We start from the raw sequence: 92259 nt of genomic DNA, 5'->3' as shown, positions 1-92259 counted from the left end.
GCAGACCGCTACCTGAAACTTGCCACCGAGGACGTTTCGGACTTCCGGCTCGCCGTGCTCCTGCGCGAACTCATCAACCGCGGAGCCGTCGCAGACGTCGCCCGCGACGAGAGCACTTCCTACCAGCGCCGCCTGATCTAGGACAGCCGAGGCCGGGACGGATCACCTTCGAGGTATCCGTCCCGGCCTTCCCGTGGCGGGGCGGCCTCCCCCGCTGGCGCTCCTCCGGCCGCCGAGTCACGCTGACGCGGGCGCAGCCACACACCCAGTCAGCATGCAGGATCCCGGGCTACAGTAGGCAAAGACGCCACAAACGGGAGGGACGCTGTGGGAACCGAATACATCATGACCGACGACGACAGGCCGGCCGCTGACGCGAGCCTGGCCGAGGACATCATCGAGCTGCAGCTGCTCACGGCCGGCGAAAAGACCGGCCCAGTGGACACGGCGCACGCCCAGGAACACCACAATTTTTAAACCCCGACGCAGCCAAACTGCTGCGACTCCAGATTCCCTTGCAGAGGAAGAGAAGAAGACCGGCACCTAGTGTCGGTCTTCTTTTTCTGCGCACGAAAAGTCCAAACACGCTGCTGGACGAAGGGCAGGATCGCAGGGCTCGCCCTGGTTTCCGCTGCGCTCCAACCAGTTGACGGGCGTCCGCTGGCGCGGCCGGCTGTTGGGTCCAGGGGGCGCCGTCGCAGAGCTCCGGACCCCCTGGCCCTGTCTTGTCTACGACGTTTTTTGGCTGCTGTCCTTCGGATTGTACGTGCCCGTTCCGGCCCCTCTAGCCCCTGTCGTTCCTCCCGGGGCCTGCGCCCCGGAAAAGTCTTCTCCGGCGCTCCTGCGTCGCTTATTTCCTCCGAAGATTTTCCGGGTCTTGCCCTCACGGGTAGACGGGACTCCACGGGCACAGCTCCGCAAGCTTCGCCAGCAGCCAAAAAACAACGGGGGGAAAGGGAAGCTGGCCGGTCACCTGAGCCGCCCACACCCCCCACGTCTCTGCAAGGACAAAACCATGACCGCAACACCCACGCTCGAAATGCTCGACCCAGCAACCCTGACCGTCGATATCAACGTCCGCAAGGACGCGGCCCTGACCGCCGATTTCATCGCCAGCATCAAGGAACACGGCGTGATGGAACCCGTGATCGCCCACCGCAAGGACGACGGAACCGTACACGTCCTGATGGGCCAACGCCGCACCCGCGCCGCCGTCGAAGCCGGACGGGACAGCATCCCGGTAATGATCATCGGCTCACCCGAGGAAGCCGAACGCATCGTCACACAGGTCGTGGAGAACATCCAGCGCGCCGAACTGACCGAAGCCGACGAGGCCGACGCCTACCACCAACTGTCCCTGATCGGCGTCTCGGCGGCCGCAATCGCCAAGAAGACCGGACGCACCAAGACCACCGTCGAGTCCGCCCTCAAAGCCAAGTCCACCGAGACCGGAGCCGCCGCCCTGGGCAAGGGCTACACCATCGAAGAGGCTTTGGTACTCGCGGAATTTGAGTCAGACGAGGAAGCCACCGCCGAACTCGAGTCCGTCATCATGGACGAACCCGACATGCTCCTGCACGTCACCCAGCAACTGCGCGACAAGCGCGACCGCGCCGCCGCGCTGGCCGCACTCAGCGCCGAACTGGAAGCGGCCGGAACGACTGTTGTTCCCGAATGCGGGTACGGGGAGGACAGCGAAACCCTCCGGGTCACGTCCCTGAAAAGGGCAGACGGCGAACCGGCCACCGACGAGGACGCAAACGCCGTCTACATCGAGACGGACTATCGTGGCGAGCACTCCGCCGTCGCCGTCGTCACCGGATGGAAAGACTTGGGCTTCACCCTCCGCTACTACAGCGGCTACGGCACGTCATCGGCTCCGAAAGGCCCGATGACCGAGGAACAAAAGGCCGAACGGAAAACCCTGATCGAAAACAACAAACTCATGCAGTCCGCAACTGTTGTCAGGCGTGAATGGGTCAAAAACCTGCTGGCCAAGAAGCAGGCCCCCAAAGGCTGGCAGTACTTCACCGTCCACGCGATCACCCACCACTCCGAAACCGCCAGCGGCTACGAGGGAAAGGTAGCCGCCGAAATGGCCGGGACGAAGTTCGAAGAATCCAACCAGTGGGCATGGAACCCGCTCAGGGACCACGTCGCCAAGACCACCACCCGGCCCGAGTTCTCCCTGATCGCGCTGATCTGCGCAGGGTACGAAAAGACCATCCAAAAAGACTCGTGGCGCTCACCCAGCCAAACCCACCGGGACTACCTGAACCAGCTGGTCCTCTGGGGCTACACGGCAAGCGAGGTCGAACAGATCATCATCGACAGCGGACAAAAGACCGAGACAGCCGAATAGACCACGGCTCCTGTGCCGGGCGGCGGATCCCGAACCCCGCCCGGCACAGGCCCAATCACCGCAGGAAGGCCCGGAACCTTCCAGAAGTCGGGCGGTCCGCCGCCCAGGGCGAACCACCGCAACCACTCACCAGCGGCGGACCGCCGTCCTGCGCCAGGAACCAGGAACACATCGAAAGAGCCGCGCCCCAGCAACGAGGCTGGAAAAGAACGCGGCCATCACGTCAGCTAGACTGACCCATAGATTTCTTGCAGAGAAACCCGAAAGGAGCCGGCGCATGCCGGCTCCTTTCCGGGTTAACGGGGGGATCCGGAGCCCCGTGTCGATTCAGCCCGCTACGTTCCGGGGATCGTTGCCGTAGCTGTTCTTCGAGCCGATTTGGCCGTCCTGGTTCTTGATGACGTGCTCGACCTTGTCCGCTTTTGCAGTATCCCGGCCGACAGCCGCCGCTTCATCCTTCGTGCCGTAGCCGGCGCCGAACGCGCGATCAGCGCCCTCGCGCTTGTTCTTCCACGAACCATCTTCGTAGTACGTCTCGATATCGCCCTGAGCCATTGCGCGCTCCCTCTGCCGATCCGGATAATTGACACTCTTGCCGCCCGTAGGCGGGTAGCGAAAAGCCCCGCAGCACGAGTTGAACTGCTCCCCGGAAGTTGGACTGAAAATTCAGTTCGACTTCCGGGGAGCAGTTTTGCGTTCAAGTAGTTCTTTGTCGGCCGATCAGCGCGCAACGGCTGTAGCGTGGTTTGAGAAAGGCCTCGCTTACACGGCGACAGCCACCATGCTGGGTGTGTCTCGTGAGTCTAGTGGGCCTGTTAAGAGGCTGTATCGGCGGTGGAGGATCCATGGTCAAGGTGCGCTGGTGACGAAGCCTGCTCAGTCGTACACGTTCGAATTCAAGCTCGCCCTGGTGAAACGGTTCCTTGCTGGCGAGACTGCACCGGCCTTGGCGGAAGAGGCCGGCTTATCTTCGGCCGTGCTTCTCAAGTCGTGGGTGCGTACCTACCGTCGTGAAGGCGTGGACGCCTTACGCCCCAAGCCCAAGGGCAGACCCCGGAAGCCCGACTCCCCACCGCCTGCAGAAGTATCCGAGCTAGAACGGCTACGGCGGGAGAACGAACGCCTGCGGGCCGAAGTCGCATATCTGGGAAAATTGCGAGCCTTGAGGGGTCAAAAACAAAGGTGAAGGTCCAGGCCCTCATCGCCCTCAAGGCTGACTTCCCGCTTCCGCTTCTTCTTCAGGTCTCAGGCCTTGCACGATCCACGTTTTTCTATCACCAGGCGCGCCTCCAAGCCCCTGACCCGCAAGAGGAGCTCAAGGCCTCGATCAGGGACATCTTCAAGAAGAACCATGGCCGATACGGGCACCGGCGTGTGCACAGTGAACTGCTCAATCTCGGCTGGGCAGTTGCAAAGAAGACCGTGCTGAAGTTGATGCGAACACTCGGCCTGTTCTGCAGAGTCCGACGCAGGAAGCGCTACAACTCCTACCAAGGCGAGGCGGGCATCATTGCTCCCAACCTCCTGAACAGGAAGTTTGACGCCGCTGCCCCAAACCAGAAGTGGGTAACTGACGTGACAGAGTTCAGTGTCGGAGACCGCAAGCTCTACCTCTCGCCGGTAATGGACCTATTCGACCGGCAGATTATTGCCCACAGCATCAGCACATCCCCGAACCTGGATCTGACTAACAGTTCACTGCGTGCAGCCCTGACATGCTTGGATCCTGGGCAGCAACCCCTCGTGCATTCGGATCAGGGGTTCCAGTACCAGCACATCTCGTGGCGGGGCCTCTTGGCGAACGCCGGCGCAGTCCAATCAATGTCCCGCAAAGCCAACTGCTATGACAACGCCGTGATGGAAAACTTCTTCGGACACCTCAAGGAAGAACTCTTCCACCGTGTCCGATTCCTCAACACCGAAGCCCTAACAGCAGCACTGCACGAATACATCCGCTGGTATAACGAAGAGAGAATTTCAACCAAGCTGAAGGGCAGGAGCCCAGTACAGTATCGTGCTCAGATGCTTGCGGCATAGGTCCTTTTCAGCACACTTGAACGGGATGCTTCGCATAGGGACCCTCACTGCGTATAAAGCTTCGCGATAACTCTTTCAAACACAGAACGGACTTGGGATGGATGACCGCCAGCATCTTCCGCAGCCAGAGCGGCGTTGAGGAGAACGCTTAGTTCGTCTAAAGACGCGATTCCATTGGGCAACCGCAAGTACCAGTCATAGCCCCTCGGCCGAGGCTCAAACCCCGCTGCCACAAGGTACTCATCGAGAAAATCGTCAATAATCTCTTGGTCCTGATCCGTGAAAGGGACGCTCCTGGTCGTCGTCGTGGAGCCTGCGGTTGTCACAACAACTGGAAGCACCTTTTGAACACTGCGTCTGGGACTGCGGACACCACAGCCAGGGCCAGCGACGGCGAGTACCAGCGCTTCCCACCCGTTCTCAGGAAGTAAGACGAATCCGGCTGGTGATGGCACTGTCAAAAAGTCGTTCCACACGCGCAAACACCCTTTAGGTCAAATGAAGACTAAGAGACAGACTCAAAGTACATCGAAGTTGGCCAGGCCGACACCGAGCAACGAAGAAGTGGCCGTCCCAAGGGGGACGGGCACTTCTGTAAAGAGCCGATCGCGGCGTAAGTCCCGGTCAGTCAGCACAGCTGGACTAGGACCTTCTCTCACAAAAAGATGGAACCATTCCGATGATCCGGACACTATGAAGTATGAGTGGGGGATCAGATGACACGGATGAGGCCTTGTGGCTGCTCGCGGTAAACGGTGATGGTGATGCATTCGGGGCCCTTTTCGATCGTCATCGGGACAGGGTGCTCACGCATGCAATGCGGGTCGTTGGATCGGCCCATACTGCGGAGGACATCACGGCCATCGTCTTCTATGAAGCCTGGCGCCGGCGGGAGTACGTGCGCATCGTCAACGGCAGCATCGTTGCCTGGCTACTGGTCACGGCAAATAACACGATCCGGAATCACAATCGGCAGCGAAGACGTTACAGGTCCTTCTTGGAACAGCTTCCGCCACCGGCCCTGACGGCGGATATCGCCGATGAAGTTGTTGATGCTGCCGAGCGCGAGTCGGAGGCCAGGACTTTGCGGGATGCTTTCTCGCGCCTCAAGCTTCAGGATCGCGACGTCATCACTTTGTGTGTGATTGAGGGGTTAAGCCTGCGGCAAGCCGCCGTGGCCCTCGGTGTTGCAGAGGGAACCGTGAAATCCCGCCTGCACCGCGCGAAGACCAGGCTCGGTGCCTTGTACGGGCAACTGGATTCACCTGAGCCACGTCATGATCACTCACTTCACGAGGGGAGAACATGGTGAGATCACAACAGTTCCAGACTGACCGCAGTGATGCGCTCCGACAGCAGCTAATAGAAATGCCGAAGGCAGTAAAGAACCGCGAGCGTGCTCAGGGTCAGCGGTCCCACTTTCAACACCTGCGGCCGCAAGATTCATCGGCAAGTACTCGGAAACGACTGGGTCTGCGGGTAGGCGCCGGCGCTCTCGCGGGTGGGTTAGTTCTTGGTGCGTTGGCACTGGCTCTAACACCCGAGGACCGATCGGAAGACGCTTCGAGAATCATCGAATCACTGACCAAGGCTCAGCAGGAAGTGGATAAGCTGCCTGCCGGAGCCCTGCCGGTTCTAGCCAATACAGGTATTGACCCGTCCCAGACCAGGCTCCTGGGACACAGCGCAACGATCAGGTACTACGGTGCCCCCGCCCCGGAACAGATCACAAATGGCGCCACCGCCGGCAAGACGATCTGCATGATTCCCGTCGATGCCCGAGGGGAAAGCAAATCGCTGGGATGCACACTATTGAAGAGCTTCGAGTCCTACGGCCTCAAAATCGAGACCCCGGATAGAACTGAGGCAGGTTGGTTAGTAGTTCCTGCGGCTGCAGAGAGCAGCTTGGAATCAGTGAAGAACGAGGCCGGCTGGAGCCGACAGGCGCCGAACTTTCTCGTCCGCAACAACAATTGATACAGCCAAGGCTTGCCACGAGAGGCAGCTAGCCTGCCACGTTCATCGGCGCCCTAAAGGACCTCTAAACGGGGAAGAGTATAAGGAAGAAGTCCCCGTCCGACTCGGACGGGGACTTCCTCGAACAGCCGACGCCAGCCGTTAAAGTGGAACTCGCACATTTACGAGTCCAACTTCCGGGGACCAGTTCAAGTCGTAAAGCGGGGCCTCCCTGGCAACCACTCCGCCTGATGGGGGCCAGGCGGAGAAGCTGACACCAAACCTAATAGCAAGCATGCTTACTTTTCAAGTTGGGGCAGCAATCGGCGGTTCCGTTTCCCCTGGTCCAAGACTCGCGTCGCCGGCCCGCGGTCCGCTGCAGTTGGCTTTCCTCCAGCAGGGACGACACTCATTCCCGCAGCCAGATCAGGTGGGGCCTAGCGTCACCGAGAATGGGCAGGGACTTCTCAGGCGCAAGGGGGCTGTCGCTTTGGCGAACCCTCGGGGATGACCACAGTAACCGGCGGCGGAAATCACCGTCCGTGTCCGTAAAAAAAATTGTTCAAAAACCCCTAGAATCAGCGGTGGAATCCCTATTCATTCACGTGAATGACTGCTAAAATTGAGGTAGCAAGTCAGCCAGACGAACGAAACTCATTTGATACGAAACCAAGGTGCTGAAAATGACTGCTTCATCCACCGATTACACGGTTTACACCAAGCCCGACTGCCGCAACTGCGACAAGACGAAGGACTACTTCGACTCCAGGGGCATCACTTACACGGCCGTTGACATCACTGAAGTTCCCACGGCGCTGGAGTACATCACGGAGGAACTGGGCTTTTTCCAGGCGCCGGTCGTCGTGAACAACTCTGATGAGCAGGACCGCTGGTGCGGTCTGCGCCGGGACAAGCTCGTCACCGCCTCCACCAACCACCATGCCCGGAAAGGGGCCACCGCATGAGTATCCAGGACACCACCATTACCGCGATCCTCGACCGGCATCACGCCCCCGACGAGTTCCGGCACGATGCCGAGCTGCGCGCCGCCGCCTACGCCCTGGCCTTCTTGGACGAACCCGCCGGGGGAGCGGAGGAACGCTTCTACAACTCCGACACCACCTTGCCCGGAGACACCTCGGACGCGCCGCCGTATCAGGCCGGCAACCGGGCACTGCTCACCGAGATCTACCGCTCACGGATCTCCCTCCGGCTGGAGGAACTGTACGACACAGATCTCGAAACCTGGGCAGCGACAGCAACGTAACCACCCAGCACCACACACCGCCATACGAAACCAAAGAGAACGGAACGAAACCATGTCAGGCGAAACCACCATCACCGTGATCGGCAACCTCACCAATGACCCCGAACTGCGCTTCACTCCCTCGGGATCCGCGGTCGCGAACTTCACGATTGCCTCGACGCCGCGCGTCTTCGATCAGGCCTCTGGTGAGTGGAAGGACGGCGAAACTCTTTTCCTCCGGTCTACGGTCTGGCGGGAAGCGGCGGAGTACGTTGCAGCTTCGTTGACTAAGGGCAGCCGCGTGGTGGCCAGCGGCCGGCTGAAGCCGCGCACGTACGAGACGAAGGCGGGGGAGAAGCGCACCGTAATCGAGTTCGAGGTCGACGAGATCGGGCTGTCTCTTCGGTATGGCGCGGCTCAGGCCGCTGGGCCACCAGCCAAGCGCCCGGTCCAGGATCAACCCCAGGTACAGGACACGGCGCCGGCACGGGAAGCAGCACCGGGCGGTGAGGCACCTCGTATTGGTTGGCGGGACCGGGTCAAGGCGTTGAGCCAAGCCGGCGACGACGGGTACGCAGACGATGACCCCTGGTTCGGCAAGAACGCCGCGGGGGCGGGGGACAGCCCGACGGCCCGGTCCGCCGAACCGTCGTTCTAAAGCGCTACACCTGTCGAGGTCAGTAGATACGCTGACCCCGACAGGCTTCACTCTTACCCTTCAATGACTGGATCCGGAATGGCCGAGAACTTGCCCACCTTGAAGAAATGCGCGCCCGCGCTTTCGCGCTCCTGGGGGACGCAGAAGACGAGCTCCGCTCCGACTGGCACCCGGGACCGGGCCCACCGCGGAACAAGGCCGCGCTGCCAGTGAAGCCAAGCAAGCCATCGCCCACGCCAAAGCCGCCCTCGACCGCGCCGGCCGCTGACAGACTTTCGAGCAAAGGACACAACAAATGACGCATGCAGATGACCTTCGCGCCTGGGCCAGGGGCTCCTACACGATCGAGGCGGCCACCGAGCTGCTGCTTCGCGCTTTCGGTGGTCGTTATGCCGCCCCCGGCAACCCATGGGTGCACACCAGTGAGGACGCGCAGGGACCTCACCAGGTGCGGGCGTGGATTGATTTTGAGTCGATTCCGGAAGAGGTTGGGGTGCTCTCCGGTGGTGAGCGCCGGTTCCTGCTGATCGCAGCGTCTATCGCGGAGAATGTTCCGGTGGTTTTGGGCGAGGTTGTGCCGGGGCTGGACAGGGAGAACCTGGACCTGGTGCTGGCTGCGATCGCTCATGCCGGCGGCAGCCACCAGCACTCGGATATCCGCGGGAATGCGGACGGTTCGATGTCGCTGCGCCCGGGTTACTTGGACAGTCTGCATCCCTGGCCCAAGGCCTTGCGTGCGGTGAAGTAAGAGAGGTCGGCAGAGATGGCAGAGAAGCCGCGGAAGGTCGGCCCATTCACGCCCTACTACACGGAGGAGCAGGCGGGGCAGGTCCGTGCAGCGTTTGTCGCGGCCGGGAAGGCGGAGGGGGATGCGAGCGTGTCAGACTTCATCATCCGGGCCACGATGCGTGAGGTGAAGCGGCTGCAGCGCAAGTACAACGGCGGGAAGCCGTGGCCTGCGGTGAAGGCCGGCGAACTGCGCCGCGGACAGAGAACAATGGATGAGATGCAGCACCGAAACGAGGAAGCATAAACCGTGGCGAAACGGACTGAAGAAGTGACCAGAGCGGCCGTGCCCGGCACAGCGCCTTTCCCAAAGATGCTCACCCTGGACGAAGTCCAGGAGATCCTGAACCTGGGTAAACCACTGGTTTATGCGTTGGTGAAAAGCGGGGAATTGCGGGCAGCCCAATTCGGCGGCCGCGGGATCTGGCGAGTACGCCAAGACGACCTGGCAGCGTACATTGACGCCGCCTATGAGAAGACCGCAGAGCGCATCGCATCAGGACAAATTCCCGAAAGCGACGCCCCAGTCGACGATTAGAAGATCCAGACGCAAAGCGGCACGAAGGCCGGCACCCACGTGCCGGCCTTCGTCGTCTCCACACCTAATGTTTCCACCTCCGCGATTGCCGAAGGACAAAAAGGACCGGAATGTTCCGGTCCTTTTTTGTGTGCAGCGGCTGTCAGTGCTGTCGCTTGGGTTTCACCACTTTGTGGGGTTTAGGGTCACTGTTCGCTGAAGGATGTGCCGGATTCCTGGGCGGCATCCTGTTCGGATCCGGTGGAGCGCTTTGTCGTCCGCCGGCGCTTTACCGCGGAGGGTTCGAGGCCAAGCTTCTTCAGTTCCTCCGCGCTCCACCCGTCCCGGGTGGCCTGCACGTAGGCGCGCTTGTCATCGCGTTCGGCCGCAACAAGCTGGTCCCGCAACTCGGTGATCCGCTGGCGGCTCTTTACCAGGGCAGTGACGGATTCAATGCGGGAGTCCAGCAGCGCGCGGGCTTGGTTTCGTGTCTGTTCAATGTCGAGGGTAGCCATGGATCCAGCCTAACGATCATCCCGACGCCGGCTCCGACGGACGCGCCCATCCTGGCATGACATGTCCGAGGTTTGCGCCAGGAGATGGGCGTTCCGGGGATCGTTGAACCAGTCCCGCAGATAGTCGTCAGAGTAGCTGACGGTTCGCGCTGTGAACTGGAAGTATTCGGGGCCGATGCCGCGCCGCCGCCACTGCCGCAGCTGCATCGGGGAAACCCCGTATTGCCTGGCCACTTTCGTAGGTGAGATGAGAGCCAAAACTGTACCTTTCGCTTGCCCTATGCCGCGTTCCTTTCGGCACGCTTGCCGAAACTTGGCCGGTGAAGGAATTGGCCAGTTGGAGCGGCCGGACCGTGGAATACCGGAGCGAAGCGAGGATATGCCGCGAAAGCCGGCTGCGGAGACTTGCCAAGGAAGGACCGGGCAGTAGCCTCACCCAGCCGAAACGGAACGACGCAGTCGTTTTGAACAAGTCAGACGCGCAGCGTCCTGCAGGGCAGTGCCCGGGAACCACCCAAGCGCCAAATGCGTGCGCAGGTGATTTTCCGGAGCAAGCTATGCGGTTATGTGCCATAACCCGCGTGTTGATCCACGGCGTGCGGCCTTGGATGGGGCACACTCGTCAGTGTGGCCCGGAGATTCCGGGGCGCTGCGCTGGGCGTTGGGGGAGGGGGCCGGGATGAGCGAAGAGCGGAAGTCTCCGCGCCGGATCTCCCGTCGCCGCCGCGCGAACATTGACGGCGACACCCAGTACGTGCGGGTGTCGATGTCCGAATTTGAGCGCGCGCAGTTGAAGGTGCTGGAGGAACGGACCGGGCGCAGCCCGTCGGAGATTCTGGTCAGTGCTGCCCTGTACGCGGAGAACTCTGAGTCGCTGGCTGAGCGGCGGGCGTTGGCCGTGGAATTCATCGCGGCCCGCCGCTACCTTGCTGCCCTGTCGAACAACGTCAACCAGCTCGCCCGGCACGCGAACGCCACGGACGAATTCCCGGAAGCGGCCCGCACGGTGTTGACTCGGGTGCGGGCGGTCGCTGACCGGATCAATACGATGCTGGATTCGATGGTTCGCTGATGATTCCCAACATCACCAAGGGCACCCGCATGCACGGGCTCATCGCGTACCTTGCCGGCCCAGGCCGGGCGAACGAACACACCGACCCGCACCTGGTCGCGGGCTCACCGTCGATCATGGCCTGGCACAACGACGATGAACTGAACGCCGATGCCGCGCAGGCCATTGCCAAGGAATTGGACCGGGCCAGAAGCGTCCTGGGTGTGGAGATTGCCGGTGGGCATGTCTGGCACTGCTCCCTGTCGCTGCGCGCGGAGGAAGGCGACCTGACCGACGCGCAGTGGGCTGAGATTGCGCAGGACTTTATGGACGAGATGGGGTTCACCGAAGCCAGCGGACGGGCGCCGGCGCAGTGGGTGGCGATCCGTCACGGCCACAGCAAAGCCGGGAACGACCACATCCACATCGCTGCGTCCATGGTCCGCGAGGACGGCACGAAGTGGAGCAGCTGGCGCGACTTCCCCCGGGCACAGCAGGCCGCCCGGGAGCTTGAGAAGAAGTACGGCCTGGAAGAACTTTCACCCACGCATTCCACCCGTGGCCTCCGGCCGGGAGAACGTGAAGCCTCCGAGCGGCGGGGAGCGCCGGAACCGGAACGCCGGTCCCTGGAACGCAAGGTCCGTGCCTGTGCGACTTCGGCCCAGGATGAGGCCGAATTCATTCGACGCCTCCGCCGTGCCGGTGCCCTGGTCAGGCCGCGGTACGCGTCCGGACGTGACGATGTCGTGGTTGGCTACAGCGTGGCAGAACGTCCAGCGAGCGGTGGCCGGCCTGTCTGGTTCGGCGGCGGTCACCTCGCCAAGGACCTTGCCTTGCCCAAGCTCCGTGCAGAGTGGCCTGACAGCCCGCAAGGTGCCGCCGAGGCGGTCGCAGAATGGCAGGCAGCTGCACGTGGACGCCGTCCGGTCACGATCGGCCGCGAAGCCCACGAACCGGACCCGCAAATGTGGGAGCAGTACAGCGATGAAGTTGCCCGGCTCCGCGAAACGCTGCGCTCCGTCCCGCTGGATGATCACGCGACCTGGGCGCACGTGGCACGCGAGACATCCGGTGCCTTCGCAGCCTGGTCCACGGCGACCGAGGCAACGCCCGGACCACTCGCAGCAGCAGCCGACGAGCTGTCCAAGACAGCACAACTGCGGCGCTACCCAGTCCGCCCCGTCCGCAGCGTTGGACCATCTGCCCGCGGAGCCTCACTCATGCTCATGGCAGCCTCGATGAGCGGCACCGGAACCGCCGCGCAGGCAATCATGCTGCGCCAGCTGCTCAACGTCGCTAAGGCCGTCCACGACATGCACAAGGCATCCAATGATCTGCGCCGAGCACGCCAGATCAGCCACATGGTAAAGCACCACCTGAGCCAGGTCGCGGCCGCACTACCCAGCGCCCCAGCGGCCACGCCCACAGCGGATAGCGAAGCTGCCGCCGCGGTACGCGCGAGTGCAGCCGGCCAGGTTGCCGGTCGGTCCGCGGGCTCCGTGCTGCCGCCGAAATACGTGCAGGGACGCACCCACGCGGGCACGCGAAGCGGGAGTACCCGCCCGGACATTGAGAGATAACACCAAGGAGGGGAAGCATGAGCGAATCTGACGGCATTGATGAGGCTCTTGAGGGAATGTCGCGCGTTGCGCTGACCGTCGCCGGCCGGCTCGGTGAGCAACTGGCCAGGGCACGCGAGCAAGAGCTGCGCCGCGCCCAAGCGGCCGAGGAACAACAGGCCCGCGAACTGCAAGCCCGGTTCGATGCGGAGCGGGCAGCGGCGCGTGCACAGCTTGCCCCCGTCATGGACAACCGGTGGTGGGACACAGCCAACGGCCGCGACATCGAAAGGGCACATGAGGCGGCCACCGCGTGGAAAGACCACGACCCGGCAGCGCGCGAAGCGGCCGAGGTGATCCGTGACCAGGTGCAGCGCCGCTACGGGCTGGACGTGGACAACCTCGGTGCCAATGAAGCGATGGTGGCGGAGGCCCTCGCTAAAGCCGAGCGGGACCGCGAACAGGCGGAACAGGAACGCCGTGCCGGCCGTGATGAAAACGCCCAGGCTACGCAACTGATGGCCGAGGCCGACCGGAAAGACAGGAAACGCGCGGAGGCCGTTGATCGGCCCTCAAAGGAAGAGTTGGACGAAGCGCTGGCGTGGCTCCAGGAGACCAAACCCATCGAGGCACACAACTGGGAACAGCGGCATAATTTTGCGGACAGTGTGGCCGAGGAGAAGGACATGGAGAGGCGGCTGATCACAGACTGGACAGCCGCCGGTGCCAATCACCGCCCCGAGCAGTTGCGCGACGAAGCAGGAGTCACATACGACTCAGCCGAGCGCCGACAGGAACTGGCGGCCAGCCTCGAAGGGGTTGCTGACCGCGAGGCTGTACAAGCACGGCTCAGTTCCGATCAAGACCAGGCCACACCGCCCAGCGCAGCCGTAGGCAAGGGATCAAGGCCTGCAAAGGCCCGCAAGACGCGCGGAGCCAACGGCCAGACGAAGCTCTTGCAGAAGGGGATGAGCCGGTAGGTGGAGCATGAAGTCTCGCCGGTAATGTTGGGCAGGGTCGGCTCTGTGCTGCCAACGCTTCCGATAAGTTGTCCAGCCGGTCACCGCCTGAAGCGTCAGATTGTAGAAATTGGAGTGCTTGTGTCGCCATCACGAGACGACCGGTCCGCGGACGTGCTCAGGTCAGCCGCCCTTTTCGACCTCGCTGCGGTAGGGTCCGTTGCTCATAGTGGACGGTGTGGGCGGCACTAGTGACGGTGACAGAGACGATTGTCGAGGAGCAGGTCGTGAAATCGCGCCATCGTGTAAAGAGCTATGGCGAGGTCTTCACTCCGCGTCACATGGTCAACCTAATGCTCGACTTGGTTCCGGAGGAGTTGGAGACCGGTCGCGATTTCGTCGACAAGACCTTCCTTGAGCCTGCAGCAGGCGATGGGAACTTTTTGGTCGCGATTCTGCGCCGCAAACTCCGCGCGATCGAGAAGCAGTATCCGGCCCACGAGTGGCCGGAGGAGTCGTTGTTCGCTCTGGCTTCGATCTACGGCATCGAGCTGCTGGAAGACAACCATCAGGACGCAAAGGCAATCATGCTCGCCGAGTTCCTGGGCTTTCACCAAACCCACGGCACTTCTTGCGGTCCGAACACTGACCTGCGCCGGGCGGCCGTGTTTCTCATCGAGAACAACATCATCCGCGGCAACACCCTGACTGGCCAGAACGCCAAGGGGCAGCCCATCCAGTTCTCGTGGTGGCACCGGATTGAGGGAGCCTCCCGACTGGTGCAGCGTGAGCCGTTTACACTCGCCTCATTGCGAGGTGACGGCAGCTTCGACTTCACCGTCTACGACAGCTATGAGGTGTGCAGGATCGACAAGGTCCACAAAAAAGGGGGAGCTCATGCCTAGTCCGAAGATAAGCACTTTCCGCGAAATCATCCCGCTGATCTACTCATGGATGACGCCGGACATCCCAAAGTACGACGGCTGGGAGAAGATCGGGTATACGGAGCAGGAGACCGCTGATGCCCGTATTGCACAGCAGGCATCCCAGTTGTCCGTCGAGAAGAAGAAGCTGTGGTCGCGCCGAGCTTTGTTCCAGTCTGAAGCCGGGGGGCGCTTTACGGACAAGGACTTTCACGCATACCTCCACCAGCAAGGCGTCGAGCGAGAGACCCAGCCCAAGCGCACGGAATGGCATCACTTTGCAGTCGCGCCGAAGGGATCACTAGAGTACTTCAACGACTTCGCCGGCCAGGACTTCCCCTGTGTATCTACGACCGACGTGGAGGACGACTACGTCCTGCGTCCCGAGCAGCAGGCGGCTGTTGACCAAGCAGTGGCTGCTTTCCAGTCGGGGCGGGGCGAGGTGCTCTGGAACGCTAAGCCACGGTTTGGCAAAACGCTGGCGACATACGACCTGATGCGGACTCTGGACGTCCGGAGGGTCCTAATTGTCACCAACCGTCCCACGATCGCCAACTCCTGGTTCGACGACTTTACCCGCTTCATCCGTCACCAGACGACGTTCAACTTCGTTTCGGAGTCGCCGTCCCTGTCCAGCCGCGTGCCCATGACTCGCGAACAGTGGCGGGTCTTTTCGCTCAACCATCAGGATGATGACGCGCGCATCGTGGAGTTCCTGTCGCTGCAGGACCTCAAGGGGTCACAGTACTTTGGCGGCTCATATGACAAGCTCAAGCACGTTACAAGGTGCGATTGGGATCTGCTGGTGATTGACGAGGCCCACGAGGGCATCGAAACCACCAAGACAGATATCGCCTTTGAGCAAATCAAACGCAAGTCGACACTGCATCTTTCGGGCACGCCGTTCAAAGCATTAGCTGGCGGCAAATTCGACCAGGACCAAATCTTCAACTGGACCTATGAGGACGAGCAGGCCGCCCGCCAGGAATGGGAGGACAACGGGCAGGAGAACCCCTACGCGGCGCTGCCAACGCTCAACTTGCTGACGTACCAGATCTCTCGGATGATCACGGACCGTCTGGCCGAAGGTGTTGCCATCGACGAGGACGCAGAGAATATCGACTACACCTTCGACCTTAACGAGTTCTTCGCGACAAAAGAGAACGGATTCTTTCAACACGAGCATGAGGTCGTGAAGTTCATCGACTGCCTCGCGGCCAACGAGAAGTACCCGTTCTCCACGCCTGAGCTGCGCGATGAGATCCGCCACTCCTTCTGGCTGCTCAACCGCGTTGCTTCGGCCAAGGCCCTGGAGAAGCTTCTCAAGAAGCACCCTGTTTTCAAGGACTACACCATCATCCTGGCAGCAGGCGACGGACGCTCGGACGAATCCGACCCGGTCGCAGCGGGCAGGTCACTCCAAAAAGTGCGGGCGGCTATCGCTGAGACGGAGAAATCGGGCGGAAAGACCATCACTCTTTCTGTCGGACAGCTAACCACAGGTGTCACAGTGCCGGAGTGGAGCGCAGTGATTATGTTGTCGAACTTGTCCTCGCCGGCCCAGTACATGCAGGCGGCGTTCAGGGCACAGAACCCCTGTACGTTCGAGCGCGGCGGGAAAGTCTTCCAGAAGCAGAATGCATACATTTTCGACTTCGCACCAGAGCGTACGCTAACGATCTTCGACGCTTTCGCCAACAACCTGCACCCGTCCCCCCCGGGAGACCAGCGGGTGCGACAGGAGAACATCCGCCGGCTGCTGAACTTCTTCCCGGTCCTAGGTGAAGATGCTGAGGGTCGGATGATCGAGCTCGATGCCGCTCAGGTCCTGACATTTCCGCAGGTATTCAAGGCTCGTGAGGTCGTGCGCCGCGGCTTCCTGTCGAATCTGCTGTTCGCGAACGTCGCCGGCATCTTCAGGTACTCTGAGCATTTTAAAGAGATCCTCGACAAGCTGCCCACCGCAAGGCAGGGGAGAGTCACTAACGGGCAGCCGATTGATATCCCGGAACCGCCGCTCACCACGGACCACGACGGTAACGTCCAGGTCGACGTGGAGACCGTCATCAACCCGAAGGTCGCCGAACTCGGCAAACCCATCTACAGCCTGGAAGACATTCCTACTCCCAAGCCCGACGCGCCGGCGTCTAAGGCGGCTACAGAGATCGCCAAGGCGGTGACCCACCAAACCCGTTCCAAGCGCGAAGAGCTAGCCACGGCTTATGGGCTCACCTACACGCAGGTCCAGCGTGACGTCATGCGCACCGAGCAGGCCGTGAAGGACCAGATCGAGCGCGCGTACACAGAGCACAACATCGCAACCAAGCATCTCGAGGACGAGCTGAAGAGCGCAGCGACGGAGGCCGAGGCGCAGGCCGTCCAGGTCAAGAGGGCCCAGCAGGATGAGACCTTGAGGGCAAACATCCTGAACATCGTCGACAAAACCATGGACGAGATCGTACCCGAGGTCGTCACCCGCGAAGAGACAAAAACGGAGCAGAAGCGCGCAGACCAGACAATGGACGATGCGCGTTCCCACCTGCGCGGGTTCGCCCGCACAATACCTATGTTCCTCATGGCATATGGGAACCGCGGCATCCAGCTGTCGAACTTCGACGATTACACGCCCGAGGAGGTGTTCGAGGAGATTACGGGAATCAGCGAAGCCGAGTTCCGTCTACTACGTGACGGCCAGGAGGTCGTAGAGGAGAACGGTGCCGTCACAAAGATCCCGGGCCTTTTCGACGAGACGGTCTTCGATCAGGCCATCCAGGAGTTCCTGGATAAAAAAGAGTTGCTAGCGGATTACTTTGACGATTCACAAACTGAGAACATTTTCGCTTACATCCCGCAGCAGAACACGTCCTTGGTGTTCACTCCCCAACCTGTCGTGAAGACGATGGTTGACACCCTTGAGGCTGAGAACCCGGGGATCTTCACAGATCCGGACGTGACTTTCGTCGATCCGTTCTCAACCGCCGGTTTGTTCCTGATGGAGCTCGTTCGCCGCCTTAACATCGGCCTTAGTCCGGTGATTCCCGACCAGAACGACAGGCTCAAGCACGTTCTGACTACACAGGTCTTCGAGATGAGTCACAATGAAATCCTTCACCGCATCACGGTCGAGGCTGTCTCAGGTGGTGTGCCCGAGCGCAAGGAGTGGATTGAAGGCTCCGGCCACTTCCGGATTGGAAATCTTGCCCGAATGAACGCGGTGGAACGGCAGAAAATGGTCGACGAGATGCTGACGGAAGGCAACTGACATGAGCAAGAAGTTCGATGTCGTCATCGGTAACCCGCCCTACCAGGAAGAGGCTCAGGGAGCCGGTACCCGTGACACCCCTGTCTACCACTTGTTCATGGACGCAGCTTACGCCGTTGGGAAGAAGGCAGTGCTTATCACCCCGGCGAGGTTCCTTTTCAACGCAGGATTCACGCCCAAGGCATGGAACGAGAAGATGCTCGCGGACCCGCATCTGACCGTCCCGCACTACGTTCCAAATAGCGACGAGCTCTTTCCCGGCACTGACATCAAGGGCGGGATTGCGGTTACATACTGGGACGAGGATCACGACGGCGAGCCGATAGTCACCTTCACCAGCTATCCTGAGCTGAACACCATTCTGCACAAGGTTCTGGCTAAGCACGGTCCCTCGATTGAGAAGATTGTGTCGAGTGGCCGTGCTTATGCCTATACCCAGGCTATGCACGATGAGAACTCTGAGGCTTCCGGGAAGATGTCGAGCGACGCGCAGTTTCGGGTCAGCACCAACGCCTTTGACCAGCTGCCGTTCCTTTACCACTCCGAATCCCCTCACGGAAGCCAGGAGTATGTCCGCGTGTACGGCCTCGCTGGGCGTGCTCGTGCATATCGCTGGATCCGCAGCGAGTATCTCACCGGGCCGAAGAGCTTCGGAGCGTACAAAGTCGTACTCCCAGCCGCGAACGGCTCTGGAACCTTGGGTGAGGTGCTGTCGACCCCGGTTGTCATCGGACCGCAAGTGGCCGTGACTCAAACCTTCATCACGATCGGATGCTTTGACGACGAAGCAACCGCTGACGCTTGCCTCAAATACGTCAGGTCCAAGTTCGCCCGAGCACTTCTCGGCATCCTTAAGATCACCCAGCACAACCCGGCAAAGGTCTGGAAGTACGTCCCGCTGCAGGACTTCACGCCGGGATCAGACATCGACTGGAGCAAATCAATCCCTGAGATTGATCAGCAGTTGTACGTTAAGTACGGTCTGGACGCCGATGAGATCGCCTTTATCGAGACCCAAGTGAAGCCGATGGAATGACCCGCCGAGCTAAAACGGCGGAGCCGGTGACGGTAAGCCGGTTATGATCCAGGCGGCGGTCGGCCTCTGCGCGGACTGCCCTCGCGCCACCCCGGCAGGACTTTATCGAGCCGCGACTTCTTCTCCGGTGTCAGCTTGCCCTTGTTGTAGTTGATGCGCTGGCTGTGCAGCCAAACCCCCGAGAGTGCCTTCGAGCGGATCGTCAGTCTTCTGGTGCCGCGGCAATCACCATTCGACTTACGAAATGCTCCTCCATTCGCGCTAGCTAGCCTACGGACACGTCGCCTGGCATGGGCCGGCAGGTAAACGCGAGGTGAGAGACCTAATCGTGGGGACCCGCCGGTAGGGGCGTGGTTCGTGGACGGGAAGGTGGCGCGGCTTGCGCTTAGCTGCCCTCGGGGCGGACGGCCGCAGCGGTGGACAAGGTTTCCCAGCGCTTCTGAGCCCCTTGCCGGGTGATCCCGAATGCTCGTCCGATCTTGTCCCATGAAACGCCCGCCGCCCTGGCGGACGCAACGGCGTCGTCGAGCTGGGCTTCAAGATCCTTCAGGCTCCGGCTTAGGGTGCTGATGGTGTGCAGCGACAGGTCCGGGGCGACATGCCGGTGCCAGACGTCCAGGAACAGCGGCTCCAGGTCCTCTCGGTCGCCTATGTCAGCAGCGTCGGCGCTGGCCGGCGGTCCGGCGTAGATGTGCCCCGCGGCGACGTCCTCGTCGGAAGGGTCCCAAACCCGCGTCCACAATGGATCCAGGATGACGTGTTCCCGGAACGGAACGCAGCTGCAGGCGACCCGCCAGCCGACCACCTGCGACGGCGGCCGCCATGCGTCACTGTCCGGCTCATTCTCACGTGCGGCCGGCCGGCCGTCGGGCGTCATCAGGTTTATCTCCATATACCTGCCACCGGACCCGTACATGCCGTCGGCGAAGACGCAGACCACGTAGCCCTCGTGCTCGCTGCCCTCGGTGAACCAGCCCATCGTGCTTCCCTTCATCGGCCGCCAGTTGCTAAAGTGACAGTATGAGGGCTAGCAACTCCTGTTGACAAGCCGCGGAGCTATAGCAACCTTAGTTGACATAATATCCGTTATCGGCGTTCGAAGCGCGGGGAGTAGAAGTAGCTGGAAGGACTCCCGTCCTGCCGCGAATCGTACGTTCCGCAGGCCCTAAATCCGGGCAGTTGGGGCCGTCCACGGCCTGCCGCAACTCGCCGAACCTCAGTGGACCCCCGCTGAGGGCGATGACGATCATGGCGGTCCACTTGTTTGCGATTCTCGCCAAGGACGTCCGCGAGGGGCAGGTCGCCACCATGACGTTCCAGGCCGGCACATCCATGAATGCAACTCCTTGGTTCCGTTGAGGTAACAGGTTACCAACTGTAACCATGGGCTGGTAAGCAACCGAAGGAGAACCAGATGACTGACCAGACACCAGCGGCCGTGACCGCTTCGTACTTTGATGCACTTGACCGGGGTGACGTGCCCGCGGCAATGGCACTGCTAAGCCCTGACGTCGTTTGGCATCAGCCAGGTTCCAATCGTTTTTCAGGTGATCATTCCGGAATCGATGGCGTGGGTTCATTGCTCGGCGGCATGATGGAGACCAGTCAGGGCACATTCCAGCTCACCGTTACCGGACCGGCGATGGTCAATGGCGAGTTCGTTGCCGTTCCAGTCCACTTCTCCGGCAAACGAACGGACGTGTCGATGGACATGTCCGGCATAGATCTCCTCACGATCCGCGATGGAAAAATCGTCGAAGTGCGATTGTTCTCCGCCGACGGCGCAGCAGAGGACGCATTCTGGGGACCCGTGTAGGTCAACTCACGGAGAGCGGGCAAGTGACGCAGCAGGCATCGCATCACGTTACGTGCTGTCGTGCCGGCGGGGTATGCGAGGAAATTGAGGTCCGTTGTGCGCACGGCCGTTGGGGACCCCGGTCCTGGCCTTCCGGCGTCAAAGGTTGTGGCGGGCCCGGGTCGCTGCACGACCGGCGAGCGGCTGTGGCGTGGGGCAGTCTCGGCGGTCCAGGACGACGAGGAAAGCGTCATACACAGACCTCCTTGGCGCGGAATGTCAGCTAAATCTGAACTGACCGCAGCTATTAGCGGATCAGAGTCGCCACCAGTTCCGGCCGCGTGATCAACAAGCACGGGTTTCCCCCGGGGGCCGAGGCACGTTGACGGAACACCAATGTGGGTGTTTGAGAGCCCGGTGGGAGAGGCGCGCGGATAAGCCGGTGGGCGCTGGCGTTTGGCAACGCCAGCGCCCACTGAAGGCCGGGTCGTGTAGAGGAAGTCGCTCTCAGACCGTTAGTTCGTCAGTGCTTGTGTCGGAGTTGTGGGCTTCAAGTGTTGGCTCCCCCTTGAGTGTTGTTAGGGCCAGTACTCCGGCGATGACGAGAATAGCGGCGGCGACTAGCAAGGCTGTACTGTATCCCGCTGTGAGAGCTGCCCCGTGGCTTACGCCGGCGTGTTCTTGCGGCGCTGAGATGGTTGCGGCGACGGCGGCCAGCACGGCCAGACCGAGGGCGACGCCAATCTGCTGGGCTGAGTTGAGCAGTGCCGAGGCGATCCCTGCCTTGTCCTGGTCGACGTGGTAGACGGCGGCCTGTGTGAGCGCGATGACGCCCAAGCCGAATCCGAGGGCGAGCACGAACATGGCTGGCGCCAAGTGCAGCCAGTAGCTGGCGTCCTCGGTGATGGCGGAAAACCAGAGCGCCGCGACGGCGCTGAGGAGTGCCCCCGCTGCAGCGACGAGACGCGGTGCTATCTTCAGCAGAAGCTTCGGGGCGCTACCGGCGCCCAGTATGAGTCCGGCAGCGAACGGCAGCCAGGCGGCACCGGTCTGGAGCGGGCTGAATTGCTGGACCTGCTGGAGGTAGAGGGTGATGACGTAGAAGGTGCCCATCGGGCCGATGGCCAGCAGCAGCATTGTGCCGTAGGCGCCGGCACGGTTGCGGTCCTTGAAGAGGCTTAGGGGCACCAGGGGGTTTTTGCTGCGCGACTGGGTGAGCGTGAACACCAGGAGTAGGACGGCGGAAGCGCCGAAGATTACCAGCGCTGCCGGGTCAGTGAATCCGGCGTCGCCGAAACGTGTGATCGCGTACACGAGCGCGACCATTCCGCCGGTGCCCAGAACTGCGCCGAGGATGCCGAGCTGTCCCTGATGACCGCCGGTGGCCGGGAGGGTGCGGCTGCCCAGGAGAACGAGCAGACCGATGGGGATGTTGATGAAGAACACCCAGCGCCAGCCGAGGGTGTCGGTCAGGACGCCGCCAAGGAGCAGGCCTATGACGATGCCGAGGGCGGACATTGCTCCGTAGAGGGACAAGGCCCTGTCCCGCATCTTGCGGTCAGGGAACGTGGTCGAGATCAGCGCCAGGGCGTTAGGGGCTGCCATGGCTGCGCCCAAACCTTGGGTGGCCCTGGCGATGATGAGCATTTCTGTGTTCTGCCCGAGCCCTCCGGCCAACGAGGCTACTGCGAAGATTGCGATGCCGAGCTGCAGGGTGCGACGCCGGCCCCACAGGTCGCCGATGCGCCCGCCCAGCAGGAGCAGTGAGCCGAACGCCAGGATATAGGCGTTCACGACCCACGGCAGGTGAAGGGCTTCCACGCCCAGTTCCCGCTGGATGCTGGGGAGCGCGATGTTCACAATCGAGTCGTCCAGCACCAGCATTAGCTGCGTAGTTGCGATGACCAGCAGAGGTATTAACCCGCCGTGCAATCCTGTTTTGGCTTTCACATCGTCTCCTGCGTTCCGCTGGGTCCTGCCCCAGTTGCCACTACTGGGCGTATACCCCCTAGGGGTATGACCCACTTAACTTTATACCCCTAGGGGGTACCCGCGTCAACTGCGGCAGGCGTTAGTCCCAGGGGTCCATAGAGGATGCTGGGACGGTGGGTAAGCGGTGGTAAGCGGCCTTGCCGTGGTGTCCGGCCCAGCCCCTACCGGACGCCCTTGACGCGGAAGATGGGGGTTGCGCCGAGGAGTGTTGATGCGCCCGCGACGATGAACAGCACGGAGTAGTCGCCTCCTCCCATGACCAAGATGAGGGGGGCGATGGCAGGGGCGATCGATTGCGGCAGTGCACTGGCGATGTTGAAGACTCCGAGATCCTTGGCGGCGGTGTTTGGATCAGGAAGCACATCGGTGACCAGTGCCAGATCAACGGCGAAGTAAATACCGATGCCGATACCGGTGATGGCCATGGCGACCAGGAAGGCTGTCATTTCCGAGGAACTGGCAACGACGAACAGGCCGATGCCGTAGACGGCAGCCGAGACGAGGGCGAAGACTTTGCGACGCCCGCTGGCAAGCACAGAAGTTCGCTGGCTTCAGCCTCACGCTGACGGACCTTGGCGGCGTCCGGGCTCCGGGTGGGGGCCAACAATCTGGCCACCGGAAGCGCGGCAGGGCAATAGCCCGTCCCGCCTGCCAACACATAACTAACGACCCTTGGCCGCGATGCAGTTGGCTTAGACTCGGTTTGACAGAGGAGAACAGTATTGGCCAGTCCCATCGAACCAATTACCAGAGACCGAGTGAGCCAGCTGGTCTATGACGACCTTAAAATGCGCATAGTTGCCGGCGAGTTTGACGTAGATCAACGCCTACCGTCGGAAGGTACCCTAGCGCGTAACTTTGGGGTGAGCCGGTCGTCCGTCCGTGTGGCATTGCAGCGACTGCAAATGCTGGGCCTTGTGGAGATTCGGGTTGGAGAGGGGTCGTTCGTGCGGGAGCGCACCTTCAACAACCTAATGAGCGAGGTGAGTGCGCTGGTCGCCGAGGACGCGATGATCCCGTATGTGCGTGAGCTGCGACAGACGATCGAAATTGCTGCGACGCGCTTAGCGTTGAACCGTGCGAGCGACGAAGAGCTCTCAAGCTTTGTCAAACAGGCCCGAGAGTTGGGCGAAACCGCTCGTCTCGATAATGGGGAAGAGTATATCGAAGCGGACTATCGATTCCACCTCACGCTCTGCTCGCTAAGCCAAAACCGTCTCTTCGAGCTTGTTTACGCCAGTATCCGTGACCTGTTCCGGCTCGATATCGTAAGGAATCTGGAGAAGTCGAGGACGCTGCATCCCAGCCCGTTCGTCGCGGGCGCAGAGCGACATATTGCTCTTGCGGTGGCCTTGGCGTCGCGTGATGATGAAAAGGCCATGCGACTCATCGAGGACATTGTGGATTTGCGTGTAAATGAGGAACAGCCCCCTCGTCTTTCAGACTGAGGAGGCTGTTCCTTCTGGTTTTCAGCACGCGCGGCGGCATCCGCCAAGCTGCGCCCTCTAGGGATCGTCTAGAGCTCTCGCCTCGTCTGTGCAGACAATCCCGGAAAGTGATTGAGATCAGACGGTCGCCATTTGCCCCGGGGTAAGAGCAATGACTCGTTCGCCGATGCCTTTATCGGCCGCAAGCTTTTTCATGCTCTCGGCGGTTTGACTGAAATGTTCCCATGAGTCCGCGTGGACCGGGAGGATCGTCGCATTTTCGAGAATCTCAGCAGCAGCGACAGCCATTTCGTCGCTGAAGGCGAGGTAGACACCGTCGAAGACCTCGAACGACGGTCCACCAGCAAAGAGCAGGGCGACAGCAATGTCGGGGAATTTTGTGGCCACCTCATGAACGGGTTCAATAGACGCATTGTCTCCCGAAATATAGATCGTTCGATCGCCAGGAGAACTGATCACGAATCCGATAACCGGTCCAAGCGCGTCCCTAAGATGTTCGGGTCCGTGAATAGCGGGCACGGCCGTGATGCTCACATCGCGGCCGTTGGGTGACTTCACAGTGCGTGTCTCCCACTCAGATAGTCCGTGAGCTCCGGGGATGGTCCGGGCGACGTGCTCAGTTGTGAAGGTGGCGGAGACCGAAGACGCTAGTTCGCGGCCCGAGGAATCCAGATGATCATGATGATCGTGCGTCACCAAGACCACGTCGACGTCCCCGAGCTCGTCCGGTGTGAATGCGGGTGGTGTGTTTCGCACTATCGTGACCGGCGCGCCAACCACTTCGGGTCCGTATGACGCTGGCGGATCGAAAGTAGGATCCACGAGGATTCTGAGCCCTCCGTAATCGATGATGGCAGTAGGGCCACCCACGAGTGTGACATTTATAGGAGCTGTCTGGTTAACCTTTGTCATTCATTTCTCCAATTGCAAGCGCAAAACATTTTTCGGTTGGGGTTTGTACGGTTGGCGTTGTTGCGGTTGAGTCATGACGCCCTCCAGGCGTGTAGGGCGTCACGCCACCCCTTATGGCAACGCCAAGGGGATCGTCACTAGTCAGCCGTGAAGACGGTCCCTCGGGTTTCTCTACCAAGCACCCAGATGGTGATTGCCGTGATGGCGTACATGGAGCCAGCGAAGAATACGGCGGCCTGTACACCAAAACCGCTCATCAGGAACCCGAGCAGGATCGGACCTGCAATAGCGCCCAATCTGCCGATGGAGTTTGCATATCCAACGCCAGTACTGCGGAGGCTTGTCGGCCACAGTTCCGAGGTATAGGTATTGCTTACCTGTCCGAGGGCGTACGCGAACAGGTTGAACAGCATGCCGAAAATGACCATGAACACGACAGATCCCAGGAGGCTGCCGTAGGCCAATGCGACAACGAAGGTTAAAAGGGCGGTGAGGATCGCAACGGGCTTACGACCGTATTTTTTCAGCAGCCATGGCACAAGGAATGCGCCGAAGACGCCGCCGAGCGTCATGATGGTGGAGTAGCCGATCGAGTTTTGGATCGAGATGCCCTGTTGAACGAAGACCATACTGAACCACGTTTGCAGACCGTACATCGCCAAGAGCATCGCCGGCCATTGGAGTGTGAGCATGAGGGTCGTCCGCCAATGTTCCTTGCTGAACATCCGCTGAAGGGGCACTTTCTCGGTTCTCGTTGTCGACGCCAATGCGTCGAGGAGCCCCGGTTCAAAGACCGGCAAACGGTCCACCTGTGGGAGTGAGTGACCGGTGGAAGTTTCGATTTTCCGCTCCAGCATTGTCATGACGATGTCAGCATCTTTATGACGTCCCTTCGCCTCGAGCCAGACCGGGGACTCAGGTACGAACTTCCAGATCAGGATCGCGGTTAGCGCTGGCACGGACTCAAGGACTGACACTCCCCGCCAACCGATCACCGGAATCAGCAGGTAGCAGATCAAGCCAGCCGCCGACATACCTAGCGGGAACAGCGCCAGCATCGAGATAAGATAGCGTGCGCGGAGGCGTGACGGGACTAACTCGGCGAGGAGTGTGATTGTGGCCGGTAATTGGAGTCCGATCCCAAGCCCGATTGCGATTCGCACGACAATGAGCCACTCGAGCGAACCCACTAGGGCCTGCCATACTCCCGCCACACCCCAGATGATCACGGCGCCAATGATGACGCTTTTGCGGCCGAAGCGATCGGCAATGATGCCTGACAGCAACGTGCCAAGTAGCACTCCGACGTTGCTCATGGTCCCGAGTGCGCCGAGTGCCTCGAAGCGGAGGTTAAATTCCCCGGCGAAAACGGGCAAGAAGTAATTGATCGTACCGCTATCGACTGCCTCGAAAAAGAACGCGAAACCCAAGACGGCGGTGATGCCGGCTAGGACTTTACCTGACGGCAATCGCTCAATACGCGGCCCGGCCGAGGCCTGGAGTTCTGTTGTTTTCATGCGAGGACCGAACCTTTGCGATCGAAGACGCCACAAACTTCGCCGTAGGCAGGCATTTCCAGCCCTAACTTACGCCCCATGAGGTACGGGTCCTGAAACATCGTGTGCCATTCAACCTGGTGGCCGGCGAGATAGTCGTACATGAGCGATGTGCGGTAGTCGTCCGGCACAGTTGGGAGCACCTGCAGCATGTCCGCCACGGCGTCGAACTCGGGTGGGAACGGGTGCCCGGAGGCTTCACCAAGAGCAATGAGCTCCTTGCATAGCGCGATCATGAACTCAGTCTTCGCCGGATCTTTTTTGATTTCACCAAGCGTTGCGTTGAAAAAGACCATGGCACCTGAGATAGCAGAGACGCGGCAGAACTTCATGAGAGCGGCTTGAAGCATGTCTTCACTGATGTCCGCGGTGCAGCCGCATTCAATGAGGTCTTTCTTGATCTTCTCGGCGAGTTCAAATACGGACTGGCCTCCGCGTGGACCTAGTACGATGCGGAAAAAGTCGAGTTTATGCTTGCACTTGCCGGGTGCGACTAGTTCGCACGCGACATACGCCTCGCCTTGAGCTAGGATCGGCTTTGCCTTCAATCCGGCCTCAATATGCGCGCCGATATCGAGCGCGTTAATGATCGGCAGCACAACTGTGGATTCCGTGCAGATTCTGTCGAGCAGCGGATAGATCGAGTCAATTGCATAGGCCTTTACCGCGAGGATCACAACGTCGGGCTGCTCGTGATAGTCGTCTTCGGTGACCGCTTTAACTGGCACGAGGAAGCGTTCGTCCTCTGGCGCGTAATGGAGCTCGAGCCCGCCCTGTTCGTGGATCGCCGCGAGGTGGGCGCCCCGGGTGATGAGTGTGACGTCTTTGCCTGCCTTGGTCATGTAGGCGGAGAGCACGGAGCCGATGGCTCCGCCTCCGACAATTAGGTATTTCATGTGCGCTTATCTCCTTTGATCAGCGATGTGGTGCTCGTGTCAGTTGACGACGACGGTTTGGGCGTTTCTGTACGCCTGGGGGGTGAGGTCTTGTCCGATTCCAGGTAAGTCGGGGATCTCGTAGACGCCCAGCCTCGGCTGGTAGTCGTGGATGCAGAGGTCGATGTTGGCCGGCAGCAGACTTGTGTTGTTGTGCTCGTGAATCACGAAGTTGGGGAGAACGGCTTCAAGCTGGAGCGCAGCGGCTGTCGAGAGTGGGCTGCCGATAAGGTGCAGCTGTACTCCTATGTCATACGTCGACGCCAACTCCGCGATCTTCTTCGTCTCTGTGTAGCCGCCGCTGGTCCCGAGGTCGGGCTGAATGATGTCGACCACTTGGTGTTCAATGTATGGCCGGAAGCCGAAGGCGGTGTAGAGCCGCTCGCCTGTGGCTATCGGGATTGTTATTTCCCGTTTGATTTTTCGCATCGCTTTCCAGTTCAGCGGCGCGGTCGCTTCTTCGTAATACAGGATCCGAAACTGCTCGAGCTCGCGCCCGAGTTGCACTGCCGTGTTGGCGTCGGTGTGGCAGTGCAACTCGACGATGATGTCCAGCTCGTCACCACCGGCCGCTCGGACGGCACTTACACGATCAACTGCCGTCCGCACTTGCTCACTACTGAGCAGGCCGCGGGTATTCCAACCCATCCACCGGCCGTTCAGATCAAAGCCGATGGGATTGACTTTCACGCAGTCGAAGCCGTCGTCCATGGCCTTCCGCGTAGCTTCTGCATACTCGTCGGGCTTAACCATCGCCCCCATCCGGGGCGCCCAGTCGAACTGAATCTGCGACGCGTAGCTGCGCAGGCGGTCGTTGGTCTTGCCTCCCAAAAGCTGATGCACGGGCACCCCAAGAGCCTTACCCTTGATGTCCCACAGCGCGATGTCGATCGCACTCATGATCGCGAAAATGAGGGTACCTCCGCCCATGCCCCAGAACGTTGTCCGGTAAAGCTTCTCCCAAATCGCGGTCGTCTGGAACGGATCCATACCCAGGATCAGTGGAGCGAAGTCCCGTGCGAGTCCCATCTGGCCTTCAGCCGCGTTACCCATAGGTAAGCCGATTTCGCCGAGGCCATAGATCCCCTCGTCGGTTTCGATACGCAGCACCGTGGGGTTCCAAGGGATGCCATAGTCCCCAGGGTTAGGCGACTGCAGTCGCATTATTTTTACGCGTGTAATCCGCAATCCATTCCTCCTTTCAGATGGTACCTGTCGGACAACCGACAGCCTATGGGAAAGTGTGATGTGCGTCAATGGTCACCACCAGTTCCAGTTGCGTGATTACCGGGCTCGGGTTTGCCCCGATTGGGGCAAGTTGACGGAATTTCGACCTCCTTCGAGTGCAGGTAAGACTGCCCAGCGGGAGGCCTGTAAGGCGGGAGACAACTGCATCTGTCTGGCCGGGACCCTTGCCTTTACGGGCCGGAACTACGTAGCGGGCTATCCCTATCCCGCCCCATCTTCATAGGCAGCACAGCTATGACGCCGCGGGTTTTGATGGCAACCAAGCTGCCTACTTCTTTCGCCGGCGGTCTGCCTGTTGTACCAGTTCGGTAATCCATGGCCGATGTCCGCGTCGAAATTCCATCCACTCAGGGAGGCCCTGAATGGACGGGCCAGACTTGTCGATGTCGATAGTGATTCGACCGCCACCAACCGGTGCGTTGGTGATGTGCAGATCCCCGTAGGTTTCGGGCAGTACAGGATCCATCCATAGTTCCCGACGGGAGACATGAACGTCGTACTGCATCAGGTTTGTCACCAGGAGGATTGGGGCGGTTGCTGCCCAAGCCTGGGGCGAGCACGCGGTTGGATAAGGTACGGGTTCCGCGAACTGGTCGCGGCTGAAGCCGCAGAAGAGCTCGGGCAAGCGCCCACCTGACCATTCCGCGGCTTCCAGCATCGCAGTAGAAATACTCTGAGCTTCCTCCACGAAGCCGTATCGCAGCAGACCGGCAGCGATGATGGCATTGTCGTGGGGCCATACTGAACCGTTGTGATAGCTGGCCGGGTTGTATGCACCCATGTCGCTGGCCAGGGTCCGTATACCCCACCCGCTGAACATTTCCGGAGACATAAGCCGCTCGACAACCTGGGAAGCCTTGTCCTCGTCAACGAGGCCGTACACGAGACAGTGGCCCATGTTGGAGGCACAGGCGTCCACCTGGCGTTTCCTGCCGTCGAGGGCTATTGCAAAGTACCCGCGATCCGGAATCCAGAACTGCTCGTTAAACCTTCGTTTGAGCTCTGCTGCCCGATCGGAGAGTTCATCTCCCCGTGCGGTGTCCCCAGCGGCATATGCCATCCAGGCGCGGGCAGTGTACGCGGCATAGACATAGGCCTGAACTTCACAGAGCGCGATCGGGGGCTCCGCAAGTGTTCCATCGGCAAAATTGATCCCGTCCCAGGAGTCCTTCCAGCCCTGGTTGATCAGCCCTTGGTCGTTGAGACGTTCATATTCGACGAAACCGTCGCCATCTTTGTCCCCGTAATGCCGTATCCAATCCAAGGCGCGGTCCGCGTGAGGCAGTAAATCAGCGATAATATCAGCGCCAAATCCCCACCGGCTGACGGCTCCAAGCACATCCACAAACAGTGGCGTCGCGTCGACGCTCCCGTAGTAGGCCGATTTGCCTCCAAGGGCCAAACCAGCGTTGACGCTAAACCTTACTTCGTGCAGGATCTTGCCGGGCTCTTCCTCCGTCAGCGGGTCCACGACGCTTCCTTGCCGGTCCGCCAGCGTCTGCAGTGTCCCTAGGGCCAGTGATGGATCCACCGGTAACGCCATTTCTGAGGCCCACAAGGAATCACGGCCAAAGAGCGTCATGAACCACGGGGCACCTGCAGCCACCACAACACGCTCTGGATGGTTCGGGTCCTCAATCCGGAGGGCACCCAAGTCATCGTAGCTCCGCCGCAAGGTCCGCTCTATGGATCGATTACTCATGTGTACGACCGGAATCTTGGCAACCCATTCCTTGCGGCGCCGGTCACTTGGGGACAACACTTCCCCATCAGGGTGGACGAGTGCAGCGCTCCGCGCGGAGCCTTCGACCTCGGCCGTAGCACTGACAATCGCGCTCCAGTGACCGTGTGGCGGGACCGATATCCGATAGGTGACCGCTTCCGGCTTCACGTCGGCTCCTGGCGCCTGAATGACGACCCGCTTTCGCATGCCTTGCCAAGCCCCGTCAATGGTCAACTGGTCCCGGTCGACATGGCGGCTTGCGTCCCACGTTCGTTGAATCCGGGCTTCCTTCACTTCGAAAAGGTCCGCGAAATCCGCTTCAACCTCCAGGGACATCACGCACTGGACGGGCTTTGTTGAGAAATTGCGAACCGTAAGTTGTTCTCGGAGACCGGCCCCGACTTCCCGCAGCCGCTCTACAATCAGCGGACTGTCCGCGTATCCGTCGGATCGGGGAACCCGACCTGCAAACAGCGCACGGAAAGGCTCCCGGGTCTCGGCAGCCAGGGACTCCAGCGGTTGACTGTTGACTGTCAGGTTCCAGCGGGACAGGAAGCGGGTGTCCTGGACGAACAGGCCATGCGGGTGCTCAGGATGAATGTCGCCATTGGGTAAGGAAATGCAGAACGAGGTTTCCTCGACCAGGGTGACGGTCCCTGCCCCTACTGGCCCGGCCGCCGTGTCAGCATTCCATCCAGCCATCCTGGTTCCTCCAAGAAAGCAGCGCCGGCACAACGTGGTCTCTTCGACACGCTTGGGCGACGGCTTGTTTACTTGACCCTACTCTCCCGCGGCAAAGGGGTGTAGACCCTGTTCCATATCCTGCGTTGCATCCAGACAAGGAACTGGACCAGCGGATCAGACGGCGTAAAAGCAGGGAAAGGTGGCGAGCCTACAATCTTCAGAGGCATCTGGAATCGGGGCACTAAACGCTAGAAGGCTGCTGCTCGAGGAGTGAACCAACCGGAGAACTCCTCTGCCCACTCGTGTGGACCAACAAATCCGATAGAGCCCAACTGCCGTGCATCCTCACAGCGGCGAAGACCCCACCACAGATCGTAGAGGACCCGCGGGGCGACATGGATCTGAAGATCCGGGGTACGTTCTGAGCGGCCGATGCTCGCGGTTGTCTTGCTGTTTTCCCTGCAGATCCAACCCTGGAAGGGTGCTCCCCTGACGTTGTCGAACTCGAATGCCAGGACAAGCGACTTCCGAGGCAGGGAATCTGTCACGAGGCTGCGGCCCATGTGTTCGAGCAGTGTGCCAAGACCTGCCCGCAGATCATTCTCAAAGGGCTCTTGCCATCGACTTGCCCAGAGACCGAGCGACTCCAAGGTCTCGCGCAACCCGTAGCCGATCGGCGTCAATCTGTAGCGGCGCGAGCCGCGGGGGCCGGTTTCATCGTTGCGAACGACAAGCTCCAGCTGGACCAGCCGCTTAAGCCGCTGGGAGAGCAGCGTCCGTGAGAGATCAGGCAGCGCGCGGGACATATCATTGAACCCCATCTCACCGCCGAGCAGTTCACGCACGATCAACAGGGACCAGCGGTCGCCCAGCAGCCGCAGCCCTTGCGATATGGACCAATAGTCGGCACTCAGGCGCCCGGCAGTATCCGCCAGGTCGTCGTGTTCTCGGGGGAGTTGCTCTGCAATGGTCGTCATCGTCCCTGAGCTCCAAGCGGTCTGTGAGTAGTGCTGCCGCCATTCTTCCCGACCGGTCAGGCAGCTGTATGTGCGCCGTGCACATAAGTTGACGCCAAGCTGTCCGTGGTGGACCTTCTCCCATTCTGTCTTTGAAAGAAGAATCGGAGGTTGGGCTGCTAACCGCCCCACCTCCGATTCCAGTCCTCTTGCTAGAGCCGGATGTCGGCAGACTCCCCCGGCTTTAGGGCGATGAGCAGATCGCTCAGCCCAGCGTCCGCAAAGAGTTTGCTGATCTGATCCGCATTTTGGCTGAAATGTGCCCACGAATCCTCGTGCACTGGAACGACCTTTTTAGCACCCATGATCTTGGCCGCTTCGAGGGCGCGGTCATTGCTGAGAGTTATATACGCCCCATCAGCAATCACATCGAATTTAGCGCCGCCGACGAAGAGTACAGCGATGTCAATGGTTGGAAAACGGTCCGCGATTTCGCGCACGATATCCAGCTCGGAGTTGTCACCGCTGATGTACACCGTCGGTATGCCCTCCGCTTCGAGAACAAAGCCGATCACCGGACCAAGCGCGTCCCACACGCCCTCCGGGCCGTGATGCGCCGGCACTGCCGTGATCTTCATCTGCCTGCCATCGGGAAGCGCCACGGTATGAACGTCGTAGTCGCTGATCCCCAGGACGTTGGGGCCAAAGCTCCCCGCGGCCTCCGTCGTGGTGAGGGCAAGCGGCACCATCGTGAGAAAACCCCGACCGGCCACGTCCAGATTGTCGATGTGCTCGTGGGAAGCGAGAGCCAGGTCAACCTGACCAAGCTCCTCGGGGGTGGCGCTCGGGCCGAGCTTCTTGGTAACGGGCCCGGCGATTGGGTGGTGGTAGACCTGGGGAGAATCAAAGGTCGGGTCAGTGATCATCCGGTAGCCGGCGATCTCGAGGAGCAGGGTCGGTCCTCCAACGAGGGTTACTTTGACGTCGTCCATAATTTCAGTCCTATCGGTTCGGTGCGCCTGATTACGGGAAGTTCAGCTTTTGCTCATCATCTGAGCCGTGATGTCTTCTGCCCCGTGCAGGACGTAGACGAGCTTGCCCTCATCGTCGAACGCCGGGGCGTTCAGGGGCTGGAACCAGCGGGGCTCGAAAATTCCGTCCGAGTTCTTAATGTCATAGCGAACAGGCGGAAGAATGTCGATTTTTCCGGTCTCGACAACAAGCTCGATGGAGCTTCGCAGAATCTCTGTTCCCTTCGCATCAGGGTTGTCCGGGTTGTCCGGAAAAGCGTCAAGGATATCCATGCCGACGATTCCCTCACGGCTCTTTCCCGTAGATGCAAGGAACGAGTCAGTGGCGGCGACAATCGTCCTGTCAGGGGCGACGATGATGTATTGGTTCGGCAGACTTTCGAAGATTCTCTGGAAGTCGGGGTTACGTGCATCTGAGGATGACACTTTCGGTTCCTTTCCTGATAAGCGACGTTTTCGCGTCTCGTAATGCCATTGGAGCAGCTGGCCGCGCCCCTAACTAGTGCAAGACATGGACCGGAACGTCCAGTTGCCTCGACCACGAAACCGCGGATGACCGTCAGCCTGGGCCATCTACGGCGAGGTGTCCCAGGCCAACTAGAGGCCGAAGGCGGTTCCGTGACCGTGTTCGAATACGAGGTTGGTCTGGGTGCCTGCGACGGCAGGATTCGAAGACAAGTGGTCCAGCACGAATTGACGGATGTGCTCAGTGTTTTTGGCCGTGATGTGGATCAAGAAATCGTCGGCACCGCCCAGTACGAAGAACTGCTTAATTTCGGGAAGGTCCCGCAACTCGTTACCGAAGGCGTTCATGAGGTGACGGGCACCAGGCCTAAGCCGCACGCTCACCAGGGCCTGGAGGGGCAAACCCATCGCTTCGGGTGCGACTTCGACGGTGAACCGCTTGATCACCCCCGACTCCTTGAGCGCCTTAAGGCGCGCAAGACAGGTTGACGGCGCAAGCCCCAGGGCTTCCGACAACGACTGATTTGTACGCCTCGAATTCTTGGACAACAGACCCAGAAGCCTCTGGTCGACTTCGTCCAGAGTCACCTGCTGCAGTTTCTGCGGGTCGGACATCATGTAACGCTCCTCACAACGCAGGAATTTGCCAGTTACTTGCATTCTGCCGTAGATCCTGTGCTGAAACACGCCTTGCCCGCAGTTTCTGTCATTCTTTTTCCCACAAGCATCAATCTCCTCAGAAAGCGTGAGCATGATCATCTCCGTCCCCAAGGAAATCAAGAACAACGAGTTCCGCGTGGCCATCACGGCTGCCGGCGTGCATGAATTCAAAGCAAACGGCCACGACGTGCTCGTGGAAACCGGTGCCGGCGCCGGTTCCGGCATTAGCGATCAGGAGTACGCACTCGCCGGAGCTGAGATCGTTCAGACTGCAGACGAGGTCTGGGCCCGAGCCGACATGGTGATGAAGGTTAAGGAACCCGTGGCGTCCGAATACCGCCACTTCCGCGAGGGACTGCTCCTTTTCACCTACCTTCACCTTGCCGCGGAGCCGGCACTCACTCAGGCGCTTGTCGACTCCGGCGTCACGGCCATCGCTTATGAGACGGTCCAGGAAGGCCGGGCGCTGCCGCTGCTCGCACCCATGTCCGAAGTGGCCGGCCGACTCTCCGTTCAGGTCGGCGCGACCTCCCTCATGGCGCCCGCCGGCGGCAAAGGCGTGCTGCTCGGCGGCGTACCCGGCGTCCGCCCCGCGAAAGTGGTGGTCCTCGGTGCAGGTGTCGCAGGCACCAACGCCGCCGTCATGGCCCTCGGCCTCGGTGCCGATGTCACCATTCTGGACATCAACATCAACCGTCTGCGCGAACTCGACGCCCAGTACCAGGGCCGGCTCAAAACCGTGGCGTCGAACTCGTACGAGATCGAAAAGTCAGTGATCGATGCTGATCTCGTCATCGGCTCCGTTCTGATTCCGGGAGCGAAGGCTCCCAAGCTCGTCACCAACGACCTCGTGGCCCGGATGAAGCCCGGCTCGGTCCTGGTGGACATCGCGGTGGACCAGGGCGGCTGCTTCGAGGACACGCACCCCACCACGCATCAGGAACCCACGTACAAGGTTCACGAGACGATCTTCTACTGCGTGGCCAACATGCCCGGCGCTGTCCCGAACACCTCCACCTACGCGCTGACCAACGTCACGCTCCGCTACGCGGTTGCTTTGGCCAACTACGGTGTCAAGGGTGCTTTCGACCGGCTCCCCGCTCTGGCCGGCGGTCTGAACGTGGCGGCGGGAAAGGTCACTCACAAGTCTGTCAGCGATGCCCATGGACATGACCTCGCCGACTGGCAGGACCTCGTGACGGTTTAGGACATCGGCTGTGCCTGCCCGAGAGAAGGCAGGCACAGCCGGCTCCATAGGAAGGGGCACGGCATCAAATGGCATTTCACCTGCAACCCAAATGGCAGCCGCTGGTTGGCCAACTGGTCATCGTGAAACTTCTGGATAAGGAGATCCGCCGCGGAGTTGTCGATGCAGTAACCGACGATGATCAAATCCTGTGGCTCGACAGTGATGGCGCCGACCCCCGCCGTCTCTTTCACCGGGCAGACGGTTTCAAGGTGTGGGTCGACTATAGATGGGAAACCGACAGGTCCAGCCTCTGCCCTGACTTCCAGCATGCTGCTGCACCATGAGGTGCGAACACTCCGCTGCGCCTGGACGCGTACAGCTTCTGGAACAGCTGAATGACGATAATGAGTTAGCAAGAGCCATTACTCGGCTGCGCTCTGAAACAGTCCAGGATGAAGCGTCAGGCGTTCTTGTCACCTGGCACGGCCCCTGGTCCTACACCCTTGAGCTCAGCCACCAGATTCCTCCTGGACTCGTCTACGAGTGCGTCGCCCCTGAACAACTGAACTTCTAAGACTGATTCAGGACCGGTCTGACTGATCGAGCCCATCAGCGCCCCTCCCCCAACGGTGGCGCGCCGGCGGCGCCCCTCCAGCAGGATGTCGACCATGACGAGCCGACTGCGGGGTCCACCGTCTGCCGGATGGGCACCAGGCACACAGCCGGTGCGAACGCTATGCCCGCAGTACATACCGATCATCTGTGCCGACGCGAAAATGGTCGAATATGAAGAGTCGGTAAGCCACTCCCATTTCTGGTGTGTCGGGAGCGGGAGCACCACCGGCCGTGTGCAACCTGGCAACGAGAAGGAAACCATGATGTCCGAACCTACTGTGGAAAGAGCAGATCTCGGCATGGCCTGGGCGGTGAAAGAGAGCTTTGTACAGTACGTGCAGTCTATGCGCGATGGACGCATACTCCTGCGCGAGGGTGCTGCCGTGACAAATACCCGACAGTTCTATTTCCCGTTCAGAAGCCTGGATCATTCTGACGGGCACAACTTTGTGCTCCAGTTCGGTGGAGAGGCCCGCTTCCTCGCCCATCACGGGCTTATGTCGGTCTCGATTTGCAACCCAAAAATAATAGTCGGGCCCGACGGGGCATGCTTGTCTATCGAACAAGGAAACGAGATCGTGCACCTCGCCCATCTCGACTTGCCGGCGGTGTCGGTGGAAGACGGCATCAATATGTGGGCAAATGTCCCGGTAGCTCTGACCAGCGCAGGAGCGGCTGTTTTCGCAGATAGCTATTCAGCCGGAGAAACACTGGCTCCGCTGACCATGAGGGCACCATCCTTTGTGGAGGTATCCTGAACCCGTTCTGGGGTGAACTGGCGGTACCAGCTGCGACAAGGTCCTGGGCCTAGACATGAAGGCGCCGTGCTTTGCCCCGCTCCGTACTGGTGGACCGGGCACGAGGTACTGGCAAGGACCTGTTCCTGCCCGCAGACTCAATGAGTCCAGGGGCAGGAATCGCTGCATTGGCTAGTGTCCAACGTCCACCCCGCGGCCGCAGCGCCACCACGCACTGTTGGTTACTGAGTAGCCACCGTTGCCGTGGTTCGGACCAGGTGGGCGAAGCGTCGCGCCATCGCCTCGGTATGTTCCCTCACGATCTGGTCTTGTTTCTCGAATGCTTTCATTCCGCGGCCGGCCCGCTCCACGGCAACCGTGTCATTCTCCTTGACCAGGGACAACCACTGGCGGTAGACCACCGGCGAGATCTCCGGGTGAAACTGAACTCCCCATGACATCTCGCCTACTCGAAAAGCCTGATGCGGATACTGGGCCGTCATCCCGAGCCATACTGCTGACGGCGGGAGTTGGTCGATCATGTCCCCATGCATGGCGCCTGCGAGGAAGGGCCCGGGCAATCCGGCCATCAAGGGATCCTCGGCAGCATCGGGCCGTAATGCCACCTCGACGACCCCCGCTTCGAGGCCTTGGTTTCCCCTGGCCACGGTCCCGCCGAACGTCTGTGCCATCAACTGAGCTCCAAGGCAGATCCCTAGCGTCGGTTTCCTCTGGCTGGCGGCGGCCGCCATGAGGCGCCGGATGTCGGTAAGCCAGTGATAGGCATGGTCGTCCAAGGAGCTCATGTCTCCGCCAAGAACCACCAGGGCGTCCTCTTGAATCACGTCCGGGATAACGCCGCCACTGAAAGGCTGGATGATTCTGGTGGTTATTCCCTCATCGTGCAGCCAAACACCGAGCCGGTCCAGTGGGCAGTGGAAATCTGGCTGTATGACTAGTGCCTGCAGGGTACCGGTACCTCGGGGCAGGTTTGGCTGATTGGTCATTCTCGAATTCCTTATCGGGCGGTCAGGTTTCAGCATGCGAAACCCCGGGTTGTGAAGGGACGGTGGCATCCTGTGTGGTTAAGCCGGACACCGAAGCCCCATGGCCTTTAGTCCCCGGACCCAGGCGGACAACTTCAACGTAGCGAACAGCACGGCCGGGGTCGCAGTGCCGGTTGCACATTAGGATCCGAATGTGTGTGCCACAGCCTGGTGATCTTGGGATCATCCGAATATTTCCTCAGCGGACCCCGGCCGCTGTTGCCGTCATTGAAGAACAGTGCGGTGGCCTTCGCGCATAGCCAGTCGCGCAGCGATGCCCGTGGGCAGCCAGTCGCCGGCTTCTTCGAATGAATGACCGATGAGCTGCTCTACGCGCTGGAGCCGTTGCCGGAGTGTGTTGCGGTGGATGTGCAGTTTGGAGACCGTGTCGGCAATGGATCCTTTATTGGATAGGAGCATGGCGACGGTTTCGGCCAGCTGGGTTCCATTTTCCGCGTCGTAGCGCATGAGGGACCTGAGTTCGGCGAGCACGTCCCTGATCTCTGCAGACATCCCCTCCCCAACAAGGGGCAGTTCCTGCAGGTGTTCTATGTCGCTGAAAGAGGTGACCCGTCTCCCGGATGTCCTGCCGACCAGTTCTGTCCAGGCCAGTGCGGTTTCGGCGTCTGAGAGCGCTGGCTGCAGAGAGGCGACGTCCCGCGCCAGTGGACCTACGCCGGCGAAAGCTGAGACGCCACGGTGTTCGTCGAGGTCAGAAAGAGTCGTCTCCAGCTTCGCCTTGATCTCTTCTCCGGAGCCGGAAGGGGTATCGATAAAGAGCAGGCTGAGGGGGCCTTCCGTGAAGACCAGGGATCGGGGGCCGGCCAGTTCCTGAAGGTAGGGGGCGATGCGTCTGGACACCGCGTCAGAGTCGAATTTCAGCCGTTTCACTCGCACCAGGACCGGCAGAGTGCGGCCCTTTGACCAGCCTGATTCCTCGAGAATGCGGGCGAAGGTGCTCGTGCCGACGCTTCGGAGCAGGCGTGAAGCATGGGATGAGCCGACGGACTCCAGTTCTACTGCTTCAAAGAGGGCGGCCAGCTGGGAGCAAATGGCGCTGAGCCGATCGAGCTCTCTGGTGGAATAGCGGCGTGGACGATAGCACGTGACGATGCCCCGGGTGCTCGTCAGGCCAAAGGAGACAGATACCCGCTCGTGTCCGGCGAAGTTGGATTCAATGAATTCGGACGTTGCTGTTCGTGAGTGAGTGGTTCTAACTACGATTCCGCTTCGCTCGCCCTTGTCCATTGCGATGGCGGTGGGCGGCGATGTGGCTGCACCTCGCCCGAAATATTCAATGACGCAGCCGTCGGAGCTCATGTGTTTAAGAATCGCCTGGGTGGCCACTTGGGCGCATTGCAGGACGGAAGTGGCGGAGTTGATCGGGAAATCGACAAGGAAGTGCGCTGCTGCGGATTGGCGCCGCAAGTCATCAACTGTCTCAGCCTGCAGCAGGCCGCTGGCAAGCAGCACTCCCACCTCGTCAGCAATCAGCTTTGACTCCCAGGTGAAGGTTTCCTCCTCATATGACCAGAGGCTGAACACGCCAAGGAGGGTCCCGGTCGGTGCCACGATCGGGACAACCAGCATCGAATTGAAATCTTCTTCCTGCAGTTCGCTGATGCTGGCGAACCTCGGGTCCTGCTGAATGTTCTTGTTTAGGACAACCGACTGTTTGGTGAGCCCTGCCCAGCCAGTTACACCTTCGCCGAGGCGAAGGGTGATTCGTCCCATTTGCTGGCTTTGCACTCCAGGGGTGCCTGCGCGCATGACAAGGACTTGTTCCTGTTCATCCCACAGGTAGACGAAAACCCCTGCTGAGTTTGTTGCCCTGGCTACCAAGTCCACTGCTCTTTGAGCAAGCGCGAGTGGATCGGGTCCTTCCATCATGAGCTGCGTGAGCTCGGACAGGGTGTCTGCGCGAAGCTCTGCTATTTGGAGTTTGTGGCGATAGCCAGCGGGCAGGACCTCATTCGGTTGCGGGGCCGCAGGCTCAGCAGGGGGTTTCATCGTTTCAGCTTAGAAGGCTCATGCCCATGGAGGCCCGGCTGAACTGCCTTGGCGCGTTGACGCCGATCCAAGCCACGTCCTCCGCCGCAGATCCAATCCGGTACAGGGCGGCGTTGCGTTCCTCCGCAGCGTATACCTGTACAAGTTCGCCTGCCGGCGGAAGCATTCCGTGCACCTGTACCTTTCGGCCGAACTGCTCCGTCCACCCGTACGGAGCCTGTTCCAGTTCGCTGGAGTCGAAGCCTGCGAAGTATTCTGCCAGGGCTGCGCCATGACGTTGGGCCTGGGTCCAACTCTCGAACCGCCGAAAGGTTCCGTCCTCGGCCTGCCGGGCCGAAACGTCTCCGATAGCGAAGATCCCGTCGGCGATTTCACCACTGGTCAGGAGGGCTTTCCCGTCCGCAGTGCAACGGACTCCGTTGGAAATGTCGAGCTCGCTGTAGGTCAGCCATTCGGTGTGGGGGCGTGCGCCGACAGCGCTGATAACCAGGTCGGCGTGCAGGTCCAGGCCGCTGACCCGGACCGTCCACTGCGCATCCGTTTTCTGAATGGATTCCACAGCAACCCCAAAATGAGTTACGACACCGGCCTGATGCATCCATGCCTTCGCTTCCTCTCCCAGATGTCCTGAAAAGAAGCGCTGCATTGGTTGCGGAGCCAAATCCACTACCGTGACGGCAAGCCCACGCTGGGCGAGTGTAGATGCCAGTTCCGCACCAATGGTTCCGGCGCCGATGATGATCGCACTGGAAGCTCCTGCATCCACGGCGCTGCGCAGGGCAAGGGCGTCCTGCGCGGTTCTGAGGCTGAGAACGCCCGCTGGCTCGTTCGGCAGCCGGATTGAGCCGGCTCCTGTGGAGATGACGACGGCGTCAGCGGCTACTTCTCCGAGCTTGTCCGTCAGGACAGTCCGCTTGTCGGTGAGCAGCCCGATGGCCTTTGCCTTGAGGATCGGCGTAGCCTCCGGCCACCACTCGGCCGGTTCGACGGGGCCGGTGCCAAGAAGGAATTGCTTGGACAGCGGGGGCCGGTCGTAGGGCGCGTTCGGGTCTGAATCAATGACGATAAATTCGCCTGCAAAGCCCAGCTCGCGGCTGCGTTCAATCAGCATCGCCGACGCGACCGAAGCGCCAATGACCGCAACCCGGTCTGGCAGATGTGTCACGATGCCGAAACCTCTGATGCTTTCTCGCTGGCCTCGTTCGTTTCCCGTTCCAGGATTGCCCGTTCGGGGCAGTTCCGGATGGCCTTGCGGACGTTGGGTTCATCGCCGCTGTTTTCGCGGCCAGGAATGACGTGCGCGTAGCCTTCCTCGTCGATCTCAAAGGTTTCGGGTGCCAGAGCCCAGCACCGGGCGTGGCCTTGGCAACGCCCTCCGTCGACCCAAAGTTCTCCCATGGTGATCAAGCTCCAATCTTGAGGGTAAGCGGGCCGACGCCGTGCCACGGTTCGTCGTCGTTTGCCCGTTCGAAGTGAGGGACAGCCTTCAGGAATTCCTCCATGGCGATAACCATTTCGGCGCGGCCAAGGTTCGAGCCGAGGCACCGGTGGATCCCTCCGCCGAAGGCCAGGTGGCGGTTGTCTTCACGGTCAATCTTGATGTCGTTGGGTTCTTCGTAGACCTCCGGGTCACGGTTGCCCGCGCCGAAGACGAGCACAACGCGTTCGCCAGCCTTGATTTCCTGGCCCCGGACAACTGTGTCCTTCTTCGCGGTGCGCGCCATGGCCTGGACCGGGGAGAGGGTCCGCAGGAATTCTTCGGCTGCGGTGGGGATCAGGTCCGGGTCTTCCCGCAACTGCTGCTGGGCCTGCGGGTTGCCGGCCAGGTACCAGAGGGCGGAACGGATCGCCCAGGCGGTCGTGTCGAGCCCGGCGAGGAAGAGCAGGTAGCAGTACGACAGCAGCTCTTCCCGCGTGAGCTTCCGGCCTTTCACTTCCGCTTTCAGGAGCTGGGTGATCAGGTCATTGCTGGCGTCCGCTTCCGGTCCGGCCTTTTCCCGTTCGTCGAGAAGGCGGTCGAAGTAGTCGTTGAGTTCGCGTCCGGCCGCGTATGCGGTTTCCGGATGCGCGGTCCGCTCATAGATGATTTCGTCGATCCACCGGTCGAAGATTGGCCAGTCCTGTTCCGGATATCCGGCCAGGCGGCTGAAGATAATGGTCGGCATCGGGCGGGCAAGCTTTGCCGAGACATCAACGACGTCTCCGGCTGTGAGGACTTCCTGGCACAGCTGCTGGGCGGTCTCCCGCATTCCGGGTGTCAGCTTTGAGATGTTCATGGGGGTGAACATCGGCAGCAGGATTTTGCGGAAGTCAGCGTGGGTCGGGGGATCGATGTCGATCGGAATGAGGGGGACGTCAGTGCCGAACGCCGGGAGGAGCATTGAGGGTCCGACCGCGAAGGTGTCGGGGTCCTGCTCGGCGTTGAAGATATCTTCGCTCTTGGTGATGTACCAAAAGCCTCCATACTTGTTGCTGTGCCCGACAGGTCCGTTGGCTAGGATGTCCTGGTATTCGTCGAAAATGTTGTCGAGCGACCGTCCGTGGAAGTCAAAGTCTGACTTGTTGTGGCTGAGTCCCCGCTCAGTTTCTGTGCTCATGAGAATTGCTCCTGAAGTGGTTTCTGTGACTGTGCGTACGCTGCGGCCTTCTCCACGAGATCGACGAAGAGGGCCTTCTGGGCTTCGTGGTAGTCGACCATGTGCTCGGGATGCCATTGGACTCCGATGAGGCGGGCATCGTCGGCTTCAATTGCTTCGATAACATCGCCTTCCCGTCCCACGACACGAAGGCCTGTTCCGAGCTTTCCCAAGCCCTGGTGGTGGTAGCTGTTCACGGGAATGGTCAGGTCTTTGGCGATCCGGGCAAGTTCGGAACCGGGCTCCAGTTGTACCTGGTGCCATGGTTCATGAGAGGGATGGTCCTGCCAGTGCCCCCTGTCCGGGCTCACTTCCTGGACGAGGTTTCCGCCTCGAATAACGTTGACTAGCTGCATCCCCCGGCAAGTGGCCAGGATGGGCAGGCCGCGGAGCATGGCCTCGTTGTAAAGCTCGATTTCGAAGTCGTCCCTGATGTCGCACACGTCATAGACCGTGTCGGCCGGGTCCTCCCCATACAGCCGGGGGCTGATGTCACCGCCGCCGGTGAGGATCAGCCCGTCGAATCCTTCAAGCGCCGCATCGGGGATCGTTGCCGTGGACGGAAGAATGGCGGGACGGCCGCCTGCGGCAAGCACGCCGTTGGCGTAGGCCATGTTCTGGACCGTTGAAGGCATCGGGCCAAAGGCGGTATCGACGGTCTGCCGGGCCGCGGAAATGGCAATAAGGGGCGCCCGCATGTCAGTAAACCAGCCAACCGCCGTCGACGTGGATGGTGGTACCGGTCACCCAGCTGGCCTCGTCGCTGGCCAGGAACGCGACTGCGTTGGCAACGTCGGAGGGCCGTCCGATTCGTCCGAGCGGCGTGCGGTCGAGCAGGAACTTCACGGCGTCCTGGTTCTCCAGCACGGACTTGGTGAATGGGGTCTCGATGAAGCCGGGGGCGACAGCGTTGACGCGGATTTTGGAAGCTGCGGTTTCGATGGCCAAAGCCTTCGTGAACATAAGAAGTGCACCCTTGGATGCGTTGTAGTGGACCTGGGGGTGTCCGCTGCTGGCGATGACGATGTGGGCCTCGACAGAGGTGATGTTGACGATGGCACTGGTTGAATCGTCGCCCCGGGCGGCAGCGCCCTTCTCCAGCAGCGGCCGTGCGGCCTGGCTGACCAGGAACGGTCCGGTGGAGTTCACGGCGAAGACCTGGTCCCATTCCGCTACGCTCACGTCGTCGAAGTTGCTGCCCTTGACGATTCCTGCGTTGTTGACGAGGGTGTCGAGCCGGCCGAATTTTGCGTCGATCTCGGCCATGCCGCTGCGGACCGAGGCTTCGTCGGCGACGTCCATAACAACAGGCACCATTTCCGGGTGCTGGCCGATCAGACGTTCGAGCGCGGCCTCGTCACGGTCCAGGGCTACGACGGTGGCGCCCTCCTTGAGGAGCTTTTCTGCGATGGCAAGGCCGTTTCCGGACGCGGCTCCGGTGACTGCAGCGATCTTTCCGGGGTGAGTGGTCATTGGGTGCTTCTTTCTGAGTATTTAAAAAATGGAAATGGAGCTCTTAGCGCTGCACTCTGCGCTAGATGCGTTCCAGGTAACGTGCGATCTCGAAGTCGGTGACGCTGGTCTGAAGCTTGCGGAGCTCCCAGCGCCTCGTCTGGACGTAGTGGGTCACGAAGGTTTCGCCGAAGTACGCCTTGGCGACCTCGCTTTTTTCGAACTGTTCGATGGCCTGGTCGAGTGTTCCGGGCAGCTGCTTTACCTGGTGTCCTTCCTCCAGGGCGTAGGCGTTTCCTTCCACCCGCTTCGGGGCGGTCAGTTCCTGCTCCACGCCGTGCAGGCCGGCAGCGATGTTAGCGGCGATGACCAGGTAAGGATTGGCGTCAGCGCCCGGTACCCGGTTTTCAATGCGTGCGGCGCTGCTCTTTGACGGGATGGACCTGATGGCGACCGTTCGGTTGTCCAGGCCCCAGGTGGCGCTGGATCCGGCCCACTGCCCGCCTTCGGTCCGCTTGTAAGAGTTAATGGTGGGCAGGTAGAGGGCCGTGAGCTCCGGTGCCGTCTCGACGACCCCGGCCAGGTAGTTGTATCCGATGGCGCTCAGTTCGCCGGGCTCCTCGGCATTGGCGAAGGCGGACTTGCCCGACTGCGGATCCCAAAGGCTCTGGTGCATGTGCCCGGAGGAGCCGGCCCACTCCGGGTTGATCTTGGCCATGAATGATGCCGTGTAGCCGGCCTCAGCTGCAACCTCCTTGACGGTTGCCTTTAGCCGGAGGGCGTTGTCCGCGGCTGCGAGAGCATCCGAATAGTGGATGTTCATCTCGAACTGGCCCGGACCGTTTTCACTGTTGCTGGCCTCGATGAAAATGCCCTGCTCAGACAGGCGGCGTCGGATCTCACCGATGAGGAACTCGGTGCCTGTGTCCCTGACGAGGCTGTAGGTGTGACTGCCCGCCGTGATGGGGGTCAGGTCACGCCAGTCCTTGGCGGCAAGGTCCGTCGGGGTGCCTTTGAGCAGGTAGAACTCGAACTCGTAGGCGCAGACTGGCGAGTATCCAAGGTCTTCGGCTTTCTGCACGACTCGCTTGAGAATGCTCCGGGGACAGATTGCCGCAGGCTCGCCCGACATCTCGTAGGCGTCGCAAATGACGGAAGCCACGCCGGGTTCCCCCGGAACGACCTTCAGGGTACTGAGATCGGGGAGGAGCGTCACGTCAGGGTAACCCGTGTCCCACCCCGTGTAGCTGAGATCAGAAATGATTTCGTCCTGAATGTCCCAGCCGAAGATGATGTTGCAGATATTCGTTCCGCGCTCAGCGACGCTTTCCAGGAAGTACCTGGCAGGGATGCGCTTGCCGCGCCATACGCCGTCCAGGTCCACGACGCCCACTTTGAACGTTTTGATGTCGTTGTCGGAGACGAACTTTTGCAGTTCGTCATGCGCTGACGCGGCTGAGGATTGATCCTGCATGTCGATGGCCTCGAGTTCGTGGAGGTCCTCCGGGACCTGTGTGATGGGATTCACTATGTACCTCTTATCCTCATTGATATTGGTTACTAAAAACACTAAGAGCGGGGTCCTTTTGGCGTATGTGCAAGGTGCACATCATGATTGCCGGCTACATGCATTCGGTAAGCCAGGTCACATTCCTGTGCGGTAGGCAGGCCAAGGCTTTTCCGTGTTCTGCCCAGTACCCAGGACACGAAAGCCATGGTGCTGGGCGGGTCGAGCGGGGCCTAGTAGACGTCCTTGACGTAACGTCCTTCGCTCTTCAGGGACTGCAGGTAATCGTGCGCCTTTTCGGGGGTCATTGCGCCGTGGCTTCTGAGCACCGCCAGCAGGGCTTCGTCGATGTCAGGTGCTATTTGTTTGCCGCCGCACACATAGACCGAGGCTCCACCCGATAGCCAGGCAAAGATGTCTTCTCCTTCTTCGCGGATCCGGTCCTGGACATAGACCTTGCCCTGTTGATCCCGGGAGAAAGCCACGCTGAGGCGGTTCAGCACGCCGTTGCTTTGCAGTTCTTCCATTTCCTCCTGATAAAGCCAGGAAGGCTTTTCATGGCGGTCCCCGAAGAACAGCCAGTTTCGTCCCCGGGCTTGTGAGACTTCGCGGTCACGGAGGAAGCCACGGAACGGGGCAACTCCGACGCCCGGACCGACCATGATCACGTCAGCTGAGTTGTCGTGGGGCAGGTGGAACTCGTGCGCCGGCAGCGGGAAGACTTTTATGGTTGTCTTGGTCTGCGCGGCGGACTGGAGGAATCCGCTGCATGCACCCGAGTGCCGGCGGCCGGCGGTCTCGTATTGCACAGTGGAGACCGTCAAGTGGACGCGGTCGCCGTCAGCGAGGGGACTGGAGGCAATGGAGTACGACCGGTGCTGCAGGGGCCTCAGCATTGAGAGGAACTCGCCGGGATCGACATCCGTTGTCCGGGTTTCCTGCAGCACGTCCAGCATGTCCCGTCCCCACAGCCAGTCCTCCAGCGCATTGCGGTCACCGGACTCGACCAGGTTCCGCACGGGATGATCCGGGGCGAGATTTTCGACGAGCCAGGCCACGATGCCCAGATGGGGCAGCCGAAGCTCATAGTCGTTTTGAAGCGTCTCGCGTACGGTCTTGCCGTCTTCACCGAATACCTCGCTGCCCGCGAGGCCAAGGAATCCGAGGAGGTCTTCCACGAGTTCGATGGAGTTGGTGGGGATTACGGCAAGTGAGTCACCTGGCCGGTAGTTGCGGCTGTCGCCGCTGACCTCAAGCTCATAGTGCCAGACCTCTTTTTCGGACTCTGGAGCGCTGAGGAGGCGGGCCTCGACGACGGTGGCAGTGTCAGGTTCCCGGCGTGTGCCTTTGGGCTGCTCGGCGGGGTTTGCTCCTGGAATAGTGGAGTCTTCCGGGTTGTTGTCTCGCTTCTTGGGAACAACTGTCTTGAAGGTCTCAAGCATGCCCCTGATCCACTTGCCTGACGTCAGGTCATAGTCGACATCGCAGTCGAGGCGGTCAAGGATTCTCTTGCCGCCGAGTTCGCCAAGGCGCTCGTCAAGATCGCTGCCGGCTTTGCAGAAGTCTTCGTACATGGAGTCGCCAATGGCAAGGACTGCGAAGGGAACGTCCTTGAAGAGGTCTGAACCGGCGCTTTGAAGCTGGTCCCAAAACGGTTGCGCATTGTCCGGCATGTGGCCGTTGTCGTGTGTGGCGGTAACGATCAACAGGCGGTCCTTGCGTGCCGCATCTTGCGGGGTCAGCATGTCCAGGCTCATAAGCTCGGCTGCGTAACCCTGGCCGATTGCCTTGTCCACGATCTTGGACGCAAGGAACTCAGCGTTCCCGGTCTGGCTGCCGTAGAGGACGCTGAGGGTCTGCACGGCGGTACCTGTCTCACTGGATACTTCGGATGAGGTGCCTTGGTTGGTCCGAACCAGCTCCCCTGTGTCAGTTGTCACGGTTCTGTCCTTACAAATACGGTCTTGAGTTCGGTGTATGCCTCGATGGCAGCCTGGCCCAGTCCGCGGCCGATGCCTGACTGTTTGAAGCCGCCATAAGGTGTCTGGATTCGAATGGATGAGTTTGAGTTGACCGACAGAGTCCCGGACTCAAGTGCCCGCGCCGTCCGCAGGGCCTGTCCGACATCGTTGGTCCAGATGGAGCCGCTCAGGCCGTAAATTGAGCTGTTGGCCAGCGCGATGGCTTCCTCTTCGGTGTCGAAGGGAATCACTGAGGCGATGGGGCCGAAAATTTCATCGGTCGCCACCCGGCTCTTGGGGTCCGGGGCGATGACGATTCTGGGCGCCATCCAGAAGCCGGGGCCATCCGGTGCTTCACCGGCGGTGACGACGTTGAGACCGTTTTCGAGGAAGCTGGAAACGGTGTCGCGGTGGGCAGCCGATACCAGAGGTCCCAGATTGGTCTTGCCGTCCAGCGGGTTACCGATTTTCAGTGCACGCGTAGTCTCGATGAATCCCTCAACGAACTCATCGAAGATTCCCCGCTGCACGAGAAAGCGGCTGCGTGCACAGCAGTCCTGGCCCGTGTTGTCGAAGACCGACATCGGGGCTGCCTGCAGACACTTGGCGAGGTCAACGTCGTTGTAGACGATACTGGCGGACTTCCCGCCGAGCTCAAGAGAAACCCTTTTCATCGTCGTTGAAGCCGCCTGGACGATGGACCGGCCGACCTCGGTGGAACCAGTAAAACTTATCTTGCTAACATCCGGGTGTTCAGCGAGGGCATTGCCGATCCGGGCGCCCGAACCAGTGAGAACCTGAAGCGCGTCCCCGACGACGCCCAGTTCCTTCACGATCTCACCAAATCGGACAGTTGACAGGGGGGTAAGGGCCGCGGGTTTCACAATTACCGAATTACCGCTGGCCAGAGCCGGGGCGATACTCCAGGATGCGATAGGCAGAGGGAAGTTCCACGGGGCAATTACGGCCACAACACCCAGCGGCTCGCGGAAAGTCATGCTGACGCCGCCATCGACCGGAATGGTGTCCCCGAGGATCTTGTCCACCGTTCCGGCGTAGTACTTGAAGCACTCGGCGACACCAAGAACTTCCTGTCGGGCCGCCGCCAATGGCTTACCAACGTCGGTGGATTCGAGCAAGGCCAGTTCGTCGCTGTGAGCGATGACAGCATCGGCAATAGCCCAGAGGGCATCACGGCGTTCAGCCAGTGGCTTGCGGACCCAGGCGCGCTGGGCGGCCCCTGCGCGTTCGACCGCTGCATTTACGTCCGGCAGGTCGTAGGCGGGCACCTCGCCTATCTGTTCTTCTGTAGCGGGGTTGTAGACCGAAATAACGCTGCTCATAATCGGGTGCTCCTTCAGGAGAAGTGGGGTTTGTCGAAAATTTCCTAGTCCCGTATGGACTCTGGGAAGCTCCGTTAGTTCCGACAATGCCTGAGGAAACTGCGGCCAGCGAGTGCTGGGAGCACCACGATAAGTAGCTGTATGTGCGCGGTGCACATTCCATAAACTCCTCGTTCATAGGACCGCGTCCATTCTTTTGCCAGCGAATAGCTGTGCATCAAGACCATGCGCAGGACGGATGTATGTGCAGGCTCAACACCGCAAACTCTGGGGCAACTCCTACGCTGTAATCCAACTCACAGTGACGTTCGGCAAGGGGGCCGGCCCGATTGTGGGTTCCGCGATGCCGCTCAATTCCGCCTTGTCGAAGGCATCGCGATGACACTCAGCTTCTACGTCCAGGAGGGACGAATGGCAACTAAAGATGTTAAATTTGAGCCGGTGGATGCGGGACCCAACGGAATCTTGAGCCCAGACCGCTTGCTCAGCAGGGGCCTGGGAGTCCGGTCGATTGTGTTCATGGTTGTGGCGGGAGCTGCGCCCATGACAGCTGTCGTGGCTGGCTGGCCTGTTGTCGTTTCTGCATCGGGAAGCACGGGCGGTCCGCTGTTCTTCCTTATCGCGACCGCTATTCTGTTTCTGTTTGCCGTTGGTTTTACGAGGATGACGCCCTTTGTAAAAAATGCTGGCGCGTTCTATTCCTACATCCAAACGGGGCTGGGCCGAGGTGTTGGCATGGGGGCTGCCACTTTTGCGCTCGGAACATACTTGCTGCTGTTTCTTGCGCTGTGTTCATACCTGGGGTCAGCGGCCCAGACCACGGTTCACGATCTGGGCGGTCCGGAACTTCCCTGGTGGCTGTGCAGTCTGGTGCTGATGGCAACCTGCGGTGCTCTTGCATACCGGGACGTCGAGCTCTCCGCCAAGGTGCTGGGCGTGGTCCTGGTCATCGAAACAGTCGTTCTGCTGGCAGTAAACATCGGGGTGATTGTCCACGGCGGCGCGGAAGGGTTGAGTGCTGACTCGCTGTCCCCCGCGCGTTTGGGTGAAGGTGTCCCGCCTCTGGGCGTCATGTTTGCCTTCTTCTCATTCATCGGCTTTGAGGCCACCGCCGTCTTCCGGAACGAAGCACGTGACCCCGACCGCACTATCCCGCGGGCAACCTATATCGCCGTTATCGGCGTCGGCATCTTCTACACTTTCACTGCCTGGGCACTCCAGGCGGGAGTCGGAAGCAGCCAGATAGTCGAAGTCGCGACGAACGACCCCACCAGCATTGTTGTAGGGCTCGCGGGACAGTACGTGTCCCCGCTCCTTGCCACCCTGCTCCAGGTTTTCCTCATCACCAGCCTTTTCGCCTGCATCCTCACCTTCCAGAACGTACTGACCCGGTACCTCTTTACCCTTGGTACGCAAGGTGTTCTTCCGTCTGGACTTGGTGCAATCCACCCACGTCACCACGCTCCATCCAGGGCAGCCTTGATCGTCTCGGTAGTTGCGATAGCACTGCTTGGTGTCGAGGCGATCATCGGGCTCGACCCGGTAACGCAGGCCTACACCTGGTTCTCAGGCTCGGCCACATTGGGCATCGTTGTTCTGATGGCTCTCACGTCACTCGCGGTGATCGTGTTCTTCCGGAGGAATGCACACAACAAGAAGGTCTGGGGCACGTTGCTGGCCCCCGCGCTTGCCCTTCTCGGACTCGGGGGAATTGTCTTTCTGGTCCTTCAGAACTTCGGGCTTCTCGTCGGCGGCGACTTGGCGGCGGGAATACTGTTGACGCTCATGGCTGCACTCTTCCTGGGCGGCGTGACTACCGCGCTGGTTATGCGATCCAAGCGGCCGGCGACGTATGCCGCACTGATCCCGGCAGGTTCCAGCAGCGAAGAAAGTTCCGCAGGGATTTAGGAACAAAGACTCATCTCCGTAGCCGCCGTCGCACGAGCCTTCTTGGGAACGACGGTAATGGTGGCCGGCTGCGCAAGGCGCGGCCGGCCACTCGCGCCCATGGACAAAAGATCTTCCAGAGATTTCCCCACCCGTCACTGCAGATAGTGAGCTGCGAGAGCAGCTGCCGATATTTAGGAGCTTCCCATTTCCGACAGCGCACTGTTGAAGCAAATCATCGACAAGAAGTACCCGACAGTTGCCTACGGCGAAGGCATCTTCCTGTATGACACGGAAGGGCGCCAGTACCTGGATGGTTCAAGCGGCGCCATGACCGCCAGCATTGGTCACGGCGTGGACGAAATTGCGGAGGCGGTGAAAGAACAGTGCCGCCGCGTAGCTTTTACGTATAGAACCCAGTTCACCAACCTGCCCGCTGAAGAACTCGCCCGCCGGCTCACCGACATCGCTCCCGGGGACCTCGATATAGCGTTTTTCGTCAATAGCGGGTCCGAAGCATCCGAATACGCCATCCGCACCGCAGTGAGCTACTGGCGCGAAAGGGGGCTCCCAGGCAAAGTCAAAATCCTTGGCAGGACCATCAGCTATCACGGCATGACAATGGGCGCCCTGTCGATGTCCGGGCATGCAGCACGCCGCCCCGACTACGGATCCTTGCTCCATGCGTTCTCCTTCGCCCCGCCGGCCTACGCCTACCGCTTCGCCCTGCTAGGCGAGAGCGAGGAAGTGTACGCTGCGCGGGCTGCGAAAGCCTTCGAAGACGCCATTCAGAACGAGGACCCCGGCACAGTCGCGGCAGTCATCGTCGAACCAATCGTAGGAGCCGCCGGCGGGGTCCTGACGCCGCCGGCCGGCTACTTCGCCCGCCTTCGCGACATTTGTGATCGGCTGGACGTGCTGCTGATCATCGATGAGGTCATCACGGGAATGGGGCGCACGGGCGACTGGTTCGCGAGTTCCTACGAGGACGTCGTGCCGGACCTTCTTCTTATCGGCAAAGGAATGAGTGCCGGATACTCCCCTGTTGCTGGCGTCCTGCTGCGGAGCCACATCGTCGAGGCGCTCAGAGAGGGCAGCGGCGTCGCTCCGTTCGGGCACACCTTCTCGGGGAACCCACTGGGGGCAGCGACCTGCCTGGCGGTCCTGGACTTCATGGAACGCGAGGATATCCTCGCGAACGTCCGGCAACGGGGGAAGCAGCTTGAAGAGGGTCTGCTCTCCCTGGCAACAAGGTACCGTTGCATCGCCGACGTCCGTGGGCGGGGCCTGCTCTGGGGCTTCGAGTTCGTTATGGACCAGGAAAGCAAGCAGGCACCCGATCCTGCGCTGGGAGCGGCTGGCCTATTCGTCGATGAATGCCTGGACCAAGGGCTCCTTGTCTACCCGGCCGGGATCGCCCCGCTGAACAATGCCGTGATTCTGTCCCCGCCCTTGGTGATCACCGAAGAGGAGACACGGGAACTGCTGGCGAAGCTGGAAAAAGCCCTCCGCGCCATGGAACGTCACGTTAAGCGCTGGGCCGCTGTAGGTGAGAACCGGCATGGATCCCGAGTTGGAACCGGAAGCTGACACTGATCCCGGCCGTTCCAACGTCCGCGCTGGTCAGGTTGCACATAGTGCTCGTAAAGGCTGTTCCGTCCACACACTTTTGAAACTCGACCAGGGCTGAAGATGGTCGAAGCGACCCATCTGCCAGCTCCTCAACCACCAAGGAAGCCAAGTGACTACACCGATTCTTGCCGCCGTGCTGGAAAAGCCCGGAGCCCCTCTTCAGATCCGCGAACTGCTGCTTGATGATCCGGAGGACAATGAGGTTCTCATCCGGACCGAGCGAGTGGGCCTTTGCCATAGCGATCTGCACTATCTGAAGGGGTCGCTGGATATCTCCCTGCCGGTGGTCCTCGGGCATGAAGTCGCAGGCATTGTCGAGCGCGTCGGTTCTGCAGTCACAAGAATTAAGACTGGTGAAAGGGTCGTGGCAACGGTCACACCCTCCTGCGGGGCATGCCGCAACTGCATAAGCGGGCGCCCGACCCAGTGCGAACGAGTCGACTCGATGCGTGAGCGGCAGCGACCCAGGCTGCTCTCACCTGATGGATCAAGCGTTGAGTCGCTCGGGGGTATAGGCGCTTTTGCAGAGGCCTTCCTCGTTAAGGAGGCATCCGTTGCAGTGGTCGGCTCGGATCTGCCTCCCCAGGTGGCGTGTCTTCTCGGTTGCTGCATTAGTACAGGAGTCGGCGCGGTTATTCACGGCGCAAAGGTAGGGCCAGAGGATACTGTTGCCGTAATCGGTTGCGGCGGTGTCGGAATAGCCGCCATTCAAGGTGCCAGGTTGGCTGGGGCACGACGAATCATTGCCATTGACGCTGTGCCGGCGAAGCTGGAGCTCGCCCGTAACTTCGGTGCCACGGACACTGTTGTCTCATCATCCGACCCGACAGAAACACTCATCCAGGTCCGATCACTTCTTCCCCAAGGTGTCAGCCATGCAATCGAGGCGGTGGGCCGCAGCCAGACAGCGGAACTCGCCTTTTCGCTCCTGCGCCCGAACGGAACCGCCACCATCCTCGGTCTCATGCCCACAGGGTCCGAACTGCGTATCCCCGCAGATGCACTCGTATACGGCGACCGACACCTGCAAGGCGCCTACATGGGCGCGAACAGGTTCCTCAGCGACGTCGACATGTTCACGGACCACTACCTGAACAACCGACTGGATCTCGATGCAATGGTCACCAAGGAACTGCCCTTCGAACGTATCAACGAGGGATTCGAAGCGATGGCGGAAGCCTCGACGATCCGAGTTGTGCTGAACATGACCGACAGGCAACTGTGATCCGGACAACTTTGAAGACCGTTTGGCAGCTGACTGTCAGGCCGATCACGATCTGATTTTGCGCCACGGCCAGCGCCGGAACGAAAGCTGCGCACTGTGGCGCTGCAAATCCTCCCGAACATAAACGGTCAAACGTCAATGCCCAGCCCCTGCCGTCGCTGGTCCTGGACGACAAAGACAACAACGAAAACCAGAGGAGCACCTTGAATGACTGCTGAAGGACTAGCACAACTGACCGCTAACACCCCCGACCTTGTCGAGCAACGCTCCTTTGTCGATGGCGCATGGCTGCAGCTCGACGAAAACGGCCGCTACCTTACCAACCCAAATACGGGCGAACCCCGGCAGCCGATGCGAAAGACCGGAAAGGCTGACGTCGAGTGCGCACTCGCCGCAGCGGCGACACTGCACGAGTCCGGGAAACTTGAAGACATCAAACTCCGGGACCGTCTTGAGCTCCTGACGAAGGTAGCCGCATCTCTGGATGCCCAGAGCGAAGAAATCGCGCTGCAGGACAGCATCAACACGGGAGTCCCTATCCGGACCACTCGCCTGATTGCAGGTGCACTTGGGGACAGAGTCCGGGGAACTATCGCTGAAGCGGAGCAGCTTGGCGAGTCGGAGACCCTTGACGGCGGTGACCGGTCTGTGGTCATCCTGCGCAAGCCCCTCGGCCCGGCCCTCATCGTTGGCCCCTGGAATGCTCCAACCTTCACCGTGGTAGGCAAGGTGGCGGCAGCAATGGCGGCTGGTTGCCCGGTCATCCTCAAACCCTCTGAGAACGCCCCCGGCGGTTGCCAGCTCTTCGCCGAATCGATCGTCGCCGCCATGACTGAACTCGATTACCCGAGCGCTGCGTTTCAACTGGTTCATGGGAATTCGGAGACAGGATCACTGCTGACCTCGGATCCCCGCATCGAGGCTCTTTCGTTTACAGGGGGCGATTCGGCAGGCCGAACGGTTGCGAAGGCTGCGGCGTCCAATCTGGCTGTCATGCAGATGGAGCTCGGATCCAACAATCCCGTGATCATTCTCGATGATGCCGATGTCAGCTCGGCGGCACAGTCCATTGTGCAGGGCATGACCCGTCTCAATGGCCAGTGGTGCGAGGCGCCCGGCAAGGTACTGGTTGACAGGTCGGTTCACGACCGTTTCGTTGAAGCTATGAAGTTCGAACTCAGTAAGCTTCGGGTCGGAAATGCCTTGGATGAGACAACGGAAGTGGGTCCCCTTGCGTTTGAGCGGCAGCGTGACGGTTTGAAAGCCGCAGTGAATCGACTCCTCGAACTGGGGGGAACGCTGGTCACTGCCGGCGACCTACCCGATCTTGACGGCTGGTTCCTGGCACCGGGGATGATCGTCGGATGTCCCGCCGGAGCCGCCGCGGAAGAACTCTTCGGGCCACTGGTCACGGTACATCCCGTGCATTCCGTTGAAGAGGCGCTTAGCCATGCAAACGGACCGGCAACCGGTCTTGATGCCTACGTATTCGGCGGTGACGAAACACGAGCCATCGACGTGGCATCCCGTATTCGTGCCGGTGAAGTCCGCATCAACGGCACGTTCATGAGCGACCTGGCCGGCAATTCGCGTCAGAGTTTCTGGGGTACCAGCGGTATCGGAGGCCACGGTCCCCAGTACGGCGTTCGCTTCTTCACCGGCGACCGCGTGGTTGGCGTGGACAGGACGGATTTCCCGCTCTAGGCGCCATATGCGACCCCAACAAGCGTAAGCGAGGCCCTGCGAGACCTGCGACAAACATCCCGGAACGTGACGCGTGGCTAAGACGGGGGCCTCCGCGTCCTCTCGGGCAAGCAGCAGGCCAGGGCCTGGCAACATGAGACGAGAAAGTCCTTCAATGACAGATACTTCAACGACAGGTACGGTGCGGTTTTCACCGCTAAGTTTCCTTGAGGGCGCCGCAGCGGCGATCCCGGCCTTTGGAAACGACCTGGTCGATTTCCGTAGGGAAATGCACGCCGATCCTGAAGTCGGCCTGTATCTGCCCCGCAGCCAAGCCCGGGTCCTTGAGGCACTCAAGGGACTCGACCTCGAAATAAGCCTGGGAAAAGCAGCCTCGTCCGTGGTTGCGGTACTACGCGGCGGGGCCACCCAGTCCCCCGCCGGGAGCCGTCCTGCTGTACTACTCAGAGGGGACATGGACGCCCTTCCTCTGGCAGAAAAAACGGGCATACCCTTTGCCTCGACCAATGGCGCAATGCATGCCTGCGGCCATGACCTGCATACAGCAGGCCTGATTGGAGCCGCCCGCCTGCTCTCGTCCGTACGTGACACCCTGACCGGCGACGTCATCTTCATGTTCCAACCGGGGGAGGAAGGACATGACGGGGCCCGCATCATGCTGGAGGAAGGCGTTCTTAACACAGCCGGAAGGCGACCGGATGCTGCCTACGCCCTGCATGTCGTTTCGGACATGGCGTCAGGCGTGTTCACGACCAAGGCCGGCTCCTACATGGCCGCCTTCGGAGATCTGTCCGTAAAGGTTATCGGGCGAGGTGGGCACGGTTCGCGCCCCTTCCAGGCTCTGGACCCCATACAGGTAGCTGCTGAAATGCTTGGTGCCCTACAGACGTACATCACCCGGCGATTCAACGTTTTTGATCCCGTGGTTCTATCCGTGGGCCAATTCCATGGCGGTTCCGCCTCTAATGTCATACCTGATTCGGCGGAATTCAGGGCCAGCGTCAGGTCTTTCAGCCCCGGTGTCGAAGCACGGCTCGCACAGGAGTTGCCGGATCTTATCCGGCAACTGGCGACCGCTCATCAACTGACAGCCGAGGCAACGTTCACTCCGGTAATGCCGGCCACCGTCAATCACGACAGTGACGCCGAACTCTGGGGCAGGACAGCACGCACGTTCTTCGGAGAGCACCGGTTCGTGCCCAGCCCGTCCCCCCGGACCGGCTCTGACGATTTCTCCCGTGTCCTCGTGGAGGTCCCCGGAGCGTACGGGCACCTCGGAGCTGGGTCTCCAGATATCGACCCCATGGAGTGGGCTCCCATGCACTCACCCAGGGCAGTGTTTGATGACAGTATCCTCGTCGATCAGGCACAATTCATGGCGGGTGTGGCGCTTGGAAAGCTTCAAGAGTTGGAGGTGCTGGGGTAGCTCGGAGGGCCTCCGGAGCGGCCACCTCACTTGAAGCAGTAGACCTAGCAGTACCCGTCTCAAAGCTCGAATGGATGGCACTTCATCCACTATCACGTTGCCGGACACCCAATCTCACACCGCTCGGCCGGCCCTTGAATTCCTTGCAAGACGAGCGCCAGGAATAAACCTCATATGCAGTCGGGTGGAAGCGTCCGCTCTACAGACGAGACGACTCTAAGCAGGTCGTACGATCCGGCAGAGACGACATAAACGGCAATTCCGACCGTACACGCCGGTCGACCTAGTAAAGGAGGACGTGTGTCCTACAAGTTGCATGAACCGGAAGTCAGCTCTGCCTTCTCGCTAACGAGCGGCGACTTGTTCCCAAACCCGGCGCTTCCTCTTTCCCTTGAAGTCATCACTTTAGATGGGCCCCAGAGCAAAGACGAGAAGCTAAACCGTGCTATCAACAGACTCATACCCGCCGCTCTCGAACGCAGGCAGGGAATCCTGGTCATACAACGCGATTACGGCAAATACACCGTTCGTGTCGACCCCGAAGTGCCATGCGGCACAACTCGGGAGTTCCGCGACTGGATCGTGCGAAGGTGAACCAGAGGACACGACTTGACTGCGCCATTTACTTATAAGCCTTGAGGGCAAATTTCCGTCCTGAATGCGGGCTGCCGTCTGAATAGATTCCTTAACACCACTTACCCCCATGTGTATGAGGTTGCCTTCTCTGCATGAGCTACACCCCAACCTGACGTCAGGCAGCAAGGAGAAGAGCGTCAGGTTAGGGTCCTGAAGTGAGTTCCTGCATGGGTCCCCTCCGCAGTCTTAGATCCAAATCTGACAACAGCCACAAATAGAAACTTGTTGAAGTGGTCAGTTTCAGAGGTGCTCTTAATGTCACCTGGCAGTCAGCAGGAGTGACTCCAGCGCTCTAAGTGAGAGCTAACGGTTGGCGCCCCTTTTGCCAATGCAGTCCGGTAATCGAGAGCCTTATCGCGTTGCAGTCTCCCAAGTACAACCACTGAATGCACTCCTATTCGCTGTGCAGTCGACTCAATCCACCCCCTACGAACGGCCGTCGGCGGGACTGGGAGGCCCCCCGGTATCTGCCATTCACCTGCCTTTTCGTCGGCAGCTAGCTCGGCCGGCTCAGTCGAAGAGTCTTCATCAATCACGAGACGCTCGGGCGTCACATGTCCCAGGAGGACATGCGCCACTTCGTGGAGAAGAGTGAATAGAACTACATCTAGTCGCTTACCTCTTCCCGACAATGCAATTACTGGCTTCTCAGCGTTTTCGTCCAAAAGGAAGGACGCGCCGTTCAGCTTGCTTCCAGGGAACGCTTCGACATAGACAAGACGCACTCCTACAGCAGCAAATTCAGCAGGGAGCTTCGAAAAGTTTTCCGGATTTGCGACCAAGCGCGAGAGGCGCTCCGCTAGTTCCGTGAGGCCCACTGGGTCGTAGCTACTAACCTGAAGATCCTGCGCACGCTTGCGGGCGCACGCGAGCCATGCTTTTTGGGTTGGTGTTGGTTCTTCATCCTGATTGGAGCGTCGGGCTGCGGCCAGAAACCGCGGTGTGTCTTCAATGTGTTCGATTTGGAACAGCTTGATCAGCTCGTCTTTTTGCTCGGTCAGTGACTGGCCGGTCAGGATTCCTCTTTTGAGAAGTAGCGATACTGGAGCCAATTCGTTCATCCTGGCCCGCAGCTTGACCTCGTCTAAGTCCTTGCGGGTTGCCTCATTCCGGGACTGGCTCCAGAGGAGATATGAATTCTGCAGGTTCAGCCAGTACTCCGGACCAGTACCAAGAGCTGCGCCGATCTGAGCTGCAGATTCACGAGTTATTTCCTTCTTCCCTGCGATTATCTCCGAAACGAACTGCGCCGGGCGCCCAAGGATCTGTGCAAAGTCGCTCTGGGACCAATGACGTGCTTCAAGCTCCTCGGTTAGAAAATCCCCGGGAGGGAAAGCTTCAGCGAGCTCGGGGGCCATGGAAATCAGTCCTTCAGTGGTAGTCAACGGCTTCAATGACGATGGCTATGCGCCCGCCATCCTGAGTTTGGAACCGCAGAATAAGCCTGTATTGGGTATCGATCCGGATCGACCACGTCCCAGCACGGTTACCTTTTAGCTTCTCAAGGTGGAGGGACTTCAGCGCTCTCAAATCCTGATCTGTGACCGCCGCGTGCAGCTGCTGGATTCGTCGTCGGTATGCCCGGGTGACGTTTGGAGCCCAACGTGATGTGCGATGGTCTGGCTCGTAGGCGAGTTTCCGGAGATCCTCATCCTCGTAGTCCACCTGCATTCTGTAAGCCGTCCTTCACCCCTGATGTGAACAACACGCTACAGGAAATGCTCAACTTCGTATGAAAACTATACCGCAGAACTCGCAAGCTGTCTTCACCCTTGCACCGAAGGACCGATACGATTACAGTTGAAATGTCGGCAGGTCCGATACAAAAAAGGGCGGACCCGTTCGAGCGGGCCCGCCCAGCAACTCGAGGTCAGGACCGCAAGTTCCATGGTTAGTGGTACTAGCGATTCTAACGGAGCCACAGGCGCCCGCGAATGGGCCCCCTCCCCCTCGGATGAGTGTTCTGAGGAGGACACCATGGCACGATCAGTTAGCCGCAGCGCGCGAACCGGACGTTTTGTAACCAAAGCGACTGCCGCCAGATCTCCCCGGACGACAACCACTGAACGGGTTGGTGCCGGGACCGGAAATAGCCGAAGTGTTAATCGTTCGGCATCAACGGGACGGTTCGTCACTGATGCGACAGTTCGGCGTAACCCCGGCGGGACCATAACCCAGCAGGTCTGATCTCCCTCAGCAAGGAGATCAGGGTAACGCGGGAACACGTAGAGGCAGTCAAATAACTAGGAGTAATCCATGGCGGTAAGAATTACCCACGTGCGGGTTGAAGGATTCCCAGAGGATCATCAACACATCACGAGCTACAAGTGGGTCAATGAAGCAGATAACGGCAGCGGAACCAGCACGAAGCCGGCAATGGTCGAATTTATCGATGTAAAGAAGGGCCGGGCGTACGTAGGATCTGGCTCCTCAAGAGTGGAAGTCGGCGTAGTTCGGCCCCAATCTGCAGCTCCGTATCTTCGGACCTATGCTGATCAGCAATGGACTAACAACCTTCTGTCGTTGCCCAGATTCTGAGGTTCATTGGCAGCCAACACCCCTGGGGAAACTCCCTGGGGGTCTTGGCGTTGAGTGACACTGAGTTCGCTGCCCACAGCCGGGGACAATCCTGATGGGTTATCCACCGCTACTGCTGCTGAGGGAGCTTTCCCGATGGCTCCCGATTCCAGCCGTGGATAACCCAGATTGACCCCAACTATGGACAGCCCGCGTGGTCACCGTGAGCGGTGGCTGAAAAACCCGGTTTAGAACAGCCCCGAGGGCGGTTCCTCACAGGGCAGGGGTACGAGTTTGGAGCGGTGGCCGTCGTCCGGGCTGCAGCCCCTGAACGGCCCATCAGTTGAGAGCAGGACCGACATGTGGTGGTCTGCGTGGTCCCGCCACCAGACGCTCATTCCTGTGGTGCCGTCCAGGCGCAGGAACTCCCATGCCCGCCAGAGCGCTTCTAGGCGGCTGATCGCTTCTGCGTGCTTCCACCACTGGGGGCACCAGGTCACCCCGCCCTGGACGTTGAGCTGCCGGCGGTAGCTGGTGGCCAGCTTGCCGCTGACGAATTCAGCCACGTTCGGATAGAACAGCTCAGGGGCGTCCGGTTCCTCCTCGGCCGGTTCCATGGGGGCAGCGGTGTCATCGAGCTCGTCGTCCCACTCCCCCAGGCCTTCACTCATGAGAGGCACCCGCAGCGATCCACCGGTTCCCGGCAGTTGCGGCCGTGGGCTTGTTCGCGGGGTCGTGTGCGGCGATGGAGGCCCGTACGGCATCAGCCTGCGGACCGCTCATCCAAGGCACTGTCTCCAGCAGCGCCGCAGGGGCACCGGAGGCGAACATGATGGCGCGGCCGCGAGGGAACGCGGCCAGGTCGGACACGTCCAGGGTGCGTTCCTTGCGGTCGTCGTCGTGGCTGTAGGAAGTGCCTTGTTTGGAGCGGCTTTTGGTCATGTTTGAGTACCGGTACTCCCCCACGAGCTGTGCGAGCTCGTTCAGGAATTCGGCTTCGGCGACGCCGCCGCCGTAGACCTTGATGTTGGAGGCGCTCCAGAGCTTGCGCATGCCGTCGCGGCCCCACACTTCGACGCCTTGTGACCAGGACTGGAGGATGGTCATCAGGACGATGCCGCGGGAGCCGTAGTGGCTGTAGAGGTTCGGCAGTTCGCGCCAGCGGCAGACGTTTGCTGCTTCGTCCAGGACACCGACCATGGGTGTGGCCAGCCGGCCACCGGGCGAGTGGACGGCGAGTTCTTCGGCGGCCTCGACCGTGGCCACGGTCAGCGCCGTCACCAGCGGGCCGGCGGTGCCTTTGCCTTCCTTGGAGAGGCTGTACAGCGTGCCCTTGGAGCGGACGAATGCTGCCGGGTCGAACTGGGGCCGCTCGTCCTTCTCACCCTGGGGCGTCACCCAGCGGGCCACTTGGCGGTTGGTGAGGCAGGAGGCCATCTGCAGTGCCGTGCCGTACACACCCCCGCGTTGCTTCTCGGGGGCGTTGATGACGCCGCCCACTGCGTTGGAGGTCTGGGTGAAGTCGTGCGCCTTGAGGATGTCCACTGCTTCATCGTCAGCGGGCCGGGTCAGCCAGGTGTGGACCTGCGTGATCGCCCGGCCGTCGAGGGCCGCGGCGAGCAGGAGGCCGGCAAGGAGATCCTGGCCGGCGGGATCGAAATAGGCGTCCGTTTTGGCGTCCGGGCCGCGGGAACCGGCGGCGAAGTGGTCAGCCAGGCGTGCCGCTTTCACTTCATCGGTGACGTACGACAGGGGGTTCCACCACCATGAAGGTTCCTCGAGGGCGACGGACTGCGGATCGAACACCCAGACCGGGCCCTCGGCGGCACGGACGTCGCGGGTGCCGTCAACGATGTCCCGTTTGTTCGAGGTCACCAAAGCTGCTCCCGGGGCGGCGAGGATCGCCGGGATCGCCCTAGATGTCGTCTTGCCTGTGCGGGGTCCCCAGATGTCGATGTGCATGTCTTCCCAGGAGCCGTAGACCATCTGCCCGCCAAGGACGGTCTTGCCTACCGGCACGCCGGGTGAGCCTTTCACTCCGAGACGTTCGGCGGTGGCCGTGGCCCCGCGCAGGCTCAGGGCGCGCAGGTCCTTAGCCTTTGCCATGTGCTGGGCTGCGGCGTCCACACGGGAACGCTTGGACCGTTTGCGCAGCACCGCACGGACCACCAGAACGGCTACAAGGATGATGAGGACGCCGAAGCCGATCAGTACCCAGGTGGCGGCCGCGGGCCACGTGACCTTCTGCGAGAGCAGGCCGAAGACCAGTTCAAACGGGTTGGCCGGCAGTGTCTGGCTGTCATTGGATAGCAGCGAGCCCAGGTGCACGGCTCCGGCCACCGAGCCGACACCGAGCACCACGGCGGTGATGAAGACCCAGAGCAGGATGGTTTCGCCATCCATTCGCGAGCGTTTGCCGCTGTTTGGCGCACCCATCAGTTGTCCCCTTCGCCGTTCCGGCTGATCGTCCAGCGCTTGTTCGTATCGTGCAGTTTTTCTTCGACGCTGGTCAGCTTAAGCGCGACCGGGATCCCTGGGCGGCCGCCGACTTTGAAGAGGAACTTGCCCAGGCCCGGGCGTACCCGTTTGCGGGATCCACCGACGTCGGTCCATGACCCGGGGTCGGCCCACGAGATGAGGCGGGCTTGTTCGGCCCGGGAGAGGGTGACGGCTTTGTTGAGTTTTTCCATTTCGGCTCCGGGGAGCGCGCCGCAGACGACCATGCCGGAGCGTTCGACGAATCCGCGTGCTTTCATGCGTTCGGATTCGGTTGGCAGGGCTTCGAGGTCACTCATGGTGTGCGTGATCATGGCCTGCCCGACGCCCTCGGTCCGGTTCAGGCGGGTCAGCGAGTCAACCCGGTCTACCATGCCTTCACCGGAGCGCAGGGCCCGCCACAGCTCGTCCATGACGACGAAGTAGTTACGGCGAGGCTCCAGGCCGGCATCTGCCAGGGTGTGAGCCACCTGGACGGTTGCGAACCCGGTTGACCAGCAGGCCAGCAGGCAGGCCGCTTGGATGTCCCGCTGCGTGTCGGAGATCCCTGACAGGTCGAAGACCACGGGTTTGGTCAGGTCCATCGGCTGGTCCGTGGGCTGGGAGAACATGTCCGAGAACCGGCCCGAGCCGTCGAGGGAGTACAGCGACTGGCGCAACTGGTCGGTCGCGTCGAGGTAGCGGCTCATGTCGCCACGGTCCAGGGCAATTGCCCGTAGCTCGTCTGGGGCGTCTTTGATGACCTCGATCAGGTCCCCGATCAGGGGAACGCGGTCCAGGCGCTCGTCCAGGATGTGCAGGGCCCGGTCAATCAGGGATTCCTCGTGGGCGCTGGGCTTGGCGTTCCGCACGATGGTGATCAGCGCAGTGATCATGTTCAGGCGCCGGTTGTGCGAGTCGGCCATCAGCTGTTCGGCCAGCTTCTCCGCCTTCACCGCTGCCGCGAGAAGCGGCGCGGCCGCAGCTGAGTCGGTGGTCCGGTTCGCTTTGGCCCGGTGTTCCTCGGCCGAGGCGAGCAGCCTGACGGCGGCTCCCGTGGCTTCACCGGGGTCCAGGACGTTCAAGTGGCCGCGGCTGGGGCCCAGGCTGATGACCTGCCCGCCGAGGGCTTCGATCAGGTCAACGTAGTCCGGTTTCAGGTCACCGAGGATCAACGGGTTGATGCTCCGGCCTGCCAGGCCCAGGACGATGTGCCGGACCAGGGTGGACTTGCCGTAGTGCGGCAGGCCGAGGACGAACATGGAGGGGTTGTTGATCATGCCGTGCATGAACCAGCTGATCGGATCTGCCCCGAAGGGGGCTCCGGTGTCGGTGTGAACGCCGATCGGCACTCCCAGGATAGGGGTGCCGGACCCGCCCACGAACGGCCAGAGCCCGCAGACCTGGACCGAGGTTCCGCGCCATTCGTCGGCTGCGGTGACGTAGACGGCTTCGCCCTGTCCGCGGCCGCGCCAGCCCCGCAGGCCCGGGCGGCGGGCGACCGCGGCCGCGAGCTTCGTGGCAGGGGCCGGTGTGCGCTGGTGCTTGGTTTTGCTGCCGAACATCACATGGCCTCGCGGATCTCTTCGGGAACCTTCAAGTGCTTGGGCAGGACCAGTCCCAGTGGCAGGGACGCGGCAAAGGCTGAGTCCTGTGAGCCGTAGGCGCGCCGCAGCAGCAGACGTGCTGACGGGCCGAGGTTTCCCTCGACAACGGCGACGGCGTCTTCAAGGTCACGGGCGGACAGTACCGTGGCCGTGACAACCATGCCGAAGTTGACCAGCCCGGCGCCCTTGGCTTCCTCTGCTGCGGTGGCCTGCGCCGCGCGGGCATCGACCAGGGCGCGGGCGGTGGGGCGGGTGGTCGAGGAGGCCCGGGTCAGGGCGCTGGTCTGGTCCGACTCCACGATGGCGGCTGCGCGGCCGGCTTCGATCGGCCGGTACAGCAAGGTGACGCGCTTGCGGTCGATCTCCCCGTGCGGTGCGACGAGGCGGCCCAGTGCCGATGCCAGGATGTGTCCGCGTGGGGCGCCTGTCATCGTCCAGGACACTGAGTGCCCGGAATCGTGGCGGTAGCCGTCCCAGTTGGATTGGTGGGCGGACGGTCCGACGTCGCCCCAGTCCAGGTCAACGGGTGTGCCCTGGTAGTGGGCTTCGTCGATGAGCCGGGCTGCTGCAGGGTCGTAAGCGACCCGAACGACCTCACAGAGTTCCTGGGCGTTCAACGGTGCGCATGCGCCGGCGCCGGTGGATTCCAGTCGCTCGGTCAGGCTGGGAAGCCGTGAGGCGAGATCCCTTGCGATCTCTTCTGGGGTGCGTCGTTTGCCGCCTGCCCGGGCAGCGGCGCTGAACGTCAGCGCGACCCAGGCGCGGATCGTGGCCGATCCCTGCGGGTAGGTATTCAAGGCCTCCCGGAGCATGGCCTTGGCGATGGCAGGAGCGTCGTCGTGGATGTTCGATTCAACTTCCCGGCGCAGCCGTGCCCCGGAATCGGGTGCGGTTTCGACCGTGACGGATGCAGCCACGACGGCAGGTTCATTCGACAACGAGGCCAGCCAGCCGCCCCAGTTAGCCACCCAGGCGTCAATCTGCTCGGGATCGACCAGGGACGCCCCGTCGGGCTGGGTGCCGAAGACAACGGTGTAGTGCGCGGTGGCGGGAAGGTGGATCAGCGCGAAGGGGCGGCCATAGGAGTCGGTGAACTCGTAAAGCTTGGAACCGGCGGAGATTCCGGGCAGCTGGAACTCGCCCCAGGGCGTCAGTCCCAACGGACCAGAGCGGTAGATGTTGGCGCGTCTGCGCCGTGCGGAGCGGAACGCCAGCCGGGCGAAGATCCGCTCCCCTACGGATTTGTTGTGCTTGTCGGTCACCGAGACGACGGCCAGCGCCACCCCAAGGACGAGCAGAGCAATGAGCCCGGCGAACCAGCCGCCGACAAAGAGACAGATCACCGTGATGATGAGGCCAACAAACAAACCGGCTGTTGCCAGCCCACCAAGGGTGCCGATGCCCGCTTTACGCGGACGACGCCAGTTGCCGTAGGTCGGTTCCCTGTATGTGTTCTCGATAGCGGCCATTTCAGGCACCCCCCGTGGATTCTTCGCTCATGTCTTTGATGGCCCCGGAAGCGGCCTGGCCTGCTTCTGCGCCCTTCTGTGCTGCCAGTACGGCGACACCGCCCGCGCCCGCGGCCACAGCGCCACCGCTGGCGGCTGCTCCGCTGCCTGCAGCAGCACTGCCGGCACCGGTAGATGCTGTCGCGCCAGTGGCTCCGGTGCTCCGGGTACCTGTCTTCCCCGCTGTGCCGGACGTTCCTGCCGTTCCCTGGCTGCCAGTGCCCGAGGGGCCCTGCGATCCAGGGCTTTGGCTCGAAGTGCTGCTGGTTGTCGTCGAGCCGGTGGATGATCCGCCGGCTCGCCCGGCGCTGCCCATGCTGATTGCGCCGGAAGCCAGTGCGCCGACCGTCCCTGCTGCCAGACCGCCACCGCCGCCAGCGACAGCACCAACCATCGGGGTGACGAACCGCATGAGAGCTGGCATGGCGAACAAGGCAATGATCATCAGAGCCAGTCCGGTGACCGTTGCAAGGAGCGCGGAGCCGAAGTCCTTGCCGTCACCAACGTTTCCAAAGATCTTGCTGCCGCTGAGCTGGAAGGCCGTCGCGTAGATAATGGCGGCCGCGGGCTTGTAGAGAATGAAAGCGATCAGCCAAGCTGTGCACTTCTGGAACCAACCCCTGCCTGCCTCCGTGTTGCTGAAAGCTGCAGCTGTAGGGAAGATCCCTGTCAGGATAACGAGCAGGCCACCGCGGATGATCATGAGCACGATCTGCATGACGGAGGCCAGAATCGCAATCAGCCCTAGGAGAATGATCATGATCGACCCGATCGGGCTGGTGGCCGAAAGCGCCAACAGGGCCGTGATGTTTTCGTTGAACGAGGTCCCGTTCGTGGAGTTGGTGATGATCCAGGCTGAGAACTGATCCGCCGCGACTGTCAGCAGTCCCACGGCTGCCACACCGGCGCCGGAGACGACGATCAGGGTCGCCAGCGAACGCACCAGATCCCGCAAGGGTGCACCCCTGCGCTCGATCGTCATCTTGGCTGCACCCACGAGGACAGACATCACAGCCAGGGAAGCTGTCCAGAAGTAGAGACTGTTCTGCAGGAACAACACCGGGTCACTCCCGGTAGACCCTCCCGGGGCTGCGGTGAGAGCGGGAGTTCCCACGTTCACCCAAAATGTCCCGAGTGTTTGGACTGTTTGTCCTACGGCATCGGCAATAGCTTTCGCCATGTTCTTGACGGCATCATTGGCGACGTCTTCGATGGCCGCCCCTGCCTGGCAAAAGGGATTTATTGCATTCAAGCCGGAGCAGTCAGCCATTAGACACCGGCCCACTCAACGTAACCACTGAGGTCACTGAGCTGTCGCGCCCCAGTGTCCCCTGTGGCCGGCACAACGAACTTCCAGTCGCCTTCGTACCACCGGAGCGGAACCGGAATGGAGACGAAAGTTCCATTTGCACCCTTGAATGCGAGATCAATGACGGCTCGGTCAGCCTCGTAAGAACGGAACGTGAAGCCGGCCAATTGGGCGGTCACGGAGTTTGGGGCGGCTGTTGGGGAGGACTTCAACACCGCATCTCGTTCCGGGCTGGGTACAGCCAACTGCTGATAAACGAGGTCCGCTTTTCCAGCTGAGGACAACGCAGTCATGTTTGCCGCTGCATACAACGCACCGGTTGGTGAGTGTGCGAAACAGGAGCGGAGGCCGTTGGCTTCGGTCTTGCCGGGGCCGAACTGCGTGGGCGATGTTGGTGCGGCGATCTTGCCGACCAGTTCCCATTTGGTGTCAGTTGGTGTGGTGACTGGTTTTGCCTGGTCGCCGGATGGCAGGCCGCACACGCTTGCCGCGGACGTCTCCGTAGGTTGGCCGCTGCTGGTGCTCGTGCTGGTGGTGCTCGGTTCAGGGGACGCCGTTCCGCCGCCTCTGGGAACCAGGGCCAGGATTACCCCGAGCGCGACAATGATCGCCACGACAACGGCCGAGATGATGAACTTAGGTTTGGTCAGCGGATTCTGGTCTTCGTTCACTGTCGGTTCAGTCATGGCTGAAGCTCCTTAGACTAGGGCGCCTACGACGCCGCCGGCGGAGGCTGCCAGGATGCACCCGCCGAGGACCCATGCCAGGCGGCCGGCATGCTCGCCGCCCTCTCCGCGTCGGTTGTTGACCATCATCGTTCCGGCTGTGATTAGGATGCCCGCCACGGCTAGGCCGAAGACGATCCATGCGAGCCACTTGAGCATCGTCAGTACGCCTTCAGAGCCGGGAGGCGCTTCACCTGTGCCCGGGTTCGGTATCTCTGTGATGGCAAAGCTTGACCATTCCATGGCCTTGGAGAACAACATGAGTTTCTACTTTCTATTTGGCCGGGAGTCCGGCGGTGGCAGTTACTGCGATCTGCACCTGCTCGAGGGTGGTGCGGGCTTCTTTGGGAAGTTCCTCGGTGGCGATGTCGTGGCCGTAGCGCCATGCGTCCACCCAGGGGAAATGCCACATGTGGGGCACTCCCCCGCCGACGACGCGGGCGAAGTCGCGGATCTCTCTGGGGAGCCGTCCGGGAGCGTCAGCCATGACCACGAGGCCGGCGACCTGGATGTCGGGAAGTGACCTTGATGCCCATTCAGTTGCAGCCAGCCGTGCTGCACGAAGGCCCGGGATATTGGACCGGGCAACCAGGACGATCACGGATCCGGCTGCGGTCAAAGGCCAGTGATGATCGGCTGCCCTGGTGTTCTTGTCCAGGCGTGCAAGCGACGTTTCGCCCGCGCCGCCGTGGACGCCAAGCCACCAGAAGCTCGGTTCCCTCCCCCCAACGTTCCTTCGGGGAAGCCGGTCCGCCAGGTCCGGCTGCGGAACACTCAGCTGTGGCCTCGTCGCCCCCGTAGGGATGAAAGGCGGCTCCTCCGGGATCACTGAAACGGATTCGTCGATAGTTTCCGCACCGAGCGTCACCCAGCGATTCTTTGAGACCGGCATTTCACATCCCCTACTAATGTCCGCAAAGATCGTATCGGTACCATCCGACACGAAAGGCCAAAAGTGACCGCCAACAACAGCTTTAGTACCTTTCAGTCACTTCTAGTACATCACAGTACCTATTTGTGGTCTACGATGGCTCTATGCGGTGGGACGGACTGAGCGTGGACCCCAAGTACCTGGAAGCACTTTTCGCCAAGTACCCGGAGCGTCTTACGCCTCAGGACCTCGAAGAGATCTTTGGGTTGTCCCGAAACACCGTCTACCGCTGGCTCCAAACCGGAGTGATTCCTGCTTACCAAGTCGAGAAGACATGGTTGATCGCTAGAGATCAAGTCAAGGACTGGGTCTGGGAGAACCGGAACACGCTGAGGAAGGGCCAGATACCGGAAGTGAACGACGAGGACCAGCCCTAGGGCGAAGCAGCCGAGCAGATGTGAGGGGGACACATGCAATCACGAACGAGCGCGCCCGCGTTGGTCGCCGGGGCCGTCCTTGCACCCGTCGGCTTGGTACTGTCCATCATCCTGTTCAGCGGGGGCTCTCAGGCCGCTGCCGATGTTTGCTCACCGACCGGGTCCAGCGTCAGCGTTGACGCAAGCCAGCTGCCCAAGGTGGCTGTGGCCGGCTACGAGGGCGAGCAGCTGAAGAACGCGGCCCTGATCATCAACGCAGGCAAAGCCCTTGGCCTGTCGGCCCGGGGGCAGACGATCGGTGTCATGACGGCCATGGGCGAATCCGGGCTGCGGGTCCTGGATTACGGCGACGGCCCGGGACCTGACTCCCGGGGGCTGTTCCAGCAGCGCGACAACGGCGCGTGGGGGACCTACCCGGACCGTATGAACCCAACGGCCTCAGCCACAAACTTCTTCACCGCCCTGCAGAAGGTCAGCGGGTGGGAACAGCTCGAACCCACCACGGCCGCGCACAGGGTCCAGCGCAACGCCGACCCGTTCCACTACCAGTCCTACTGGGTGGCCGCCGTCGAGGTCGTCGCGGCCCTGGGCGACGTGCAGATCACCGATGCCGGCGGGGAAAGCTCCTGCGGGATCCCGGGCCAATCCGGCAAAGACGATGACCTGCCGTGGCGCACGGCCAAGATCTACGAGCCTTCCCCGCTGGGCATGTACAACCGCGAATGCGTCGACTTCGCCCTCTGGCGCATCAACCAGCAGCTCGGCAGCACCACCACCCCCTACAAGGTCCACAACGGCACCTTCCGGCCTGACGGTGCCGTGCTCGGCTCTGCCCTTACCTGGAAAGACGGCTGGGACACCAAAGGCTGGCCCACCGGTGGAACACCACGGGTCGGCGCGGTCGTCTGGTACTCCCCCGGCACCGGAGGCGCAGACGGCACCTACGGCCACGTCGCCATCGTCAAAGCCGTCAACGGAGACGGCAGCTTCCTCGAAGAGGGCTACAACGGCAACCCCGCCCCGAACGACCACACCTACTACACCCGCACCGTAGAGAACAGCACTCCCAGCGCCTTTCTCTACCTGCCCGGCAGCGACTCACCGGAGGAACCATGAAACGCGCCCTGACAGCCCTCGCCGCCCTGCTCGTGTGCACGGCCTGCGCGCCGGTAGCCAGCTCAACACCCGCGGAACCATCGCCCAGTGCTTCCGCCGCCACCACCGCCACGCTCAGCGCAGGCGGTAAGCCCCAAGCTCCCGGCGGCACAGCACCGGCCACCCTGGGCATTACCTGGGACGAGGCAAGCAAAACAGCCGCGCTGGAAACCGCGACCAAGGCCATGACGCTCTATGCCCGTCCCACGGTCACGGACAAGCAATGGATCCAGGAGCTCGGCCAGCTCCTGACCGCCCAAGCAACCGCTGATTACCAATACGTTGACCCGGCCAACATCCGGGCCACCAAGGTCACCGGAACGGGCCAGCTCAGGATCGATGAGAACAACGGTTTCGGCTGCCATGTCGTCTTTCCCACCGATGCCGGCGACTACGACGTGCAGCTGCTCCGCAGCGCAGCCGACAAGCCCTGGCAGGTCAACCGGTTCACGCCGCCGAACGGCGCAAAGTAAGGACAGATGATGGAAACTCAAGCGCTCGACTTCCCCAAGATCAACGCCGTTCTGCGGACCAACGGAACCGGCGAAGTCACCATCAACGGGACCTCCCACGCGATCGAGGCCGCCGACGAAGGCGCCGCCCTCAGCGATGCACTACGGCTCATCACCGAAACCGCGGCTCAGCTCGGCCGACCCGTCCGCGTCAGCACCACTGACCCGGACGGGCAGGGCCTCATCATCGTCTCCCCCGAGGGCGTCGTCAGCGAGGCCGCTCCGATCAAGCCCACCTCCCGTCGGGAGCAGGACCCCCTGCCCGTTACGGCAGCCCCGACGCTGGAATCGGCCAAGGCCACGATCACGGCCGCGCCTGCACCTACGCGTGTTTCGGTTCCCGGCGACTCTCCGGCCGAAGAAGTGACGGCGCAAGCTGCCGACGCTGCGCCGGTTACCTTCGGCGCAGCCGTTACAGCCACTCCCGCCCAGGGACCCTCACCGGCTGCCACAGCAGCCGCTGTGGAGCCTGCCACTCGGCGCAGCCTCAAAGACACTTCGTTCCTCATCAGCGCGCCCGTGCTCCAGCCGGCAACGCGCGGCTGGCGCGGCGTTCTCAGCCGTCTGGGCTTCCGCATGGACCCCTCGCCTGAAGAGCTGGCGGAACGGGAAGATATCCGCACAGTGAGCCAGCACTGGCCCGGCCCCCGCACCGTAGCTGTCGTCAACCGCAAGGGCGGAGCGAACAAGACCCCCACCGTCGTGATGCTCAGCGCGATCCTGGCCCGCTACAGCGGCGCAGCGACCGTCGCCTGGGACAATAACGAGTCCCAGGGCACTCTTGGCTGGCGCACCGAAAAGGGCGGCCACAACAACAGCGTCCTGGATCTCATCGACTCATCCCAGGCGCTGCTCTCCCCCAGCGCCCAAGCAGCCGAGATTGCCCAGTTCGTCCACCACCAGACCTCGGACAAGTTCGACGTCCTGCGCTCAGACGAAAACGAGGAGGGCGACCACGAAGTGACCGCAGAGGAGGTGGACATCGCCCACCAGGTACTCACCCGCTACTACCGGCTCATCGTCATGGACTCCGGAAACACGGCCCGCGCCGCAAATTGGCGGCGAATGATCCACCACACCAACCAGCTCGTGGTTCCCGTGACAGCCATCGAAGACCGCGCCGAGGCCGCTAGGCTGACCCTCCAAACGCTCGAATCCCGCGGCGGCCACGACGCCGAGCTGGCCCGCAACGCCGTCGTCATCGTCTCCGAATCCACCGACGCCAAGCGCAGCATGAGCGGCGACGCGCTCAAGCGCGCCAAGGACGAGGCCCGACGGATCGCTGACGGCTTCGCCCCCCATGTACGAGCCGTGGTCCGAATCCCCTACGACCCCGCACTGGTCAATGGCCCCATCCGCTACGACGCCCTCCAACCAGCTACCCAGCGCGCGTGGCTTGCCGCAGCCGCCGCCGTCGCAAAAGGTTTCTAAGAGCGATGAAACCGACACGCCGTACTTTATGTCCAGTCCCCAGCGTTTCAGAAACTAACGTGAGGGGCATGGCAATTCAGAAACGCGCACGCGGAGGACGCCCTTCTAAAGGGGACCGTCATGTTCTGACTACCCGGCTCCCCGTTGCAGACGCAGAAAAGTTGTTCGCTGTAGCAGATCACCAAGGGCAGTCGGCTAGTGAGTTCATCGCACATGCCGTTGCTGAAAAGCTCGCCGCCATCGACATGACATTCGTTGCCGGCCAGGGGGAACTGCCTATCGGCCGTATCGCCTCTTAAAAGAGGAAGGCCCGCACTAGGCGGGCCTTCTCGAAGCATTAAGTCCAGATCCAGTTCTTGGCGGGACACGATCTGAACTTTTACAACACCCACGCTGTGGGTGCCATTTGTGTTACCTCGAAAGGAACTACTGCACACCATGGTACCGGAACCGGTATCGGCGTCAATGCATGCCCTTATGGGTGTCGCGCCGTACGTGAAGCCAGAAGATGCATGGAGCCTTGCTCCGATGATTGCTGGCGCCCCTTCTTACCGATTTGGTCGTTGGATTGGCTCGCGGTTTCAGTACCCCCGGCCGAGCAACGCACCGAAAATCACTCGGGTACTGCCGGAACGTCCTGCGGCGGTAATGGTGCATGGCCCGGATGGCAGTGTTGCCACGCTGTGCCTGGACTTTGACACGTCCAAGGCCCTCAAAGGTGTGGTTGACGCGGACGCTGCCCGGGTGGGGCAGTTGTTGGCGGCGTGCGGGATAGTTTTTGTTGAGGACTTTTCCCCTAGTGGCGGCCGCCACCTGTACATCCCGCTGCGGGACCGTATCGGCGCAGCTGAAGCCAGGGAACTGGTCGAAGCACTCGCATTGACGGCGATGAGTCTGGACCCGAGTCCGCACCAAAACATCACGGATGGATGTATCCGCGTCCCTGGATCAGTGCACAAGGCTGGCGGGCACCAAACCCTAATCACTCCACTCTCCCAAGCCTACGACATCCTGCGGCGACGCAACCCAGCCTCTGCGCTGATGGAGCTTCGGTCTGCGCTGGCTCCGGAGCTAACCCGGAAGCGCGCACTCAAAGCCCGTGCAGCCAAGACTGTTGCCGGTCAGCGAACCGGGATTCTGCCGGCACTACCGCTAAACGCTGGTAGTGAAGCGCCGCTGCGCAAGGTCGCCCGAACCGGCCTGTACGACACGGCCAGGTACAAGGGCCCATCCGAGGCTCGCATGGCTGTGCTGAACCACTTCAGCGCCTGCGGCTGGTCCCTGCAAGACGTCGAGAACGAACTTACCGGCCAGTTCCCGGGGCTGGCCGCCCTATATGGAACCCCCCAACGCCAGGCGCGACTCCTGCCCTACGAGTGGACCAAAGCCCAGTCCCTCACTTCCAACCAAACCCTTCAGAAGCGACTCCCCCGTAAACACAGGAAAAAGAGTGCCCCTATTAACAACACAAGCCCAACTTTAACCACCGGGGGGGCAGGGAAACTTAGCAGTGCTGGTGTGCAGCAGCTCGTAAACGATCTGGAAAATGTCCTCTACGCAGTACTCGATCACAGACTGCAAGCCAGAGGCCGGCAAGGCCTCAGCCTCCGCCTGCTCATTCGTGGGCTACTGGGCTACATGAGAGCCCAGGAAACTGATGTTCTTGACGTTGGATGTCGAACTCTTGCTGTGGCGATGGGAAAACACCACGTCACCATTGCGCGGCTTCTGCCCGTCCTGGTTGCTGCCTCCGATGGAATCCTGACTAAAGTCATGGACGCACGTCACAAAGCCGCCGATGTGTACCTCATCCAGCTCCCCGAGCAGTACCAACAACTAGCCCGCGAACTAGCTTGGCGAAAAGGAAAAATTCATGCCATTCGGCCTGTTTTTCGGGCACTCGGGGATGCTACAGCGCTGGTGTACGAAGCCATAGAACGCGGCCGCCACTCCCCCAAAACTGCGGATCTCGTGCGGGCCACCGGTGTCAGCCGGAATGCATGTTCGGCCGCGTTGGCCGAGATGGAAGCCTTGGGTATGGTCCAACGCCAGGGACACGCGTGGAAGACCACCACAGTCAACTTACGCATGCTCGCGGCACGACTCGGTGTGATGGATGACTACCTTGATCAGATCAGCCGTAACCGGAATGAACGCGCTGCTTGGCACGCTTACCTAGACCGGTTTCGTACCCCCAATGTCGAAGAGACTGACCTGTTTGATCTAGAACGGGACGAGTACTGGATACCACCCGACGATGCGGCAATTTGGCATGCAGCTTGAGGCCGGAAGGACAGGAAAGACTTAGGACTGCATTACGGTGAAGGCCTGCAAGCAAGTCAAGGATGATCTTCACGATCTCGAGTATGAAGACCATTGGCTGGCACCCCCGCATAGTCTCTGCTTTATGGAAACCGGCCTAAGACTCTCTTAGTTCTTGCCGCCTGTCGTGAACCCCGCGGTCGGAAAGGAGTATGCGGAGAGAATCAATCTTGACGTATTTATTATTGCGGCGTTCTACTGCTGCTGGTGGGGCCGTTCTGCTTTCGGAACTGTGTGTACTCTCAGACTTTGGGCCTGGAAGTGTCTTCGGTTAGAAGGGCTGGTAACTCCAGAGTGTCCCCGGCTTGAACGAGTTGGCCCCAATGTCGGCCGCTATGAAGACGTCATCGTCACGCAATAGCCGTTGAGTTTTTGTGTCCCAGAGTACGGGCGTGTGCCCTCAGCCCTCTTGGGATTAGCGACATATGAAATAAATCCAGACGTATTTATAGCATTCTCATGCGGTGGCCGCCGCTAAAGGCGCGACCATGCAGTGCCGGTGGAAGTCCTTGAGGGCACTCCCCGGGCTTTTCTCTGGCGAGCAGCTGGTGCCCATGTGCCAGGGATAGTTCTCTGACGCCTCTCGGAGCCAGACGTTGGATCTTGGGAACCGCCCCTCTTCCTCTATAGCTTCGCTTTTATGTAGCGACGCGCCGAGATAAATACGTCATGACGTAAAGATAGACGGATAGATTGATAGCCAGATGTCCAGTTTGAGCTTGGGGTGGACGTGTACCGCCTCGGCACTAATAAATACGTCATGACATAAAGATAGATTGATTGACGGATTGATAGATGGGCAGACATCCAGATTTATTAATGCAATTGAGGTGACATGTGAAAGTAACTGCGATAGGGAACCGAAAGGGCGGAGTCGGTAAGACCTCTGTGACATTGGGTCTTGCCACCGGTCTGAAGTTGATTGGCAAAAAAGTGCTGGTGATCGACCTGGATCCTCAGGCAAACGTCACCGAAGCACTTGAAGGTTCCGGTGAGTTCGACGTTTTCGACGTGTTATATGGGGGAGATGCCGGCACTTTGGGTCAGGCCATCACCAAGACCTCTTGGCCTGGCATTGATCTCATCCCGAGCTCCGAATCGCTTGCGCGGCTGGAATCGGAAAGCATCATGACACCAGAGCTGCGGTTGAAGACCGCCGCCTGGGGCGCTGAGGAATTGATGGCATACGATCACATTCTTCTGGATCTTCCTCCCGCGTTGGGTCGTCTTACGCTCAATGGCCTTATTTGGGCTGATCGAGTCCTTGCCATAACGGAGCCTGCGGCCTTCTCGGTGAAAGGCGTCACCGAATTCCTGGAGACAGTGAAGAAAGTGCAGTCGTTACCGCATCTGAATCCGGCACTTGAGTTCCTAGGAATCATCATCAACAAGACCAGTTCGCCCCTGACAGGGGAGCATGCCTTCCAAATCGGCGAACTGGAGGCTGCCTATGGGCAAGACGTGAGGAGTCCTCACCTTCCGCTCAGGACTGCCATGCAGGACTCTGTCAGTTCGAGAGCCCCTCTTACAAAGCTCAACAGCAGGGGAGCTGTAATCATGACCGAAAAGTTCATCGAGCATGCTCGCTTTATTGATGGAGTGAACTGATGCCAGTAGAGAGAAAATCAGCGATCCGCAAGGCACCCGCTGCGGACGTAGTCGATGTTCTGACCTCCCGAAGCGACAGTAGGCAAGAGCTGTCTACGGAACCTTCGCGTGCACAGTCACCTGACCTGCTAGAGGTTGCTCCTCGAGCATCGACAAACAGGCGGCCGGGACCGGGCCGTCCTCGAAGCAAACGTCGGATGGAACCCTTCTCCTCAAAGATCGAAATCGACCTCAGAGACGAGATGGATGACTATGTGGCCGAGCACGGACTTTCGATCATCGACTTCCTGGATGAGGCGGTCAGGGACCGCCTCAAAAAATAATTACGTCTTGACGTAATTATTATCCATTAACTGCCGTGTCCGAGGGTAGTCAATAACGACCGCTCGCGGACTGGACCCGCGAACGAAAGTTTTAGTCCGTGTGCCTTAGCCAACAGGTCTGCTTCGCCTTCATAACCGCGAACTCGAAGCTGGTATGAAAGCGTGCATTGGCCTGGCTCCCGACTTAGAGGATTGGCCTAGGGGCCACCATGCAAAAGCGCCCCTGGGTGGGCGGATTCAGTGTTAGCCGAGCACCACAGCATGACGGAGAGGTTATTCGGCATCTTGCAGCTCCCCGTGCGGTGTCACGGCTTCATCCGTCTCCTTGGATGCTTCACGGAGGCGCAAGATGTCGCCGACCAGCAGGTATGTGCCGGTGATGTAGCGCGAGGCCTCGTATTTGCTCACCTCTGCGTGGGCTCCCTTGTGCCCGGCGTCAGCAAAGGCATCAAGTCGATTACCTAGGAACTCCAGATCCCGGCGGATAACGTCCTTTGGAGTTTCGCTCAGTTCGTGTTGCCGGCTGATCCAGTCGATGAGCCGGTTGATGTACTTGTCATCCGTCATCTTGATACTCCCTACTGGTTCACCGGGCGGGCGTAGCTCGTCGGCAACGGCCTTTATCAACCTACGGCAGGCACCAGCCGCGTTCGCCCAGTCTTCGGAGTTGTTTGAGGAGGCGTTCTCGAAGGCACTGGAAAATTTGATGGTTGCACTTGGGACCAAAGTTGCAATCTTGCCATCGACTTCTTGGCGAAGTACCGAGAACGCAGATTCCATCGCCGCCCCGAACCGCAGCTCGAGATTCTTCTCGCTCACATATCGGTGCACCGCCCCAGTGACGCGACCTAGTAGGTCGCTGCGTTGGGAGATGAATTCCCTCAGCAGGCTACGTTCCTTTGTATTGCCTGCGGGCGGGTTGACGACTTGATACGGATTCGCGGACGTTACAGATACGGGAGCATCAGCAGCAGCGCCAAGCTGTTGCTTTGCGCCTTCAATGTCAGCTTGAATCTTGTCGACCGAACTAGTGCTGAAGCGAACCTTGCCATCCTTGCTGGGGTCAACCCTCCTCCCGGATCGCGTTGCAGCTTTGACTTGCGCGGCGGTCAGTCCACCACCAAGGAGTCGATAGCCGTCAATCTCCTGATTCAGCCATTCCAAAGCGTCAGCGTCATCAAGGAGCCTCGCTAACCGACTTGCCCTCCTTATCTGGTCAGCAGGCCCGAGCCGGGCCATTTCGATGTCTTCCAAAAGTTGGTCGGAAAGTATGGCGGCCGCCTCGACGCGTTCAGAAGTCATCTACATCTCCATCCGGGGTGAATCAATCATTGAATAATATGTGGCCTCCAGCTGTCTTGACGCTGAAGAACCGGCATTTGAAGAGGAGTGCTCATTTAGCACTCTTCGTGAGGGAGGGCGAACAACTGTCCCGTCCCCTCTCCCCATCCACGGGGTGGTGCATTCGTTCCACCCGACCGGCGCTCTCGAGGGGGAACACCAAAAACGACGGTTTCTGACTCACCCGAGCAAGCCACTGAACGCATTGCCCAAAGCCCCTTCTGCTATTACCCAGAACTGGTTCTCGAAAAGAAGCTTGGTCAAAACGTGGCAAGAAGGTTTTTGACGTGGCAGGGCATGCCGAGGATAGGAGGAGCTCAGGGGATGGGGCTGGGCCGGGTCTACTACTTATCCGCCCAGCGTTCGTGGGCGGACTGTCGGCTAATGCCGACCGCCCGGCCAATGTCTGCCCAGGAAGCGCCGGCTGCCTTCGCGGCCGCTACAGTCTTATCCAGCCTTTGGCTGGCTTGGCTGTATGCGCGGGCAGCTGCTTCGACTCCAAGAATGGCCTCTGTCGGGGCTATGTGATCCTTCCACTCATTATGGATGGCGTCTTCGACTTTTCGGGAAGCGTCGGCGAAGCCGTCCAGGGAGACGTAGTCACGGCGGCGGCTGAAGTCAGCTTCGGCTGCAGAGGTGACTCTTTTCCACATTTCACCTTGCCAGCCACAGATGCAGGCTCCGCGCCAGCCGATCATCTTTTCATCGGGGATTATCTCGTAGTCAGGCATCGTTTTGTCCCGCTTGTACCCGCCAGTTACCCCTTGAACGAGCATTCCTTCGCCTGAGGACGAGGAAGAAAGCCTTCCGTCCGGCGCTACGCAAGCCGCCCACCCCTCGTGGTGATTGTCGGTTGATACCCAGCCCATTGCAGCGCCTTCCCGTCAGGAGTTCCTGACAGGAAGTGTGTCAGGAAAACCTGACAATTACTAGAAGCCGCAGGCACCCCGGTGACAGCCGTGCGTTATTGGCTGGGGCAGCGACCACCCCTGTGGCCGCGACCCTCCCGCCACCCGGGCAGGAGCTCGTTCAGCTTCTTCTCCCTGGCAGGATCCAGTCTGCCGGCGCGGTATTCGATCCGCTGTCCATGCAACCAAACGCCCAACATCCGTTCGTCCAGGTCGTCCGTTTTCTGGTGCCGGGGCCAGTCGCCGCCGGCAGCCCTGATCCTCCGCAGTTCATCCAGCCGCTGCTGCCACCGGGCTTCGTCATCGGCCTTGCTCCTGGATGTTTTGTCCCAGCCTAGGATGACGGCCAGGCCTTCACGGTAGGCGGGGGAGAGGGTTCCTTCTGCCGCTTGCCGACGGCGGTTCGCCAACCAGGATTCAAGTGCACGCTCCCGGGCCGATTTCCCATGGCTGGAGGGTAGCCGGCCATGGACCTGATGGAAGGATACAAGGTCGGCGAGGTTCCGTAGACCTACCTGGTTCGGCTGCGGGGCCACGGCGGGCAGAGCTGCTTTGTGTTCTTCCCGAATGCCGGGTTCTGCCCGTGCAGCGATCTGCAGGTGGTAGCGGACAGTGGTTGCTGCGACGCCAGCCGCAGCGGCAATCTTTGCTGTCGGAATTCCCTGCCGGTACATCTGTACCCACTCCGGATCAGGTGCGGTCCGCCTCGTTCCCATTGATTCTGTCCCCCGTTTCGTTAGCGCTCCACATCTACAGCCACTTGGTCTCTCGGCCCTACAAGGGCACCTACATTGTGGTGCTTTTGTGCGCGGCGAGGGCTTGCTGGTGGCGGTAAAGAGTGGCGCGGCTCCAGCCAACGAGGCGGGCCGCGTCTTCTGCGGTGCGTCCCTTCGCCCGGGCGTCCTGCGCGATGGCCAGCTTGTCCGCCACGACGATCGGATCAGTCAGCGGTCGGCCAAAGCGTGTTCCGTTCTGCCTGGCGGCGGCGATGCCGGCATTGACACGCTCGACGATCAGCTCGCGCTCATATTCGGCCAAGGTGGCGAGCATGTTCAACATCAGCCGGCCTGTTGAGGTCGTCGGGTCGATACCGTCGGAGATGGATCGGATCTGAACGCCGCGTTCTCTCAGCAGGTTCACGGTGTTCAGCACGTCGATCAATGACCGGCCCAGCCGATCGACCCGCCACACAACGACGGTGTCGCCCTCCTCGGCGTACTCGAGGAGCCTCTTCATCCCGGGCCGTTCGATCGCCGTCTTACTTCCCGAGGTTACGTCGGCGAAGACGTCGCGCTTCTGCACACCGACGGACACGAGCGCGTCCAGCTGCAGCTGGGCATCCTGGCTCGAAGTACTCACTCGCGTATAGCCCAATTGCCTCATCAGGCCATTCTGAGTCAAAAAGTCCGTCACGAGGCTATGCTGAGACGATTCACGGTGAGACGCGTTTCCGGGACATCGGCCATCCCGGTTTTTTCTCGGTCCGACCTGGCTCCTCCCGACGCCGGAGCAGTGTCTCGAAAAGCTTTTGTTTTCCAAGGCAGGAGAATCGATTGCACCTCGGGACGAGGCCCCGGAGTGGCTTAGAATCGAGACGTAGCTTGGTCCGGTAACGACCCATGCACGGGTACAACCGGATTGCAGAGACTCGAAGGTAACTCGATGCCCAGATATGAGTGCAGGAAGTTGCTACTCCTGTAGGCGCTGCAGGAGTTCGCTTTTACTTTTCGATGGCCACCTGTCGCTGGCCATCGACTTAAAAAACCCCCACGTATCGGTGGAATTATGCAGGGCAACCTCCATTGCCTGTTGTGCCTGCTTATTCAAGTTATCGAGCCAATCGAGGATGGCCGTCGCTGGTGCGTACTGATCCATCCATGCTGTGGCATGAAATAGCGCGGTTGCAACATGCGCGGCGTCCTCATGTTCACCGTTGTTCACCAGAACCCGTAGAACTCTCACCCCCCAGGATAAAAAGGGATCTACTTGGGACTTCATCTCAAGACCGCTGTGGTCTTCGCGCAAATTATCGAAAGCATCACTGACGCCCAGGACTAGACCTGCGCGGTCCGCCCTAAACCATGCGTCGACCTGTGACTGATTGAGCTTTGGGAGTGCACTAATAACTTGGTTGCGCCTGTTTGCTTGGCTGACGTAGGCACTAACCTGTGGCCAATTCCCGGCTTCGATAAGAGAACTGAGGCTAGTGGTACTCGCCGCGGCTGATACTTTTACAGCCTCCAGAAAGACATCCAGATTTGGGTAGCGGTTGGACGGCTTTGGCGCGGTCGCTCGTTTGAGTATCGCGCTCAGCTGGGACGCGGCGGGATACTCGACGTAGCCGAACGTCGGCTGTTTTCCGGTGAGCATCCAGGACACGATGGCGGCCGCCGCATATACGTCGGAGGCGGCTGTAGTTTTGTGAGCATCTTGATACTGTTCAGGCGCAGCCCAGCCGTTGGATCCGGTCAAGCCGCCCGCCTCAGTTAGTCGTGTCCTGGTGAGCCCGGCAGGGTTCCTGACGATACCGAAATCGGCCACAACCCATCGCGCACCTTTCTCATCCTCTAGCCAAAGGATGTTCTGTGGCTTTAGATCACGATGGACCTGTCCCGCGAGATGAAGCGGATGGAGCGCTGCAGTGATGGCCTCCAGGACGCGCAAGGACTCGTCAAAAGAGGCCGGCAATGTGTCCTTCTCCTCGTACAGCGTCTTGGCCGCAGCTGGCATGGAGTACCAGCTGGCTGTGTCGTCGAAGTCGAGCAGCGGTATGACATGGTGACCCGCCGCGTCCCTAGTCCCCTCAATCTCACGCTTGAAGCGGCGTTCACTGTGGGAGTCGCTGGCTGCGAGCTTAAGCACGACGGTCGCACCAGAGGGGCTTTTAGCGCGCCAGACTTGAGCCGACGAACCCTCATGCAACTTGGACGTCAACTCATAGCCGTCAGGTATCACAGGTCGGCTCCCGCAGTTATTGAATCCATGCATTCCAATCTAGTTCCCGAAGTCAAGATGACGAGAGTTTGGTTGTTCGGCTAAGGATGCTCAGGATCGAGGCCCAAGGAGAGGAGTGCTTAAACGACCAGTTGTGCACCTTGCGATACACAGCCGGCCGTACGGCCTCGTAAAGACTCAGGCTTCACTGAGGCTGGCTGGCGTGGCTGGCAGTCACTGCAGCGAAAAATGTCGCCAGGGATCTCGTTGCGCCCTTCCTCCCACTGCACCGGACGTGCTATCCAGTCCTACAGTGTCATTTGAACACCCTTGCACTGTGCTAGCAATGTGAGCTATCGTGTCCTATACCGAGCTAGAGAGTGATATACAACCTACTAGAATCATGAAGGACGGGCTATTATGAGCGAGTACACCGCAGATGACCTCAGTCGAGCACTTGCCGCTGCTGCCGAGGCGTTCCTCACGACGCTTCGCGGCGACGAGGAAGAGGACTTCAACTTGGCGGCCCGGTCCGAGGACGTTACATGGGCACCTGCGGCAGCCGAGCCGATCTTGTTCGACCCTCTGACCGACCCGCTCCCGATGAAGGCCACACCTGACCGCGAGGCGGACCAGAAGTTCCAGGACATGTGCTCCCTGGTCTATATCGGCAGCATTGGTCGGTACTACGCCGAGACGGGCGAGGGCGCCGGCGCCGAAGAAATCCGCCGATTCGCCCTAAAGGCCGGATATAGGAACGGTCGTGCCGTGAACGGTTGGAGTTCACGACCCGGTAGCATCCGTGCGGTGGAAGTGATAGACGGCAAGCGATATATCAATCAGACCGCCGTGAACTGGCTCCCCAAGCTGGAACGCTCCCTCGGCGTGAAGATCAAGGGCGACACCCGGTGGGTCGAGGTCGATGATGAAGGGAACGTGTCGTTTTCGTAGTTCCCAACCGCCTACAGCCCGTGGCTTCTGTCGAAGTAGTGAGGACAGTGCCGTAGCATCTGGCGGCGCTCCGCTGACGTCGCCCGGGGCATGCTGCAAGGTCGGCGGCTGCGGCGATTTAGAGGTACTAGGCGCGAAGACGCGAGAGGAAGGTCGTCCTCCGGCACGGCGACACCGTCACCAGATGGAAGGGCCCTAGTTCAGGTTCATGCCGAACTGCCGGGTCAGGAGCGCCCGCTTGAAATGGGTCTCGGCTGCGTCCACCTGCGCGGACGGAGCGCTCGGGGAGAAGACCTGCAGGATACTAAATTGGAAGTGCTGCCGGTGCCGGGCGTCGGCGGTGGCCAACTCCCGGAGTGCGACGTTACCGCCGTGGCCATTTCTGGCGTACTCGCTCCACCGGCCCAGGAAACGCTCCGCGCCGTCGGCCTTGCCCACATACAACCGGCCGGTGCTGGTGTCGGCAATGAGGTAGATGCCCTGCACGGAGCTGAGGGCCGTCCGCCATTGGCCGTATCGGTCGTCCGTGATGACGGCCTGGAGCTCTTCAAAGCTCACAAGCAGCGAATCGAATCCTGGGAAAGGCACGTGGGACGGATCGGATATCTCTACCACCGTCATGGAGGTTGCCTGGTCGCCTGTCTTGGCCCAGTTCACCGCGTCCTTGGTCCACTCGATCACCAGGCGGTCCGCTAGGGCAGCAAACACCGGGGTGGGCCGCAGGTCAAAGAAGCGGCGATCCTGAGTGCGCTCCGCGAGCACTTCACCATGGTTCTCGTGCGCAACGATGAACCTAGCGCGCCGGCCAGTTGTGGCGAGGAAGTTCAACCAAAACCGGGGCGGAGTTGCCGGGACCTTGCTGTTTTGGATGCCCTGTTCTCGCACGTACGGCAGCAGGTTAGGTCCCATCGCATCTGCCCGGTTTCGCAGACCGTCGGGCTTGAGTGTGTGCCGGATGACCAGCAGCTCCTGCGGTGCCAAGCCCGTGGCCTGGAAGAGATCTGCGAGGCTCAAGCCACCCGAGATGTCATTCATGCATTGCCTTCTGTCCTGCCCGCCAACGGCCTCAACGGCCTCAAAACTTGTTGTTTTCTTAATAGACACGTCGGCGAATAGGAGAAGACAGGGTGTCCATTATCCGCTTTAGGCACTCAGGGCCTGATCTTCCAGTTGCTGGAAGGTCCGCCCGTCTGCGGTCTTCCAGGTAATCCGTCCGTTGATGTTGCCGCCGACGACGATGGAGCCAGCCGTGCTGGGGCTGCTGAAAAGGTGGTCTTTGACGAAGACATAATCCTCGCCGCGCACCTCGGCAATGCCCTGTTCGACGAGAGCCACACGCCGGCGCGCCAACGAGGCGGAGAGGGAGGGGCGGGCTATTGCTTTACCGACAGAGCCAGCAAGGACGAGCAGACCTTCCGTGGTCGGTCTGGCGCGGGCGTCGGTGCCACTTTCCCTGAAGAACAGGGTTTCAGCAGCGCCCCCTCGCCCAAGAGTGCCAGCCAAACTGATTTCGCGGACCGGCTCCAGGGCCGGGTAACCCAAAGTGGTTATGAGAACGGAAATGGTTTCCAGATACTCCCGGCAGTCGGATTCGAGTGGCGGAGGAGTGTGCGGGTTTGATGCCTCGTTGCCGTTGTGCAGCTCGTACCGCCCTGCCTGAGTGGCGTTCTGGATCGCCTGCCACTCCATGTAACCAGTGTGCGTGTTCGTCCAAGCGTTCGTCAGGGAAACAGCGACCAGGGCGCGGTCCCAGAAGTCCTTCTTGTCCGAGTGCTGCTTGAGCCTGTCACCAACGCTGCCTGTCTGGCCGATATAGCAAGATGGAAGCCCGGACGATGAAGACCCGAACAGGAAGTAGACAGCGACCTGTTTGGACTCTGGCATGTCCCGGAAGTCCCTCAGCAGCGGTCGCGGTACCTCGAAAACCCTCACTGTACGCGTGGTGATCTCGGCCATCCGGATGCCGGCCGGATCACCCTGGGGAAGGTAAATCTGAATGGTCTGGGGCAGCGGCGTTCTCGGAGACATACTCGAATCCTAATGAGCGCAGCGAAAGGACCGTCATGTGGCACCGCCGATGCGACACTGAAACGATCACAGAACGCCGCCAATTATCGGCAAAGTTCACAGGGGAGTGGCCCCGGGATGGGGTCTCCAGGTATCAAAGGAACTGGGATCGCACCTGGGTGTGACTTAAGCTCAGACGAACATGATCAACAGTGCTGGGCAGTTGCGAGAAGGATGTACTTGATGATTGACGATGTACTTGGACCTGAGGCCCGCGCCATCCGCGACTACGTCAATCTGGAGTCACCGGACGACGACCAAGCGACCCTTGTCCAGAAGGTACGATCCCACCGAATCTTGGGTCGGACACATGATGTCTTTGACGTGCACTGCACAGAGACAAGATGGTGGGTAATCACGGAGCCGACCAATCTTTACCTCCAAGCTGACTTTCCCAACGCTGAGCAAGCCCTCATCTTTCATATCGGTCTAGGGACTTTCCTTGCCGAGCGTATGCGCGGCGACATGGAAAAAGAGCAGGAAGAACACGTGTCCGCTGCGTGGAGACGCTTCCGTGATGCTCTTGAAACGATGAATGAGGCGTCGGAGGCAGAAGACTTTCAATCTGTGGGTATCAAATGCCGGGACTCGCTGATTGCTTTGGCGAAGAGTCATCAATCAGCACCCTGGTTAGGGGAAGTATTAGATCCGCCAAAGACGGCCGATTTTAAAGGCTGGGCAAACATCTTCGCGGATTCTCTTGCTGACGGCCGACTGCGAAGATATCTCAAAGCCTTGGTGGACAAGACTTGGGACCTTACCGTCTGGTTGCAGCATGACTCAAACGCCACTGCGATTGACGCCGACCTCGTGCTGGAGGCGACGTCTCATCTCATCGTCACCTTTGGGAAGCTGATTCGCCGGCAAGAAGTTGGCGAACCTGACCGTTGCCCACGTTGTGACTCTTATCGGCTACATAGTGAGATCCAGCACGATGCTGAAAGAGAGTCCTATCAGGAGTCCAATGTTTGCGCCGGCTGCGGTTGGAGGTCGGAGTGGATAGACATTCTTGAGTTGGCGGACGGCGAGTGACAGAACTGCTTCACTCCCTGGAGCAATCGGATCCGTGGCACACGGAAGCGAACGTGCAGAAGGCCCTGGTTAGCGCCCTTGTTAACCGCGGGTGGCGGATCCTATCCGTGAAAAATACTGCCTTGCGAGAAAGTGGCATTGACGTCATCGCTGACTTCGATGGACAAAAAGTGGGAGCTGAGGTCAAAGGCTATCCCACAGTCGGGTATGCGGATCCAAGGCGGGCGGGGGAAAAGAAAAAAGCAAATCCGCGGGGGCAGGCGAGCAATTGGTATGCCAAAGCGATCCTTGCGGCCATGAAGCTACGATGTGCTGAACCGGAGTGGGTGAGCGTAATCGTACTTCCGATGGTCCCTCGCTACCTTGAGCTGTATGCACAAACAAAGGGATCTATGGACGCCGCTCAAATTGAGGTGTGGTGGATAGGCCGAAGCGGCGACCTAGTAAAGGAAACCGGCACGTAGGCCGGGTCCGGGTATGGTCACGTGGTCAACTCAAAAGCGGTGCCAGGTCCTTCCAACGCGCTCAATATCAGGTCGGCGACGTAGCCGGGGCAAGAGGTTAAGCCTCTAGGAAGCTTTCGGTGCTGTCTTTGCCTTCAGGACTGTCTTTGCGTTCAAATGTTGCTTTGCCCCCGAGGACAACTACGCCAAACGCGAGTCCCGCCGTAGCGAAGCCCAGCATATTCCTGAGGCTTGCATGCAGGAACTGCTTATTCTCGCTATCTTTTTGGGACTCTAGCTTCAGAATCTCCATGATCTGTTCGAGGAGGTACTTCCTTTCCTCGAAGCTCAGCCCATCCTGGTTGAGCTGCGTTTGAATTATGTCTCGCGTCTGCTTGCAGGATTCATGGAAACGCTCCTGGCTCTCCTTATTGGCGAACAGCGTAGTCTTGTGCATCTTCTTCATTGCACCTACGACGCCAGTAGCGAAATCAGCGAACGCGGGGAACTGTTCAACGATCTTCAGCGCCAGCTCCGCATCCATGTCGGGCATCATCATCGCGAACTTGATCATCTTCGCTTTGGAGAGATTCCTCCACGACTCGATCCCAAGCTCCTGCTTGATTTGGCTTTCATTTGTGTAACGCATGTATGGGTCCGTCCGTCCTGTTGCGATTTCCCCACATCTTAGTGGCGGGCTGCGACGGCCGACGAGGACCCAGCGGGGTCTTGCCAGAAGGACGGACCACGCCCGCGCTGGCCTGGTGGGCCGGGCGAGCAACTTGGTTGCGATCCACTCCCAGCGTCGGGGATCGTTTAGGGATTGGGGTGGCTGCACTTGGCGCACAGTAGGCTGTCGGAATGACAACCACCGTGCCCTCACTCACTTCTGTCTCCCTGTACCCAGGCAACGGGTCCTTCATTGTGAAGTATGAACTGAGCGGACCTGTGCCCCAGTCGGACACATTCCTGATCGGCATCCACGGAGCAAGCCGGGACGACCAAACAATCCGCCAGCTCGGTGTTAAATTTCTAGACGGGGAGTGCATCGCGAACTTTGTGTTCGACCACAACGCAGCCCAACAAGAAAACTTCGACTATGTACCTGTTGGTGACGACGCGCGGGTAATTCACACACCACTTCCCTCTGGACCCCTCGACGACCTTGGTGCATCTCCCAAGCTTCGTGGGTATTTGAACTATGCCGGCGTTGACCATCAAACGGATGTCAAGGTCCAAATCATCGACTAGCGCCCATGGGCTACCCCGCCCATGGCCAAGGTGAAGTCACATCTGCCCGAGGTGACGTTGAGTTGTCCACGGTTGGGGTCAATTCGGGTTATCCACGGCTGGAATTCGGGAGCCGTTGGGGTAGCTCCCTTAGCAGTCGTAGCGGTGGATAACCCACAAGGAATTGTCCCCGGCTGTGGGCAGTGCCAGTCGCTGTGTTCCGTTTACGCGGCGGCCGCGCCGGCCTCCGCGATGGCCGCGAGCAGCCATTGGTCCGACAACGGGTCGCGGCGCAGCTCGAATGTACGCAGCGTTGAGGTCGAGGTCAGACGAACTTGGACCCTCCAGTTCTCGATGTCTACCAAGTTTCCGATTCCGACTGGAGCCCGCTTGGCTGTATTCCACCAGTCTGAGCGGGTAAACCAGTGCACTGGCTCCGCGGCAACGGCCCATATCCGGCCGTCGTACCTGATTGCCAGGGGAGTGCCGCCCGCGGTGAACCGGACCTGCACCGGCACGTCCATAGGTTGGTCAGTTGCTGTTCTTGCGATGGGTCCGCTCTCCTAAATTCCTGTTCATCATTTCTTCCCTGCGGGTGACCGCCGAACTCCATACCCAGGTCCGGTACGTCACCGGACCGTCCTTCCACGTCACCTCGGCTGCTTTCGCTGTCCAGGCGAATACTTCCCCGTCCACCAGCTCGGCGCAGTTTGGGAACCGGATCCAGGCCTTGACCGGGATCCCGGGGTATCCGTTTTTGGCCGGGAAGTGCTCGAAATCGAGCTCTTCCACGGTCAGCCCGATCGGGCCCGCCCGGCCGCACGTACTGCGCCTGCAGCGCGGCAGCTTGCTCCGGTCCCATAACACAACCTTAGAAACATATATTCGAATAGACGCGCCAATAAAAAGCGGCATCGCAGCCGCAGGTTTCATTGTGGGGGAGGGGTACGACAAAGCACCGTCTTTGACCAATCGCACCCCGGGACCCGGAGCGGGTTATGCCCATTGTGGGCAGGTGGAGACCGGAGGATGAATCTCAAAGCTGTCCACACTGGGTATAACCCGCTGCAGCGCCGTCGTCAGCGGTGCCTGTTGTTCAGTTCAGGGGGAACCTTGACCTCTACAGGGTTCAGCTCCGGCCTGACACGCTTCCACGTGACGGGGTGCCGAAAGGACGTGCCGGACCAGGCGACGTCGGCCGAGACCTCGACCACGACTGGTTCGATCAGTGTCAGCCGCACGGGGCCTTTGTCCTTGCTGAATCTGTTCAGGGAGGACTCGCTGATCTCTTCGGGCCAGGGGTGCCCGGGCCCGGCCGGGTGGAGGTGCTGGCCCAGTTCACGCCCGGCCTTCGTGGACAGGACGGTCGAGCGGCCGACAATCTTCAGTTCGCCGCCGATGGGCAGGCCGGCGATGATGGCCTGTGGTTGGGCCACGGACCCGATCACGGCCGCGCACACCACGTCCCAAAGATCCTTGTGCTTGAGCTTCAGCCAGATCCTGGCGGCCTCGTAGGGCTGGGAGCCTTTGAATACGAGACCTTCGATTCCTGTCACGGGAAGATCCCGCAGCCAGGCCTTCGCCAGGTCCATGTCCCTGGTGATGGGGGAGAGGTGCAATGGTGGGGCCCAGTCCTGGGCGAGCTCCTCGAGCAGCTGCCGGCGCCCGGTGAATGGCACACTCCGGGTGTCCTGCCCTGCAACGGCCAGCACATCGAAGGCGACGAACGATGAGGGCAGCTCATTGGCTAGGGCGGGAAGCGCGGCCCTGGAGGTGACCATGCGCTGCTGTAGCGCATCGAAATCCAGTCGGTCCCGGTTCCAAATGACGGTTTCACCATCAAGGATCACCCCGGGAGGCAATTGCTCTGCGAGGGCGGCAGCTGCGTCCGGCAGGATTCGGGTAAGTTCCTTGCCTTGTCTGGACCACAGCGTCACCGTGCCGCCGTCATTGAAGGCGGTGGTGCGGAAACCGTCGAACTTGGGTTCGGCCCATAGGCCGCCGGGCAGTGCGTTGGGGCCGGGGAAGGTCTTGACAAGTTTCGCCAGGGCAACCGCGACCGGTGGGTGCAGTGCTGGCGGAAGGGACTCGGCCATGGGCCCAGCCTAGAGGAGAAACCAGTACGAACGGCCGTGCTGGTTTTTACTTGGCGGTAGGACCTTCCGTAGCAGCGTCGTCCGCGTCGGCGCGGCGGAGTAATGCCGCCACGCTCCGCACAGCTGCCGGGTCTTCCTGCCAGGGCTTCGCGCCCCGTGAGCAGGCATGAAAACCGGTGGCAGTTGACTCTTTCGCTGCCTCGGCGAGTTCGGCCCACGCCGCTTTCAGATCTGCCACTTGTTCAGGAGTCAGCGGCTCCTGTTCCGTCGGCTCAGTGGCCGCTGCGAAGACGGAGTGAGCAGCAGTCGTTGCCGGTTTGCGCCGGCGGGCGAACCAGCTCCACAGACCCATCGGTTTTCCCTTCGTATCAACACTCCAATGACCGTCCAGGGCAAAGCAGAAGGCCGCAACCGGTGGGAATGGGCCCTCTGCCCTGGGTGTAAACATCCTGCTGCTTACGCCTTCGAGCATGCCACACCGGTAGTGATGGTGCATGCTCGCAGGGATCGCACCCTTTCGGGCGTCCGCTGGCGCGGCCGGCTGCTGGGTCCAGGGGCCGCCGTCGCAGAGCTCCGGACCTCCTGGCCCTTGGTGTGTCCGCGACGTTTTTTGGCTGCTGTCCTTCGGATTGTACGTGCCCGTTCCGGCCCTTCTAGCCCCTGTCGTTCCTCCCGGGGCCTGCGCCCCGCAAAAGTCTTCTCCGGCGCTCCTGCGTCGCTTATTTCCTCCGAAGATTTCCCGGGTCTTGCCCGTACGGGTAGACGGGACTCCACGGGCACAGCTCCGCAAGCTTCGCCAGCAGCCAAAAAACAACGGGGGAAGAAGGGAAGCTGGCCGGTCACCTGATCGCCCCACACCCCCACGTCTCTGCAAGGACAACAACATGACCGCAGTAAGCAAAAAGACCGTGACCCTCGCGGACACCGAGGAAACCATCGACGGCGTGACCGTGCTGGGCGATTACCACATGAACGGCGGCTACGACTGGATGGAACTGATCGAAGAACACGGCTGGGCCGTGCTCTCCAGCTGGGGCTGTGACGGCTGGGACCTGGGCCAATGGCCCTACGTCATGGTCGCCGTCACCCGCACCGCTGACAGCATCGGCAACCTGTTCGGCATCGCCACCTACTGCGAGGGCGACGTGACCTGCACCTACTACCGGACGAAAGCCCGCCTGTGGGACGCGATCACCGAGCAAGCATTCTTCCACTGGAAGAACGGGCAGGCCCAGGGCCCGGCAGATCTGCCCGAGGCCGCCGCCGAACTGCCCAGCCGCTACCGGATGCCCTACGCCGTGCGGGACGCCGCCTAACCAGCACTGACAACCGCTGTACTGCCCGGCCGCAAGCCGGGCAGTACAGCACCCAAACGACTTCAAAGGAGCCAGCACATGAGCAACGACACCGCCGCCCCGAAGGGCATCACCGCCCTGATCTACCGCGACACCCTGGGCACCGACTTCTCGAACCGGGGCATCTCCGCCCGCGTCATGGAAGTAACCGTCATTGGCGAGGGCATCGACCAGGTATTCGAGGCCACCGAGGAACGGCCCGCCGTCCGGCTCGTCAAAAACGAGCACTTCCACCGCGAAACCGTGGTCCACGCCCAGCCGGTCCCCACAGCCGATGAACCCGCCCCGTGGTACATGTTCGACGGAACGTTCATCTTCAGCAGTGACGCGAGGTTCCGCCGCGCAGTCGGACACTACGGAGCCGTCCCGCTGCACGACCGCCGCGAATAGGGCGAGGGTGGCCGGTCTTTCGGGGCCGGTCACCGCTGGCGGTCCGCCGTCGTGGCCGGCTTGCGTTGGTGGTTGCCGGCGGCGGACCGCCGATCCCGCAGTAACCAGGTGCCGGGCGGCGGCCGCCGGCGGCAAGCCCGGGCTGGCAGCCTGGTTGGGTGTCCGTGGCCGGGGGGAGGGGCAGGCTCGCGGGGCTCGCCCTGGTTTCCGCTGCGCTTCAACCAGTTGATGGGCGTCCGCTGGCGCGGCCGGCTGTTGGGTCCAGGGCGTGCCGTCGCAGAGCTCCGGACCCCCTGGCCCTGTCTTGTCTACGACGTTTTTTGGCTGCTGTCCTTCGGATTGTACGTGCCCGTTCCGGCCCCTCTAGCCCCTGTCGTTCCTCCCGGGGCCTGCGCCCCGGAAAAGTCTTCTCCGGCGCTCCTGCGTCGCTTATTTCCTCCGAAGATTTTCCGGGTCTTGCCCTCACGGGTAGACGGGACTCCACGGGCACAGCTCGGCAAGCTTCGCCAGCAGCCAAAAAACAACGGGGGGAAAGGGAAGCTGGCCGGTCACCTGAGCCGCCCACACCCCCCACGTCTCTGCAAGGACAAAACCATGACTGAAAAACTGACCATCTCCGGTTCCGCTGACCTGCTCGCTGCCGTCCCGCACCTGCTGGGCAACCAGCCCAAGGAGTCGTTTGTCGTGCTGACGTCACGTCTCGGCACCCTTGGAGCAACCCTCCGCATGGACGCACCGGCAGAGTCCGCACCACTGGATTACGCCCAAATGATGGCGACCTACGCCGCCAACGACGAGAAGGCAACGGGCAGCTTCGTGATCGTTTACACGGACGAGAAACCGGCCTACGGCTTCCCCTACGCCGCCCACGTCCTCGCACTCAGCACCGAGCTGGCCACCGCGCGGATGCCCGTAAAAAAGGTCTTCCTCGTGACGGGCACCTACTGGGCAACATACGGCACCCCGGAGAAGAACTCACTGGATGAAATCCGCGACAGCAACGCCAACGTCACCTTGACCTATTTCGGATCCGCCCCCGATATCGACGTCTACAACCCGGAACTGCTGGGTGCGTGGGCCCTTCCGGTACAAGCACCCGAGGGAACTTTCGAGGACCTCGAAATGGCCTGCTTGACGTGGGCGGCAGTCCTGGACGCAGATGGAATGCCTGACACCGAGACCGCGCGGGCGCTGGCGGCAGCATTCCAGCACCGCCACATCCGTGACTACCTGTTCCGCGACACCATCACCACGCACAACGGCAACTTCGGTGACACCCTGACCGGAAAGTTCACCACCCGCCCCGACTGGACGCGAGTGGACCGCGCGGAAGCTATCGCGTTCGACCTGATGAAGGTCGTACCCACCGGGCAGCGCGCCCCCATGCTGTCCCTGATGGGCTGGCTGGAATGGCTCAAAGGCCACGGAACCCAG

92 protein-coding genes are annotated in these 92259 nt (G+C 60.8%); 45 read left to right on the top strand and 47 right to left on the bottom strand.

Features of this window, described 5'->3' with window-relative positions; translation table 11 throughout:
- Positions 1–327: 327 nt before the first annotated feature.
- Both ACZ9J7_RS00460 and ACZ9J7_RS00455 read left to right on the top strand, forming a co-directional pair.
- Complete coding sequence (locus ACZ9J7_RS00460; protein ID WP_476206150.1) at positions 328–477, top strand: hypothetical protein; 150 nt, start codon at positions 328–330, stop codon at positions 475–477.
- A 538-nt stretch (positions 478–1015) separates the two neighbouring features.
- The gene (locus tag ACZ9J7_RS00455; RefSeq protein WP_476206149.1) at positions 1016–2362 is read left to right on the top strand and encodes a ParB/RepB/Spo0J family partition protein; all 1347 of its coding nucleotides are present in this window, start codon (positions 1016–1018) and stop codon (positions 2360–2362) included.
- 327 nt (positions 2363–2689) lie between these two features.
- Here the strand turns inward: ACZ9J7_RS00455 and ACZ9J7_RS00450 are convergent, their stop codons facing one another.
- Positions 2690–2917: a DUF2188 domain-containing protein gene (locus ACZ9J7_RS00450; protein ID WP_476206147.1), complete on the bottom strand. Its 228-nt coding sequence runs from the start codon at positions 2915–2917 to the stop codon at positions 2690–2692.
- 226 nt (positions 2918–3143) lie between these two features.
- Between ACZ9J7_RS00450 and ACZ9J7_RS00445 the strand changes: the two genes are divergently transcribed.
- Both ACZ9J7_RS00445 and ACZ9J7_RS00440 read left to right on the top strand, forming a co-directional pair.
- Positions 3144–3548, top strand: coding sequence for a helix-turn-helix domain-containing protein (locus tag ACZ9J7_RS00445; RefSeq protein ID WP_476206153.1), 405 nt, complete (start codon positions 3144–3146; stop codon positions 3546–3548).
- Positions 3545–4399, top strand: coding sequence for an IS3 family transposase (locus tag ACZ9J7_RS00440; RefSeq protein ID WP_285245879.1), 855 nt, complete (start codon positions 3545–3547; stop codon positions 4397–4399). The genes ACZ9J7_RS00445 and ACZ9J7_RS00440 overlap by 4 nt, the downstream gene beginning before the upstream one ends.
- Before the next feature lie 44 nt (positions 4400–4443).
- On the opposite strand, the gene ACZ9J7_RS00435 is transcribed toward ACZ9J7_RS00440, so the two are convergent.
- Positions 4444–4875, bottom strand: coding sequence for a DUF5956 family protein (locus tag ACZ9J7_RS00435; RefSeq protein ID WP_476206145.1), 432 nt, complete (start codon positions 4873–4875; stop codon positions 4444–4446).
- A gap of 224 nt (positions 4876–5099) precedes the next feature.
- On the opposite strand from ACZ9J7_RS00435, the gene ACZ9J7_RS00430 reads away from it, so the two are divergent.
- The 8 genes from ACZ9J7_RS00430 to ACZ9J7_RS00395 all read left to right on the top strand — a co-directional run bounded on the left by ACZ9J7_RS00430 (position 5100) and on the right by ACZ9J7_RS00395 (position 9583).
- Entirely contained in the window at positions 5100–5711 is a 612-nt protein-coding gene (locus ACZ9J7_RS00430) for an RNA polymerase sigma factor (protein WP_285245880.1), read from the top strand.
- A gap of 56 nt (positions 5712–5767) precedes the next feature.
- Positions 5768–6376: a hypothetical protein gene (locus ACZ9J7_RS00425; protein WP_476206143.1), complete on the top strand. Its 609-nt coding sequence runs from the start codon at positions 5768–5770 to the stop codon at positions 6374–6376.
- Positions 6377–7038: 662 nt separating this feature from the next.
- On the top strand, positions 7039–7320 hold the full coding sequence (locus tag ACZ9J7_RS00420; protein ID WP_476206141.1) for a glutaredoxin family protein: 282 nt from the start codon (positions 7039–7041) through the stop codon (positions 7318–7320).
- Positions 7317–7622 carry a hypothetical protein gene (locus tag ACZ9J7_RS00415; RefSeq protein WP_476206139.1) on the top strand — a complete coding sequence of 102 codons (306 nt, stop codon included), beginning with the start codon at positions 7317–7319 and terminating at the stop codon, positions 7620–7622. The genes ACZ9J7_RS00420 and ACZ9J7_RS00415 overlap by 4 nt, the downstream gene beginning before the upstream one ends.
- Positions 7623–7674: 52 nt before the next feature.
- On the top strand, positions 7675–8259 hold the full coding sequence (locus ACZ9J7_RS00410; protein WP_476206137.1) for a single-stranded DNA-binding protein: 585 nt from the start codon (positions 7675–7677) through the stop codon (positions 8257–8259).
- A gap of 295 nt (positions 8260–8554) precedes the next feature.
- Entirely contained in the window at positions 8555–9007 is a 453-nt protein-coding gene (locus ACZ9J7_RS00405; RefSeq protein ID WP_476206136.1) for a hypothetical protein, read from the top strand.
- Between the two features lie 15 nt (positions 9008–9022).
- Positions 9023–9292: a ParB family protein gene (locus ACZ9J7_RS00400; protein ID WP_476206134.1), complete on the top strand. Its 270-nt coding sequence runs from the start codon at positions 9023–9025 to the stop codon at positions 9290–9292.
- Between the two features lie 3 nt (positions 9293–9295).
- The gene (locus ACZ9J7_RS00395) at positions 9296–9583 is read left to right on the top strand and encodes a helix-turn-helix domain-containing protein (protein ID WP_476206133.1); all 288 of its coding nucleotides are present in this window, start codon (positions 9296–9298) and stop codon (positions 9581–9583) included.
- 185 nt (positions 9584–9768) lie between these two features.
- Here ACZ9J7_RS00395 and ACZ9J7_RS00390 read toward each other — a convergent pair whose 3' ends face one another.
- Positions 9769–10077: a hypothetical protein gene (locus tag ACZ9J7_RS00390; RefSeq protein ID WP_476206131.1), complete on the bottom strand. Its 309-nt coding sequence runs from the start codon at positions 10075–10077 to the stop codon at positions 9769–9771.
- 679 nt (positions 10078–10756) lie between these two features.
- Here ACZ9J7_RS00390 and mobC point away from each other — a divergent pair.
- The 6 genes from mobC to ACZ9J7_RS00360 all read left to right on the top strand — a co-directional run bounded on the left by mobC (position 10757) and on the right by ACZ9J7_RS00360 (position 18867).
- Positions 10757–11149 carry a plasmid mobilization relaxosome protein MobC gene (gene mobC, locus ACZ9J7_RS00385; protein WP_476206129.1) on the top strand — a complete coding sequence of 131 codons (393 nt, stop codon included), beginning with the start codon at positions 10757–10759 and terminating at the stop codon, positions 11147–11149.
- The gene (locus tag ACZ9J7_RS00380) at positions 11149–12708 is read left to right on the top strand and encodes a relaxase/mobilization nuclease domain-containing protein (protein WP_476206127.1); all 1560 of its coding nucleotides are present in this window, start codon (positions 11149–11151) and stop codon (positions 12706–12708) included. The genes mobC and ACZ9J7_RS00380 overlap by 1 nt, the downstream gene beginning before the upstream one ends.
- Positions 12709–12725: 17 nt before the next feature.
- Complete coding sequence (locus ACZ9J7_RS00375) at positions 12726–13667, top strand: hypothetical protein (RefSeq protein ID WP_476206126.1); 942 nt, start codon at positions 12726–12728, stop codon at positions 13665–13667.
- 230 nt (positions 13668–13897) lie between these two features.
- Entirely contained in the window at positions 13898–14551 is a 654-nt protein-coding gene (locus tag ACZ9J7_RS00370) for an N-6 DNA methylase (protein WP_476206124.1), read from the top strand.
- Positions 14544–17831, top strand: coding sequence for a DEAD/DEAH box helicase (locus ACZ9J7_RS00365; protein ID WP_476206122.1), 3288 nt, complete (start codon positions 14544–14546; stop codon positions 17829–17831). Before ACZ9J7_RS00370 ends, ACZ9J7_RS00365 begins: the two co-directional genes overlap by 8 nt.
- A 1-nt stretch (position 17832) precedes the next feature.
- A complete protein-coding gene (locus tag ACZ9J7_RS00360; RefSeq protein WP_476206120.1) occupies positions 17833–18867 on the top strand; it encodes an Eco57I restriction-modification methylase domain-containing protein in 1035 nt (344 codons plus the stop codon).
- Between the two features lie 385 nt (positions 18868–19252).
- Here the strand turns inward: ACZ9J7_RS00360 and ACZ9J7_RS00355 are convergent, their stop codons facing one another.
- Entirely contained in the window at positions 19253–19861 is a 609-nt protein-coding gene (locus ACZ9J7_RS00355; protein WP_476206118.1) for a hypothetical protein, read from the bottom strand.
- A gap of 420 nt (positions 19862–20281) precedes the next feature.
- On the opposite strand from ACZ9J7_RS00355, the gene ACZ9J7_RS00350 reads away from it, so the two are divergent.
- On the top strand, positions 20282–20683 hold the full coding sequence (locus tag ACZ9J7_RS00350) for a nuclear transport factor 2 family protein (RefSeq protein WP_476206116.1): 402 nt from the start codon (positions 20282–20284) through the stop codon (positions 20681–20683).
- Positions 20684–21169: 486 nt separating this feature from the next.
- Here the strand turns inward: ACZ9J7_RS00350 and ACZ9J7_RS00345 are convergent, their stop codons facing one another.
- Positions 21170–22612, bottom strand: coding sequence for an MFS transporter (locus ACZ9J7_RS00345; protein ID WP_476206114.1), 1443 nt, complete (start codon positions 22610–22612; stop codon positions 21170–21172).
- A gap of 203 nt (positions 22613–22815) precedes the next feature.
- Positions 22816–23190 carry an MFS transporter gene (locus ACZ9J7_RS00340; RefSeq protein ID WP_476206113.1) on the bottom strand — a complete coding sequence of 125 codons (375 nt, stop codon included), beginning with the start codon at positions 23188–23190 and terminating at the stop codon, positions 22816–22818.
- A gap of 222 nt (positions 23191–23412) precedes the next feature.
- Here ACZ9J7_RS00340 and ACZ9J7_RS00335 point away from each other — a divergent pair, with 222 nt between their 5' ends.
- Positions 23413–24102: a FadR/GntR family transcriptional regulator gene (locus tag ACZ9J7_RS00335; protein WP_476206111.1), complete on the top strand. Its 690-nt coding sequence runs from the start codon at positions 23413–23415 to the stop codon at positions 24100–24102.
- Between the two features lie 117 nt (positions 24103–24219).
- Here the strand turns inward: ACZ9J7_RS00335 and ACZ9J7_RS00330 are convergent, their stop codons facing one another.
- From ACZ9J7_RS00330 to ACZ9J7_RS00290, 9 genes are all read right to left on the bottom strand, one after another.
- Positions 24220–25014 (bottom strand): MBL fold metallo-hydrolase, encoded by a 795-nt coding sequence (locus ACZ9J7_RS00330; protein WP_476206110.1) that lies wholly within the window; start codon positions 25012–25014, stop codon positions 24220–24222.
- Between the two features lie 137 nt (positions 25015–25151).
- The gene (locus ACZ9J7_RS00325) at positions 25152–26531 is read right to left on the bottom strand and encodes an MFS transporter (RefSeq protein WP_476206108.1); all 1380 of its coding nucleotides are present in this window, start codon (positions 26529–26531) and stop codon (positions 25152–25154) included.
- Positions 26528–27466, bottom strand: a complete 939-nt coding sequence (locus tag ACZ9J7_RS00320; RefSeq protein ID WP_476206106.1) for a ketopantoate reductase family protein — start codon at positions 27464–27466, stop codon at positions 26528–26530. Before ACZ9J7_RS00320 ends, ACZ9J7_RS00325 begins: the two co-directional genes overlap by 4 nt.
- A gap of 39 nt (positions 27467–27505) precedes the next feature.
- Positions 27506–28615: a mandelate racemase/muconate lactonizing enzyme family protein gene (locus ACZ9J7_RS00315; protein WP_476206104.1), complete on the bottom strand. Its 1110-nt coding sequence runs from the start codon at positions 28613–28615 to the stop codon at positions 27506–27508.
- A gap of 406 nt (positions 28616–29021) precedes the next feature.
- On the bottom strand, positions 29022–31178 hold the full coding sequence (locus ACZ9J7_RS00310; RefSeq protein ID WP_476206102.1) for an amylo-alpha-1,6-glucosidase: 2157 nt from the start codon (positions 31176–31178) through the stop codon (positions 29022–29024).
- A 230-nt stretch (positions 31179–31408) separates the two neighbouring features.
- Complete coding sequence (locus ACZ9J7_RS00305) at positions 31409–32137, bottom strand: winged helix-turn-helix transcriptional regulator (RefSeq protein WP_056331943.1); 729 nt, start codon at positions 32135–32137, stop codon at positions 31409–31411.
- A gap of 191 nt (positions 32138–32328) precedes the next feature.
- Positions 32329–33108 carry an MBL fold metallo-hydrolase gene (locus ACZ9J7_RS00300; RefSeq protein WP_056331945.1) on the bottom strand — a complete coding sequence of 260 codons (780 nt, stop codon included), beginning with the start codon at positions 33106–33108 and terminating at the stop codon, positions 32329–32331.
- Positions 33109–33150: 42 nt separating this feature from the next.
- Positions 33151–33573 carry a PAS domain S-box protein gene (locus ACZ9J7_RS00295; RefSeq protein WP_476206100.1) on the bottom strand — a complete coding sequence of 141 codons (423 nt, stop codon included), beginning with the start codon at positions 33571–33573 and terminating at the stop codon, positions 33151–33153.
- Positions 33574–33744: 171 nt separating this feature from the next.
- Complete coding sequence (locus ACZ9J7_RS00290; protein WP_314212398.1) at positions 33745–34371, bottom strand: Lrp/AsnC family transcriptional regulator; 627 nt, start codon at positions 34369–34371, stop codon at positions 33745–33747.
- Here ACZ9J7_RS00290 and ald point away from each other — a divergent pair.
- The 3 genes from ald to ACZ9J7_RS00275 all read left to right on the top strand — a co-directional run bounded on the left by ald (position 34364) and on the right by ACZ9J7_RS00275 (position 36834).
- Positions 34364–35479, top strand: a complete 1116-nt coding sequence (ald, locus tag ACZ9J7_RS00285; RefSeq protein ID WP_314212401.1) for an alanine dehydrogenase — start codon at positions 34364–34366, stop codon at positions 35477–35479. The two genes, ACZ9J7_RS00290 and ald, sit on opposite strands and share 8 nt — an antisense overlap.
- Positions 35480–35547: 68 nt before the next feature.
- On the top strand, positions 35548–35805 hold the full coding sequence (locus tag ACZ9J7_RS00280) for a hypothetical protein (RefSeq protein WP_134165669.1): 258 nt from the start codon (positions 35548–35550) through the stop codon (positions 35803–35805).
- Positions 35806–36339: 534 nt separating this feature from the next.
- Positions 36340–36834 (top strand): HtaA domain-containing protein, encoded by a 495-nt coding sequence (locus tag ACZ9J7_RS00275; RefSeq protein ID WP_235565123.1) that lies wholly within the window; start codon positions 36340–36342, stop codon positions 36832–36834.
- Between the two features lie 221 nt (positions 36835–37055).
- On the opposite strand, the gene ACZ9J7_RS00270 is transcribed toward ACZ9J7_RS00275, so the two are convergent.
- From ACZ9J7_RS00270 to ACZ9J7_RS00225, 10 genes are all read right to left on the bottom strand, one after another.
- Positions 37056–37820: a type 1 glutamine amidotransferase gene (locus tag ACZ9J7_RS00270; protein ID WP_056331959.1), complete on the bottom strand. Its 765-nt coding sequence runs from the start codon at positions 37818–37820 to the stop codon at positions 37056–37058.
- A 264-nt stretch (positions 37821–38084) separates the two neighbouring features.
- Positions 38085–39869, bottom strand: a complete 1785-nt coding sequence (locus tag ACZ9J7_RS00265) for a helix-turn-helix domain-containing protein (protein WP_082566703.1) — start codon at positions 39867–39869, stop codon at positions 38085–38087.
- Positions 39870–39873: 4 nt separating this feature from the next.
- Positions 39874–41034, bottom strand: coding sequence for an NAD(P)/FAD-dependent oxidoreductase (locus tag ACZ9J7_RS00260; RefSeq protein WP_235565124.1), 1161 nt, complete (start codon positions 41032–41034; stop codon positions 39874–39876).
- Positions 41031–41267, bottom strand: coding sequence for a ferredoxin (locus tag ACZ9J7_RS00255; protein WP_056332056.1), 237 nt, complete (start codon positions 41265–41267; stop codon positions 41031–41033). Before ACZ9J7_RS00255 ends, ACZ9J7_RS00260 begins: the two co-directional genes overlap by 4 nt.
- A 5-nt stretch (positions 41268–41272) precedes the next feature.
- Positions 41273–42466, bottom strand: coding sequence for a cytochrome P450 (locus ACZ9J7_RS00250; protein ID WP_056331965.1), 1194 nt, complete (start codon positions 42464–42466; stop codon positions 41273–41275).
- On the bottom strand, positions 42463–43203 hold the full coding sequence (locus ACZ9J7_RS00245) for a gamma-glutamyl-gamma-aminobutyrate hydrolase family protein (protein ID WP_056331967.1): 741 nt from the start codon (positions 43201–43203) through the stop codon (positions 42463–42465). The genes ACZ9J7_RS00250 and ACZ9J7_RS00245 overlap by 4 nt, the downstream gene beginning before the upstream one ends.
- 1 nt (position 43204) lies before the next feature.
- Complete coding sequence (locus ACZ9J7_RS00240; protein ID WP_011777266.1) at positions 43205–43978, bottom strand: SDR family NAD(P)-dependent oxidoreductase; 774 nt, start codon at positions 43976–43978, stop codon at positions 43205–43207.
- Positions 43979–44039: 61 nt separating this feature from the next.
- A complete protein-coding gene (locus tag ACZ9J7_RS00235) occupies positions 44040–45485 on the bottom strand; it encodes a glutamine synthetase family protein (protein ID WP_235008782.1) in 1446 nt (481 codons plus the stop codon).
- Between the two features lie 212 nt (positions 45486–45697).
- Complete coding sequence (locus ACZ9J7_RS00230; protein ID WP_134165670.1) at positions 45698–47404, bottom strand: diflavin oxidoreductase; 1707 nt, start codon at positions 47402–47404, stop codon at positions 45698–45700.
- Positions 47401–48768: an aldehyde dehydrogenase family protein gene (locus ACZ9J7_RS00225; RefSeq protein WP_056331971.1), complete on the bottom strand. Its 1368-nt coding sequence runs from the start codon at positions 48766–48768 to the stop codon at positions 47401–47403. Before ACZ9J7_RS00225 ends, ACZ9J7_RS00230 begins: the two co-directional genes overlap by 4 nt.
- A gap of 378 nt (positions 48769–49146) precedes the next feature.
- On the opposite strand from ACZ9J7_RS00225, the gene ACZ9J7_RS00220 reads away from it, so the two are divergent.
- The 6 genes from ACZ9J7_RS00220 to ACZ9J7_RS00195 all read left to right on the top strand — a co-directional run bounded on the left by ACZ9J7_RS00220 (position 49147) and on the right by ACZ9J7_RS00195 (position 57236).
- Positions 49147–50676, top strand: a complete 1530-nt coding sequence (locus tag ACZ9J7_RS00220; RefSeq protein WP_235565125.1) for an APC family permease — start codon at positions 49147–49149, stop codon at positions 50674–50676.
- A 204-nt stretch (positions 50677–50880) separates the two neighbouring features.
- A complete protein-coding gene (locus ACZ9J7_RS00215) occupies positions 50881–52245 on the top strand; it encodes an aminotransferase family protein (RefSeq protein ID WP_235565126.1) in 1365 nt (454 codons plus the stop codon).
- Positions 52246–52396: 151 nt separating this feature from the next.
- Positions 52397–53512 (top strand): Zn-dependent alcohol dehydrogenase, encoded by a 1116-nt coding sequence (locus ACZ9J7_RS00210; RefSeq protein ID WP_043807263.1) that lies wholly within the window; start codon positions 52397–52399, stop codon positions 53510–53512.
- Positions 53513–53719: 207 nt separating this feature from the next.
- Positions 53720–55216, top strand: a complete 1497-nt coding sequence (locus tag ACZ9J7_RS00205) for an aldehyde dehydrogenase family protein (protein ID WP_476206089.1) — start codon at positions 53720–53722, stop codon at positions 55214–55216.
- Between the two features lie 154 nt (positions 55217–55370).
- A complete protein-coding gene (locus tag ACZ9J7_RS00200) occupies positions 55371–56642 on the top strand; it encodes a M20 metallopeptidase family protein (RefSeq protein ID WP_134165672.1) in 1272 nt (423 codons plus the stop codon).
- A 300-nt stretch (positions 56643–56942) separates the two neighbouring features.
- Positions 56943–57236 (top strand): hypothetical protein, encoded by a 294-nt coding sequence (locus tag ACZ9J7_RS00195; RefSeq protein ID WP_056331979.1) that lies wholly within the window; start codon positions 56943–56945, stop codon positions 57234–57236.
- A gap of 311 nt (positions 57237–57547) precedes the next feature.
- On the opposite strand, the gene ACZ9J7_RS00190 is transcribed toward ACZ9J7_RS00195, so the two are convergent.
- Both ACZ9J7_RS00190 and ACZ9J7_RS00185 read right to left on the bottom strand, forming a co-directional pair.
- Entirely contained in the window at positions 57548–58636 is a 1089-nt protein-coding gene (locus ACZ9J7_RS00190) for a HigA family addiction module antitoxin (RefSeq protein ID WP_214865491.1), read from the bottom strand.
- Positions 58637–58649: 13 nt separating this feature from the next.
- Positions 58650–58949, bottom strand: coding sequence for a type II toxin-antitoxin system RelE/ParE family toxin (locus tag ACZ9J7_RS00185; protein WP_009358115.1), 300 nt, complete (start codon positions 58947–58949; stop codon positions 58650–58652).
- Between the two features lie 585 nt (positions 58950–59534).
- Between ACZ9J7_RS00185 and ACZ9J7_RS00180 the strand changes: the two genes are divergently transcribed.
- A complete protein-coding gene (locus ACZ9J7_RS00180) occupies positions 59535–59816 on the top strand; it encodes a DUF3892 domain-containing protein (RefSeq protein ID WP_015062092.1) in 282 nt (93 codons plus the stop codon).
- A gap of 227 nt (positions 59817–60043) precedes the next feature.
- Here the strand turns inward: ACZ9J7_RS00180 and ACZ9J7_RS00175 are convergent, their stop codons facing one another.
- The 8 genes from ACZ9J7_RS00175 to ACZ9J7_RS00140 are packed head-to-tail and all read right to left on the bottom strand — an operon-like array spanning position 60044 to position 68287.
- A complete protein-coding gene (locus tag ACZ9J7_RS00175; protein WP_476206084.1) occupies positions 60044–60466 on the bottom strand; it encodes a DUF4913 domain-containing protein in 423 nt (140 codons plus the stop codon).
- The gene (locus tag ACZ9J7_RS00170; protein ID WP_476206082.1) at positions 60459–62231 is read right to left on the bottom strand and encodes a type IV secretory system conjugative DNA transfer family protein; all 1773 of its coding nucleotides are present in this window, start codon (positions 62229–62231) and stop codon (positions 60459–60461) included. The genes ACZ9J7_RS00175 and ACZ9J7_RS00170 overlap by 8 nt, the downstream gene beginning before the upstream one ends.
- Positions 62231–63835, bottom strand: coding sequence for an ATP/GTP-binding protein (locus ACZ9J7_RS00165; RefSeq protein WP_476206081.1), 1605 nt, complete (start codon positions 63833–63835; stop codon positions 62231–62233). Before ACZ9J7_RS00165 ends, ACZ9J7_RS00170 begins: the two co-directional genes overlap by 1 nt.
- The gene (locus tag ACZ9J7_RS00160) at positions 63835–65346 is read right to left on the bottom strand and encodes an SCO6880 family protein (protein WP_476206079.1); all 1512 of its coding nucleotides are present in this window, start codon (positions 65344–65346) and stop codon (positions 63835–63837) included. The genes ACZ9J7_RS00165 and ACZ9J7_RS00160 overlap by 1 nt, the downstream gene beginning before the upstream one ends.
- Position 65347: 1 nt before the next feature.
- On the bottom strand, positions 65348–66655 hold the full coding sequence (locus ACZ9J7_RS00155) for a TrbL/VirB6 family protein (RefSeq protein WP_476206077.1): 1308 nt from the start codon (positions 66653–66655) through the stop codon (positions 65348–65350).
- Positions 66655–67380 (bottom strand): DUF8175 domain-containg protein, encoded by a 726-nt coding sequence (locus ACZ9J7_RS00150; protein ID WP_476206076.1) that lies wholly within the window; start codon positions 67378–67380, stop codon positions 66655–66657. The genes ACZ9J7_RS00155 and ACZ9J7_RS00150 overlap by 1 nt, the downstream gene beginning before the upstream one ends.
- A 12-nt stretch (positions 67381–67392) precedes the next feature.
- On the bottom strand, positions 67393–67680 hold the full coding sequence (locus ACZ9J7_RS00145) for a hypothetical protein (protein WP_134165699.1): 288 nt from the start codon (positions 67678–67680) through the stop codon (positions 67393–67395).
- A 13-nt stretch (positions 67681–67693) separates the two neighbouring features.
- On the bottom strand, positions 67694–68287 hold the full coding sequence (locus ACZ9J7_RS00140; RefSeq protein WP_476206073.1) for a DUF6668 family protein: 594 nt from the start codon (positions 68285–68287) through the stop codon (positions 67694–67696).
- A gap of 188 nt (positions 68288–68475) precedes the next feature.
- Between ACZ9J7_RS00140 and ACZ9J7_RS00135 the strand changes: the two genes are divergently transcribed.
- From ACZ9J7_RS00135 to ACZ9J7_RS00100, 8 genes are all read left to right on the top strand, one after another.
- Entirely contained in the window at positions 68476–68727 is a 252-nt protein-coding gene (locus ACZ9J7_RS00135; RefSeq protein ID WP_400641507.1) for a helix-turn-helix domain-containing protein, read from the top strand.
- A gap of 33 nt (positions 68728–68760) precedes the next feature.
- On the top strand, positions 68761–69843 hold the full coding sequence (locus ACZ9J7_RS00130; protein ID WP_476206072.1) for a CHAP domain-containing protein: 1083 nt from the start codon (positions 68761–68763) through the stop codon (positions 69841–69843).
- Entirely contained in the window at positions 69840–70355 is a 516-nt protein-coding gene (locus ACZ9J7_RS00125) for a hypothetical protein (RefSeq protein ID WP_476206070.1), read from the top strand. Before ACZ9J7_RS00130 ends, ACZ9J7_RS00125 begins: the two co-directional genes overlap by 4 nt.
- Positions 70356–70361: 6 nt before the next feature.
- A complete protein-coding gene (locus ACZ9J7_RS00120; protein ID WP_476206068.1) occupies positions 70362–71825 on the top strand; it encodes a MinD/ParA family ATP-binding protein in 1464 nt (487 codons plus the stop codon).
- 68 nt (positions 71826–71893) lie between these two features.
- Positions 71894–72124: a hypothetical protein gene (locus ACZ9J7_RS00115; protein WP_015062388.1), complete on the top strand. Its 231-nt coding sequence runs from the start codon at positions 71894–71896 to the stop codon at positions 72122–72124.
- Between the two features lie 139 nt (positions 72125–72263).
- Positions 72264–74108 (top strand): hypothetical protein, encoded by a 1845-nt coding sequence (locus ACZ9J7_RS00110; protein WP_476206065.1) that lies wholly within the window; start codon positions 72264–72266, stop codon positions 74106–74108.
- A gap of 876 nt (positions 74109–74984) precedes the next feature.
- Positions 74985–75755 carry a ParA family protein gene (locus ACZ9J7_RS00105; RefSeq protein ID WP_056332006.1) on the top strand — a complete coding sequence of 257 codons (771 nt, stop codon included), beginning with the start codon at positions 74985–74987 and terminating at the stop codon, positions 75753–75755.
- A gap of 197 nt (positions 75756–75952) precedes the next feature.
- Complete coding sequence (locus tag ACZ9J7_RS00100; RefSeq protein WP_476206062.1) at positions 75953–76078, top strand: hypothetical protein; 126 nt, start codon at positions 75953–75955, stop codon at positions 76076–76078.
- Between the two features lie 273 nt (positions 76079–76351).
- Here the strand turns inward: ACZ9J7_RS00100 and ACZ9J7_RS00095 are convergent, their stop codons facing one another.
- From ACZ9J7_RS00095 to ACZ9J7_RS00075, 5 genes are all read right to left on the bottom strand, one after another.
- Positions 76352–77380, bottom strand: a complete 1029-nt coding sequence (locus ACZ9J7_RS00095) for an AbiTii domain-containing protein (protein ID WP_476206061.1) — start codon at positions 77378–77380, stop codon at positions 76352–76354.
- A gap of 383 nt (positions 77381–77763) precedes the next feature.
- Complete coding sequence (locus tag ACZ9J7_RS00090; RefSeq protein WP_476206059.1) at positions 77764–78150, bottom strand: hypothetical protein; 387 nt, start codon at positions 78148–78150, stop codon at positions 77764–77766.
- Between the two features lie 233 nt (positions 78151–78383).
- Entirely contained in the window at positions 78384–79043 is a 660-nt protein-coding gene (locus tag ACZ9J7_RS00085; protein WP_476206057.1) for a helicase associated domain-containing protein, read from the bottom strand.
- Between the two features lie 70 nt (positions 79044–79113).
- A complete protein-coding gene (locus ACZ9J7_RS00080; protein WP_476206151.1) occupies positions 79114–79710 on the bottom strand; it encodes a recombinase family protein in 597 nt (198 codons plus the stop codon).
- A gap of 306 nt (positions 79711–80016) precedes the next feature.
- Positions 80017–81315: a serine/threonine protein kinase gene (locus ACZ9J7_RS00075; protein WP_476206056.1), complete on the bottom strand. Its 1299-nt coding sequence runs from the start codon at positions 81313–81315 to the stop codon at positions 80017–80019.
- A 366-nt stretch (positions 81316–81681) separates the two neighbouring features.
- On the opposite strand from ACZ9J7_RS00075, the gene ACZ9J7_RS00070 reads away from it, so the two are divergent.
- Positions 81682–82212 carry a hypothetical protein gene (locus ACZ9J7_RS00070; protein WP_476206054.1) on the top strand — a complete coding sequence of 177 codons (531 nt, stop codon included), beginning with the start codon at positions 81682–81684 and terminating at the stop codon, positions 82210–82212.
- Positions 82213–82407: 195 nt separating this feature from the next.
- Here ACZ9J7_RS00070 and ACZ9J7_RS00065 read toward each other — a convergent pair whose 3' ends face one another.
- Positions 82408–83247 (bottom strand): GIY-YIG nuclease family protein, encoded by an 840-nt coding sequence (locus ACZ9J7_RS00065; protein ID WP_476206052.1) that lies wholly within the window; start codon positions 83245–83247, stop codon positions 82408–82410.
- 108 nt (positions 83248–83355) lie between these two features.
- Positions 83356–84240, bottom strand: coding sequence for a GIY-YIG nuclease family protein (locus tag ACZ9J7_RS00060; RefSeq protein WP_476206050.1), 885 nt, complete (start codon positions 84238–84240; stop codon positions 83356–83358).
- Between the two features lie 222 nt (positions 84241–84462).
- Here ACZ9J7_RS00060 and ACZ9J7_RS00055 point away from each other — a divergent pair, with 222 nt between their 5' ends.
- Together ACZ9J7_RS00055 and ACZ9J7_RS00050 are read left to right on the top strand one after the other, a co-directional pair.
- Positions 84463–85311: a hypothetical protein gene (locus ACZ9J7_RS00055; RefSeq protein WP_476206048.1), complete on the top strand. Its 849-nt coding sequence runs from the start codon at positions 84463–84465 to the stop codon at positions 85309–85311.
- 107 nt (positions 85312–85418) lie between these two features.
- Complete coding sequence (locus ACZ9J7_RS00050) at positions 85419–85775, top strand: hypothetical protein (RefSeq protein WP_476206046.1); 357 nt, start codon at positions 85419–85421, stop codon at positions 85773–85775.
- A 97-nt stretch (positions 85776–85872) separates the two neighbouring features.
- On the opposite strand, the gene ACZ9J7_RS00045 is transcribed toward ACZ9J7_RS00050, so the two are convergent.
- Positions 85873–86403: a hypothetical protein gene (locus tag ACZ9J7_RS00045; RefSeq protein ID WP_476206045.1), complete on the bottom strand. Its 531-nt coding sequence runs from the start codon at positions 86401–86403 to the stop codon at positions 85873–85875.
- A gap of 212 nt (positions 86404–86615) precedes the next feature.
- Between ACZ9J7_RS00045 and ACZ9J7_RS00040 the strand changes: the two genes are divergently transcribed.
- Positions 86616–87005, top strand: coding sequence for a hypothetical protein (locus tag ACZ9J7_RS00040; RefSeq protein WP_476206044.1), 390 nt, complete (start codon positions 86616–86618; stop codon positions 87003–87005).
- 203 nt (positions 87006–87208) lie between these two features.
- Here ACZ9J7_RS00040 and ACZ9J7_RS00035 read toward each other — a convergent pair whose 3' ends face one another.
- The 4 genes from ACZ9J7_RS00035 to ACZ9J7_RS00020 all read right to left on the bottom strand — a co-directional run bounded on the left by ACZ9J7_RS00035 (position 87209) and on the right by ACZ9J7_RS00020 (position 89318).
- Entirely contained in the window at positions 87209–87508 is a 300-nt protein-coding gene (locus ACZ9J7_RS00035) for a hypothetical protein (RefSeq protein ID WP_476206042.1), read from the bottom strand.
- Positions 87509–87515: 7 nt separating this feature from the next.
- Positions 87516–87776, bottom strand: coding sequence for a hypothetical protein (locus ACZ9J7_RS00030; RefSeq protein WP_476206040.1), 261 nt, complete (start codon positions 87774–87776; stop codon positions 87516–87518).
- Between the two features lie 287 nt (positions 87777–88063).
- Positions 88064–89080, bottom strand: coding sequence for an ATP-dependent DNA ligase (locus ACZ9J7_RS00025; protein WP_476206038.1), 1017 nt, complete (start codon positions 89078–89080; stop codon positions 88064–88066).
- A 46-nt stretch (positions 89081–89126) separates the two neighbouring features.
- Positions 89127–89318, bottom strand: a complete 192-nt coding sequence (locus ACZ9J7_RS00020; protein WP_476206036.1) for a hypothetical protein — start codon at positions 89316–89318, stop codon at positions 89127–89129.
- A gap of 646 nt (positions 89319–89964) precedes the next feature.
- On the opposite strand from ACZ9J7_RS00020, the gene ACZ9J7_RS00015 reads away from it, so the two are divergent.
- The 3 genes from ACZ9J7_RS00015 to ACZ9J7_RS00005 all read left to right on the top strand — a co-directional run.
- A complete protein-coding gene (locus ACZ9J7_RS00015; RefSeq protein WP_476206034.1) occupies positions 89965–90396 on the top strand; it encodes a hypothetical protein in 432 nt (143 codons plus the stop codon).
- Between the two features lie 78 nt (positions 90397–90474).
- Entirely contained in the window at positions 90475–90825 is a 351-nt protein-coding gene (locus ACZ9J7_RS00010) for a hypothetical protein (protein WP_476206033.1), read from the top strand.
- A 594-nt stretch (positions 90826–91419) separates the two neighbouring features.
- Positions 91420–92259, top strand: an 840-nt coding sequence (locus tag ACZ9J7_RS00005) for a DUF4192 family protein (RefSeq protein ID WP_476206031.1), incomplete at its 3' end; no start/stop codon positions are given.

The organism is Pseudarthrobacter sp. TE9888 (genome assembly GCF_056279345.1).
This window is presented reverse-complemented; position numbering and strand designations above follow the sequence as displayed.

What these genes read in the sequence shown, in the direction of transcription:
- ACZ9J7_RS00455 (WP_476206149.1), top strand. Translation starts at nt 1,016, where the DNA reads ATGACCGCAACACCCACGCTCGAAATGCTCGACCCAGCAACCCTGACC.
- ACZ9J7_RS00450 (WP_476206147.1), bottom strand. Translation starts at nt 2,917, where the DNA reads ATGGCTCAGGGCGATATCGAGACGTACTACGAAGATGGTTCGTGGAAG.
- ACZ9J7_RS00445 (WP_476206153.1), top strand. Translation starts at nt 3,144, where the DNA reads ATGCTGGGTGTGTCTCGTGAGTCTAGTGGGCCTGTTAAGAGGCTGTAT.
- ACZ9J7_RS00430 (WP_285245880.1), top strand. Translation starts at nt 5,100, where the DNA reads ATGAGTGGGGGATCAGATGACACGGATGAGGCCTTGTGGCTGCTCGCG.
- ACZ9J7_RS00425 (WP_476206143.1), top strand. Translation starts at nt 5,768, where the DNA reads ATGCCGAAGGCAGTAAAGAACCGCGAGCGTGCTCAGGGTCAGCGGTCC.
- ACZ9J7_RS00420 (WP_476206141.1), top strand. Translation starts at nt 7,039, where the DNA reads ATGACTGCTTCATCCACCGATTACACGGTTTACACCAAGCCCGACTGC.
- ACZ9J7_RS00415 (WP_476206139.1), top strand. Translation starts at nt 7,317, where the DNA reads ATGAGTATCCAGGACACCACCATTACCGCGATCCTCGACCGGCATCAC.
- ACZ9J7_RS00410 (WP_476206137.1), top strand. Translation starts at nt 7,675, where the DNA reads ATGTCAGGCGAAACCACCATCACCGTGATCGGCAACCTCACCAATGAC.
- ACZ9J7_RS00405 (WP_476206136.1), top strand. Translation starts at nt 8,555, where the DNA reads ATGACGCATGCAGATGACCTTCGCGCCTGGGCCAGGGGCTCCTACACG.
- ACZ9J7_RS00400 (WP_476206134.1), top strand. Translation starts at nt 9,023, where the DNA reads ATGGCAGAGAAGCCGCGGAAGGTCGGCCCATTCACGCCCTACTACACG.
- ACZ9J7_RS00390 (WP_476206131.1), bottom strand. Translation starts at nt 10,077, where the DNA reads ATGGCTACCCTCGACATTGAACAGACACGAAACCAAGCCCGCGCGCTG.
- mobC (WP_476206129.1), top strand. Translation starts at nt 10,757, where the DNA reads ATGAGCGAAGAGCGGAAGTCTCCGCGCCGGATCTCCCGTCGCCGCCGC.
- ACZ9J7_RS00380 (WP_476206127.1), top strand. Translation starts at nt 11,149, where the DNA reads ATGATTCCCAACATCACCAAGGGCACCCGCATGCACGGGCTCATCGCG.
- ACZ9J7_RS00375 (WP_476206126.1), top strand. Translation starts at nt 12,726, where the DNA reads ATGAGCGAATCTGACGGCATTGATGAGGCTCTTGAGGGAATGTCGCGC.
- ACZ9J7_RS00365 (WP_476206122.1), top strand. Translation starts at nt 14,544, where the DNA reads ATGCCTAGTCCGAAGATAAGCACTTTCCGCGAAATCATCCCGCTGATC.
- ACZ9J7_RS00360 (WP_476206120.1), top strand. Translation starts at nt 17,833, where the DNA reads ATGAGCAAGAAGTTCGATGTCGTCATCGGTAACCCGCCCTACCAGGAA.
- ACZ9J7_RS00355 (WP_476206118.1), bottom strand. Translation starts at nt 19,861, where the DNA reads ATGAAGGGAAGCACGATGGGCTGGTTCACCGAGGGCAGCGAGCACGAG.
- ACZ9J7_RS00350 (WP_476206116.1), top strand. Translation starts at nt 20,282, where the DNA reads ATGACTGACCAGACACCAGCGGCCGTGACCGCTTCGTACTTTGATGCA.
- ACZ9J7_RS00330 (WP_476206110.1), bottom strand. Translation starts at nt 25,014, where the DNA reads ATGACAAAGGTTAACCAGACAGCTCCTATAAATGTCACACTCGTGGGT.
- ACZ9J7_RS00325 (WP_476206108.1), bottom strand. Translation starts at nt 26,531, where the DNA reads ATGAAAACAACAGAACTCCAGGCCTCGGCCGGGCCGCGTATTGAGCGA.
- ACZ9J7_RS00320 (WP_476206106.1), bottom strand. Translation starts at nt 27,466, where the DNA reads ATGAAATACCTAATTGTCGGAGGCGGAGCCATCGGCTCCGTGCTCTCC.
- ACZ9J7_RS00310 (WP_476206102.1), bottom strand. Translation starts at nt 31,178, where the DNA reads ATGGCTGGATGGAATGCTGACACGGCGGCCGGGCCAGTAGGGGCAGGG.
- ACZ9J7_RS00305 (WP_056331943.1), bottom strand. Translation starts at nt 32,137, where the DNA reads ATGACGACCATTGCAGAGCAACTCCCCCGAGAACACGACGACCTGGCG.
- ACZ9J7_RS00300 (WP_056331945.1), bottom strand. Translation starts at nt 33,108, where the DNA reads ATGGACGACGTCAAAGTAACCCTCGTTGGAGGACCGACCCTGCTCCTC.
- ald (WP_314212401.1), top strand. Translation starts at nt 34,364, where the DNA reads ATGATCATCTCCGTCCCCAAGGAAATCAAGAACAACGAGTTCCGCGTG.
- ACZ9J7_RS00290 (WP_314212398.1), bottom strand. Translation starts at nt 34,371, where the DNA reads ATGATCATGCTCACGCTTTCTGAGGAGATTGATGCTTGTGGGAAAAAG.
- ACZ9J7_RS00280 (WP_134165669.1), top strand. Translation starts at nt 35,548, where the DNA reads ATGGCATTTCACCTGCAACCCAAATGGCAGCCGCTGGTTGGCCAACTG.
- ACZ9J7_RS00275 (WP_235565123.1), top strand. Translation starts at nt 36,340, where the DNA reads ATGTCCGAACCTACTGTGGAAAGAGCAGATCTCGGCATGGCCTGGGCG.
- ACZ9J7_RS00270 (WP_056331959.1), bottom strand. Translation starts at nt 37,820, where the DNA reads ATGACCAATCAGCCAAACCTGCCCCGAGGTACCGGTACCCTGCAGGCA.
- ACZ9J7_RS00265 (WP_082566703.1), bottom strand. Translation starts at nt 39,869, where the DNA reads ATGAAACCCCCTGCTGAGCCTGCGGCCCCGCAACCGAATGAGGTCCTG.
- ACZ9J7_RS00255 (WP_056332056.1), bottom strand. Translation starts at nt 41,267, where the DNA reads ATGGGAGAACTTTGGGTCGACGGAGGGCGTTGCCAAGGCCACGCCCGG.
- ACZ9J7_RS00250 (WP_056331965.1), bottom strand. Translation starts at nt 42,466, where the DNA reads ATGAGCACAGAAACTGAGCGGGGACTCAGCCACAACAAGTCAGACTTT.
- ACZ9J7_RS00245 (WP_056331967.1), bottom strand. Translation starts at nt 43,203, where the DNA reads ATGCGGGCGCCCCTTATTGCCATTTCCGCGGCCCGGCAGACCGTCGAT.
- ACZ9J7_RS00240 (WP_011777266.1), bottom strand. Translation starts at nt 43,978, where the DNA reads ATGACCACTCACCCCGGAAAGATCGCTGCAGTCACCGGAGCCGCGTCC.
- ACZ9J7_RS00225 (WP_056331971.1), bottom strand. Translation starts at nt 48,768, where the DNA reads ATGAGCAGCGTTATTTCGGTCTACAACCCCGCTACAGAAGAACAGATA.
- ACZ9J7_RS00220 (WP_235565125.1), top strand. Translation starts at nt 49,147, where the DNA reads ATGACACTCAGCTTCTACGTCCAGGAGGGACGAATGGCAACTAAAGAT.
- ACZ9J7_RS00205 (WP_476206089.1), top strand. Translation starts at nt 53,720, where the DNA reads ATGACTGCTGAAGGACTAGCACAACTGACCGCTAACACCCCCGACCTT.
- ACZ9J7_RS00200 (WP_134165672.1), top strand. Translation starts at nt 55,371, where the DNA reads ATGACAGATACTTCAACGACAGGTACGGTGCGGTTTTCACCGCTAAGT.
- ACZ9J7_RS00190 (WP_214865491.1), bottom strand. Translation starts at nt 58,636, where the DNA reads ATGGCCCCCGAGCTCGCTGAAGCTTTCCCTCCCGGGGATTTTCTAACC.
- ACZ9J7_RS00185 (WP_009358115.1), bottom strand. Translation starts at nt 58,949, where the DNA reads ATGCAGGTGGACTACGAGGATGAGGATCTCCGGAAACTCGCCTACGAG.
- ACZ9J7_RS00180 (WP_015062092.1), top strand. Translation starts at nt 59,535, where the DNA reads ATGGCGGTAAGAATTACCCACGTGCGGGTTGAAGGATTCCCAGAGGAT.
- ACZ9J7_RS00175 (WP_476206084.1), bottom strand. Translation starts at nt 60,466, where the DNA reads ATGAGTGAAGGCCTGGGGGAGTGGGACGACGAGCTCGATGACACCGCT.
- ACZ9J7_RS00170 (WP_476206082.1), bottom strand. Translation starts at nt 62,231, where the DNA reads ATGGGTGCGCCAAACAGCGGCAAACGCTCGCGAATGGATGGCGAAACC.
- ACZ9J7_RS00165 (WP_476206081.1), bottom strand. Translation starts at nt 63,835, where the DNA reads ATGTTCGGCAGCAAAACCAAGCACCAGCGCACACCGGCCCCTGCCACG.
- ACZ9J7_RS00160 (WP_476206079.1), bottom strand. Translation starts at nt 65,346, where the DNA reads ATGGCCGCTATCGAGAACACATACAGGGAACCGACCTACGGCAACTGG.
- ACZ9J7_RS00155 (WP_476206077.1), bottom strand. Translation starts at nt 66,655, where the DNA reads ATGGCTGACTGCTCCGGCTTGAATGCAATAAATCCCTTTTGCCAGGCA.
- ACZ9J7_RS00150 (WP_476206076.1), bottom strand. Translation starts at nt 67,380, where the DNA reads ATGACTGAACCGACAGTGAACGAAGACCAGAATCCGCTGACCAAACCT.
- ACZ9J7_RS00145 (WP_134165699.1), bottom strand. Translation starts at nt 67,680, where the DNA reads ATGTTGTTCTCCAAGGCCATGGAATGGTCAAGCTTTGCCATCACAGAG.
- ACZ9J7_RS00130 (WP_476206072.1), top strand. Translation starts at nt 68,761, where the DNA reads ATGCAATCACGAACGAGCGCGCCCGCGTTGGTCGCCGGGGCCGTCCTT.
- ACZ9J7_RS00125 (WP_476206070.1), top strand. Translation starts at nt 69,840, where the DNA reads ATGAAACGCGCCCTGACAGCCCTCGCCGCCCTGCTCGTGTGCACGGCC.
- ACZ9J7_RS00120 (WP_476206068.1), top strand. Translation starts at nt 70,362, where the DNA reads ATGATGGAAACTCAAGCGCTCGACTTCCCCAAGATCAACGCCGTTCTG.
- ACZ9J7_RS00115 (WP_015062388.1), top strand. Translation starts at nt 71,894, where the DNA reads ATGGCAATTCAGAAACGCGCACGCGGAGGACGCCCTTCTAAAGGGGAC.
- ACZ9J7_RS00110 (WP_476206065.1), top strand. Translation starts at nt 72,264, where the DNA reads ATGGTACCGGAACCGGTATCGGCGTCAATGCATGCCCTTATGGGTGTC.
- ACZ9J7_RS00100 (WP_476206062.1), top strand. Translation starts at nt 75,953, where the DNA reads ATGGAACCCTTCTCCTCAAAGATCGAAATCGACCTCAGAGACGAGATG.
- ACZ9J7_RS00095 (WP_476206061.1), bottom strand. Translation starts at nt 77,380, where the DNA reads ATGACTTCTGAACGCGTCGAGGCGGCCGCCATACTTTCCGACCAACTT.
- ACZ9J7_RS00090 (WP_476206059.1), bottom strand. Translation starts at nt 78,150, where the DNA reads ATGCCTGACTACGAGATAATCCCCGATGAAAAGATGATCGGCTGGCGC.
- ACZ9J7_RS00085 (WP_476206057.1), bottom strand. Translation starts at nt 79,043, where the DNA reads ATGGGAACGAGGCGGACCGCACCTGATCCGGAGTGGGTACAGATGTAC.
- ACZ9J7_RS00080 (WP_476206151.1), bottom strand. Translation starts at nt 79,710, where the DNA reads ATGAGGCAATTGGGCTATACGCGAGTGAGTACTTCGAGCCAGGATGCC.
- ACZ9J7_RS00075 (WP_476206056.1), bottom strand. Translation starts at nt 81,315, where the DNA reads ATGCATGGATTCAATAACTGCGGGAGCCGACCTGTGATACCTGACGGC.
- ACZ9J7_RS00070 (WP_476206054.1), top strand. Translation starts at nt 81,682, where the DNA reads ATGAGCGAGTACACCGCAGATGACCTCAGTCGAGCACTTGCCGCTGCT.
- ACZ9J7_RS00065 (WP_476206052.1), bottom strand. Translation starts at nt 83,247, where the DNA reads ATGAATGACATCTCGGGTGGCTTGAGCCTCGCAGATCTCTTCCAGGCC.
- ACZ9J7_RS00060 (WP_476206050.1), bottom strand. Translation starts at nt 84,240, where the DNA reads ATGTCTCCGAGAACGCCGCTGCCCCAGACCATTCAGATTTACCTTCCC.
- ACZ9J7_RS00055 (WP_476206048.1), top strand. Translation starts at nt 84,463, where the DNA reads ATGATTGACGATGTACTTGGACCTGAGGCCCGCGCCATCCGCGACTAC.
- ACZ9J7_RS00045 (WP_476206045.1), bottom strand. Translation starts at nt 86,403, where the DNA reads ATGCGTTACACAAATGAAAGCCAAATCAAGCAGGAGCTTGGGATCGAG.
- ACZ9J7_RS00040 (WP_476206044.1), top strand. Translation starts at nt 86,616, where the DNA reads ATGACAACCACCGTGCCCTCACTCACTTCTGTCTCCCTGTACCCAGGC.
- ACZ9J7_RS00035 (WP_476206042.1), bottom strand. Translation starts at nt 87,508, where the DNA reads ATGGACGTGCCGGTGCAGGTCCGGTTCACCGCGGGCGGCACTCCCCTG.
- ACZ9J7_RS00025 (WP_476206038.1), bottom strand. Translation starts at nt 89,080, where the DNA reads ATGGCCGAGTCCCTTCCGCCAGCACTGCACCCACCGGTCGCGGTTGCC.
- ACZ9J7_RS00015 (WP_476206034.1), top strand. Translation starts at nt 89,965, where the DNA reads ATGACCGCAGTAAGCAAAAAGACCGTGACCCTCGCGGACACCGAGGAA.
- ACZ9J7_RS00010 (WP_476206033.1), top strand. Translation starts at nt 90,475, where the DNA reads ATGAGCAACGACACCGCCGCCCCGAAGGGCATCACCGCCCTGATCTAC.